At 67.3% G+C, this 115,343-nt stretch carries 96 protein-coding genes, 2 tRNA genes and 1 pseudogene (1 of these 99 running past the window's edge); 33 read left to right on the forward strand and 66 right to left on the reverse strand.

Annotation, left to right across the window (positions count from 1 at the left end):
- Positions 1 to 34: 34 nt before the first annotated feature.
- Both MRS60_RS11150 and cysS read right to left on the reverse strand, forming a co-directional pair.
- Positions 35 to 859, reverse strand: coding sequence for a DNA-3-methyladenine glycosylase family protein (locus MRS60_RS11150; protein ID WP_034183596.1), 825 nt, complete (start codon positions 857 to 859; stop codon positions 35 to 37).
- A gap of 43 nt (positions 860 to 902) precedes the next feature.
- Positions 903 to 2,300: a cysteine--tRNA ligase gene (cysS, locus tag MRS60_RS11155; protein ID WP_243564693.1), complete on the reverse strand. Its 1,398-nt coding sequence runs from the start codon at positions 2,298 to 2,300 to the stop codon at positions 903 to 905.
- A 234-nt stretch (positions 2,301 to 2,534) separates the two neighbouring features.
- Between cysS and MRS60_RS11160 the strand changes: the two genes are divergently transcribed.
- The 4 genes from MRS60_RS11160 to MRS60_RS11175 all read left to right on the forward strand — a co-directional run bounded on the left by MRS60_RS11160 (position 2,535) and on the right by MRS60_RS11175 (position 5,279).
- Complete coding sequence (locus MRS60_RS11160; RefSeq protein ID WP_034183594.1) at positions 2,535 to 3,260, forward strand: tetratricopeptide repeat protein; 726 nt, start codon at positions 2,535 to 2,537, stop codon at positions 3,258 to 3,260.
- A 39-nt stretch (positions 3,261 to 3,299) separates the two neighbouring features.
- A complete protein-coding gene (locus MRS60_RS11165) occupies positions 3,300 to 3,875 on the forward strand; it encodes a peptidylprolyl isomerase (protein ID WP_034183593.1) in 576 nt (191 codons plus the stop codon).
- Positions 3,876 to 3,963: 88 nt separating this feature from the next.
- Entirely contained in the window at positions 3,964 to 4,455 is a 492-nt protein-coding gene (locus MRS60_RS11170; protein WP_006478428.1) for a peptidylprolyl isomerase, read from the forward strand.
- A 23-nt stretch (positions 4,456 to 4,478) separates the two neighbouring features.
- The gene (locus MRS60_RS11175) at positions 4,479 to 5,279 is read left to right on the forward strand and encodes a UDP-2,3-diacylglucosamine diphosphatase (protein ID WP_034183591.1); all 801 of its coding nucleotides are present in this window, start codon (positions 4,479 to 4,481) and stop codon (positions 5,277 to 5,279) included.
- Between the two features lie 48 nt (positions 5,280 to 5,327).
- Here the strand turns inward: MRS60_RS11175 and cysE are convergent, their stop codons facing one another.
- Entirely contained in the window at positions 5,328 to 6,101 is a 774-nt protein-coding gene (gene cysE, locus MRS60_RS11180; RefSeq protein WP_034183604.1) for a serine O-acetyltransferase, read from the reverse strand.
- 297 nt (positions 6,102 to 6,398) lie between these two features.
- A complete protein-coding gene (locus MRS60_RS11185; protein WP_105392855.1) occupies positions 6,399 to 7,223 on the reverse strand; it encodes an RNA methyltransferase in 825 nt (274 codons plus the stop codon).
- A 280-nt stretch (positions 7,224 to 7,503) separates the two neighbouring features.
- On the opposite strand from MRS60_RS11185, the gene MRS60_RS11190 reads away from it, so the two are divergent.
- The 4 genes from MRS60_RS11190 (at position 7,504) to MRS60_RS11205 (ending at position 14,515) form a co-directional block, all read left to right on the forward strand.
- Complete coding sequence (locus tag MRS60_RS11190) at positions 7,504 to 8,307, forward strand: inositol monophosphatase family protein (protein WP_034183589.1); 804 nt, start codon at positions 7,504 to 7,506, stop codon at positions 8,305 to 8,307.
- A gap of 465 nt (positions 8,308 to 8,772) precedes the next feature.
- Complete coding sequence (locus tag MRS60_RS11195; RefSeq protein ID WP_131947119.1) at positions 8,773 to 10,395, forward strand: NAD(P)/FAD-dependent oxidoreductase; 1,623 nt, start codon at positions 8,773 to 8,775, stop codon at positions 10,393 to 10,395.
- A 210-nt stretch (positions 10,396 to 10,605) separates the two neighbouring features.
- Complete coding sequence (mutS, locus tag MRS60_RS11200) at positions 10,606 to 13,263, forward strand: DNA mismatch repair protein MutS (RefSeq protein WP_243564694.1); 2,658 nt, start codon at positions 10,606 to 10,608, stop codon at positions 13,261 to 13,263.
- Positions 13,244 to 14,515 carry a hypothetical protein gene (locus MRS60_RS11205; protein ID WP_243564695.1) on the forward strand — a complete coding sequence of 424 codons (1,272 nt, stop codon included), beginning with the start codon at positions 13,244 to 13,246 and terminating at the stop codon, positions 14,513 to 14,515. The genes mutS and MRS60_RS11205 overlap by 20 nt, the downstream gene beginning before the upstream one ends.
- On the opposite strand, the gene MRS60_RS11210 is transcribed toward MRS60_RS11205, so the two are convergent.
- A complete protein-coding gene (locus MRS60_RS11210; protein ID WP_034183585.1) occupies positions 14,495 to 15,037 on the reverse strand; it encodes an FKBP-type peptidyl-prolyl cis-trans isomerase in 543 nt (180 codons plus the stop codon). The two genes, MRS60_RS11205 and MRS60_RS11210, sit on opposite strands and share 21 nt — an antisense overlap.
- Positions 15,038 to 15,069: 32 nt before the next feature.
- Between MRS60_RS11210 and MRS60_RS11215 the strand changes: the two genes are divergently transcribed.
- Positions 15,070 to 16,290, forward strand: coding sequence for a cupin domain-containing protein (locus MRS60_RS11215; RefSeq protein ID WP_034183584.1), 1,221 nt, complete (start codon positions 15,070 to 15,072; stop codon positions 16,288 to 16,290).
- Between the two features lie 56 nt (positions 16,291 to 16,346).
- Positions 16,347 to 16,592, forward strand: coding sequence for a hypothetical protein (locus MRS60_RS35160; protein WP_011657350.1), 246 nt, complete (start codon positions 16,347 to 16,349; stop codon positions 16,590 to 16,592).
- Between the two features lie 293 nt (positions 16,593 to 16,885).
- On the opposite strand, the gene MRS60_RS11220 is transcribed toward MRS60_RS35160, so the two are convergent.
- From MRS60_RS11220 to MRS60_RS11265, 10 genes are all read right to left on the reverse strand, one after another.
- Entirely contained in the window at positions 16,886 to 17,662 is a 777-nt protein-coding gene (locus MRS60_RS11220; RefSeq protein ID WP_243564696.1) for an MBL fold metallo-hydrolase, read from the reverse strand.
- Positions 17,663 to 17,666: 4 nt separating this feature from the next.
- Entirely contained in the window at positions 17,667 to 18,809 is a 1,143-nt protein-coding gene (gene bamC, locus MRS60_RS11225) for an outer membrane protein assembly factor BamC (protein WP_034183582.1), read from the reverse strand.
- Between the two features lie 111 nt (positions 18,810 to 18,920).
- Positions 18,921 to 19,826 carry a 4-hydroxy-tetrahydrodipicolinate synthase gene (gene dapA, locus MRS60_RS11230; RefSeq protein ID WP_243564697.1) on the reverse strand — a complete coding sequence of 302 codons (906 nt, stop codon included), beginning with the start codon at positions 19,824 to 19,826 and terminating at the stop codon, positions 18,921 to 18,923.
- 46 nt (positions 19,827 to 19,872) lie between these two features.
- Entirely contained in the window at positions 19,873 to 20,475 is a 603-nt protein-coding gene (locus tag MRS60_RS11235) for a class I SAM-dependent methyltransferase (protein ID WP_243564698.1), read from the reverse strand.
- Positions 20,476 to 20,489: 14 nt separating this feature from the next.
- On the reverse strand, positions 20,490 to 21,692 hold the full coding sequence (locus MRS60_RS11240; protein ID WP_243564699.1) for a tryptophan--tRNA ligase: 1,203 nt from the start codon (positions 21,690 to 21,692) through the stop codon (positions 20,490 to 20,492).
- 8 nt (positions 21,693 to 21,700) lie between these two features.
- Positions 21,701 to 22,363, reverse strand: coding sequence for a site-2 protease family protein (locus tag MRS60_RS11245; RefSeq protein WP_034183579.1), 663 nt, complete (start codon positions 22,361 to 22,363; stop codon positions 21,701 to 21,703).
- Positions 22,364 to 22,414: 51 nt separating this feature from the next.
- Positions 22,415 to 23,047, reverse strand: coding sequence for an L-threonylcarbamoyladenylate synthase (locus tag MRS60_RS11250; protein WP_122165479.1), 633 nt, complete (start codon positions 23,045 to 23,047; stop codon positions 22,415 to 22,417).
- Positions 23,048 to 23,119: 72 nt separating this feature from the next.
- Complete coding sequence (locus MRS60_RS11255; RefSeq protein WP_034183603.1) at positions 23,120 to 23,950, reverse strand: 3',5'-nucleoside bisphosphate phosphatase; 831 nt, start codon at positions 23,948 to 23,950, stop codon at positions 23,120 to 23,122.
- A gap of 82 nt (positions 23,951 to 24,032) precedes the next feature.
- Positions 24,033 to 24,923 (reverse strand): alpha/beta fold hydrolase, encoded by an 891-nt coding sequence (locus MRS60_RS11260; protein ID WP_034183577.1) that lies wholly within the window; start codon positions 24,921 to 24,923, stop codon positions 24,033 to 24,035.
- Positions 24,924 to 25,139: 216 nt separating this feature from the next.
- Positions 25,140 to 25,997, reverse strand: coding sequence for a ferritin-like domain-containing protein (locus MRS60_RS11265; RefSeq protein ID WP_034183576.1), 858 nt, complete (start codon positions 25,995 to 25,997; stop codon positions 25,140 to 25,142).
- 143 nt (positions 25,998 to 26,140) lie between these two features.
- Here MRS60_RS11265 and MRS60_RS11270 point away from each other — a divergent pair, with 143 nt between their 5' ends.
- From MRS60_RS11270 to MRS60_RS11280, 3 genes are all read left to right on the forward strand, one after another.
- Positions 26,141 to 26,665: a gamma carbonic anhydrase family protein gene (locus MRS60_RS11270; protein ID WP_034183575.1), complete on the forward strand. Its 525-nt coding sequence runs from the start codon at positions 26,141 to 26,143 to the stop codon at positions 26,663 to 26,665.
- A 25-nt stretch (positions 26,666 to 26,690) separates the two neighbouring features.
- Positions 26,691 to 27,641, forward strand: a complete 951-nt coding sequence (gene hslO / locus MRS60_RS11275; RefSeq protein WP_034183574.1) for an Hsp33 family molecular chaperone HslO — start codon at positions 26,691 to 26,693, stop codon at positions 27,639 to 27,641.
- 129 nt (positions 27,642 to 27,770) lie between these two features.
- Positions 27,771 to 28,121, forward strand: coding sequence for a hypothetical protein (locus MRS60_RS11280; protein ID WP_243564700.1), 351 nt, complete (start codon positions 27,771 to 27,773; stop codon positions 28,119 to 28,121).
- 86 nt (positions 28,122 to 28,207) lie between these two features.
- On the opposite strand, the gene ftsB is transcribed toward MRS60_RS11280, so the two are convergent.
- The 9 genes from ftsB to MRS60_RS11325 all read right to left on the reverse strand — a co-directional run bounded on the left by ftsB (position 28,208) and on the right by MRS60_RS11325 (position 39,163).
- Entirely contained in the window at positions 28,208 to 28,633 is a 426-nt protein-coding gene (gene ftsB, locus MRS60_RS11285) for a cell division protein FtsB (RefSeq protein WP_034183572.1), read from the reverse strand.
- A gap of 81 nt (positions 28,634 to 28,714) precedes the next feature.
- Positions 28,715 to 29,998 (reverse strand): phosphopyruvate hydratase, encoded by a 1,284-nt coding sequence (eno, locus tag MRS60_RS11290; RefSeq protein WP_011352544.1) that lies wholly within the window; start codon positions 29,996 to 29,998, stop codon positions 28,715 to 28,717.
- Positions 29,999 to 30,104: 106 nt separating this feature from the next.
- Complete coding sequence (gene kdsA / locus MRS60_RS11295; RefSeq protein ID WP_034183571.1) at positions 30,105 to 30,959, reverse strand: 3-deoxy-8-phosphooctulonate synthase; 855 nt, start codon at positions 30,957 to 30,959, stop codon at positions 30,105 to 30,107.
- Positions 30,956 to 32,614: a CTP synthase gene (locus tag MRS60_RS11300; RefSeq protein ID WP_034183570.1), complete on the reverse strand. Its 1,659-nt coding sequence runs from the start codon at positions 32,612 to 32,614 to the stop codon at positions 30,956 to 30,958. Before MRS60_RS11300 ends, kdsA begins: the two co-directional genes overlap by 4 nt.
- Before the next feature lie 180 nt (positions 32,615 to 32,794).
- Positions 32,795 to 33,625, reverse strand: a complete 831-nt coding sequence (locus MRS60_RS11305) for an alpha/beta fold hydrolase (protein ID WP_243564701.1) — start codon at positions 33,623 to 33,625, stop codon at positions 32,795 to 32,797.
- 137 nt (positions 33,626 to 33,762) lie between these two features.
- The gene (locus MRS60_RS11310; protein WP_243564702.1) at positions 33,763 to 36,246 is read right to left on the reverse strand and encodes a DNA internalization-related competence protein ComEC/Rec2; all 2,484 of its coding nucleotides are present in this window, start codon (positions 36,244 to 36,246) and stop codon (positions 33,763 to 33,765) included.
- 57 nt (positions 36,247 to 36,303) lie between these two features.
- Entirely contained in the window at positions 36,304 to 37,092 is a 789-nt protein-coding gene (locus tag MRS60_RS11315) for a TatD family hydrolase (protein WP_243564703.1), read from the reverse strand.
- Between the two features lie 66 nt (positions 37,093 to 37,158).
- Positions 37,159 to 37,917 carry a lipoprotein-releasing ABC transporter ATP-binding protein LolD gene (gene lolD, locus MRS60_RS11320; protein ID WP_432207260.1) on the reverse strand — a complete coding sequence of 253 codons (759 nt, stop codon included), beginning with the start codon at positions 37,915 to 37,917 and terminating at the stop codon, positions 37,159 to 37,161.
- Positions 37,910 to 39,163: a lipoprotein-releasing ABC transporter permease subunit gene (locus MRS60_RS11325; RefSeq protein WP_034183566.1), complete on the reverse strand. Its 1,254-nt coding sequence runs from the start codon at positions 39,161 to 39,163 to the stop codon at positions 37,910 to 37,912. Before MRS60_RS11325 ends, lolD begins: the two co-directional genes overlap by 8 nt.
- 162 nt (positions 39,164 to 39,325) lie before the next feature.
- On the opposite strand from MRS60_RS11325, the gene MRS60_RS11330 reads away from it, so the two are divergent.
- The 5 genes from MRS60_RS11330 (at position 39,326) to MRS60_RS11350 (ending at position 46,045) form a co-directional block, all read left to right on the forward strand.
- Positions 39,326 to 40,390, forward strand: coding sequence for a regulator (locus MRS60_RS11330; RefSeq protein ID WP_243564704.1), 1,065 nt, complete (start codon positions 39,326 to 39,328; stop codon positions 40,388 to 40,390).
- Between the two features lie 14 nt (positions 40,391 to 40,404).
- Positions 40,405 to 42,102, forward strand: coding sequence for a single-stranded-DNA-specific exonuclease RecJ (recJ, locus tag MRS60_RS11335; protein WP_034183564.1), 1,698 nt, complete (start codon positions 40,405 to 40,407; stop codon positions 42,100 to 42,102).
- A 152-nt stretch (positions 42,103 to 42,254) separates the two neighbouring features.
- A protein-coding gene (gene prfB, locus MRS60_RS11340; RefSeq protein WP_105392842.1) for a peptide chain release factor 2 occupies positions 42,255 to 43,359 on the forward strand; the annotation gives its coding sequence in 2 pieces (ribosomal slippage) (positions 42,255 to 42,335 and positions 42,337 to 43,359; 1,104 coding nt in all).
- Between the two features lie 84 nt (positions 43,360 to 43,443).
- Positions 43,444 to 44,970, forward strand: a complete 1,527-nt coding sequence (lysS, locus tag MRS60_RS11345) for a lysine--tRNA ligase (RefSeq protein ID WP_131947127.1) — start codon at positions 43,444 to 43,446, stop codon at positions 44,968 to 44,970.
- Positions 44,971 to 45,316: 346 nt separating this feature from the next.
- A complete protein-coding gene (locus tag MRS60_RS11350; protein ID WP_105392840.1) occupies positions 45,317 to 46,045 on the forward strand; it encodes a glycine zipper 2TM domain-containing protein in 729 nt (242 codons plus the stop codon).
- Between the two features lie 122 nt (positions 46,046 to 46,167).
- Here MRS60_RS11350 and iscX read toward each other — a convergent pair whose 3' ends face one another.
- From iscX to MRS60_RS11410, 12 genes are all read right to left on the reverse strand, one after another.
- Positions 46,168 to 46,377, reverse strand: coding sequence for a Fe-S cluster assembly protein IscX (gene iscX, locus MRS60_RS11355; RefSeq protein WP_034183561.1), 210 nt, complete (start codon positions 46,375 to 46,377; stop codon positions 46,168 to 46,170).
- A 17-nt stretch (positions 46,378 to 46,394) separates the two neighbouring features.
- A complete protein-coding gene (gene fdx / locus MRS60_RS11360; protein WP_034183560.1) occupies positions 46,395 to 46,736 on the reverse strand; it encodes an ISC system 2Fe-2S type ferredoxin in 342 nt (113 codons plus the stop codon).
- Between the two features lie 88 nt (positions 46,737 to 46,824).
- Positions 46,825 to 48,693: a Fe-S protein assembly chaperone HscA gene (hscA, locus tag MRS60_RS11365; RefSeq protein WP_243564705.1), complete on the reverse strand. Its 1,869-nt coding sequence runs from the start codon at positions 48,691 to 48,693 to the stop codon at positions 46,825 to 46,827.
- Between the two features lie 54 nt (positions 48,694 to 48,747).
- Positions 48,748 to 49,275, reverse strand: a complete 528-nt coding sequence (gene hscB / locus MRS60_RS11370) for a Fe-S protein assembly co-chaperone HscB (RefSeq protein WP_034183602.1) — start codon at positions 49,273 to 49,275, stop codon at positions 48,748 to 48,750.
- A gap of 94 nt (positions 49,276 to 49,369) precedes the next feature.
- Positions 49,370 to 49,693 (reverse strand): iron-sulfur cluster assembly protein IscA, encoded by a 324-nt coding sequence (gene iscA, locus MRS60_RS11375; RefSeq protein ID WP_011885413.1) that lies wholly within the window; start codon positions 49,691 to 49,693, stop codon positions 49,370 to 49,372.
- Between the two features lie 68 nt (positions 49,694 to 49,761).
- Complete coding sequence (gene iscU, locus MRS60_RS11380) at positions 49,762 to 50,169, reverse strand: Fe-S cluster assembly scaffold IscU (protein WP_006481982.1); 408 nt, start codon at positions 50,167 to 50,169, stop codon at positions 49,762 to 49,764.
- Between the two features lie 68 nt (positions 50,170 to 50,237).
- Positions 50,238 to 51,461 carry an IscS subfamily cysteine desulfurase gene (locus MRS60_RS11385; protein ID WP_034183558.1) on the reverse strand — a complete coding sequence of 408 codons (1,224 nt, stop codon included), beginning with the start codon at positions 51,459 to 51,461 and terminating at the stop codon, positions 50,238 to 50,240.
- Between the two features lie 65 nt (positions 51,462 to 51,526).
- Positions 51,527 to 52,066, reverse strand: coding sequence for a Fe-S cluster assembly transcriptional regulator IscR (gene iscR / locus MRS60_RS11390; RefSeq protein ID WP_009691731.1), 540 nt, complete (start codon positions 52,064 to 52,066; stop codon positions 51,527 to 51,529).
- Between the two features lie 112 nt (positions 52,067 to 52,178).
- Positions 52,179 to 52,661 carry a low molecular weight protein-tyrosine-phosphatase gene (locus MRS60_RS11395; RefSeq protein WP_034183557.1) on the reverse strand — a complete coding sequence of 161 codons (483 nt, stop codon included), beginning with the start codon at positions 52,659 to 52,661 and terminating at the stop codon, positions 52,179 to 52,181.
- 101 nt (positions 52,662 to 52,762) lie between these two features.
- The gene (locus tag MRS60_RS11400; protein ID WP_034183556.1) at positions 52,763 to 52,990 is read right to left on the reverse strand and encodes a hypothetical protein; all 228 of its coding nucleotides are present in this window, start codon (positions 52,988 to 52,990) and stop codon (positions 52,763 to 52,765) included.
- Positions 52,991 to 53,119: 129 nt separating this feature from the next.
- Positions 53,120 to 54,532 carry a lactate utilization protein B gene (locus tag MRS60_RS11405; protein ID WP_105392838.1) on the reverse strand — a complete coding sequence of 471 codons (1,413 nt, stop codon included), beginning with the start codon at positions 54,530 to 54,532 and terminating at the stop codon, positions 53,120 to 53,122.
- Positions 54,533 to 54,567: 35 nt separating this feature from the next.
- Entirely contained in the window at positions 54,568 to 55,290 is a 723-nt protein-coding gene (locus tag MRS60_RS11410) for a (Fe-S)-binding protein (RefSeq protein WP_175749899.1), read from the reverse strand.
- Between the two features lie 182 nt (positions 55,291 to 55,472).
- Between MRS60_RS11410 and MRS60_RS11415 the strand changes: the two genes are divergently transcribed.
- Positions 55,473 to 56,282 carry an IclR family transcriptional regulator gene (locus tag MRS60_RS11415; protein ID WP_034183553.1) on the forward strand — a complete coding sequence of 270 codons (810 nt, stop codon included), beginning with the start codon at positions 55,473 to 55,475 and terminating at the stop codon, positions 56,280 to 56,282.
- Positions 56,283 to 56,392: 110 nt separating this feature from the next.
- On the opposite strand, the gene pbpG is transcribed toward MRS60_RS11415, so the two are convergent.
- Positions 56,393 to 57,559: a D-alanyl-D-alanine endopeptidase gene (pbpG, locus tag MRS60_RS11420; RefSeq protein ID WP_105392836.1), complete on the reverse strand. Its 1,167-nt coding sequence runs from the start codon at positions 57,557 to 57,559 to the stop codon at positions 56,393 to 56,395.
- A 654-nt stretch (positions 57,560 to 58,213) separates the two neighbouring features.
- Between pbpG and MRS60_RS11425 the strand changes: the two genes are divergently transcribed.
- A complete protein-coding gene (locus MRS60_RS11425; RefSeq protein ID WP_034183551.1) occupies positions 58,214 to 58,780 on the forward strand; it encodes a phasin family protein in 567 nt (188 codons plus the stop codon).
- 205 nt (positions 58,781 to 58,985) lie between these two features.
- Here MRS60_RS11425 and lpdA read toward each other — a convergent pair whose 3' ends face one another.
- The 3 genes from lpdA to aceE form a co-directional block, all read right to left on the reverse strand.
- Positions 58,986 to 60,752 carry a dihydrolipoyl dehydrogenase gene (lpdA, locus tag MRS60_RS11430; RefSeq protein WP_243564706.1) on the reverse strand — a complete coding sequence of 589 codons (1,767 nt, stop codon included), beginning with the start codon at positions 60,750 to 60,752 and terminating at the stop codon, positions 58,986 to 58,988.
- A gap of 274 nt (positions 60,753 to 61,026) precedes the next feature.
- On the reverse strand, positions 61,027 to 62,673 hold the full coding sequence (gene aceF / locus MRS60_RS11435) for a dihydrolipoyllysine-residue acetyltransferase (RefSeq protein WP_243564707.1): 1,647 nt from the start codon (positions 62,671 to 62,673) through the stop codon (positions 61,027 to 61,029).
- A 68-nt stretch (positions 62,674 to 62,741) separates the two neighbouring features.
- Complete coding sequence (gene aceE / locus MRS60_RS11440) at positions 62,742 to 65,438, reverse strand: pyruvate dehydrogenase (acetyl-transferring), homodimeric type (protein WP_034183548.1); 2,697 nt, start codon at positions 65,436 to 65,438, stop codon at positions 62,742 to 62,744.
- Positions 65,439 to 65,711: 273 nt separating this feature from the next.
- Between aceE and fixL the strand changes: the two genes are divergently transcribed.
- From fixL to MRS60_RS11460, 4 genes are all read left to right on the forward strand, one after another.
- Positions 65,712 to 68,228 carry an oxygen sensor histidine kinase FixL gene (fixL, locus tag MRS60_RS11445; RefSeq protein ID WP_034183547.1) on the forward strand — a complete coding sequence of 839 codons (2,517 nt, stop codon included), beginning with the start codon at positions 65,712 to 65,714 and terminating at the stop codon, positions 68,226 to 68,228.
- Complete coding sequence (fixJ, locus tag MRS60_RS11450; protein ID WP_006493245.1) at positions 68,225 to 68,863, forward strand: oxygen response regulator transcription factor FixJ; 639 nt, start codon at positions 68,225 to 68,227, stop codon at positions 68,861 to 68,863. Before fixL ends, fixJ begins: the two co-directional genes overlap by 4 nt.
- A gap of 229 nt (positions 68,864 to 69,092) precedes the next feature.
- Complete coding sequence (folD, locus tag MRS60_RS11455) at positions 69,093 to 69,953, forward strand: bifunctional methylenetetrahydrofolate dehydrogenase/methenyltetrahydrofolate cyclohydrolase FolD (protein ID WP_243564708.1); 861 nt, start codon at positions 69,093 to 69,095, stop codon at positions 69,951 to 69,953.
- Positions 69,954 to 70,198: 245 nt separating this feature from the next.
- Complete coding sequence (locus tag MRS60_RS11460) at positions 70,199 to 72,286, forward strand: M3 family metallopeptidase (RefSeq protein ID WP_034183545.1); 2,088 nt, start codon at positions 70,199 to 70,201, stop codon at positions 72,284 to 72,286.
- Between the two features lie 63 nt (positions 72,287 to 72,349).
- Here MRS60_RS11460 and dinB read toward each other — a convergent pair whose 3' ends face one another.
- Positions 72,350 to 73,513, reverse strand: a complete 1,164-nt coding sequence (dinB, locus tag MRS60_RS11465) for a DNA polymerase IV (protein WP_034183544.1) — start codon at positions 73,511 to 73,513, stop codon at positions 72,350 to 72,352.
- Between the two features lie 137 nt (positions 73,514 to 73,650).
- Here dinB and MRS60_RS11470 point away from each other — a divergent pair, with 137 nt between their 5' ends.
- Entirely contained in the window at positions 73,651 to 74,343 is a 693-nt protein-coding gene (locus tag MRS60_RS11470) for an aspartate/glutamate racemase family protein (RefSeq protein ID WP_243564709.1), read from the forward strand.
- 107 nt (positions 74,344 to 74,450) lie between these two features.
- On the opposite strand, the gene MRS60_RS11475 is transcribed toward MRS60_RS11470, so the two are convergent.
- A tRNA-Met gene (locus MRS60_RS11475) sits at positions 74,451 to 74,527 on the reverse strand.
- A gap of 183 nt (positions 74,528 to 74,710) precedes the next feature.
- Here MRS60_RS11475 and xth point away from each other — a divergent pair.
- A complete protein-coding gene (gene xth, locus MRS60_RS11480) occupies positions 74,711 to 75,487 on the forward strand; it encodes an exodeoxyribonuclease III (RefSeq protein ID WP_034183542.1) in 777 nt (258 codons plus the stop codon).
- Positions 75,488 to 75,509: 22 nt separating this feature from the next.
- Here xth and MRS60_RS11485 read toward each other — a convergent pair whose 3' ends face one another.
- From MRS60_RS11485 to glnA, 4 genes are all read right to left on the reverse strand, one after another.
- Complete coding sequence (locus MRS60_RS11485) at positions 75,510 to 77,627, reverse strand: prolyl oligopeptidase family serine peptidase (RefSeq protein WP_243564710.1); 2,118 nt, start codon at positions 77,625 to 77,627, stop codon at positions 75,510 to 75,512.
- A gap of 89 nt (positions 77,628 to 77,716) precedes the next feature.
- Positions 77,717 to 79,234 (reverse strand): nitrogen regulation protein NR(I), encoded by a 1,518-nt coding sequence (gene ntrC / locus MRS60_RS11490; RefSeq protein ID WP_243564711.1) that lies wholly within the window; start codon positions 79,232 to 79,234, stop codon positions 77,717 to 77,719.
- Between the two features lie 46 nt (positions 79,235 to 79,280).
- Positions 79,281 to 80,423 carry a nitrogen regulation protein NR(II) gene (gene glnL / locus MRS60_RS11495; RefSeq protein ID WP_034183539.1) on the reverse strand — a complete coding sequence of 381 codons (1,143 nt, stop codon included), beginning with the start codon at positions 80,421 to 80,423 and terminating at the stop codon, positions 79,281 to 79,283.
- A 160-nt stretch (positions 80,424 to 80,583) separates the two neighbouring features.
- Positions 80,584 to 81,999, reverse strand: coding sequence for a type I glutamate--ammonia ligase (glnA, locus tag MRS60_RS11500; RefSeq protein WP_034183538.1), 1,416 nt, complete (start codon positions 81,997 to 81,999; stop codon positions 80,584 to 80,586).
- A gap of 405 nt (positions 82,000 to 82,404) precedes the next feature.
- Here glnA and MRS60_RS11505 point away from each other — a divergent pair, with 405 nt between their 5' ends.
- On the forward strand, positions 82,405 to 82,869 hold the full coding sequence (locus MRS60_RS11505; protein WP_034183537.1) for a rhodanese-like domain-containing protein: 465 nt from the start codon (positions 82,405 to 82,407) through the stop codon (positions 82,867 to 82,869).
- 110 nt (positions 82,870 to 82,979) lie between these two features.
- Here the strand turns inward: MRS60_RS11505 and MRS60_RS11510 are convergent, their stop codons facing one another.
- From MRS60_RS11510 to hrpA, 5 genes are all read right to left on the reverse strand, one after another.
- Complete coding sequence (locus tag MRS60_RS11510) at positions 82,980 to 83,795, reverse strand: competence/damage-inducible protein A (protein WP_034183536.1); 816 nt, start codon at positions 83,793 to 83,795, stop codon at positions 82,980 to 82,982.
- The gene (locus MRS60_RS11515; RefSeq protein WP_034183535.1) at positions 83,792 to 84,619 is read right to left on the reverse strand and encodes an EI24 domain-containing protein; all 828 of its coding nucleotides are present in this window, start codon (positions 84,617 to 84,619) and stop codon (positions 83,792 to 83,794) included. The genes MRS60_RS11510 and MRS60_RS11515 overlap by 4 nt, the downstream gene beginning before the upstream one ends.
- Positions 84,620 to 84,730: 111 nt before the next feature.
- On the reverse strand, positions 84,731 to 85,705 hold the full coding sequence (locus MRS60_RS11520; protein WP_105391895.1) for a sterol desaturase family protein: 975 nt from the start codon (positions 85,703 to 85,705) through the stop codon (positions 84,731 to 84,733).
- 16 nt (positions 85,706 to 85,721) lie between these two features.
- Complete coding sequence (locus MRS60_RS11525; protein ID WP_034183533.1) at positions 85,722 to 86,711, reverse strand: beta-propeller fold lactonase family protein; 990 nt, start codon at positions 86,709 to 86,711, stop codon at positions 85,722 to 85,724.
- 180 nt (positions 86,712 to 86,891) lie between these two features.
- A complete protein-coding gene (gene hrpA / locus MRS60_RS11530; RefSeq protein WP_131946356.1) occupies positions 86,892 to 91,091 on the reverse strand; it encodes an ATP-dependent RNA helicase HrpA in 4,200 nt (1,399 codons plus the stop codon).
- A gap of 23 nt (positions 91,092 to 91,114) precedes the next feature.
- Between hrpA and argA the strand changes: the two genes are divergently transcribed.
- On the forward strand, positions 91,115 to 92,494 hold the full coding sequence (argA, locus tag MRS60_RS11535) for an amino-acid N-acetyltransferase (protein WP_034183531.1): 1,380 nt from the start codon (positions 91,115 to 91,117) through the stop codon (positions 92,492 to 92,494).
- Positions 92,495 to 92,545: 51 nt separating this feature from the next.
- The gene (locus MRS60_RS11540; protein WP_006478357.1) at positions 92,546 to 92,821 is read left to right on the forward strand and encodes an oxidative damage protection protein; all 276 of its coding nucleotides are present in this window, start codon (positions 92,546 to 92,548) and stop codon (positions 92,819 to 92,821) included.
- A 108-nt stretch (positions 92,822 to 92,929) separates the two neighbouring features.
- On the opposite strand, the pseudogene MRS60_RS11545 reads toward MRS60_RS11540, so the two are convergent.
- From MRS60_RS11545 to MRS60_RS11555, 3 genes and pseudogenes are all read right to left on the reverse strand, one after another.
- Positions 92,930 to 94,347, reverse strand: a pseudogene (locus tag MRS60_RS11545) (MFS transporter).
- Positions 94,348 to 94,449: 102 nt separating this feature from the next.
- Complete coding sequence (locus MRS60_RS11550) at positions 94,450 to 95,658, reverse strand: CaiB/BaiF CoA transferase family protein (RefSeq protein ID WP_131946353.1); 1,209 nt, start codon at positions 95,656 to 95,658, stop codon at positions 94,450 to 94,452.
- Positions 95,655 to 97,406 (reverse strand): acyl-CoA dehydrogenase family protein, encoded by a 1,752-nt coding sequence (locus MRS60_RS11555; protein ID WP_243564713.1) that lies wholly within the window; start codon positions 97,404 to 97,406, stop codon positions 95,655 to 95,657. The genes MRS60_RS11550 and MRS60_RS11555 overlap by 4 nt, the downstream gene beginning before the upstream one ends.
- A gap of 173 nt (positions 97,407 to 97,579) precedes the next feature.
- On the opposite strand from MRS60_RS11555, the gene MRS60_RS11560 reads away from it, so the two are divergent.
- Complete coding sequence (locus tag MRS60_RS11560; protein ID WP_243564714.1) at positions 97,580 to 98,482, forward strand: LysR family transcriptional regulator; 903 nt, start codon at positions 97,580 to 97,582, stop codon at positions 98,480 to 98,482.
- Positions 98,483 to 98,676: 194 nt separating this feature from the next.
- A tRNA-Val gene (locus MRS60_RS11565) sits at positions 98,677 to 98,751 on the forward strand.
- 119 nt (positions 98,752 to 98,870) lie between these two features.
- Here MRS60_RS11565 and MRS60_RS11570 read toward each other — a convergent pair.
- The 10 genes from MRS60_RS11570 to hutH all read right to left on the reverse strand — a co-directional run bounded on the left by MRS60_RS11570 (position 98,871) and on the right by hutH (position 111,401).
- Complete coding sequence (locus MRS60_RS11570; RefSeq protein WP_243564715.1) at positions 98,871 to 100,277, reverse strand: aspartate aminotransferase family protein; 1,407 nt, start codon at positions 100,275 to 100,277, stop codon at positions 98,871 to 98,873.
- A 28-nt stretch (positions 100,278 to 100,305) separates the two neighbouring features.
- Positions 100,306 to 101,643, reverse strand: a complete 1,338-nt coding sequence (locus MRS60_RS11575) for a glutamine synthetase family protein (RefSeq protein WP_105391888.1) — start codon at positions 101,641 to 101,643, stop codon at positions 100,306 to 100,308.
- A gap of 12 nt (positions 101,644 to 101,655) precedes the next feature.
- The gene (locus tag MRS60_RS11580; RefSeq protein ID WP_243564716.1) at positions 101,656 to 102,462 is read right to left on the reverse strand and encodes a gamma-glutamyl-gamma-aminobutyrate hydrolase family protein; all 807 of its coding nucleotides are present in this window, start codon (positions 102,460 to 102,462) and stop codon (positions 101,656 to 101,658) included.
- 747 nt (positions 102,463 to 103,209) lie between these two features.
- A complete protein-coding gene (hutG, locus tag MRS60_RS11585; RefSeq protein ID WP_243564717.1) occupies positions 103,210 to 104,007 on the reverse strand; it encodes an N-formylglutamate deformylase in 798 nt (265 codons plus the stop codon).
- A gap of 59 nt (positions 104,008 to 104,066) precedes the next feature.
- Positions 104,067 to 105,443 (reverse strand): formimidoylglutamate deiminase, encoded by a 1,377-nt coding sequence (locus MRS60_RS11590; protein ID WP_243564718.1) that lies wholly within the window; start codon positions 105,441 to 105,443, stop codon positions 104,067 to 104,069.
- A gap of 152 nt (positions 105,444 to 105,595) precedes the next feature.
- Entirely contained in the window at positions 105,596 to 106,819 is a 1,224-nt protein-coding gene (gene hutI / locus MRS60_RS11595) for an imidazolonepropionase (protein WP_243564719.1), read from the reverse strand.
- Between the two features lie 4 nt (positions 106,820 to 106,823).
- Positions 106,824 to 107,447: a HutD/Ves family protein gene (locus tag MRS60_RS11600; protein ID WP_243564720.1), complete on the reverse strand. Its 624-nt coding sequence runs from the start codon at positions 107,445 to 107,447 to the stop codon at positions 106,824 to 106,826.
- Between the two features lie 2 nt (positions 107,448 to 107,449).
- Complete coding sequence (gene hutU, locus MRS60_RS11605) at positions 107,450 to 109,138, reverse strand: urocanate hydratase (protein ID WP_034183520.1); 1,689 nt, start codon at positions 109,136 to 109,138, stop codon at positions 107,450 to 107,452.
- A 39-nt stretch (positions 109,139 to 109,177) separates the two neighbouring features.
- The gene (hutC, locus tag MRS60_RS11610; protein WP_105391883.1) at positions 109,178 to 109,873 is read right to left on the reverse strand and encodes a histidine utilization repressor; all 696 of its coding nucleotides are present in this window, start codon (positions 109,871 to 109,873) and stop codon (positions 109,178 to 109,180) included.
- A gap of 4 nt (positions 109,874 to 109,877) precedes the next feature.
- Positions 109,878 to 111,401 carry a histidine ammonia-lyase gene (gene hutH, locus MRS60_RS11615; protein WP_034183518.1) on the reverse strand — a complete coding sequence of 508 codons (1,524 nt, stop codon included), beginning with the start codon at positions 111,399 to 111,401 and terminating at the stop codon, positions 109,878 to 109,880.
- A gap of 215 nt (positions 111,402 to 111,616) precedes the next feature.
- On the opposite strand from hutH, the gene MRS60_RS11620 reads away from it, so the two are divergent.
- Positions 111,617 to 112,537, forward strand: coding sequence for a glutamate/aspartate ABC transporter substrate-binding protein (locus MRS60_RS11620; protein ID WP_034183517.1), 921 nt, complete (start codon positions 111,617 to 111,619; stop codon positions 112,535 to 112,537).
- A 21-nt stretch (positions 112,538 to 112,558) separates the two neighbouring features.
- Here the strand turns inward: MRS60_RS11620 and MRS60_RS11625 are convergent, their stop codons facing one another.
- Positions 112,559 to 113,314: a 4'-phosphopantetheinyl transferase family protein gene (locus MRS60_RS11625; protein ID WP_243564721.1), complete on the reverse strand. Its 756-nt coding sequence runs from the start codon at positions 113,312 to 113,314 to the stop codon at positions 112,559 to 112,561.
- A gap of 270 nt (positions 113,315 to 113,584) precedes the next feature.
- Positions 113,585 to 114,625 carry an alpha/beta hydrolase family protein gene (locus MRS60_RS11630; RefSeq protein ID WP_243564722.1) on the reverse strand — a complete coding sequence of 347 codons (1,041 nt, stop codon included), beginning with the start codon at positions 114,623 to 114,625 and terminating at the stop codon, positions 113,585 to 113,587.
- A gap of 267 nt (positions 114,626 to 114,892) precedes the next feature.
- Here MRS60_RS11630 and MRS60_RS11635 point away from each other — a divergent pair, with 267 nt between their 5' ends.
- Positions 114,893 to 115,343: the 5' end (the start) of a LysR substrate-binding domain-containing protein gene (locus MRS60_RS11635; RefSeq protein WP_243564723.1), read on the forward strand. It continues 491 nt past the right edge of the window; 451 of the gene's 942 nt are visible here — the first part of the coding sequence; it begins with the start codon at positions 114,893 to 114,895; the stop codon falls past the right edge of the window.

Below are 115,343 nucleotides of genomic sequence, written 5' to 3' on the forward strand. Positions count from 1 at the left end.
CAACTATTGATGTTTAAAACCCGATAGCCAACACTCAGGCGTCGGTGTCGGGTGCATCGAGGCTGCGCCACATGTACCAGGTCGCGACGGTGCGCCACGGCTCCCAGTTGGCCGCGACCTCGCGCGCCTCGCTGCGCGTGACGGGTTCCCCGCTGAAGTAATTGACGCTGATCGCGCGAATCAGGCCCGGGTCGTCGAGCGGCAGCACATCCGGCCGCGACAGGTTGAAGATCAGGAACATCTCGGCCGTCCAGCGGCTGATGCCGCGGATCTGCGTGAGTTCCGCGATCACGTCCTCGTCGTCCATCGACGTCCATTTGTCGACGTGCAGCGCGCCCGACACGAAATGCTGCGCGAGATCGAGGATGTATTCGGTCTTGCGCTTCGACAACCCGCAAGCGATCAGCTTGTCCGCGCCAAGCCGGATCACCGGCTGCGGTGCGAGTTTCGGACAGGCGTCCTCGATATGCGCCCACAGCGACTGCGCGGACGGCACCGAAATCTGCTGGCCGACGACCGAGCGCGCGAGCGTGACGAACGGGTCGCCGCGCTTCACGAGATGCGCGGGACCGAACTTCGGGATCAGTTTCTTCAGGATCCGGTCGCGCTTGACGAGGTCGGCGCATGCCTTGTCCCAGTATGCAGGACGCACGACAACCTCCTCGCCGTCCGCTTCGGACACACGCGTCTTGCGGGCCGCGTCGGCGGCCGGCTGCGCAGCCGCCGGCTGCGCATGACCGTTCAGCGCGCCGTTCGGCGCGGCGCGCGTGGCGTCCGCCTTCGACGGCACGCGCTTGGCTGCCGGACGCGCGGCGACCGGGGTCGCGCGCCTGACCGGCGCTTTTCTGGCCGTTGCCATCCTGCCTCCTACCTGACGGATCGGTCAGTGGAACGCACCGCGCTCATACGCGACGCCATTCGGTCGATCCGCCCGGTTTGTCTTCAAGTGCGATGCCGGCCTCGAGCAGTTCTGCCCGGATCCGGTCCGCTTCGGCATAGTCCTTCGCTTGCTTCGCCGCGACGCGCGCGGCGATCCTCGCTTCGATCTCGTCGGCGGCGAGCGCGCCCGCCTGCGCGGCGCCGGACGCCTGCTGCAGGAACGCGCGCGGTTCGCGCCCCAGCAGGCCGAGCAGGCCTGCCAGTTGTTTCAGTTGCCGCGCGAGCGCCGCGTCGCGCGTGCGATTCACCTCGCCCGCCAGCTCGAACAGCGTCGCCACCGCGACGGGCGTGTTGAAGTCGTCGTTCATCGCGGCCGCGAAACGCTGCGCATGCGGCTCGTTCCAGTCGAGCGCGAGCGTGTCGGCCTCGACATCCTTCAGCGCGGTATAAAGACGCGTGAGCGACGCGCGCGCATCGTCGAGATGCACGTCGCTGTAGTTGAGCGGCGACCGGTAGTGCGTGCGCACGATGAAGAAGCGCACGACTTCGGCGTCGTACCGCTCGAGCACTTCGCGGATCGTGAAGAAGTTGCCGAGCGATTTCGACATCTTCTCGTTGTCGACCTGCACGAAGCCGTTGTGCATCCAGTAGTTGACGAACGTCTGGCCGGTCGCGCCTTCGCTCTGCGCGATCTCGTTCTCGTGGTGCGGGAATTGCAGATCCTGCCCGCCGCCGTGGATGTCGAAATGATCGCCGAGCAGCGTGCAGCCCATCGCCGAGCACTCGATGTGCCAGCCCGGGCGGCCCATCCCGTACTTCGATGCCCACGACGCGCCTTCCGGATCTTCCGGCTTCGCGCGCTTCCACAGCACGAAATCGAGCGGATCTTCCTTCGCGTCGTTCGCGGCGACGCGCTCGCCCGCGCGGAGATCGTCGAGCGACTTGCCCGACAGCTTCCCGTAGTTCGCGAACTTGCGCACCGAGTAATTGACGTCGCCGTCGGCCGCCTGGTACGCGTAACCGTTCGTCTCGAGCGTCTCGATCATGCCGAGCATCTGCGGAATGAATTGCGTCGCACGCGGCTCGATGTCGGGCCGCTGGATGCCGAGCGCGCCTTCATCCTCGTGCATCGCGCCGATGAACCGGTCGGTCAGCGACTTGATCGTCTCGCCGTTCTCGACCGCGCGGCGGATGATCTTGTCGTCGATGTCCGTAATGTTGCGCACATACGTGACCCGGTAGCCGATCGCACGCAGCCAGCGCTGGACGAGGTCGAACACGACCAGCATGCGCGCGTGGCCCACGTGACAATAGTCGTAGACGGTGATCCCGCATACGTACATCCGCACTTCGCCGGACTGGCGCGGCACGAAAACTTGCTTGTCACGCGCGAGCGTGTTGTAGATGCGCAGTGATTCCATAGAGATGAACCGTGAGCCGAAGGAGACCGCCCTGGCGAAGCTCGCCCAGCATGCGAAGCGGACGGACCATCTGCTGCGGCGCCAGGCCGAGCGTCCTCGCTATCACACGGGGCGGTCAGGCTGCAAGCACAGCGGTGACGGCCACGAGAGGCTAAGAAAGACTGCCTGCGGCTCGCCGGAACGCGCAGACGTTTTGTTAGAATGGCTCGGAGTATAACATTCCGATTTACGCCTATGAAACCTCATCGCGGCCGCGCGCCGAGCGCTGCGACCCTCGTTGCGACCACCGTCATGGGCGTCGCGCTGACGCTGTTCGCGGCCCCCGCGGCGCATGCGCAGAAAGCCCCGGCCACCGCCGACGGCACCCCCGAAATCGACGCGTCGATCGCCGGCAAGCAGTGGAAGCAGGCGCTTGCGCAGCTCGACGCGCGCATCGCGTCGAACCCGCGCGACGTGCAGGCGCAGTTCAAGCGCGGCACCGTGCTGGCCCGCCTGAACCGCGACGACGATGCGATCCAGCAGTTCGTCGCGATCACGCAGGCGTACCCCGAACTGCCCGAGCCGTACAACAACCTCGCGGCGCTCTACGCGAAGCACGGCCGCTACGACGAAGCGCGCACCGCGCTCGTCACGGCGACGCAATCGAACCCGAGCTACTCGCTCGCGTACGAAAACCTCGGCGACCTGTACCTGCGCCTCGCGGCCGAATCGTACAAGCGTGCGCAATCGCTCGGCCGCACGAGCGGCGCGACCGCGCAGCGCCTCGCCGACCTGCAGAAGATCGTGTCGCCGCCGAAGGTCGCGCCGAATGCCCGCGCGGTCGCGCCGGCCACGCGCGACTACTCCGAACGCGCAGCCGCGAACGTGAGCACCACCACGCTGCCGATGTCGCCGACGTTCCAGTTCAGCGGTCCGTCGGGCGCACTGGCGGCACCGTATGTCGCGCCGCCGTCGCAATAAGCGGCGCGGCCCCCTTTCCCTCCCAACCTGAGGATCGCAATGAAACGTCTGTTGCTGGCGCTTGGCGGCGCCGCCCTTCTCGCGACCGCGCCCGCTTTCGCGCAAACGGCTACCGCGCACCCGGTCGTGCAGCTCAAGACCTCGCAGGGCGACATCCGTGTCGAGCTCTACCCGGAGAAGGCGCCGAAGTCGGTCGCCAACTTCCTCGATTACGTGAAGGCCGGCCAGTACAACGGCACGATCTTCCATCGCGTGATCAAGGGCTTCATGATCCAGGGCGGCGGCTACAAGACCAGCTTCGAGGAGAAGCCGACCCGCGCGCCGATTCCGCTCGAGAGCCGCAATGGTCTGAAGAACCTGACGGGCACGATCGCGATGGCACGCACGAGCGATCCGAACTCGGCCACCGCGCAGTTCTTCATCAACACGGTCGACAACAGCGGCCTCGACTACCCGAACCCGGACGGCAACGGCTATGCGGTGTTCGGCAAGGTCGTGTCGGGCCTCGACGTCGTGAAGAAGATCGAAGGCGTGGCGACGACCTCGCGCGGCCCGATGCAGGACGTGCCCGCGCAACCGGTCGTGATCGAATCGGCCAGCATCGTCTCGAAGTAAGAACCTGCCGGCACGTCCGGCGACTCACGCGGCCGCGTCGCACGACCGGCCGCGTGCCATTTAAACCGCCTCATCGAAGGAATTCATCATGGTTGAACTGCATACGAACCACGGCGTGATCAAGCTCGAGCTCGACGCCGCGAAGGCACCGAAGACGGTCGAGAACTTCCTGAACTATGTGAAGAAGGGCCACTACGACGGCACCGTGTTCCATCGCGTGATCAACGGCTTCATGATCCAGGGCGGCGGCTTCGAGCCGGGCCTGAAGCAGAAGCCGACCGACGCGCCGATCGACAACGAGGCGAACAACGGCCTGAAGAACGACAACTACACGGTCGCGATGGCGCGCACGAACGATCCGCACTCGGCCACCGCCCAGTTCTTCATCAACGTGAACGACAACGACTTCCTGAACCACTCGTCGCCGACGCCGCAGGGCTGGGGCTACGCGGTGTTCGGCAAGGTCGTCGAAGGCCAGGACGTGGTCGACAAGATCAAGGGCGTCAAGACGGGCAACGCCGGTTTCCACCAGGACGTGCCGACCGACGACGTCGTGATCGAGAAGGCCGTCGTGGTCTGACGCACGGTAACGGAGGCACTTCGATGTTGCAGGAGAGTCCGCCGCGAAGCGTCTCCGCGGGCGTGCCGGGCGAGCGCGAATACGCGCAAGCCGCACGCCCGTTCCTGTTGCTCTCCGATCTGCATCTGAGCGAGGCGATTCCGAAGACGGTCGCCGCGTTCGAGCATTTCGTGAAATACACCGCGGACAGCGCCGACTCGGTGTTCATCCTCGGCGATCTTTTCGAATACTGGATCGGCGACGACATCCTCGACGACGATCCGTTCGCGGCACGCATGGCCGCGCTGATGCATACGTTCTCGGAACGCGGGATCGCGCTCTACGTGATGCACGGCAACCGCGATTTCCTGCTCGGCCGGCGCTTCATGAAGGCAGCCGGCGCGATGTTGCTGCCCGACCCTTCGCTGATCATGGCGTTCGGCCAGCGCATCGTGCTCGCGCACGGCGACGCGCAATGCACGGCCGACCGCGGCTACCAGGTGTTCCGCCGCTTCGCACGCAACCGCGTTGCGCAATGGCTGTTTCTCGCATGGCCGTTGCGCTGGCGCCGCGCGCTCGCGCAACGCATGCGCTCGAACAGCGAAGCGGGCCGGATGCGCCCTGCTTCGGCAATCTACGATGTCACGCGTGAAGGCGTGGCCGCGCTGTTCCGGAAAAGCCGCGCAACCGTGATCATTCACGGCCACACGCACCGCCCCGCGAGCCACGCCGAACCGGGCGGCATCCGCTGGGTGCTGCCCGACTGGGATCTCGACCACGGCAAGCCGCGCGGCGGCTACCTGCGCGTCGACGCGGAAGGCATCCACGCGATGCCGCTCGACTGACGCCGCCGCTGCCATCTCACCGACCGGCAGCCGTCGGCGTGCATCGCTTTACGCCTGGCGCTCGACCGTCTTTCCTTCCAGCACCGCCGACAGCCTGCGCAGGTCGAGACGCGCCGCGTCGGCGCCCTGCAGCGTTTCCAGATGCGTGCCGAGCCGCTCGAGCGCCGCGACGATCTCGTCGACGCGGCGGCTTTCCTTCGCCGCGTGATCGATCAGCCCGTGAATCGCGAGCGACATCGGATCGTCGGCGTTCGGCGTGATCCCGTATGCGCAGAACGCCGCGCGTTCCGGCTGCGGCTTCGGCTGCGCCGGCATCACGATGCGCGCCGGATTGCCGACCGCCGTGCCGCCCGCCGGCACCGGCTTCACGACGACCGCGTTCGAACCGATCTTCGCACCCGCGCCGACCGTGAAACCGCCGAGCACCTTCGCGCCCGCGCCGACGATCACGCCGGCCTCGAGCGTCGGGTGGCGCTTCGCGCCGCGCGTGAGCGACGTGCCGCCCAGCGTCACGCCCTGATAGATCGTGCAGTCGTCGCCGATGATCGCCGTTTCGCCGATCACGACACCCATGCCGTGATCGATGAACACGCGCCGGCCGATCGTCGCGCCGGGGTGGATCTCGATACCCGTCAGGAACCGCCCGGCCTGCGACGCGAAACGTGCAAGCCAGTAGCGCTTTGCGCGCCAGCAGGCATGCGCGAACCGGTGCAGCACGAGCGCATGCAGCCCCGGATAACAGGTCAGCACTTCCCAGGCACTGCGAGCGGCGGGATCCCGCTCGCGAATCGTTGCAACGTCTTCGCGCAATCTCGTGAACATGATCTGATCGGGGAAAAGGCCGGCGCGCACCGCCGGCAATGACCGGCCGTTATCGCGCCGGGTAATTTGCTTATGACGTCCGGCGATTGTAGGGCCAGTCGCACACGGCCGCACGAGGTCGCGCGTTCACCCCGCCGCCGGCGCGGGTATTCGGGCGGGAGGCTCGCTGTCGCAGTGTTTGCGGGAGGTTCGGCCGGCCGGAAACGCTGCGGGCCCGGCGCTTCCGGAGGCCGCGCAACGCCGCCCGGCCGACCGTGACGCCGCGCCTGAACGCCAGGTTGCCGGCGCGCCGGCCGCTTATGCGTCGCCGTCGGGCTTGCCCGTTTTCAGCAGGATGTGCTTCGCGACGCCGCGCAGGATGTTGACCTCCTCGCGCTCGAGGCCCGTGCGTGCGAACAGGCGCCGCAGCCGCGGCATCAGTTTCTTCGGATTGCGCGGGTCGAGGAAATCGAGCGCGATCAGCGCGTTCTCGAGGTGCACGTACATCCGCTCGATCTCGTCGCTCTGCGCGAGCGTGCCGGCCTCGGCCGACGGTTGCGGCGAAGGCTCGCTCGCCTGCTCGAGAAACGCGACGCGCAGCTCGTACGCGAGCACCTGCACGGCCTGCGCGAGGTTCAGCGAGCTGTATGCAGGGTTCGCCGGGATGTGCGCAAGCGCGCTGCACTGCTCGACATGCTCGTTCGCGAGACCCGTGCGCTCGTTGCCGAACACGAGCGCGATGTCGCCCGCGCCGACCTGCGCGCACGCCTGCGCGGCGGCCGCGCGCGGTGCAAGGCGCGGCGGCCCGTATTCGCGCGTGCGCGCGGTCAGCGCAATCGACCAGTGGACGCCGGACAGCGCGTCGCCGAGCGTCGGCACGACATGCGCGGACGCGAGGACGTCGTCCGCGCCGCTGGCCATCGCGATCGCCTCGGGGTCGCTCTGCACGTGCGGCACGCGCGGCGCGACCAGCACGAGACGCGAGAAGCCCATCGTCTTCAGCGCGCGGGCGGCCGCCCCGACATTGCCGGGATGGCTCGGCTCGACGAGCACGAAACGGGTGGACGTGAAGCCGCCGGACGGCGGCCGGGACGTGTCCGCGCCCGACTCGGACGGCGCGGCGGTGTTCTGCGGGGTTTCCACTACGATACGACTCGGTTCATCAGAATGGCCGTATGGTAGCGCTATCGCTCCGGCAAACCCACTCGTCCGGACGGCCAGCGGGGGTTTCCCCGCATTCCGGTCGCCTGAAACCGCCAAAAATCGGGTAAAATCATGCCTTTACGCGTCGCGCTCCGTGCGACGCGGGTCGTACCCCGCTCTTTGTCAATTCGCGTCTCACCTCGCCCGGCACGCTTGCGCCGTCCCGGGCGGTTGTTCCACTTCGTGGCGGCCCGTGCCGCCGGCTACAGGATCCAGGCTCATGCATCCCATGCTCAACATTGCTGTCAAGGCTGCGCGCCGCGCCGGACAGATCATCAATCGCGCGTCCCTCGATCTCGACCTGATCGAGATCCGCAGGAAGCAGCAGAACGACTTCGTCACCGAAGTGGACAAGGCCGCCGAAGAGGCGATCATCGAGACGCTGAAGACTGCCTACCCCGACCACGCGATCCTCGCGGAGGAATCGGGCGAATCGGAGAACGAATCCGAATTCAAGTGGATCATCGATCCGCTCGACGGCACGACCAACTTCATCCACGGCTTCCCGTACTACTGCGTATCGATCGCGCTCGAGCACAAGGGCGTCGTCACGCAGGCCGTCGTCTACGATCCGAACAAGAACGACCTGTTCACGGCCACGCGTGGCCGCGGCGCGTACCTGAACGATCGCCGCATCCGCGTCGGCCGCCGCGACCGCCTGTCCGACGCACTGGTCGGCACCGGCTTCCCGTTCCGCGAGAAGGACGGCCTCGACGCATACGCGCGCCTCTTCACCGAAATGACGCAGGCGTGCACGGGCCTGCGTCGCCCGGGCGCGGCGGCACTCGATCTCGCGAACGTCGCGGCCGGCCGCCTCGACGCGTTCTTCGAGCAGGGCATCAACGTGTGGGACATGGCGGCGGGCAGCCTGCTGATCACCGAGGCCGGCGGCCTCGTCGGCAACTACACGGGCGATGCCGATTTCCTGCATCGCCATGAGATCGTCGCCGCGAACCCGAAGATCTACGCGCAGATGATCCCGATCCTGAATCGCTACACCCGCGTGCATCCGACGGCCGAATAAGTCCCGGCCGCGCCCGCCTGTGCGGTGCGCTTCGACGGCCCGGGCCCGCTTCACGCGGCACGGGCCGTCGGCAAAGCGATGCCGCGTGCGTCGCTACCGCCCTTTTCGCTCTGGCGGCCGCATTTTTGCGTGGCATTGATATCGATGTGCTATGTTGGCCGGCATGAACGACAAGGGCGCTACGCCCGCCTGGCGTGGCTTTCGACAAACCACTCGCCGGCACCGTGATGATGGAGCGACTTTCGCCTTCCGATGGCTCGGGGACGGAAAAATCTTCCCCGCGCTTCACGCTCCCGTCCTGAAGTTGCCCGAGTTGTCCGGCCTGGTCAGCATGCAGCCCGTCGTACCGCGTTTTCCAGCGATGAATGATTTGATGCCCGCGTGGCGAACAACGCCCCCACCCGCATGCCTGCCCCGCCTGTTTCAACACCGCCACGACGTCGTGGCGACAGCATCCGAGTACCCATGTTACGGCTAAGCGAAATTAAACTCCCCCTCGACCATCCCGAAAGCGCTCTCGAAGCCGCGATTCGCGCGCGCCTCGAGGAGCTTGGCGTGGCGGCAGACGGGCTCGTCCGTTACACCGTGTTCCGCCGTGCGCACGATGCACGCAAGCGCTCCGACATCAAGCTGACGTATATCGTCGATGTCGAAGTCAAGGACGAAGCGGCCGCGCTCGAGCAACTCGCCGGCAAGCCGCATTGCGGCGTGACGCCCGACATGGCGTACCACTTCGTCGCGAAGGCCCCGGAACACGCCGATTTCCTGCGCCCGGTCGTCATCGGCATGGGGCCGTGCGGCCTGTTTGCAGGGCTGATCCTCGCGCAGATGGGATTCCGCCCCATCATCCTCGAACGCGGCAAGGCCGTGCGCGAGCGCACCAAGGACACCTTCGGCCTGTGGCGCAAGAGCGTACTCAATCCCGAATCCAACGTGCAGTTCGGCGAAGGCGGCGCCGGCACGTTTTCCGACGGCAAGCTGTACAGCCAGATCAAGGATCCGAACCACTATGGCCGCAAGGTGCTCGACGAATTCGTCAAGGCGGGCGCGCCGGAAGACATCCTGTATCTGAGCCGGCCGCACATCGGCACGTTCCGCCTCGTCAGCATGGTGGAAAAAATGCGCGCCTCCATCCACGAACTGGGTGGTGAAGTGCGCTTCGAAACCCGGGTCGACGACATCGAAATCGATCAGGGCAAGGTGCGCTCGCTGAAGCTCTCGAACGGGGAAACGCTCCGGTGCGACCACGTGGTGCTGGCCGTGGGCCACAGCGCGCGCGACACCTTCCAGATGCTGCACGATCGCGGTGTGTATATCGAAGCCAAGCCGTTTTCGCTGGGTTTTCGCATCGAACATCCGCAGGGGCTGATCGATCGCAGCCGCTTCGGCAAGTTTGCGGGCCACAAGCAACTCGGTGCGGCCGACTACAAGGTGGTCCACCACTGCAGCAATGGACGGGCGGTCTACAGCTTCTGCATGTGCCCCGGCGGCACGGTGGTCGCGGCGACCTCGGAGCCGGGCCGCGTGGTCACCAATGGCATGAGCCAGTATTCCCGTGCCGAGCGCAACGCGAATGCGGGCATCGTCGTCGGCATCACGCCGGAAGACTATCCAGGCGGTCCGCTGGCGGGCATCGCGTTCCAGCGCAAATGGGAAGAGCGCGCATTCGAACTCGGCGGCGGCGATTACCGCGCGCCGGGCCAGCTGGTCGGGGATTTCATCGCGGGCCGGCCGTCGACGTCGCTGGGCTCGGTGGAGCCGTCGTACAAGCCGGGCGTGAATCCGACCGACCTCAGCACCGCGCTGCCGGACTACGTGATCGAAGCGATCCGTGAAGCATTGCCGCAGATCGACAAGAAGATTGCGGGCTTCGCGATGCACGATGCCGTGCTCACCGGCGTGGAGACGCGCACTTCGTCGCCGATCCGGATTCGACGCAAGGACGATTACCAAAGCATGAACGTCGAAGGCCTGTATCCGGCCGGCGAAGGCGCGGGGTATGCGGGCGGCATCTATTCGGCAGCCATCGACGGCATCGAAGTCGCGCAAGCGGTGGCACTCAGCCTGACGTCGACGCACGCGTCCTGAGGTGCCGGGCAGGATCGGCGCGCGAAGCGCCGTGAGCCGGGTGACGCCGACTTTCGCGGGCCCGCCCGAGTGCGGGGTCGACTCGTCGGACAGCGCCGGCAGCAGCCGGTCGTGGTCTCCGGCACCTGGCCGAACGGCGAACTTCGCACTTGCACGTCGGGGCCGCTGGTAAACTCGGGCGACCAAAGCAACAAACCTGATGCCTGACCTATGACCACGTTGTCGCCCGAAGCCTTTGCAGGCCACACCCCGATGATGCAGCAGTACCTGCGCATCAAGGCCGACCATCCCGACACCCTCGTGTTCTACCGGATGGGCGACTTCTACGAGTTGTTTTTCGAAGATGCCGAAAAGGCCTCGCGCCTGCTCGACCTGACCCTCACGCAGCGCGGCGCCACAGCCGGCACGCCGATCAAGATGGCCGGCGTGCCGCATCACGCGGTCGAGCAGTATCTTGCGAAGCTCGTGAAGATGGGCGAATCGGTCGCGATCTGCGAGCAGATCGGCGATCCGGCCACGTCGAAGGGCCCCGTCGAGCGCAAGGTCGTGCGCGTCGTCACGCCCGGCACGCTGACCGATGCCGCGCTGCTGTCCGACAAGAACGACGTCTACCTGCTCGCGATGTGCACGGGCCACAACAAGCGCGGCGTCGCGGTCAACATCGGCCTCGCGTGGCTGAACCTCGCAAGCGGTGCGCTGCGGCTCGCCGAAATCGAACCCGAGCAGCTCGGCGCCGCGCTCGAGCGCATCCGGCCGGCCGAAATCCTGACGGCGGACGGCGCAACCGACGCCGTGCCGACAGGCCCGGGCGCAACCAAGCGCGTGCCGGCGTGGCACTTCGACATCGCGTCGGGCACGCAGCGCCTGTGCGACCAGCTCGATGTCGCGAGCCTCGACGGTTTCGGTGCGCATTCGCTGACGAGCGCCTGCGGCGCGGCCGGCGCGCTGCTGCTCTACGCAGCAGCCACGCAAGGCCAGCAACTGCGGCACGTGCGCAGTCTGAAGGTCGAGAACGAAACCGAATACATCGGGCTCGATCCGGCCACGCGCCGCAACCTCGAACTGACCGAGACGCTGCGCGGCACCGAGTCGCCGACGCTGTATTCGCTGCTCGACACCTGCTGCACGACGATGGGCAGCCGCCTGCTGCGTCACTGGCTGCATCACCCGCCGCGCGCGTCGGTCGCCGCGCAGTCGCGCCAGCAGGCGATCGGCGCGCTGCTCGATGCGCCGGCGAATGCAAGCCTCGACGCACTGCGCAGCGCGCTGCGCCAGATCGCCGACGTCGAACGGATCACCGGGCGTCTCGCGCTGCTGTCCGCGCGCCCGCGGGACCTGTCGAGCCTGCGCGACACGTTCGCCGCGCTGCCGGCGCTGCGCGAGCGCATCGGCGCGATCGTCGCGAATGCGGACGCGCTCACCCGTGTCGACGCGGCGCTCGCGCCGCCCGCCGAATGCCTCGACCTGCTGACGAGTGCGATTGCGCCCGAGCCGGCTGCCATGGTGCGCGACGGCGGCGTGATCGCGCGCGGCTACGACGCCGAGCTCGACGAGCTGCGCGACATCTCGGAGAACTGCGGGCAGTTCCTGATCGATCTCGAAGCGCGCGAACGCACGCGCACCGGCATCGCGAACCTGCGCGTCGAATACAACAAGGTGCACGGCTTCTACATCGAGGTCACGCGCGGCCAGACCGACAAGGTGCCCGACGACTACCGCCGCCGCCAGACGCTGAAGAACGCCGAGCGCTACATCACGCCCGAACTGAAGACCTTCGAGGACAAGGCACTGTCCGCGCAGGAACGCGCGCTGGCGCGCGAGCGCGCGCTGTACGACGCGGTGCTGCAGGCGCTGCTGCCGTTCATCCCCGAGTGCCAGCGCGTCGCGTCGGCACTCGCCGAGCTCGACCTGCTCGCCGCATTCGCTGAACGCGCACGCGCGCTCGACTGGGTCGCGCCGACCTTCACCGACGAGATCAGCATCGAAATCGAACAGGGCCGCCACCCGGTCGTCGAAGCGCAGGTCGAGCAGTTCATCGCGAACGACTGCCGGTTCGGCACCGAACGCAAGCTGCTGCTGATCACCGGTCCGAACATGGGCGGTAAGTCGACGTTCATGCGGCAGACCGCACTGATCGCGCTGATGGCTTACGTCGGCAGCTACGTGCCGGCGAAGTCCGCATGCTTCGGTCCGATCGACCGGATCTTCACGCGCATCGGCGCGGCCGACGATCTCGCGGGCGGCCGCTCGACGTTCATGGTCGAGATGACCGAGGCCGCGGCGATCCTCAACGACGCGACCCCGCAAAGCCTCGTGCTGATGGACGAGATCGGCCGCGGCACGTCGACGTTCGACGGCCTGGCGCTCGCATGGGCCATCGCGCGCCACCTGCTTGCGCACAACGCCTGCTACACGCTGTTCGCTACGCACTACTTCGAGCTGACGCAACTGCCGGCCGAATTCCCGCAGGCAGCCAACGTCCACCTGTCGGCCGTCGAGCATGGCCACGGCATCGTGTTCCTGCACGCGGTCAACGAAGGCCCGGCGAACCAGAGTTACGGCCTGCAGGTCGCGCAGCTCGCTGGCGTCCCGGCGCCCGTGATCCGCGCCGCGCGCAAGCACCTCGCCTATCTCGAACAGCAGTCGGCGGTACAGCACACGCCGCAACTCGACCTGTTCAGCGCGCAGCCGGTGGTCGCCGACGATTTCGAATGCGCGGACGCGCCGGCGCTGCCTGACACACCGCATCCGGCGCTCGAGAAGCTGCGCGACATCGACCCCGACGATCTCAAGCCGCGCGAAGCGCTCGACCTGCTGTACGAGCTGCGCACGCTGGTCCGGTCGCACGATGCCGACGGGCACGCGTAAGCGCATCCCGCGGCGCCTGCCGGCCCGCGCCGCCGCCACGCTCGCCGCGGCGGTACTGGCGCTCGCGCAGGCCGGCGCGCTGGCAGCGCCGCCGAAGCGTGCCACCGCGCCCTACTCGTTCGCGGTCGTGTCGGGCGTCATCAACGTACCGGCGGACGAACCGGCGACCCAGCGGCTGCTCGATTCGATCGCGCGCGAGCGCAACCTCGCTTTCGTCGTCTATGCGGGCGATCTCAAGGGCTCGAAGGAAGCGTGCCGCGATGCGCTGTATTCGCAGCGCGGCGCGATCCTGGACGCCGCACGCGTGCCGCTCGTCTTCATCCCCGGCCACGACGACTGGGTAACGTGCAACACCGTGGCCGGCGGCAACTACGATCCGGTCGAACGGCTCGACTTCCTGCGGCAGACGCTGCTCGCCGATTCGGCGCTGCCCGACCCGGGCGCGCTGCAGATCACGCGGGAAAGCGAGATCGCCCGGTTCCGGCCGTATCGCGAAAACGCACGCTGGATGCGCGACGACATCGTCTATGTCGCACTCAACGCACCGGCGCCGAACAACCACTTCCTGACGGCCGGCGGCCGCAACGGCGAATTCGAGGACCGCGTCATCGCGAACGGGTTCTGGATCGATCACGCAGCCGAATACGCGAAGCGGCGCGAAGCGCGTGCGATGGTGGTGATTTTCGAAGGCGATCCGCAATTCGAACGCTATGAACGCTCGGAGCGGTTCGCGTGGCTGCGTTTCAACCGGCCGCGCGTGCGCGACGGCTTCCGCGAGTTGAAACGAACGCTGGTGAAGGCGGCGACGACGTTCCGCGGCCCGATACTGGTGCTGCACGCGAGCGGCGAACCGCTCGCGAACGGCTTTCTGATCGATCGACCGCTGCGGACCGACGACGGCGACCTGGTGGGAAACGTGACGCGTGTCGCGATCGGACCGCGCCATCCGGTGAATCAGTGGGTAAAGGTGAGCGTGTCGCCGGCACGGCAGACGATCTTCAACGTGAGCCTGCAGGAGGTACCGAAGAACCTGCCTGTGCCGCCCGCGCTGCCGCTCGTGCCGCACGACGATGTCCCGCTGCCGCAGATGCCGGAAATCCCCGCGTTGCCGGCGCTGCCCGACTCGTCGGCGGTCGCGCCGCCGCTGCAGGGTGACGGCGCCGCACCCGGCGGCGCGTCGTGGCCGGCACCGCCCCCCGCATCGGGGCCGGCGCCCGGCCTCCCTGCGAGCTCAGTGCAGGGTGCGCCCTGACGGCGATTCGCCGTCTTCGTCTTCATCCTCGTCGACGATCTCGAGCCCTTCCGCGCCATGCGCGTGCTCGTGCTCGATTTCGTCTTCGGTTGCTTCGCGGACGTCCTTCACCGTGAGTGCGAAACGCAGCGCCATGCCTGCCAGCGGGTGATTGCCGTCGAGCACGACCTTGTCTTCGGCGACGTCGGTGACCGTATAGATCAGCGAATCGACGTCCTCGTCGCCGTCTTCCGGGGTGCCTTCGAACTGCATGCCCACTTCGAGCGGCTCGGGGAAGCGATCGCGCGGCTCGATCTTCACGAGTTCGGGATCGTAGTCGCCGAACGCGTCCTGCGGCTCGAGCTGAATCTGCGCCTGGTAACCCGGCTCGTGCCCGTCGAGCTGTTCCTCGATCTTGGGGAACGTGCCATCATAGCCGCCGTGCAGATAGACCATCGGCTCGTCGCTTTCCTCGATCAGATTGCCCTGTGCATCCGACAGCTTGTAAGTGACCGATACGACGGTGTTTTTTGCGATTTTCATCCAATTCTCCCAAATACAAGTCTCATTATACGATGCGCAACCGGTCTCAAGCCGAACCGCGGGATGCCGCTGCCGCCCCGCTCGGCGCGCCGCCTTCCGATCTTCCCACACCATTGCTCGGCGGTCTCACGCCGGCGCAATTCATGCGCGGCTACTGGCAAAAGAAGCCGCTCCTGATCCGCCAGGCGATCCCCGGCGTTGCGTCGCCGGTCACGCGCGATGCGCTGTTCGAGCTCGCATCCGACTATGACGCGGAATCGCGACTGATCACCCATTTTCGTAACAAGTGGCAACTGGCGCACGGGCCGTTCGAGCCCGACTCGCTGCCGGCCGTCACGCGCAAGTCATGGACCCTGCTCGTGCAGGGGCTCGACCTGCATGTCGACGCGGCACGCGCGTTGCTCGACCGCTTCCGCTTCATCCCGGACGCGCGGCTGGACGACCTGATGATCTCGTATGCGACCGACGGCGGCGGCGTCGGCCCGCACTTCGATTCATACGACGTATTCCTGCTGCAGGTCGAAGGCCGGCGCCGCTGGCGCGTCGGTGCGCAGAAAGACCTGTCGCTGCAACCGGACGTGCCGCTGAAGATCCTCGAAAACTTCGAACCGAGCGACGAATGGGTGCTGGAGCCCGGCGACATGCTGTATCTGCCGCCGCACATCGCGCACGACGGCGTCGCAGAAGGCGAATGCATGACCTGCTCGATCGGCTTCCGGGCCCCGTCCGCGGGCGAGCTGGGCGCCCAGTTCCTGTACTACCTCGCGGAGCGCGGCGGCCTGCGCGACGGGAACGGCGACGACCTCTACCGCGATCCGAAGCAGCCGGCCGTCGACACGCCCGCGCAGCTGCCTCCGGCGATGGTCGAACGCGTCGCCGAGATCGTCGACGCAATCCGCTGGCGCAAGCGCGACGTCGCCGAATTCCTCGGCTGCTACCTGAGCGAGCCCAAGCCGAACGTCGTATTCGACCCGCCCGCACGTCCGCTGACCGAGGCCGCGTTCGTCGCGCAAGCGTCACGCCGCGGCGTATGTCTCGACAGAAGGGCCGCATTGATGTATAACGCGCGATCGTACTTCATTAATGGCGAGGAAGGACCGCTCGAGCAGGCCGGCGAATGGCTGCCCGAACTGGCCAATCAACGCCAGGTGGAGGCGAAACGGTTTGTAACACTATCTCAGGTTCCCTCGATGACAGCCTTGTTGCACGAGTGGTATCGTGCGGGCTGGATACGGGTCGGAAGCCGGAATTAGTGTGAGTCGCCCCGTATGCCCATACAGATCAAATTCTGTATGGGAAAGACAACGTATTGACCCCGCATTTGTCGACGGTCGATAGGAAAGTGCATATAATTTCCGCCCAAGCCGTAGGGAAGATTCACGCTCTAGAAGTGCGTCTCCACCAGCGGCCCAGGTCGGTGTTGGAGCACATTACCGGTATTGTTTCGCGCTGTTGCTTACCTTTAACCATAAAAGGACGTGATCATGAAGAAATCCCTCCTCGTAGCTTCCCTGTTGGCTGCTGTTGCACTGGCTGCTTGCAACAAGAGCGCTGATCAAGCTGCTTCGTCGGCTGCAAGCGACGCAGCTGCTGCTGCTTCGTCGGCTGCTTCGGCAGTTGCTGGTGCTGCGAGCGACGCTTCGGCTGCTGCTTCGTCGGCAACGGCTGCTGCGAGCGACGCTGCTGCTGCAGTGGCGTCGGCTGCTTCGGCAGCGACGGCTGCTCCGGCTTCGGGCGCAAGCCAGTAAGCCTCAGCGTCAGCTGAAAAAAAACCGGCCCGAGGGCCGGTTTTTTTACGTCTGCAGGTTCCGGATCGATCGCCCGTCCGCCGCAGCGGCCCTGCCCCGCTCATCCGAGCATCAGCCAGTCGAATCCCGCGTCCTGCGTGGCCACGACCACCTCCTCCCCGCTCGTCCCCAGCACGCCGGCAAACGCCTGGCGCGCCAGTTCCGGCAGGTTGTTCTGCTGGCTCAGGTGCGCCGCGACCAGGTGCTTGAGGCGGCTGCGTTCGAGCGACGCGAGGATGTCGGCCGCCGCGTCGTTGCTCAGGTGGCCGTGGTTGCCGCCGATCCGCGCCTTCAGCGACTGCGGATAGCGGCTCGCGGCCAGCATCGCGGGGTCATGGTTGGATTCGAGCACCAGCGCGTCACAGCCGCTCAGGACGGCCGTGATGTGCGGCGTGGCCATCCCCACGTCCGTCAGCACGCCGAGCCGGCTGCAGCCGTCCATGAAGACGAACTGGAGCGGTTCGCGCGCATCGTGAGGGACCGTATAGGGCATGACGGCCAGATCGCGTATCGCGGCCGTCTCGTCGCCCCACAGCACGTGGAGATCGACATCGGCCTCGTCCGCGCCGACCGCGCGCGCGGTGCCCCAGCTCATGTAGAGCGGCAGCGACGCACGCCGGGCGAGTGTCAGCGCGCTGCCGATGTGGTCGCTGTGTTCATGGGTGATGAGGATCGCATCGAGATCATCGATGCCGAGATTCAGTCGGCCGAGCCGACGCTCGACCTCCTTGGCAGAAAAGCCGCAGTCGAGCAGCACGCGGGTGGTCGTCGTGCCGCTCGAGGCCTCGACGACCAGCGCGTTGCCTTCGCTGCCGCTTCCGAGGCTGGCGAATCGCACGCGCTCAGTTCAGCTGCGCATGCAGCAGCGAAATGATCCGCTGCGCGTCCGACGAGTTGTCGACCTGCCCGTTTGCGCCGACCACCGCGACCTGTGTACCGCCGCCTTGCGCGCGCACGTTGACCAGGAATTCCCGGCCCGGCTTCGCCGCCGACGGACCGCCGTAGAACAGCTTGCCGAACAGGCCGTCGCGCTTGAGCTCTTCCATCGAATTCGCATAGCGCACGGTATATACGCCCTTCTCGCGGTCGCGATTGTCGACCGTGAAGTTCGTACGGTCGAGCGCGAGACCCACGCGCAGCCACGCACGGTCGAACGACTCGGCCAGCTGCAGCGTCGCTGCGCCGCTGCTCGTGTCGCCGACCTGCGCCGGCGCCGTCGCGGGACGTGCATCGGTCAGCAGTTGCTTCGCCTGCGCGTCGGTCAGGCCGAACTTCTGCATCAGCTTCGACAGGAACACGGCTTCGAGCACCGGGTTGCGCGGACGCTCTTCCCAGCGCGACGACGTGCCGCCCTGCGGGCCGACCATCATTTCTTCCATCGCGCTATGCGTGATCGAGATGTCGGTATTGCCGTCCGACGTGCGGTTCACGAGCGTACGGAAACGGTCGCGCGTGCCGGACGAGTACGCGAAATCGATGACCTTGCCGATCGTGCGGCGGAACCAGTCGTCGGGAATGTTCGCGCGGTTCTCGGCCCAGTCGGTGGCCATGATGCCCGTCGACGGCGCGTCGGTCTTCAGCGAGAAGCCGTTCTCCTGCCAGAACTCCTTCAGGATCGGCCACAGCTGCTCGGGCGTCCGGCCATCGACGACGAGCCAGCGGCGATCGCCGTCGCGCTCGATGTGCATGCCGAGCGGATCCTGCGCGCTCGGGATGCCGTCGGTCGCGTTGCCGGCCTGCGTCGTGGCCCGCGGCGGCAGCGTGCCGAGCCCCGCGTTGGTCGGCGGAGCGACGAACTGCTGGGTCGTCGGCACCGGCTTCAGGTCGCTCGGCACCGCGAGCGGCGGCGCCGAACCGGTGTTCTTGTAGTTGACCCGGTCGGGAGCCAGGTAGTCGTTCAGCGTATCGCAGCCAGCGAGCGCGCCCAGCGCCAGCGCCACCATCGACATCTGGATGGCGCGAGAGGAAAAGGCGAAACGTTTCATGAAATCCTTCGTCTTGCTTGAACGCTCGTCAGGAGCGGCGCCGGACGGAGCCGGCCGGTGCGGGTTGATCAGGGGTCGAGCCGGCGGCCGCAGGACGCGGCCGCCTCGGCATCAGGCGAGGATGCCGGCCTCGACGAGGGCCGAACGCACGGCATCGTGGTAGCGCTCGTCGAGCGCCGTGAGCGGCAGCCGGATGCCGCCCTGCATCTTGCCCATCGCCTGCAGTGCCCACTTCACCGGAATCGGGTTCGCCTCGATGAACAGGTTCTTGTGCAGCGACAGCAGCTTCATGTGCAGTTCGCGGGCCGTCTGCACGTCGCCGGCCAGCGCCGCGCGGCACAGCTCGCTCATCGCGCGCGGCGCGACGTTCGCCGTCACCGAGATGTTGCCGTGGCCGCCGAGCAGCATCAGCGCGATCGCGGTCGGATCGTCGCCGCTGTAGATCGCGAAATGCTTCGGCGCGGCCTTGATCAGGTGCGCGGCGCGATCGATGTTGCCGGTCGCTTCCTTCACGCCGATGATGCCCGGCACCTGCGCGAGACGCAGCATCGTCTCGTTCGCCATATCGGCGACCGTGCGGCCCGGCACGTTGTACAGGATCACCGGCAGGTCGACCGCTTCGGCGATCGTCTTGAAGTGACGGTACATGCCTTCCTGCGTCGGCTTGTTGTAGTACGGCACGACCTGCAGCGTCGCGTCCGCGCCGACCGATTTCGCGTGCTTCGTCAGCTCGATCGCCTCGGCGGTCGAGTTGCCGCCCGCGCCCGCGATGATCGGGATGCGTTTCGCCGCATGCTCGACCGCCGTGCGGATCATCAGGATGTGCTCTTCGACGTTGAGCGTTGCCGACTCGCCGCTCGTACCGACGACGACGAGCGCATCGGTGCCTTCCGCGATGTGCCAGTCGATCAGTTTGCGAAACGCCGGCAGGTCGAGACTGCCGTCTTCGAGCATCGGGGTGACGATCGCGGGGATGCTGCCGCGGATTTGAATGCCGTCTTGGGTGCCGTTAGCCATGAAACGCGATTGAATGTGTACCGGTAAACGTTGAGATTGTAGCGGATTAGCCGGGCAGTTCGTAACGTGGAATTCCCGCCCCCGCCTTCGGGGTCGCGCCCTCGCGCACCGCGCAGAGACGCTGGACGAACGCCTCGCGCGGCGCGGCGACGAAACCGTCCTCGTACGCGACCACCCGCAGGCGGCCGTGCACGGCGTCCAGCAGCTCGCCCGGGGCGAGCAGGAACGCGGGGTTGGACGGTTTGCCGACCGTTTCGTTTCCTTGCGCGAAAGTTTCGTAGATGAGCACACCGCCCGGCGCAACCGCATCGAGCAGATGGGGCCAGAGCGGACGATGCAGATAATGGGTGACGATCACGGCGGCAAACCGCTCGTCGGCCGGCAGCGGCCACGGCGCGCCTTCGAGATCGGCGTCGCGCGCATCGACGCCCGCGATCGTGCGCAACGCGGCCAGCGCGGCCGGGTCGCGGTCGAGCGCGACGACCGGATGCCCGTGCGACGCGAACCAGCGCGCATGGCGGCCGCCGCCCGCAGCGACGTCGAGCACCGCGCCGCCCGTCGGAACGAGCGTCGACCACCGGACGACCCAGCGCGACGGCTCGGCCTGTGCGACGTGGCCGCCCGCGGCGGCGATGACGGATTCGTTCATGCGCGCGGACCGGATCAGTTGTACGACAGGCCCATCGCGTCGCGCACGTCGCGCATCGTTTCCGTCGCGTACTTGCGCGCCTTGTCGCAACCGTCCGCGACGATCGCGCGCAGCAGCGACGGATCGTCCATGTACTTCTGCGCGCGCTCGAGCATCGGCTGCTGCTCGCGCAGGATGCCTTCGACGACCGGCTGCTTGCAGTCGAGGCAGCCGATGCCCGCCGAGCGGCAGCCCTTCTGCACCCACTCGCGCGTCGCTTCGTCCGTGTAGACCTGGTGCAGCTGCCACACCGGGCACTTGTCGGGATCACCCGGATCGGTGCGGCGCACGCGCGCCGGATCGGTCGGCATCGTGCGGACCTTCTTCGTGATCGTGTCGGCGTCTTCACGCAGGCCGATCGTGTTGCCGTACGACTTGGACATCTTCTGGCCGTCGAGGCCCGGCATCCGGGACGCTTCGGTCAGCAGCGCCTGCGGCTCGACGAGGATGATCTTGCGCGCGCCTTCGAGATAGCCGAACAGGCGCTCGCGGTCGCTCATCGACAGGCTCTGCGATTCCTGCAGCATCGCACGCGCCTGTTCGAGCGCCTCGTCGTCGCCTTCCTGCTGATACGCGTTGCGCAGCTCATGATAGAGCTTCGCGCGCTTGCCGCCGAGCTTCTTCGCGGCCTCGAGCGCCTTCTCCTCGAAACCCGGCTCACGACCGTACAGGTAGTTGAAGCGGCGCGCGATCTCGCGCGTCATCTCGACGTGCGGCACCTGATCCTCGCCGACCGGCACAAGCGAGCCGCGATACAGCAGGATGTCGGCCGCCATCAGCACCGGATAGCCGAGGAAGCCGTAGGTCGACAGGTCCTTGTCCTTCAGCTTCTCCATCTGCTCCTTGTAGGTCGGCACGCGTTCGAGCCAGCCGAGCGGCGTGCTCATGCCGAGCAGCAGTGCGAGCTCCGCATGCTCGGGCACCTTGCTCTGGATGAACAGCGTCGCCTGCGCCGGATCGATGCCGGACGCGAGCCAGTCGATCAGCACGTCCCAGACGTTCTTCTCGATGACCTCGGGAGTCTCGTAGTGCGTCGTCAGCGCATGCCAGTCGACGACGCAGAAGAAGCACGGGTACTCGGACTGCAGTTTCACCCAGTTTTTCAGCACGCCGTGGTAATGACCGAGGTGCAGCGACCCGGTGGGTCGCATGCCGGAGAAAATACGTTCTGGGAACATGATTGTCGTTAGAAAAGCGAGGCGAATGGGGACAGGATGGCGCTCAGCACGGCATAGCCGACGTTGACGAGCGGGCGCAGCCAGAAGTTCGTCAGCACGCCCGTCGCGACCAGCACGAGGACGATGATGAAACCGTACGGCTCGATGCGCGACAGCGCGATCGATTGCTTCGGCGGCAGCAGCGCCGCCAGGATGCGGCCGCCGTCGAGCGGCGGCAGCGGAAACAGGTTCAGCACGCCGAGCACGAGGTTCGCGCTGACGCCGGCAAACGCCATCCGCGTGAAGAACGGTTCGTCGACGCCGACCGCGGGCAGCACGAGGGTCAGCAGGCCCCAGATCAGCGCCTGCACGAAGTTGCAGGCCGGACCCGCGAGCGCTACCCACAGGCTGCCCCAGCGCGGATCGCGAAGGTTGCCGAACGAAACCGGCACCGGCTTCGCATAGCCGAACAGGAACGCGCCGCCCGTCAGGAAATACATCGCGAGCGGGATCGCGATCGTGCCGATCGGATCGATGTGGCGCATCGGATTGAACGACACGCGCCCCATTACGTAGGCGGTGTTGTCGCCGAGCAGGCGGGCGGCGTAGCCGTGCGCGGCCTCGTGCAACGTGATCGCGAAGATCACGGGCAGTGCGTAGACGGCGATGGTCTGTATCAGGGAAGCATCCATATCGCGTTATTGTAACAAGCGCCTTCGCGCAAAAAACGGAACGTCGCGCGCTTACGCGGCCGAGAGTCCGAACGGTTCGAGCGCGCCGCGCCCCGCGCGCACGAGTTCCGGCTCGTCGCCCGTCAGGTCGATCACCGTCGACGGCTCGCGCGGGCACGCGCCGCCGTCGATCACGAGATCGACCTGTTTCTCGAGCCGCGCACGGATGTCTTCGGGATCGTTGAGCGGCTCGTCGTCCGGCGGCAGGATCAGCGTCGTGCCGAGCAGCGGCTGGCCGAGCGATTCCAGCAGCGCGAGCGTGATCGCGTGATCGGGCACCCGCAACCCGATCGTCTTGCGTGACGGGTGCGACAGCCGGCGCGGCACTTCCTTCGTCGCCTGCAGGATGAATACGTACGGGCCCGGCGTCACCGACTTGATCTGCCGGTACTGGCGGTTGTCGACCATCGCGAAGTTGGCGAGCTCCGACAGGTCGCGCACGAGCAGCGACAGGTGCTGTTTCTCGTCGAGGCCGCGAATCCGGCGCACCCGCTCGACCGCATCCTTGTCGTCGAGATGGCACGCGAGCGCATAGCTCGAATCGGTCGGCATCGCGATCACGCCGCCCTTGCTGACGATCTCGACGGCCTGCTTGATCAGGCGCGGCTGCGGATTATCCGGATGAATCCTGAAGAACTGGGACATGGAAGCAGGTAAAGAGGGAGAAGTCGGATGCGCGCGTCGGCCACGACGCGGGCGACGGGCAACCGCCCGATGTCAGAGCCAGCGCTCCCAGACCGGTGTCAGGTCGGATGGCAGCGGCGGCAGGCTGCCGAGCTCGACGCGGCCCTCGCCCGGCGCGTGGAAATCCGAGCCGCGCGACACTTCGAAGCCGAAGCGGCGGGCAACGTCCGCATATTCGCGGTACTGGTCGGGCGTGTGGCTGCCCGTGATGACCTCGATCGCGCGGCCGCCCAACTCGATGAACTCGGCGAAGAACGCGTCGAATTCGACGGGCGTATAGCGGTAACGGCCCGGATGCGCGACCACGGCTTCGCCGCCCGCCGCGCGGATCCACCCGACCGCATCGGACAGCGCGGCCCAGCGATGCGGGACGAACCCTGGCTTGCCGTCGCCGAGCAGGCGGTCGAACACGTCGGACGTCGATTCGGCGTGGCCGTGCTCGACGAGAAACCGCGCGAAGTGCGTGCGCGAGATCAGGTCGGGATTCGATACGTACTTCAGCGCGCCTTCGTACGCGCCGGGGATGCCGAGCGTCTCGAGTTGCGCACCGATCGCCACCGCGCGCGCCGCGCGGCCGTGGCGCGTGCGGTACAGGCCGTCGACGAGCGTCGGGTTCGCGGGATCGATGTTCAGGCCGACGATATGCACGGTGCGCGATGCCCACGTGACCGAAATCTCGACGCCGCTCAGGTAGCGCATGCCGAGCGCTTCCGCCTCGCTGCGCGCCTCCGCCTGGCCGCCGATCTCGTCGTGGTCGGTCAGCGCCCACAGGGTCACGCCGCCGGCATGGGCGCGGCGCGCGACGTCGGCAGGCGACAGCAACCCGTCGGAAACATTCGAATGGCAGTGGAGATCGGCGTTCATTGTCGGCATGGCAGGTAAGGCTTCATTCTACTGCAATGCGGCAATTGCACCGCCAGCCTGCCCCGCCGCCGCCGTCGCGGACCTACGCGCAGAATGCCTCGATCAGCGCCGCGATCTGCTCGGGCTGGTCGTGATGCACCATGTGGCCGGCATCCTCGACGAGCTTCTCGCGCCAGTCGGGGAACGCGTTGAAACGCGCCTTGAATTCCGGCAGCGGGATGTCGCCGGCGAGGTGCGCGAGCGTCGGCGAATTGACGGCCTCGACGTGCAGTACCTTCGCGCGCACCTGCGCCCAGGTGGCCATCACCTCGTCGAGCCGGTACAGCAGCGGCCCCGGCATCTTGTGCGCGGGGTCGGCCAGCAGGTGGTAGAGGCCGTCGTCGCCGCGCTTCGACCAGTGCGCGGCGAGGAACGCGGCGCGGCGCGGGTCGAGCCGCGGATTGGTCCTGGTCAGGCGCGCCGCCACGTCGTCGAGGGACGCGTACGGGCGCAGCGCGGGCGGCTCGCGCAGTTCGTCCAGCCAGCCGCGCAGCCGGCGCGGCGCCTGCCCGGCCCGCGCGGGCGCGAGCCCGAAACCCTCGAGGTCGACCACGCGCCGCACGCGTTCCGGCCGCGCGCCCGCGTACAGGCACACGACGTTCGCGCCCATGCTGTGTCCGATCAGGTTGACTTCGCCGGTCGGCGCATAGTGATCGACGAGCGCATCGAGGTCGCCCAGGTATTCGTGGAACCAGTAGTGGCCGCCGCCCTGTCGCGCGACCGGCCAGTCGGACAGCCCGAAGCCACGCGCATCGGGTGCGATCACCTGCCAGTCGCCCGCGAGCGCATCGACGACGAACTGGAACGACGCCGCGACGTCCATCCAGCCGTGCAGCATGAACAGCGTCGGCGCATCGGGCCGGCCCCAGCGCCGCACATGCAGCTTCACGCCGCGCACCGTGACGAAATCGGAAACAGAACTCGACGCACTCATTGCAGCCGCCAGAAAAAAGAATGATCGTTCGATTATAGCGGTGGTGCCACAGTTCAGGCGGTCGGCATTCGAGGCACTTCTCTAGCGTAGCGGCGGTGCGAGGGCCGGCCGGACCGGCCGCGCGTCCCGCCGGGAAACGCGATCCGCCGGGCGAGCGGGCCGGCCGGCGGCGGCACGCGTGCGGCGACAAACGATACGCAGCCGGACGCGATCCGGCTAACGCGCCGCATTTCCGGCCGCTGCGTCCTGCGCGGCCAGTTCGTCGAGTTCGGCCTGCTCGAATCCGGCGTCACGACGCGCATCGAAGTTGAACGGGCCGCGCAGTCGTGGCGCGTGGTATTGCTCGGCAAGCTGGCGGTAGGCCGACACCGGATCGCGGCCGGTTTCGTCGCACAGATGCCGGAACCAGCGGTTGCCGATCGCGACATGACCGACCTCGTCGCGCAGGATCACATCGAGGATCGCAGCCGACGCATCGTCGCCCGCCTGTACGAGCCGCGCACGGATCGGCGGCGAAGCATCGAGCCCGCGGGCCTCGAGCGTGCGCGGCACGAGCGCCATGCGCGCCAGCACATCGCCCTTGGTCCGCTCGCACATCTCCCACAGCCCGTTGTGCGCGGGAAAATCGCCGTACGCATGCCCGAATGCTGCCAGCCGGTCGGACAGCAGCGTGAAGTGATAGGCCTCCTCGGCCGCGACCTTCAGCCAGTCCGCATAAAACGCGTCCGGCAGGCCCGCAAAGCGCCAGACCGCATCGAGCGCCAGATTGATCGCATTGAATTCGATATGGGCGAGCGCGTGCAGCAGCACCGCGCGCCCTTCGGGCGAACGCATGCTGCGCCGCTCGAGCTGGCGCGGCTCGACCAGCGTCGGACGTTCCGGGCGCCCGGGCAGGCCGGCCGGTTCACGCAGTTCGAGCGACGGTGCGATCGCGGCCTGCCCGGCCAGCAGCGCGTCGTACAGCGAACGCACCTGCGCGGCCTTGGCCGCGGGTTCGGATGCGCGCAGCGCGTCGAGCGCGGCGTGGCGCACGCAAACCGGCGCATGACCGAAAGAAGAAGACTCCATGCTCATAAACGGGGACACCCTGCATGCGCATCGCGGGAGCGCACGCACGCGACGGTTTACAATATGCGATCGTTCCGCGGCGCCATGCGCCGGGCAAACCAGACGCGCCATTCTACCGGCGCCCATCACCGAAGAGACAAGGAGACTCCGTGACGATCTACAAGCTGGGCGATACGGCCCCGACGATCCACGAAAGCGTATTCGTCGCCGATACGGCGGCCATCATCGGCAAGGTCGTGCTCGAGGAAAACGCGAGCGTCTGGTTCGGCGCGACGATACGCGGCGACAACGAGACGATTGCCGTCGGCGCCGGCAGCAACGTCCAGGAAGGCGCGGTACTGCACACGGACCCCGGCTTTCCGCTGACGATTGCCGAAAACGTGACGATCGGGCACCAGGCGATGCTGCACGGCTGCACGATCGGCGAAGGTTCGCTGATCGGTATTCAGGCGGTGGTCTTGAATGGAGCGGTCATCGGCCGCAACTGTCTGGTTGGTGCCGGTGCGGTCGTGACGGAAGGCAAGACGTTCCCGGACAATTCGCTGATTCTCGGCGCACCGGCGAAAGTCGTGCGCGAGCTGTCGGCGGAAGACATCGCGCGGCTGCGCGCGAACGCGAAGACGTACGTCGAGCGGCGTGCGCATTTCAAGGAGCAACTCGTGCGGATCGGGTGATTCGCGCGGATTTCAAGGAAGAAGAGTGAGCGACCAGTTACAGAAATTCATGTTCAATGCGGCGCCCGTGCGCGGCGAGATCGTTTCGCTGCGCAATACGTGGCAGGAAGTGCTCGCCCGCCGCGACTACCCTGCCCCCGTGCGCACGGTGCTCGGCGAGATGATGGCCGCGTGCGCGCTGCTGTCCGCGAACCTGAAATTTCACGGCACCCTGATCATGCAGATCTTCGGCGACGGGCCGGTCCAGATGCTGGTCGTCCAGTGCGGTTCGGATCTGTCGATGCGGGCCACCGCGAAGTTCTCCGGCGACGCGGCGCAAACGATCGGCGACGACACGAGTTTCGCGTCGCTCGTCAACGCGAGCGGCCACGGCCGCTGCGTGATCACGCTCGACCCGGCCGACAAGCTGCCGGGCCAGCAGCCGTACCAGGGCATCGTGCCGCTGAACGGTGTCGACGGCCCGCTCGAATCGGTATCGCAGGTGCTCGAGCATTACATGCACCACTCGGAGCAGCTCGACACGCGGCTGTGGCTCGCGGCCGATCGCGACCGTGCGGTCGGCATGCTGCTGCAGAAGCTGCCGGGTGACGGCGGCATCGTGCCGCGCAACGCAGAAACCGATATCGACACGTGGGAGCGCGTCTGCACGCTCGGCGGCACGCTGTCCGCGAAGGAGCTGCTCGAAGTCGAACCGGAAGTCGTGTTCCGCCGGCTGTTCTGGCAGGAGAACGTGCAGCACTTCGAGCCGGCCGGCACGCGCTTCCAGTGCTCCTGCTCGCGCGAGAAGGTCGGTGCGATGCTGCGCATGCTCGGCCGCGACGAAGTCGACAGCGTGATCGTCGAGCGCGGCCACGTCGAGATCCACTGCGAGTTCTGCAACCAGCGCTACGAATTCGATCCCGTCGACGTCGCGCAGTTGTTCGCGGCGCCCGGCGTCGAGACCGGCATCGCGCCGGCAACCGGCCAGCGTCACTGAGCGGCGCGCCCGATGCCCGCCGTCCGGGTGCGGGCGCATAATGACGCACGAGCGCCGCACGCACGACGCCGAAGGCTCGGCCTTCGGCGCAAGCCGCTTCCCGCCGTCGGCGCGCTGCAGGAGAAACACATGAATCGCCCGTTTCGCACCATCGTCCTGACGAGCGTTGCCGCCGGCACGCTCGCGCTTGCCGGCTGCGCGATGCCGCCGCCGCCCTCCACGATCCTGAGCCGCCTGCCCGAACCGGGCGCGTCGGGCGGCCAGCCGCCGGCGCTGTCGAGCGCCGAACGCAAGCGCTACGACGAGATCGACCGGCAGGTGCTGCGCGAACAGAACAGCGCGATGGCGGCCGAGGCAGCCGCGCGCGCGTGGGCCTATTATTCGCCGCCGCCCGTGACCGTCTATGGCGGGTATTACGGCGGATGGGGAAATCGCTGGGGAACGGGCATCGGCTACGGCTATCCGGGCTGGTGGTGGTAAGCGATCGCCCGGACGATTGAACACTGGCAGGAAATAAAAAAGCGCGGCATTTCCCGCGCTTTTTCAATGGGTTCGAGCTGCCGCGCTCAGTGATGCGCGGCCTTGCCCTTGTCGCCGCCATGATGCCGCGACGGCTTCGCGATCGACTGCGGATTCGGCACGACACGCACCGGCGCCGCCGACACGGCACCGCGCGTCGACGTGTTCGAAGGCGTGTTGTTCAGCGGCACCGCCGGTGCATTCGGCGACACGAACTGCACGAATACTTCGCCGTCCTTCACCATGCCCATCTCGTAGCGCGCGCGCTCCTCGATGGCCGCGGTACCGCCCTGCAGATCCTGCACTTCGCCTGCGGTCCGCTCGTTGCGCAGCTTCTCGTCCGCATTCTTCTGCAGCTGGTCGCCGAGCTGCTGACGCAATTCATGCACCCGCAGCCAGCCGCCGTGTCCCCACCATAGGGGGTACTGAATGAGCGCCAGCAAGGCAATCAGGACGACAGTGACAAGCCGCATGTAAGAGACGCAGATATAAGAAGCGCCGCTCCGCGCACATGCACAGAGCGGCGTCGATATGACGAACCCGATATTAGCGCGTTAGCGCAGGTTATAGAAAGCCGATTTACCCGGGTAGCTCGCGATGTCGCCGAGATCTTCCTCGATGCGCAGCAGCTGGTTGTACTTCGAGATGCGGTCGCTGCGCGACAGCGAACCCGTCTTGATCTGACCGGCGTTCAGGCCGACCGCGATGTCCGCGATCGTCGAATCTTCCGTTTCGCCCGAGCGGTGCGAGATCACGGCCGTGTAGCCCGCGCGCTTCGCCATTTCGATCGCCGCGAACGTTTCGGTCAGCGTACCAATCTGGTTGATCTTGATGAGGATCGAGTTCGCGATGCCCTTCTCGATGCCTTCCTTCAGGATGCGCGTGTTCGTGACGAACAGGTCGTCGCCGACGAGCTGCACCTTCTTGCCGAGGCGATCGGTCAGCAGCTTCCAGCCTTCCCAGTCGCTTTCGTGCATGCCGTCCTCGATCGACACGATCGGGAACTTGTCGGCGAGCGTCGCGAGGTAGTCGGTGAATTCGGCCGACGACAGTTGCAGGCCTTCGCCCGCGAGCTGGTACTTGCCGTCGTGGTAGAACTCGGATGCCGCGCAGTCGAGCGCGAGCAGCACGTCCTCGCCCGCACGGTAGCCGGCCTTTTCGATCGCCTGCAGGATCGTCGACAGGCACTCGTCGTTGCTGCCGAAGTTCGGCGCGAAGCCGCCTTCGTCGCCGACTGCCGTGCTCATGCCGCGGTCGCTCAGGATCTTCTTCAGTGCGTGGAACACTTCCGCGCCGCAACGCAGGGCTTCACGGAACGTCGGCTGGCTCACCGGGACGATCATGAATTCCTGGATGTCGAGGCTGTTGTTCGCGTGCGCGCCGCCGTTGACGATGTTCATCATCGGCACCGGCAGCTGCATCGCGCCCGAACCGCCGAAATAGCGGTACAGCGGCAGGCCTGCCTCTTCGGCGGCAGCCTTCGCGACGGCCATCGACACGGCCAGCATCGCGTTCGCGCCGAGGCGCGACTTGTTGTCGGTGCCGTCCAGCTCGAGCAGCGTCTTGTCGAGGAACGCCTGTTCCGACGCGTCGAGGCCCATGATGGCTTCGGAGATTTCGGTGTTGATGTGCTCGACTGCCTTCAGCACGCCCTTGCCGTTGTAGCGGCCGGCTTCGCCGTCGCGCAGTTCGATCGCTTCACGCGAGCCCGTGGACGCGCCCGACGGCACCGCCGCGCGGCCCATCGTGCCCGATTCGAGCAGCACGTCGCATTCGACGGTGGGGTTGCCGCGCGAATCCAGAATCTCGCGGCCGATGATATCTACGATTGCACTCATGGGTTTCCTCTGAGAATGACGATGGATTCTTCAAACTGCGACGGCGCGCGTGCCGGAACCGCTTTCGCTACTGACGCGCGAAGCCGCCGCAAGGTTCATTCGATCTTTAATTGAAATCGTTTTCCAGGAACGGGTTGCGCTTCACCGCCTGGTCGAGCGTGACGAGGGTCTCCAGCAGCGCGCCCATCCGGTTCAGCGGCACCGCGTTCGGGCCGTCCGACTTCGCCTCGGCCGGATTCGGGTGCGTTTCCATGAAGAGGCCCGCGACGCCCGTCGCGACCGCCGCACGCGCGAGCACCGGCACGAATTCGCGCTGGCCGCCCGAGCTCGTACCCTGCCCGCCCGGCAGTTGCACCGAGTGGGTCGCGTCGAATACGACGGGCGCGTTCGTTTCGCGCATGATCGCGAGCGAACGCATGTCCGACACGAGATTGTTGTAGCCGAACGAGACGCCGCGCTCGCACGCCATGAAGCGGTCTTCCGACAGCCCCGCTTCACGTGCCGCGTCGCGCGCCTTGTCGATCACGTTCTTCATGTCGTGCGGCGCGAGGAACTGGCCCTTCTTGATGTTGACGGGCTTGCCCGAGCGCGCGCATGCGTGGATGAAATCGGTCTGGCGGCACAGGAACGCGGGCGTCTGCAGCACGTCGACGACCGACGCGACCTGCTCGATCTCTTCGATCGAATGCACGTCGGTCAGCACCGGCAGCCCGAGCTGGCGCTTCACCTCGGACAGGATCCGCAGGCCCTCGTCCATTCCGAGGCCGCGAAACGACTTGCCCGAGCTGCGATTCGCCTTGTCGTAGGACGACTTGTAGATGAACGGAACGTTCAGCTTCGCGCAGATCTCCTTCAGGCGGCCCGCCGTGTCGATCGTCATTTGCTCCGATTCGACGACGCAGGTACCCGCGATCAGGAAGAAAGGCTTGTCGAGACCGACCTCGAAATCGCACAGCTTCATGCTTTCACTCCGCGCGCTTGCTTGTTGGCGAGCGCGGCTTCGACGAACGACTTGAACAGGGGATGACCGTCACGCGGCGTGGACGTGAATTCCGGGTGGAACTGCACGCCGACGAACCACGGGTGCATCGAGCGCGGCAGCTCCATCATTTCCGGCAGATCCTCGCTCGGGGTACGCGCGCTGATGATAAGGCCGCCGCTTTCGAGCTGCGGCACGAAGCGGTTATTGACTTCATAACGGTGGCGATGACGCTCGTTCACGTCCTTGCCGTAGATTTCTTCCGCCATCGTGCCGGGCTTGATCGGGCAGCGCTGCGAGCCGAGGCGCATCGTGCCGCCGAGATCGGATTCCTCGGTGCGCGTCTCGACCTTGCCGTCGCGGTCGTACCACTCGGTGATCAGCGCGACCACGCGTTCCGGCGTGTCCGGATCGAATTCCGTGCTGTTCGCCTGCTTCAGGCCGACGACGTCGCGCGCGAACTCGATCACCGCGAGCTGCATGCCGAGGCAGATGCCGAGATAAGGCACCTTCGCCTCGCGCGCATAGCGGATCGCCGCGATCTTGCCTTCGGTGCCGCGACGGCCGAAACCGCCCGGGACCAGCACCGCGTCGAGGTGCTTCAGGCTGTCGACGCCGTTCGTCTCGATCTCTTCCGAGTCGATGTACTCGATGTTGACCTTGGTCGACGTGTGCAGCGATGCGTGACGCAGCGCCTCGATCAGCGACTTGTACGATTCGGTCAGGTCGACGTACTTGCCGACCATGCCGATCGTCACTTCGTGCTTCGGGTTCTCCAGCTTCTCGACGAGTTCCGACCACATGCTCAGGTCGGCATCGTGCGGCGTCAGCTTCAGCTCGTCGCAGATGATCTTGTCGAGGCCCTGGTCGTGCAGCATCTGCGGAATCTTGTAGATGCTGTCGGCGTCCCACACCGAGATCACGGCGTCTTCCGGCACGTTCGAGAACATCGAGATCTTCTTCGATTCGTCGTCGGGGATGCGGCGATCCGCGCGGCACAGCAGCACGTGCGGCAGGATGCCGATCTCGCGCAGCTTCTGCACGCTGTGCTGGGTCGGCTTCGTCTTCAGCTCGCCGGCCGTCGCGACGTACGGCACCAGCGTCAGGTGCACGAAGCACGCGCTGTTGCGGCCGAGGCGCAGGCTCATCTGGCGCGCGGCTTCAAGGAACGGCAGCGACTCGATGTCGCCGACCGTGCCGCCGATCTCGACGATCGCGACATCCGGCTCGCCGCAGGTGGCCGATGCGGCCCCGCGCTCGATGAACGCCTGGATCTCGTTCGTGATGTGCGGAATGACCTGCACGGTCTTGCCGAGATAGTCGCCGCGGCGTTCCTTGCGGATCACCGATTCGTAGATCTGGCCGGTCGTGAAGTTGTTGGCCTTGCGCATCTTCGTGCTGATGAAGCGCTCATAGTGGCCGAGGTCGAGGTCCGTCTCCGCTCCATCTTCCGTCACAAACACTTCGCCGTGCTGGAACGGGCTCATCGTGCCGGGGTCGACGTTGATGTAGGGATCGAGTTTGAGGAGGGTGACTTTCAGACCGCGCGATTCGAGGATCGCGGCGAGGGAAGCGGCGGCAATGCCCTTGCCAAGGGAAGAAACTACGCCGCCGGTGACGAAAACATATTTGGTCATCGCTGGATGCTCGCGGGAAAAACGGATTATACCGTAAAGCCCGCCCTTTTCTCAGCAACTGACGTGATGATCGCGCCCTTTCGGGCGGACCCGCGCCAACCGCGCGCCGGGGGGAGAACCGGCCGGCCGGTCGGCGCGGCGGGCACCCGCCACGGCGCGTACCAGCCGCCGGACGAAGCGTCAGGCGCGCCTCGCGAGCGGCGCGCCGCCCTCTTCCGCCTTCAGCGAATTCAGCATCCGCTGCAATGCACGGGCGGTCTCGAGCGGCCTCTCCATCGGGAACAGGTGGCTGCCCTCGAGCCATTCGACGTGCCCGCGCGCCGCACGGCGTGTCGCGTCGAGCCCGACCTGCCGCACCTCGCGCGAACGCGTGCCGGCGAGAAAACCGATCGGCACCGGCGCGCCGTGCGCGAGCCGCGGGCCGAGCGTGTGCGGCAGCGTCCGGTAGATCAGGTATTCGACCTGCCGGTCGAACGCGAGCGCACGCTCGCCGTCGGCACCGGCCTGCGGAATGCCGTAGTCGATGTAGTCGGCCAGCATCCGTTCGTCCCAGCGCGCGAACGCGGGCTTCTCGCGGAAATGCCGCCAGACTTCGTCGCGGCTCACCCAGTGCGTGCGCCGGTTGCGGGTCGCGGCGGCCGGCGACAGCCGCTCGTCGAGCCCCGCCCACTGGCTCGCGCGCAACGCGCCCGCACGCCAGCCCGCGATGATCGGCGAATCGATCATCACAACGCCGCGCACCCATTGCGGCTTCTTCAGTGCGGCCATCAGCGACAGGTAGCCGCCGAGCGAATGGCCGACCAGCCAGACGGGACGCTCGTAGCGGCTGCCGATGTCGTCGAGCAGCTGTTCGACGAGATGCGGCCAGTCGCGCGTCACCGGGTAGCGGCGGTCGTGGCCGATCCGTTCGATGTAGCGCAGCTCGTAGTCGTCGGCCAGTTCGGCGAAGATCGTCCGGTACGTCGACGCCGGAAAGCCGTTCGCATGCGAGAAGTGGAGGATGTCCTTCAAATGCCGATGTCTCCTTTGTCGACGGGAGTGAGTGCTTTGGCATTTACTCCCGTCCCATGCTTCGCGTTCTGCCGGGCCCGTGCTTCGGCACTTTTCGCGGGGCCCCTGCATTCTCTATAAACCGGCCCTCGCCCCGCTCAACGGTCCATCCAGTACCGCCGCCGTACGTCGCGATAACGCTCGAATGCGAACCCGCCGTCGGCCGGTGCGACGTCGAACCGCACGGCGCCGTCGAGATCGGTGCGCGGCAGCGGAATCCCGCGTGCCTCGTAGCGCGCGAGGACGGTCCGGTGCGGATGTCCGAAACGATTGCGATAGCCTACAGGAAATACCGCGACGCGCGGCCCGACCGAATCGAGGAAAGGCTCGACCGACGACGTGCGGCTGCCGTGGTGCGGAACGACCAGGATCTGCGCGGCCAGCGCGTCGCGCGCGGCGTCCACGAGCTGGCGTTCGGTGCGTGCCTCGATGTCGCCCGTCAGCAGCGCGGACGTGCCGCCCGCGTCGATGCGCAGCACGCACGATTGCCCGTTCGACGCGCCCGTGCCCGGGCCGCCCGGTGGCCAGAGCATCGTGAAGACGACGCCGTCCCAGGTCCAGCGCTGCCCGGCCGCGCACGGCAGCCGGTCGACGACGCCGGCGGCCGTCGCGTCGCGCCACAGCCGGTTCTTCGGCGCAATGCCGGCCAGCAGCTGGCGCACGTCGGCTGCCGCATAGACGGCCGGCGCGCCGCCCGCGTGATCGGCGTCCGCGTGACTGAGCACGAGCGAATCGATCACCGCGATGCCGCGCGAGCGCAACGCCGGCGCGACGATCCGCGCGCCGGCATGCGTCGACTCCGCGCCCGGCCCCGCATCGAACAGCAAGGTTCGGCGTGCGGTCTCCACCAGCACCGACGCGCCCTGCCCGACGTCGAGCACGGTCAGCCGGAAGCCGCCCGGCGGCGGTGCATCGGATGCCGGCGCGACGAGCGGCAGCCACGTGAGCAGCGCCGCCCAGCGCAACGGCCAGCCGCGCGGCATCAGCGCCCATGCGACGCCCACGCACGCAAGCGCCAGCACCGGCCAGTCGGGCATGCGCAGCCAGAACACGCCGGCCGGCCAGTCGGCGAGATACCCGAGCAGCGTCATCATCGGTTCGAGCGCCGCATGCGCAAGCCGGAACGCGTACGCATCGAGCGGTGCGGGCAGTGCGATGCCGGCCAGCACGATCGGCGTCACGACCGTGCTCACCCAGGGAATCGCGAATGCATTGCCGAACGGGCCAGATAGCGAAATCTGCGCGAACCACGCCGCCGTCAGCGGTGCGAGACCGATCGTCACCGCATACTGCACGCGCGTGGCCTCGGCGATACGGCGCGCGGCGCGCGTACCCCACGCACGCAACCGGCTCGACAGGCCGGCCGTATCGTTGCCCTCCTCGCCTTGCGCGTCGACCTCGCGCGCCGCGCGCCAGCCGGCGACGGTCAGCAGAATGACGGCGACCGCCCCGAACGACAGCCAGAACCCGGCCGACAGCACGGCCCACGGATCGGCAAGCAGCACGCCGCCGAGCGCCGCGCACAGCACCGCCGACGTCGGCACGCTGCGCCCGGCCAGATACGCGATGCCGCCGGCCGCGATCATCCACCACGCACGCTGCGCCGGCACGTTGAAACCGGCGAGCGCCGCATAGCCGGCCGCGGCCGCCAGCGCGGCAAGCGATGCCGCATACGGCGCCGGCAACACGAGCGTCGCGGCCCGCGCACGCCAGCGCAGCCGGCGCCAGACCATCGACACCAGCCCGCCCGCGATCGCGCCGACGAGCCCGACGTGCAGGCCGGAGATCGCGACCAGATGGCTCGTACCCGTGTTGCGCAGCACGCGCCAGTCGTCGTCGCCGATGCCGGACTGGTCGCCGATCGCGAGCGCGGCGACGATGCCACGATGGCCGGCGTCGACACCGAGCGTCTCGCCGATGCGCGCCCGCAGCACGTCGCGCAGCCGATCGATCGATGCACGCCAACCCGATGCATGCGCATCGAGCAATACCGACCGCCGCGGCGCGCTGACGTAACCGATCGCGCGAATGCCGGCGGCGAGCCACGCCGCCTCGCTGTCGCGCACGCCGGCATTGGCCTCGGCGTGCGGGCGCTTCAGGCGCACGACGAAGCGCCAGCGCTGCGCGGCACGCAGCTCGGGAAGCGGATCGCGCGTCGCGGATGCGCCATACGCGCGCCACGACAGCCGGATCAATGGCGGGAAACGGGCCAACCCCGCATCGTTCGACTCGACCGCGAGCAGCAGCCGCGCGCCCGTGTCGTCGACGACGGGCAGCCCCCGGATCACGCCGGTGACGACGATGTCGCGCCCTTCCCAGTCGACGGGCAAGCTGTCGCGCAGCCGCCATTCGGCCCGCGCCGCCGCGTAACCGAACCCCGCCACGCAGGCCGCGAGCGCACACAGCATCCATCCGAGCGCGATGGTCGTGCGCGTGCGCCGGCGACGCATGCACCACGCTCCCAGCGCCGCGCAACCGGCAAGCACGACCGCACAGATCGTCCATGCGATCGCGCCCGGCAACGCCGCCTGCCGCTGCAGCACGACGACGCCGAGCGCGAACGCGATCCACCACATGCGCATCGCGCCTCCTCGTCGACCTGGCGCCGCCATTGCGAATGCGGCGCCTTCCGGCAACGATTATGCGGACGAAAGTGCGAGTCGCGGCAGCGCGGCGAGCGCGTTAGCCGAAGTGGATAGGCCGAGTGAACTGGCGTCGAGACCGCGCAGTTCGGCGAGCACGTCACCGATGCGCGGCACCTGGTCGGGCGTGTTGCGGGATTTGTACGCCCATTCGGGCGCGATGTCGGGCGCGTCCGTCTCGACGACGATCGCGTCGAGCGGCAATTCCGTGGCGAGCCGACGGATCTGCAACGCGCGCGTGAATGTCACGTTGCCGCCGAAGCCGAGATGCAGCCCCTGCGCGAGATACGCTTCGGCCTGCTGGAAACTGCCGTTGAATGCATGCGCGATGCCGCGCCGCACGCCGAAGCGGCGCAGCCCCGCGAGCACGCGGTCCTGCGACTTGCGCACGTGGCACAGCACGGGCAGGTCGAATTCGCGCGCCAGCTTCAGCTGCCCCTGGTAGAAGAACTGCTGCCGGTCTTCGTCGAGCCCCGGCACGAAATAGTCGAGGCCGATCTCGCCGATCGCGACGAAGCGCGGATCGTCGAGACTCGCTTCGATCTCCATGCGCAGCCGGTCGAGATCCTCGTCGCGCGCGTGCGGCGTATACATCGGATGGATGCCGAGCGCATAGACGGCACCCGGCGTGCGCTGCGCAAGTTCGCGCACCGTCGTGAAGTTGTCGCGCCCGATGCTCGGGATCACGATGCGCGACACGCCGGCCGCGCGTGCCACCTGCGCGACCGCGTCACGATCGGCGTCGAACTCGGCGGCATCGAGATGGCAGTGCGTATCGATCCACATGACGGCATTCCTGTACCCCTCGCGCCGCGCCGGGACGAACCCGGCGGCCCGGCCAGGGGCGTTGGCTTACACCGGCAGCGCCGGCTCCTCGTGCAGCACGCCGTCACGCAGCCGCATGATGCGGTCGCAGCGCGCGGCGAGATCGGGATCGTGCGTGACGATCACGAAGCTCGTTTCGAGCGTCTCGGACAGTTCGAGCATCAGGTTGAACACCGTGTCTGCCGTCGCGCCATCGAGGTTGCCGGTCGGCTCGTCGGCGAGCACGCACGCAGGCTTCGTGACCAGCGCACGCGCGATCGCGACGCGCTGCCGCTCGCCGCCCGACAGCTCGCCCGGCCGGTGCTTCGCGCGCGGGCCGAGACCGACGCGTTCGAGCATCGCCTGGGCCTGCGCGCGCGCGTCCTCGGTCGTCATCCGGCGGATGCGCAGCGGCATCGCGACGTTGTCGAGCGCGGTGAACTCGGGCAGCAGGTGATGGAACTGGTAGACGAAGCCGAGCGCGCGGTTGCGCAACTCGTTGCGCTCGCGCTCGGCGAGTTGCGTAAACGGCTTGCCGAGCAGCGACACTTCGCCCGCGCTCGGCTCGTCGAGCCCGCCCAGCACGTGCAGCAGCGTGCTCTTGCCGGAGCCCGACGCGCCGACGACCGCGAGCTTCTCGCCGCGCCGCACCGTCAGCTCGGTATTGTTGAGCACCTGCACGTTGAAGCCGCCCTGCACGAACGCCTTCGTGATCCCGCGCGCCTGAAGCACGTATTCCTGCATACCTGCCGAATCCTGTCTGTTGTGTTGTTCTGAATCCGCGAATGCGGTTGCGCGGTCATTCATAGCGGAGCGCCTCCGCCGGCTTCACCTTCGCGCCGCGCCAACTCGGATAGAGCGTCGCGACGGCCGACAGCGCGAATGCGATCAGCCCGATCCGGATCACGTCGCTCGCGACGAGTTCCGACGGCAGCTCGCTGATGAAGTACACGGACGGCGGCAGGAACTGCACGCCGAACAGGTGCTCGATCATCGGGATCAGCCAAGGGATGCTCCACGCGATCAGGCAGCCGAGCGCGACGCCCGACGCCGTGCCGACGAAGCCGATCGTCACGCCCTGCACGACGAAGATCTTCATGATCGACCCCGGCTGCGCGCCGAGCGTGCGCAGGATCGCGATGTCGGCCTGCTTGTTGGTCACGGTCATCACGAGCGACGACACGAGGTTGAACGCGGCCACCGCGATGATCAGCGTCAGGATGATGAACATCATCCGCTTCTCGATCTGCACGGCCGAGAACCACGTCTTGTTCTGCTGCGTCCAGTCGCGGATGTACAGGCTGCCCGACAGCGTATGCGACAGCTCGACCGCGACCTGCGGCGCCTTCTGCATGTCCGTCAGCCGCAGCCGCACGCCGGTCGGCGCAGCCATCCGGAACAATGCCTCGGCGTCGCGGATGTTGATCATCGCGAGCGTGCTGTCGTATTCGTAGTGGCCCGACTCGAACACGCCGACGACCGTGAACTGCTTCAGGCGCGGCATCATGCCGGCCGGCGTGATCGAGCCTTCGGGCGCAACCAGCGTGACCTTGTCGCCGACCGTCACGCCGAGGTTGCCGGCGAGCGCGTCGCCGAGCACGATGCCGAACTGGCCCGGCACGAGCGCGCCGAGCTGCCCGGCCTTCATGTCCTTGCCGATGTCGGACACCTGCGGCTCGAGCGTCGGCTCGACGCCGCGCAGCATCACGCCGCTCACCGCGTCCTGGCGCGTGAGCAGCGCCTGCGCGTCGACGTACGGCGCCGCGCCGACCACCGACGGATTGCGGCGCGCTTCCTGCGCGGTCAGTTGCCAGTCGGGCATCGAGCCCGTCGGCGAGAACACCTCGACGTGCGCGAGCACCGACAGCATGCGGTCGCGCACTTCCTTCTGGAAGCCGTTCATCACCGACAGCACGACGATCAGCGCCGCGACGCCGAGCGCGATGCCGAGCATCGATACGAGGGCGATGAAGGAAATGAAGCCGTTGCCGGTCGTGCGTTTGCCGGCGCGCGTATAGCGCCAGCCGATCTGCCATTCGTACGGAAGTTTCAAGCGAATCCTTTCTGCTGGTTACGGCGGGAAGGCGCCCCGCGGCCGGACCGCCGCCCGGCGGCGGCCACCGGCCCGGGCCCGGTCGAAAAACGGCCGCCGGACGCGAACGGGCCGTCTGCCGGCCCGATCACGCGCGCAGTTTGCCATACAATGCGCACCATCATGCACGACCGACGCCTCCATTTTCTCGTTCCGTTCGCGCTGCCGTCGGCGGCCGATGCGGCCTCGTCCCTGCACACGCTGGACAGCCCCGCGCTCGAAAAGTTGCTCGCCCGCGCACGCCTCGTCGAGCGCGTGGCCGGCGAGGACTTCCAGCGCACGCTGCCGCACGAGCGCTGGCTGGCCCGCCAGTTCGGCGCGACCCAGGGCAACGCCGCGGACGAGGCGCCGCTCGCGCCCTACATGTTGCTGGCGGACGGCGGCGACCCCGGCGCACAAGCATGGGCATGCGTCGAGCCCGTGCACGTCGAAATCGCGCACGATCACCTGGTGCTCGTCGATCCGGCAGCCCTCGCGCTCGACGACGGCGACGCGGCCGCGCTGCTCGCGGTCGCGCGGCCGCTGATCGAGGAGCTCGGCGTGCGGCTCGAAGCGCCGAACCCCGCGCGCTGGTACCTGTCGAGCGAACAGCTCGCACGGCTCGCCGGCGCCGCGCCGCTGCGCGCGAGCGGCCGCAACATCGAGATCTGGCTGCCGCACGAGGCACACACGGGCGAACGCTCGCGGATGTGGATGAAACTGCAGAACGAAGTGCAGATGGCGTGGTTCCAGCACCCGGTCAACGAAGCCCGAGAGGCGCGTGGCCTGCCGGCCGTCAATTCGATCTGGTTCCATGCGCAGGGCACGCTGAAGCCGGTCGGCAAGCCGTTCGCGCGCGTGCTGTCCGCGTCGCCCGCCGCGCTCGGCCTCGCGCGCGCCGCGCAGGCCGAAGCCGGCGCCCCACCCGCCGCGTTCGACGCGCTGCCCGCCGGCGACGGCGCGACGCTCGTCGAACTGCCGGCGTTGACCACCCCATTCATCGAACAGGACTGGGCGCGCTGGCACGACGGGCTCGCCGCGCTCGAGCGCGACTGGTTCGCGCCGGTGCTCGCCGCGCTGCAGAACGGCGCGCTCGCCAGCGTCGAATTCACGCTGTGCGGCGATACGAGCTCCGTGACGCTGCACGCGACGCGCAGCGACCTGCGCAAGTTCTGGCGCCGCCGTGCGCTCGCCTCCCTGTTCGAATAACAAGCAGACCCCGAATGACCCGGATCGTTACCCGCCCCGTCGCGCCCGCCGACGCCGAAGTGCTCGCGCGCCACGGCCTGCATCCCGTCCTCGCGCGCCTGTATGCGTCGCGCGGCGTGCAGTCCCCGACCGATATCGAGACCGCGCTTGCGCGCCTCGTCCCGCCCACCGAGCTGAAGGGCTGCGCCGACGCGGCGTCGCTGCTTGCCGACGCGATCGCCGACAAGCGACGCCTGCTCGTCGTCGCCGACTACGACTGCGACGGCGCGACCGCGTGCGCGGTGGCGGTACGCGGCCTGCGGATGTTCGGCGCGCAGATCGACTACCTGGTACCGAACCGCTTCGAATACGGCTACGGCCTCACGCCCGAGATCGTCGAGCTCGCGGCCGCGCGCAAACCCGACCTGCTGATCACCGTCGACAACGGGATCGCGAGCGTCGCGGGCGTCGAAGCCGCGAACGCGCGCGGCATCGACGTGCTCGTGACCGACCACCACCTGCCCGGCGACGCGCTGCCCGCTGCCCGTGCGATCGTCAACCCGAACCAGCCCGGCTGCGCGTTCCCGAGCAAGCACATCGCCGGCGTCGGCGTGATGTTCTACGTGCTGCTGGCGCTGCGCGCCGAACTGCGCCGGCGCGGCGCATTCGCGAGCAAGGAAGCGGAGCCGCGCCTCGACGGCCTGCTCGACCTCGTCGCGCTCGGCACCGTCGCCGACGTCGTGCGGCTCGACGGCAACAACCGCGTGCTCGTCGCGCAGGGGCTGCAGCGCATCCGCAACGGCCGCATGCAGCCGGGCATCGCCGCGCTGTTCCGCGCCGCCGCGCGCGAAGCGCGCACCGCGTCGGGCTTCGACCTCGGCTTCGGCCTCGGGCCGCGGCTCAACGCCGCGGGGCGGCTGTCCGACATGTCGCTCGGCATCGAATGCCTGATCACCGACGACATCGGCCGCGCATGGGATCTCGCACAGCAGCTCGACGTGATGAACCGCGAGCGCCGCGAGATCGAGGCCGGCATGCAGCAGCAGGCGCTCGCCGATCTCGCCGACGTCGACCCGGCCGACGCGTGCACGATCACGCTGTTCAACCCCGCATGGCACCAGGGCGTGATCGGCATCGTCGCCGGGCGGCTCAAGGAAAAATTCCACCGCCCGTCGTTCACGTTCGCGCACGCGGACGACGAAGGCAAGCGGGTCAAGGGGTCGGGCCGATCGATCGCCGGCTTCCACCTGCGCGACGCGCTCGACCTCGTGTCGAAACGCGAACCGGACCTGATCGTCGCGTTCGGCGGCCATGCGATGGCGGCCGGTCTCACGCTCGATACCGAGAACGTGCCGCGCTTCGCGGCCGCGTTCGAGGCCGTCGCACGCGAATGGCTGTCCGACGACGCGCTCGCCCGCGTGATCGAGACCGACGGCGAACTCGAGGACGCTTACTTCACGCCGCAGTTCGTCGGGCTGCTCGACGAAGCCGTCTGGGGGCAAGGCTTTCCGGCCCCGCTTTTCTCGGGCGAATTCGACGTCGTGTCGCAATCGCTCGTGAAGGAAAAGCACCTGAAGCTGCAGCTTGCGCGCGGCCGCCAGCGCTTCAACGCGATCTGGTTCAACCACACCGAGCCGCTGCCGGCGAGCGCGCTGATCGCGTACCGCCTCGTCGCCGACACGTGGAACGGCGTCACGCGCGTCCAGTTGATCGTCGAACACGCGGCCGGCTGAGCACGGGCCGCCCGGCCCGCAGTGCCCGCCGATGCATGCACGCCGCACCGGACGGGGCCGCGGCACGCGTGCGAGCACCGTTTGCGTCACCGGGCAACCCTGCCGATCGGCTATAATTCCGCTTTTTTACGAAGCAAGAAAAGCGAACGATCATGGAAGCGGAACGTCTCAACGCGATCGAAAGCTCCCTGCTCGACCTGCGCAACCGCGCGGGCGAGCTCCGGGGGTATCTTTGACTACGACGCCAAAGCTGCGCGTCTGACCGAAGTCAACAAGGAACTCGAAGACCCGAACGTCTGGAACGATTCGAAGAACGCCCAGGCACTCGGCCGCGAGAAGAAGCTGCTCGAAGGCGTCGTCACGACGCTGACGGCGCTCGATAGCGACCTGCGCGACGCGCTCGACCTGTTCGAGCTGGCCCGCGAGGAAGGCGACGAGGACACGCTCGTCGCGTCGGAAGAGGATGCCGCGAAGCTCGAGGCACGCGTTGGCGACATCGAATTCCGCCGGATGTTCTCGAACCCGGCCGACCCGAACAACTGCTTCATCGACATCCAGGCCGGCGCCGGCGGCACCGAGGCGTGCGACTGGGCGTCGATGCTGCTGCGCCAGTACCTGCGCTACTGCGAACGCAAGGGCTTCAAGGCCGAAGTACTCGAAGAGTCCGACGGCGACGTCGCCGGCATCAAGAACGCGACGGTCAAGGTCTCGGGCGAATACGCATACGGCTTCCTGCGCACCGAAACGGGCATCCACCGTCTCGTGCGCAAGTCGCCGTTCGATTCGTCGGGCGGCCGCCATACGTCGTTCTCGTCGGTGTTCGTGTATCCGGAAATCGACGACTCGATCGAAGTCGAGATCAACCCGGCCGACCTGCGCATCGACACGTACCGCGCCTCGGGCGCCGGCGGCCAGCACATCAACAAGACCGACTCGGCGGTGCGGATCACGCACATGCCGACCGGCATCGTCGTGCAGTGCCAGAACGACCGCTCGCAGCACCGCAACCGCGCGGAAGCGATGGCGATGCTGAAGTCGCGCCTGTACGAAGTCGAGATGCGCAAGCGCCAGGCCGAACAGGACAAGCTCGAATCGAGCAAGACCGACGTGGGCTGGGGCCACCAGATCCGCTCGTACGTGCTCGACCAGAGCCGCGTGAAGGACCTGCGCACGAACGTCGAAATGAGCAACACCCGCGCGGTGCTCGACGGCGATCTCGACGACTTCATCAGCGCGAGCCTCAAACAGGGCGTGTAAGCGCCGCGGCGCGCACCTGGCCAGGTCGCGCCGCCCTTGCCCTTCCCGTTTGCGTTGCCGCATCCAATCCGAATTCCGACCATCATGACCGAACCGACCCAAACGCAGCCCGCCGTCGCAGCGGACGAAAACCAGATCATCTCCGAGCGCCGCGAGAAGCTGCGCGCCTTGCGCGAGCAAGGCGTCGCCTACCCGAACGACTTCCGGCCGACGCACCACGCGGCCGATCTCCAGGCGAAATTCGCCGACTCGGACAAGGCCGCGCTCGAAGCGAACCCGGTCGAGGTGTCGGTTGCCGGCCGCATGATGCTCAAGCGCGTGATGGGCAAGGCAAGCTTCGCGACGGTGCAGGACGGTTCGGGCCAGATCCAGTTCTTCGTGACGCCGAACGACGTCGGCGCGGAAACCTACGACGCATTCAAGAAGTGGGACCTCGGCGACATCGTCGCCGCGCGCGGCGTGCTGTTCCGCACCAACAAGGGCGAGCTGTCGGTCCAGTGCAAGGAGCTGCGCCTGCTGTCGAAGGCGCTGCGTCCGCTGCCGGACAAGTTCCACGGCCTCGCCGACCAGGAAATGCGCTACCGCCAGCGCTACGTCGACCTGATCGTCACGCCGGAAACGCGCGACACGTTCCGCGCACGCACCAAGACGATCGCGTCGATCCGCAAGTTCATGGATTCGGCCGACTTCATGGAAGTCGAGACGCCGATGCTGCACCCGATCCCGGGCGGCGCGGCCGCGAAGCCGTTCGTCACGCATCACAACGCGCTCGACATGCAGATGTTCCTGCGCATCGCGCCGGAGCTGTACCTGAAGCGCCTGATCGTCGGCGGCTTCGAGCGCGTGTTCGAAATCAACCGCAATTTCCGGAACGAAGGCGTGTCGCCGCGTCACAACCCGGAATTCACGATGATGGAGTTCTACGCCGCGTACACCGACTATCGCTGGCTGATGGACTTCACCGAGCAACTGATCCGCCAGGCGGCGATCGATGCGCTCGGCACCGCGACGATCCAGTATCAAGGCCGCGAGCTCGACCTCGCGAAGCCGTTCCATCGCCTGACGATCACGCAGGCGATCCAGAAGTACGCGCCGCAGTACACCGACGGCCAGCTGTCGGACGACGCGTTCCTGCGCACCGAACTGAAGCGCTTCGGCGTCGACGTCGGGCAGCCGGCGTTCCTGAACGCGGGCATCGGCGCACTGCAGCTCGCGCTGTTCGAGGAAACGGCCGAAGCGCAGCTCTGGGAACCGACGTTCATCATCGACTACCCGGTCGAGGTGTCGCCGCTCGCACGCGCATCGGATACGGTGCCGGGCATCACCGAGCGTTTCGAGCTGTTCATGACCGGCCGCGAGATCGCGAACGGCTTCTCGGAGCTGAACGATCCGGAAGACCAGGCCGCACGCTTCAAGAAGCAGGTCGAGCAGAAGGATGCGGGCGACGAGGAAGCGATGTTCTTCGACGCCGACTACATCCGCGCGCTCGAATACGGGATGCCTCCGACCGGCGGCTGCGGGATCGGCATCGACCGCCTCGTGATGCTGCTGACCGACAGCCCGACGATCCGCGACGTGCTGCTGTTCCCCCATCTGCGCCGCGAAGACTGACGGCCGCGCCCGTGCGCGCCGCACCCCGTGGCGCGCACGCCTCAGCTTTGTAACGACGCGTAAATCCCGCCAGCCGGCGTCCGCCGGCCTTCGTTCCTCCCCCGTTTTATTCCCTTGTCGCGACGGCCTGCTCAGGGTTTTCCCGGCAACAATCGCCGGCGCCCTGCTGCAATTCGTTACACCTTGATACGGTGCGCCCCTCGCCGCTCGACGACACTCCTTTTGCGTCACCACGCATGACAACGGGACCAGAACGAGGCGCCGGAACGCCGAGTCTGCTCGATCCCGAAGCGTGGGATCCGGCCCGGCGCCGACGTGCCGATCCGGATCAACATCGGAGAAAAAAATGGACAACCAGAATCAGACCACGCCGCAAAAGCAACGCCTCCATCCGCTGATCGCCACTGCAGCGGGCGCCGTCATCGTCGCCAGCCTCGCCGCGACGGCAGCGATCACGGGCGTATTCCCGAAGGCCAGCAGCAGCAACGAACAGAACGGCCAGACCCAGGCCGCGCTGATCGCGTCGCAGCCGGCCGTCGATACGGCCGCGGCCGCCAGCGCCGCGCTGGCCGCGCAAGCCCGGCAGCAGGCGGCCGAACAAGCCGCCGCGCAGCAGAAGGCGATCGCGCAGGCCGAACCGAAGCCCGCGCCGCGTCCGGCGACGACGCACCGCCGTCACACGCCCGCACCGCAGCCGCCGCAATATGCGCAGCAGCCGTCCACGCCTGCCCAGGCGGCCTACTGCCAGAGCTGCGGCACGGTCGTCGCGATCACGCAGACGCGCACGCCGGGCCAGAGCTCGGGGATCGGCGCCGTTGGCGGTGCCGCTGCCGGCGGCCTGCTCGGCAACCAGTTCGGCAACGGTAACGGCCGCACCGCGATGACGATCATCGGCGCGCTGGGCGGCGGTCTCGCCGGCAACCAGGTCGAGAAGCAGGTACGCGCGGAAACCGACTATCAGGTGCAAGTGCAGATGGAAAGCGGCGCGACGCGTACGTTCACGTACCACAACCCTCCGCCGTTCGGCCAGGGTCAGCGCGTGCGGATCGAGAACGGCACGCTGGTCGGCGCGTAAGCGGCCGCTGCCCGCGCGTCGTGCCCGGGCAAGCGACCTGAAAACGAAAACGGCTCGCGAGCGATTGCTCACGAGCCGTTTTTCATTGCGGGCCGTGTGCGCCATTGCGGCGCACGCCGTGCTCAGTCTTCGTCGTCGAAGTCCGATTCGTCGATCCAGTGCGCCTGGATCGCTTCGAGGATCTTCTCGCCGGAATGCTTCGGATCATCGTCGAAGCCGTCGAGTTCAAGCACCCATTGGCGCAGGTCGACGAAGTTGATCCGCTGCGGGTCGATGTCCGGGTACTTGTCCGCCAGCGCAATGGCTAGTTCGCGCGAATCGGTCCATTTCATCGCCTGCCTCCGGTTTGTCAGTGATTTTCCTTCGCGTGGTTGATCGAGTACTTCGGAATCTCGACCACCAGGTCCGAATCTTCGTTCACGATCGCCTGGCACGACAGGCGCGACGTCGGCTCGAGGCCCCACGCCTTGTCCAGCAGGTCGTCCTCGTCCTCCTCGGACGGCGCCAGATCGTTGAAGCCCTCGCGGATCACCACGTGGCACGTCGTGCACGCGCACGACTTCTCGCATGCATGCTCGATCTCGATTCCGTGGTCGAGCAGGTTGTCGCAGATACTCTTGCCGGGCGTCGCGTCGATCACTGCGCCGTCCGGGCACAGTTCGACGTGAGGCAGCACCACCAGTTGAGGCATGTCCGTTCCGTCAGTCAGGGTGCGGCGACAGGCGCCGCACGGTTCATTATCGCGCGGGCCGTCGCCGGCCGATGCGCAGTTCGTCAGTTCAGATCTCGTCGAGCCGGCGGCCCGACAGTGCGCGCTTGATGCTCTTGTCCATCCGGCGCGCCGCGAATTCGTCGGTGCCGTCGGCCAGCGTCTTGGTCGCCGCTTCGATCGCATTCGTATCGTCGCCTTGCGCAACCGCGCGCAGCGCCGCGGCGAGCGCGTCGATCTGCGTGCGCTCGCCCGCATCGAGCAGTTCGCCGTCGGTCGCCAGCGCGGCCTGCGTCGCCTCGAGCATCCGCTCGGCCTCGACCTGCGCTTCGCGCAGCGCGCGTGTGCGCATGTCGATTTCGGCGGTCTTGAAGCTGTCCTCGAGCATCTTCGCGATGTCGTCGTCGGCGAGGCCGTACGACGGCTTCACGACGACCGACGCCTCGACGCCCGACAGCTGTTCGCGTGCGAACACCGACAGCAGGCCGTCCGCGTCGACCTGATAGGTCACGCGAATCCGCGCGGCGCCGGCCGTCATCGGCGGAATACCGCGCAGCTCGAAGCGCGCAAGCGACCGGCAGTCGGCGACGAGCTCGCGCTCGCCCTGCACGACGTGGATCGCCATCGCGGTCTGGCCGTCCTTGAAAGTCGTGAATTCCTGCGCGCGTGCGATCGGAATCGTCGAGTTGCGCGGAATGATCTTCTCGACGAGGCCGCCCATCGTCTCAACGCCGAGCGACAGCGGAATCACGTCGAGCAGCAGCCAGTCGTCGCCGGTGCCGCGATTGCCCGCGAGCAGGTCGGCCTGGATCGCAGCACCGAGCGCGACGACCTGGTCCGGATCGAGGTTCACGAGCGGCGGCTGGCCGAAATATTTCGCGACTGCGTCGCGAATCACCGGCATGCGCGTCGCGCCGCCGACGAGCACGACGCCCTTGATGTCGGCCGGCGTCACCTGCGCGTCGCGCAGCGCCTTGCGGGTCGGTGTGAGCGTGCGCTGCACGAGCGGCTCGACGAGCGATGCGAACGTGTCTTGCGAGACCGTCTGCACGACGTGCGCGCCGCCCGACAGCGTCACGTCGAGCGACGCCTGCGGCGCGGACGACAGCGCCTCCTTCAGCACACGCACACGGTCGAGCAGCAGGCGCACGTCCTCAGGCGCGAGCGTCCTTGCGTCGATACCGGCCTGCGCGAGCACGTGACCGAACAGCGCGTGATCGAAGTCGTCGCCGCCGAGTGCGGAATCGCCGCCCGCGGCCAGCACTTCGAACACGCCCTTCGTCAGCTTCAGGATCGACAGGTCGAACGTGCCGCCGCCGAGGTCGTACACCGCGTAGAGGCCTTCGGACGCGTTGTCGAGGCCATACGCAATCGCCGCGGCAGTCGGTTCGTTCAGCAGGCGCAGCACGTTGAGGCCCGCGAGACGCGCGGCATCCTTGGTCGCCTGGCGCTGCGCTTCGTCGAAATACGCGGGCACCGTGATCACCGCGCCGACCAGATCGTCGCCGAGCGAATCTTCGGCGCGATAGCGCAGCGTCGCGAGAATCTCGGCCGACACTTCGACCGGGCTCTTCACGCCGTCGACGGTACGGATCTGCACCATGCCCGGCGCGTCGACGAATTCGTACGGCGCATTCGCCGCGCCTTCGACCTCGGCCTTGCCGCGGCCCATGAAGCGCTTGACCGACACGATCGTGTTGCGCGGATCGGTCGCGGCCTGCTCTTTCGCTTCGTGGCCGATGCGGCGGCCGCCCTTCTCGAGGTAACGGACCACCGACGGCAGCAGCACGCGGCCCGCTTCGTCCGGCAGCACTTCGGCCACGCTGTTGCGCACGGCCGCGACGAGCGAGTTCGTCGTGCCGAGATCGATCCCGACGGCGAGTCGCCGCTGGTGCGGCGCCGGCGCCATGCCCGGTTCGGAAATTTGCAGTAAAGCCATCTTGGTTCGTTCGGGCGCTCGGCCCGTTTGCTGCGCGTGCCGCAAGGCACGCGGTTAAGTTTCGAGGCGCTCGATCTGCGTGCCCACTTCCGACGCGACACGTTCGATGAACATCAGCTGGCGCACGGCCTCGGCGGCCGCCTGATCGGCGCCGCTGTCGAGCAGCGTGCCGAGGCGCTCGACGCGTACGCGCTTCTCGTCGCGCAACTCGGCGAGCAGCGTGTCGAGTGCGTCGACGTTGCGGGCGGCCGCGGCATCCTCGATGCCCTCGCGCCACTCCATCTGCTGCATCAGGAACGCCGGTTCCATCGCGGTGTTGTTTTCAGCGCCGATGTCGACGCCGCGCAGCGACAGCAGATAGGACGCGCGCTTCAGCGGATCGCGCAGCGTGCGGTACGCCTCGTTCGCGCGGGTTGCCCATTGCATCGCGATGCGCTTTTGCGCGTCGCCGGCCGCCGCGAAGCGGTCCGGATGCACCTGCGTCTGCACTGTCCGATAGGCGGCGTCGAGCGTCGCCTCGTCGAGCGCGAATTGCGCCGGCAGGTGAAACAGGTCGAAATGGCTGTCTTTCAGCGAGACCATCGTCGCGTTCAATTCCGGTTCGTCGCGCGGCAAACGCCGCACATTAAAAAGGCGGCCCGTGCCGCCTCTTGCCCGCATTGCGCGGAGATCCGCGTCACACGCGGAACGATTCGCCGCAGCCGCACTCGTCCTTCACGTTCGGGTTGTTGAACTTGAACCCTTCGTTCAGGCCTTCGCGGGCAAAGTCGAGCTCGGTGCCGTCGATGTACGCGAGGCTCTTCGGATCGACGACGACCTTCACGCCATGGCTCTCGAACACCTGATCCTCGGGAGCCAGCTCGTCGACATACTCGAGCTTGTACGCGAGCCCCGAGCACCCGGTCGTGCGAACGCCAAGCCGCAGGCCAACACCCTTGCCGCGACGGACGAGGTATTTCTGGACGTGCTGTGCTGCTTTTTCGGTCAGTGTAATTGCCATGATGTCCTTGCGCGACGCGCCACCGGGACCCGCCGCGTTCCTTCTGAACCCAACCCGCTCGATGCCGCTCAGGCCGCTGCCTGATCGCCTTCCTTCGTGTCGTGGCGCTTCTTGTAGTCGGCCACGGCTGCCTTGATCGCGTCTTCCGCGAGGATCGAGCAGTGAATCTTCACCGGCGGCAGCGCGAGCTCTTCGGCGATCTGCGTATTCTTGATCGACAGCGCCTCGTCGAGCGTCTTGCCCTTCACCCATTCGGTCACGAGCGAGCTCGACGCGATCGCCGAACCGCACCCGTAGGTCTTGAACTTCGCGTCTTCGATCACGCCGTCCGCGCCGACGCGGATCTGCAGCTTCATCACGTCGCCGCAGGCCGGCGCGCCGACCATGCCCGTGCCGACCGTGTCGTCGTCCTTCGCGAACGAACCGACGTTGCGCGGGTTTTCGTAGTGATCCAGAACCTTGTTGCTGTAAGACATGACTCAGACTCCTTGACTCGTTACGTCTGCGTGCGCGAATCCGCCCGCGGATATGTTCAGTGTGGCGCTTAGTGAGCGGCCCATTCGATCGTCGACAGGTCGATGCCTTCCTGGTGCATTTCCCAGAGCGGCGACAGTTCGCGCAGCTTCGCGATCTTGCTGTTCAGCAGATTGATCACGAAGTCGACTTCCTGCTCCGTCGTGAAGCGGCCGACCGTGAAGCGGATCGAGCTGTGCGCGAGCTCGTCGTTGCGGCCGAGCGCACGCAGCACGTACGACGGCTCCAGCGACGCCGACGTACATGCGGAGCCCGACGAAACCGCGACGTCCTTGATCGCCATGATCAGCGACTCGCCTTCGACGAAGTTGAAACTGATGTTGAGGTTGTGCGGGACACGGTGTTCCATGTCGCCGTTCACGTACGTTTCCTCGATTTGCGACAGGCCGCGCAGCAGCTTGTCGCGCAGCATGCGGACGCGCTCGTTCTCGGTCGCCATTTCTTCGCGCGCGATGCGGAACGCTTCGCCCATGCCGACGATCTGGTGCGTCGCCAGCGTGCCCGAACGCATCCCGCGCTCGTGGCCGCCGCCGTGCATCTGTGCCTCGATGCGCACGCGCGGCTTGCGGCGCACGTACAGCGCGCCGATGCCCTTCGGGCCATAGGTCTTGTGCGCCGAGAACGACATCAGGTCGACCTTCAGTTTCGCGAGGTCGATCCCGACCTTGCCGGTCGACTGTGCAGCGTCGACGTGGAACACGATGCCCTTCTCGCGACAGATTTCACCGATCGTCTCGATGTCCTGGATCACGCCGATCTCGTTGTTCACGTGCATCACCGACACGAGGATCGTATCGGGGCGCAGCGCGGCCTTGAACACGTCGAGGTCGAGCAGGCCGTCATCCTTCACGTCGAGGTAGGTGACTTCGAAACCGTCGCGCTCGAGCTCGCGGCACGTATCGAGCACGGCCTTGTGCTCGGTCTTCACCGTGATGATGTGCTTGCCCTTGCCCTTGTAGAAGTTCGCGGCACCCTTGATCGCGAGGTTGTCCGATTCCGTTGCGCCGGACGTCCAGATGATCTCGCGCGGATCCGCGTTCACAAGTGCGGCCACCTGCTCGCGCGCTTCCTCGACCGCACGCTCCGCGTCCCAGCCGTAAGCGTGGCTGCGCGACGCCGGGTTGCCGAACTGCTCGCGCAGGTACGGCACCATCTTGTCGACCACGCGCGGATCGACGGGCGTCGTCGCGCTGTAATCCATATAGATGGGCAGGTGGAGAGTCTCTTGGGTCATCTGTCGCTCCGGGTATTCTGTGCAGGGACTATGTGCGTTATGGGGTATGGCGGGCGCCTTCGCGCTCACGAACTCGCGATGTTGAACACCGAATTGGGGCCGAGCGGCATCGTGCGCACGGGCTCGGCCGGTGCGGCGACGGGCTCCGGCGTACGCCGGTCGCGCAGCACCGCGGGTGCGCCCTCGCGTGCGCGCTGCTGATCGACGAGATCCTGCAGCGACACGGAATCGAGGTATTCGACCATCTTCTGGTTCAGGGTCGACCACAGCTCGTGCGTCATGCAATGGCCGTCGGGCTGCTTCGAGCCGTCGCACGTGCCTTTGCCGCCGCACTGCGTGGCGTCGAGCGGTTCATCGACCGCGATGATGATGTCGGCAACGGTCACGTCCTGCGCGCGACGCGCGAGGTTGTAGCCGCCGCCCGGGCCGCGCACGGATTCGACGATTTCATGCCTGCGCAGCTTGCCGAACAGCTGTTCGAGATACGAGAGCGAAATCCGCTGGCGCTGGCTGATGCCTGCAAGCGTCACCGGGCCCTGCTCCTGGCGCAGTGCCAAGTCAATCATCGCCGTGACGGCGAAACGGCCTTTGGTGGTGAGTCTCATGGTGTCTAGGGGACTGCAATCTTGACGATTTTGGTCAAGTATAAATATTTGACAGATTTAGTCAAGTATCCATGCCTTTGATAGGGTATTCGCAGATCGCTGAATACCGCGATCAGCGCTGCGTGCGGGCCCGAAGCGTCTGCAGCAGGCCCGCGCACGCGCGTTCGACCTGATCGAGCACCTGTTCGAAGCCCTGCGCGCCGCCGAAATACGGATCGGACACTTCGGTTTCAGACGAGTCCGGCGCGAATTCCATCAGCAGGCGCACCTTGTCGCGATGCTGCGGCGGGCAGCGGCGGTGCAGTTCCGCAAGATTCGCTTCGTCCATCGCGAGCAGCAGGTCGAAACGCTCGAAGTCCGCCGCACTCACCTGCCGCGCGCGCAGCGCCGACAGGTCGTAGCCGCGGCTGCGCGCGGCAGCCTGCGCACGCGTATCGGGCGGCTCGCCCACATGCCAGTCGCCGGTGCCGGCCGAATCGATCGCGATCCGGTCCGCCAGCGCGGCAGCGTCGACCTGGTGGCGCATCACGCCTTCCGCGGTGGGCGAGCGGCAGATGTTGCCGAGACAGACGAAACAGATCGCAACGCGGGTCATCGCACTATCGGAAAGCCGCGGCGGACCGCGTGGAACAAGAACGCGCCATTATACAAAGGCGCCCGAAATCGCGCCGCCGCGCAAAGCGACGGCGCCCAGCATTACAGCGCCTTCGGCGCGGCGAGCACGACGTCGCCGGATGCCGCCGGCAGCGGCTTCGCCGCGTCGTCGACCAGCCCGAACGACACCGCGCGCGCCAGTTCGGCAGACGCCTGGTGAACCGCGAGCGGGCCGCGCGCCGGCGCATCGGCCATCGCATGCAGATAGGCAGCCGCGGCCAGCGGGACGACGATTGCCAGCGGCCAGTACATCGATATTGTCTTTTTCATGATGCGGACCTCCTTGACCTCGTTCCCCGAAAACCGATTCCGGGGACTACAGACAAGATTCTATAGACCGCATCTATCGAGATAAATATGTAAATAGCGAACGCACTGTTGTCGCCGGATGAACAGTGCTCAGCCGAGGTGGCTTTTCGATGCCGCGTACAGTTCGCGGAACGTGCGCCCGGTCGGCGTCGGCATGTCGCGCGTATCCATCCAGCCGCCCATCATCGGCAGACGCCGCAGCATGCCGCCGTTGCCGCCCAGCCGCTCGAGGACGCGCACCGCGAGCTTGGTCGTCAGCGCGTACAGCGTCGGCCGCCGCGCGACGAAGCCCCATGCGGCGAGCGCGGTCCGCTCGCGCCACGGCCGCAGGTGCCGCTCGACCTGTTTTTCGCGCAGCGTGCGCAACAGGTGCGACAACGGAATCCCGACCGGGCACACGCTGTCGCATTCGCCGCACAGCGTCGCGGCCTGCGGCAGGTCGAGCGTGCTCTCGAGCCCGACGTAGCTCGGCGTCAGCACCGACCCCATCGGCCCCGGGTAGACCCAGCCGTACGCATGGCCGCCGACCTTCTGGTAAACCGGGCAGTGGTTCATGCACGCGCCGCAGCGGATGCAGCGCAGCATCTCCTGGAACTCGCCGCCGATCAGGCCCGTGCGGCCGCCGTCGACGAGCACCACGTAGTTGTGTTCGGGGCCGTCCTCGTCGCCCGCGCCGCGCGGGCCGGTCAGCAGCGAGAAATAGTTCGACGTCTTCTGCCCCGTCGCGGAGCGCGGCAACAGGCGCATCGCGGTCGCCAGATCCTCGAGCGTCGGCAGCACCTTCTCGATGCCCGTCACCGCGACATGCACGCGCGGCATCACCGTGCACATCCCCTCGTTCCCTTCGTTCGTCACGATCGCGACCGAACCCGTCTCGGCAATCACGAAGTTGCCGCCCGTCACGCCCATGTCGGCCGACATGAAATGCGGGCGCAGCACCTCGCGCGCCTCGCGCGTCATGTCCGGAATCTCGGTGAGCCGCGCGCGATGGTGCGTGCGCGCGAACAGGTCGGCGATCTCGTCCTTGTCCTTGTGCACGACGGGCGCAATGATGTGGCTCGGCGGTTCGTTGTCGTTGATCTGCAGGATGTATTCGCCGAGATCCGTCTCGATCGACTGCACGCCCATCTCCGCGAGCACCGCGTTCAGACGCATCTCCTCGGACACCATCGACTTGGTCTTGATGACCTTCTTCACGTCGTGCCGGCGCGCGATGTCGGCCACGAGCCGCGCGGCATCCGCGGTCGTTTCGGCGAACAGTACCGTCGTGCCGCGCCGCGTCGCCTCGCGCTCGAATGCGTCGAGCCACACGTCGAGGTTCTCCAGCGCGCGGTTGCGGCGCGCCTTGAGCGCGGCGCGCGTGGCCGGGAAGTCGATCGCGGTCATCGCGTCGGCGCGCGCGGACACGAACTTCGTCGACAGCTTCTTCAGGTTCTGCTGCAGGCGCTGGTCGGCCAGCTTCTGGCCGGCGCGCGCCTTGAAATGCATCGATTGGACTTGCATCGCGGTATCGGGGGAAAAGTGAGCGGAACCGGGCGTCAGACGTCGCCCGCCAGCACCTGCGCGACGTGCAGCACGCGCGTGTCGCGGTCGCCGGTGCGGCGCAACCGCCCTTCGATGTTCAGCATGCAGCCGAGATCGCCCAGCACGACGGCGCCCGCGCCCGACGCACGCACGTTCGCGCATTTCTCGTCCGCGATGGCCGCCGAAATATCGCCGTACTTGACCGCGAACGTGCCGCCGAAGCCGCAGCAGTGCTCGCAGTCCTTCATCTCGGTGACCGCGATGCCGCGCTGCGCGAGCAGCGCGCGCGGCTGCGCCTTTACGCCGAGTTCGCGCAGGCCCGAGCACGAGTCGTGATAGGTGACGGGCCCGGTGAAGTCGCCCGGCTCGAGCGAGACCTTGGCGACGTTCGCGAGGAAATCGGTCAGTTCGTAGACTTTCTGCTGAAAGCGCGCGTAGCGCCCCATCAGTTCGGGGTCGTCGCGGAACAGGTCGCCGTAGTGCGTGCGTATCATCCCGCCGCACGAACCCGACGGCGCGACCACGTAATCGAACTGCTCGAACTCGCGCAGCGTCTTTTCCGCGAGATCGCGCGCCAGCGCGCGCTCGCCGGAGTTGTAGGCCGGCTGGCCGCAGCAGGTTTGCGCGGGCGGCACGATCACCTCGTAGCCGGCGTCGCGAATCAGCTTGAGCGCCGAGAAACCGATTTCGGGGCGCATCAGATCGACCAGGCAGGTCACGAACAAACCGACTCGCATACGTGCTCCTTCGAGAAAACGGCTCTCATTATCCGCCGTTTGGCCGGCAAGACCAACGCGGGCTTGCGCGCAAGCCCGCGCGGCGCGAAGCGAGGACTTCCTCGAACGGCGTTCGCTTTTTTCACAATACGAGATACAATCAGCCCAACACCGCCTGACGCGTCAACCGATTCCTCCCCGACATGAGCCAACCCACCCCGGATTCAAAAACGTCGATCCAGGTGATCGAACGCATGATGCGGCTGCTGGACGCGCTCGCCGCGCACAGCGACCCCGTCAGCCTGAAGGAGCTTGCGCAGCGGACGGAGCTGCATCCGTCGACCGCGCACCGCATCCTCAACGACATGGTGACCTGCCGTCTCGTTGACCGCTCCGATCCCGGCACGTACCGCCTCGGCATGCGGCTGCTCGAGCTCGGCAACCTCGTGAAGGCGCGCCTGTCGGTGCGCGACGCGGCGCTGATGCCGATGCGCGAGCTGCACCGTCTCACCGGGCAGACCGTGAACCTGTCGGTGCGCCAGGGCGACGAGATCGTCTATATCGAGCGCGCCTATTCGGAGCGTTCGGGGATGCAGGTCGTCCGCGCGATCGGCGGCCGCGCGCCGCTGCACCTCACGTCGGTCGGCAAGCTGTTCCTCGCGGCCGACGAAACGTCGCGCGTGCGCGCCTATGCAACGCGCACGGGGCTGTCCGGCCATACGCAGAACAGCATCACCGACATCGCGAAGCTCGAGCGCGAGCTGACGATCGTCCGCCAGCAATCATGCGCACGCGACAACGAGGAACTGGAGCTCGGCGTGCGCTGTATCGCGGCCGGCATCTACGACGATTCTGGCAAGCTCGTCGCGGGCCTGTCGCTGTCGGCACCGGCCGATCGCCTGCAGGACGCGTGGCTCGGCCAGTTGAGCCGCACGGCGCTCACCATCTCGGAATCGCTCGGCTATCGGCCGGCGCCCGCGAAGGATGCGGACGGGCTGCAGCGGCAGGCATAAGCCGCCTTCACCACCCCGGTTCTCTCCAACGAAAAAACCCCGCGATTGCGGGGTTTTTTCTTGCAGCTTCTTGCAACCAATCGGCGCGGCGGCGGGACCGCCGCCGGCGATCAGGTGCCGCCGTTCGGCGTGTTGGCCGCCGTCAGGCGCTCGCCGCCGCCGGCATCGAGCCAGTTGCGCAGGCGCGCCGCGTCGGCGAAGCGCGAATACTTGCCGTACGAATCGAGCAGCACGATCACCATCGGCCGGCCATGGATCGTCGCCTGCATCACGAGGCACTCGCCCGCTTCGTTGATGAAGCCGGTCTTCTGCAGGCCGATGTCCCACGAGCCGTTGCCGCGGATCAGTGCGTTCGTGCTGTTGTAGGCGAGATTGCGCTTGCCCGTGTACACCTCGTAGCTGCGATCGGTCGAGAACTGGCGGATCATCGGGTACTGGTACGCCGCATTGACCATCTTCACCAGATCGCGCGCGCTCGACACGTTCGAGCTCGACAGGCCGGTCGAATTCTCGAAATGCGTATCGGCCATGCCGAGCGCCTTCGCCTTCGCGTTCATCGCGGCGATGAACGCCGGACGGCCGCCCGGGTAATAACGCGACAGCGCGGCGGCCGCGCGGTTTTCCGACGCCATCAGCGCGATATGCAGCATGTCCTCGCGCGACAGCACCGAGCCGACCGACAGGCGCGAGCCCGTGCCCTTCTCGTAGTCGCGATCTTCGTCGGTGACTTCGATCTGGTCGGTCATCGGCGTCTTCGAATCGAGCACGACCATCGCCGTCATCAGCTTCGAGATCGACGCGATCGGCACGACGGCGTGCGAATTCTTGTCGAACAGCGGCTCGCCGGAATTCTGGTCGACGACGTACGCGACGCTCGAGCGCAGCGCGAGCGCGTCCGGCGTGTCGTGCAGGCCGAACGCCTGGCCGACGGTCGGACGGCGCGGCTGGAACGCGATCTGGCGCACTGCGCCGCGGTGGCCGCCGTGCACGCCCGCTGCGAGCGTCATGCGCTTGCGCGACGCTTTCGCGCGCGGCGCATCGGCCGCGGCGACCTTGGCGGATTGGCTGGATGCGGCCTTGACCGACTTCTTCTTCGCGGACGAAGCAGGAGCGACGGCCTTTTTCTTGGCGGCTTGTTGGGTCTTCGCAGTGGCGGCAAAGGCGTCAGCAGGCGCGACGGACGCGGCGGTCGCCAGCAAGGCGACGGCGACCGACACAGCCGCGCCGAGCGTCATGCTCTGCAACAATCTGCGCGGTGAAAACGATTCGGCTTTCATTGGGGTCTGGACAAAGCGGGCGGGAGGTTTCCGCAAGTGTAGTTAAAGCTTAAAAAAAGAGCAATATTAGGCACTTACCGATCGTCGTTAAACCGGAATGTAAGGGTCGGCCAACCTCAGACCAATCGACCCTCCCGCTCCCATCGAAAAAAATCATGGAAAGCACTGCCCGACAGCGCCCGTCTCCCGATTACCACACGGTTAATTGAGATAACGTCACTTTCGGGGCAATTTAAAGCGGGGAAACTACGTATCCGGCGCTCGGGGCGTGCCTGCAGCGCCTCTTGACCATGACGACGGCACGTCGCCACGGCATGTGCATCGAAACGGCGCGTTTTCGACAGGAACGGAAGGATAACGTTCCACAAGCCTGTCAGGTTTACCTGTGCGTGCTCATGGTGCGCTGCGCCTGCCCCGCGCCCGTGCGCACCATTTGGGATCGAGCGTGAAACCGATTCCGAACGGCCATGATAACTCGTTGTTTTATCGATAATTTGTCACGATTGTGCAACGCACAAAAAATACTTGACATCCGTTTTCTCTGCCCTAAAATACGTTTCATTGCTGCGTTGCACAAAGGACGCGCATCCGAGGTTCCCCATCGTAGTGCCCCTTTACCCTGCGATCGACGCGATCGCTTTTCAGGAGCTTGACATGTCCTTGCTGACCCCCGAGCAAATCGCCGCCGCACAGAAAGCCAACCTCGAAAGCCTGTTCGGTCTGACGACCAAGGCGTTCGAAGGCGTCGAAAAGCTGATCGAACTGAACCTGCAGGTCGTGAAGTCGACGCTGGTCGAGAGCCAGGAAAACGCACAGCGTCTGCTGTCGGTGAAGGACGCTCAGGAACTGATCGCACTGCAAGCGAGCCTGTCGCAGCCGGTCGCGGAAAAGGTGCTGTCGTACGGCCGTCACCTGTACGAAATCGCATCGTCGACGCAAGCCGAGTTCACGAAGGTTGCCGAAGCGCAATTCGAAGAGCAGAACAAGAAGGTCCAGGCACTCGTCGACAACGTCGCGAAGAACGCCCCGGCCGGTTCGGAAACGGCTGTCGCCGCGCTGAAGTCGGCACTGAACGCTGCGAACACCACGTACGAAACGGTTCAAAAGGCAACGAAGCAAGCCGTCGAGATCGCTGAAACGAACTTCAACGCTGCTGCTGCCGTCGCAACGAAGGCTGCCACCGCCGCCGCTGCGCGTCGTTCGAGCAAGCCGGCCGCGTAAGCGTCCCCTGCTCCTGAAAGAGCCGCGCCCAGCGCGGCTTTTTCGTTTCCGGCGCCGGAAACGGCGCGAACCGGCCGCCGTTCGCTACGCTCGAACGGCCGTTCGATCGCCGCGCCGGCCGCGAGCAAAAGAAAACGCCGCCGCCCGGATTGCCCGGGCGGCGGCGTTCTTCATGGCCAGCGCATGACCGGCCGTGCCGGTCGCGTTACTTCTTGCGTTGCGGCGGCAGGTCCGTACAGACGCCTTCGTACAGCTCGGCGGCCATGCCAATCGATTCGCCGAGCGTCGGGTGCGGATGGATCGTCTTGCCGATGTCTTCCGCGTCCGCGCCCATCTCGACGGCGAGGCACACTTCGCTGATCAGGTCGCCCGCGTTCAGGCCGACGATCCCGCCGCCGATCACGCGATGGGTTTCCTCGTCGAAGATCAGTTTCGTGAAGCCTTCGTCGCGGCCGTTCGCGATCGCGCGGCCCGAAGCGGCCCACGGGAACACCGCCTTGCCGTACTTGATACCTTCGGCCTTGCACTGGTCTTCCGTCTTGCCGGCCCACGCCACTTCCGGATCGGTGTACGCCACCGACGGAATCTGCAGTGCGTCGAAGTACGCCTTCTCGCCGTGCGCGGCTTCCGCTGCGACGTGGCCTTCATGCACGGCCTTGTGCGCGAGCATCGGCTGGCCGACGACATCGCCGATCGCGAAGATGTGCGGGACGTTCGTGCGCATCTGCTTGTCGACGTCGATGAAGCCGCGATCCGCGACGGCGACGCCGGCCTTGTCGGCACCGATCTTCTTGCCGTTCGGACTGCGGCCCACCGCGACGAGCACGAGGTCGTAGCGCTGCGCTTCCGCCGGCGCCTTCTCGCCCTCGAACTTCACGTAGATGCCGTCTTCCTTCGCTTCCGCGCCGACCGTCTTGGTCTTCAGCATCACGTTGCCGAAGCGCTTCGCGTTGTACTTTTCCCAGACCTTCACGAGATCGCGGTCCGCGCCCATCATCAGGCCGTCCATCATTTCGACGACGTCGATCTCGGCGCCGAGCGTCGCGTACACCGTCGCCATTTCGAGGCCGATGATGCCGCCGCCGATCACGAGCATGCGCTTCGGCAACTGGCGCAGTTCGAGTGCGCCCGTCGAATCGACGACGCGCGGGTCTTCCGGCATGAACGGCAGCTTCACGGCCTGCGAGCCCGCGGCGATGATCGCCTGCTTGAACTTGACGACCTTCTTGCCGTTTTCGCCCTGCACTTCCATGTGATACGGATCGACGAATGCGCCAACGCCCGTGACGACTTCGACCTTGCGCGCCTTCGCCATGCCGGCGAGGCCCGTCGTCAGCTTCTTGACGACGCCGCCCTTGAAGTCGCGCAGCTTGTCGAGGTCGACTTCCGGCTTGCCGAACGTGATGCCGTGCGACGCGAGCGCCGCGGCTTCGTCGATGACGAGCGCCGTGTGCAGCAGTGCCTTCGACGGGATGCAGCCCACGTTCAGGCACACGCCGCCGAGCGTCGAGTAGCGTTCGACGAGCACCGTCTTCATGCCGAGATCGGCTGCGCGGAACGCGGCCGAGTAGCCGCCGGGGCCGGCGCCGAGCACGAGCATGTCGCATTCGACGTCGACTGCGCCGGCGTAGCTGCCGGCTTGCGGCGCGGGTGCCGGGGCGGCTGCGGCCGGTGCCGGAGCAGCCGCTGCGGGCTTGGCCGGTTCGGGTGCTTTCGCGGGTGCGGCGGCGCCTGCCGATGCTTCGACGATGGCGATGACCGTGCCTTGCGAGACTTTCTCGCCGGCCTTGACCTTGACTTCCTTGACGGTGCCGGCGACGTCGCTGGGCACTTCCATGGAGGCTTTGTCCGATTCGAGCGTGATGAGCGTCTGCTCTTTTTCGATCACGTCGCCCGGCTTCACATTGACTTCGATGACATCGACGCCGCTGAAATCGCCGATATCCGGAACCTTGACTTCGATGAGACTCATTACTGTCCCCTTCTTGATTAGCTGCAGACAGAGGGGGGAGAAACCCGCGGGAGAACTACGGCCTGGCAAAAGAACGGCGACCTGGGGCAGAACCACCTTTGCCGTCCGCCCAAGGACGCGCCTTTCTTTTGGTCACTTTTCTTTGGAAGACAAAGAAAAGTGACCGCCGCCCCGCGCAGGGGCGACGCTGGCAGACCGTCAGGAAAACAAGTTCAACGACGAAGCGTGGATAACCAACATAAACCCCACGCCCCCGCGAGCACCTCCCCGCTCATCAAAGAATGATGCGCCGGAAATCGCCGAGCAACGCGCCGAGATACGCATTGAACCGCGCGGCTTCCGCGCCATCGATCACGCGATGGTCATACGACAGCGACAGCGGCAGCATGAGACGCGGCACGAACTGCTTGCCGTCCCACACCGGCTTCATCTGCCCGCGCGACAACCCGAGGATCGCCACTTCCGGCGCGTTGATGATCGGCGTGAAGTTCGTGCCGCCGATCCCGCCGAGCGACGAGATCGAGAAGCAGCCGCCCTGCATCTGGTCCGGCTTCAGCTTGCCTTCGCGCGCGGCCTTCGACAGGTCGCTCATTTCCTTCGCGATGTCGACGAGACCCTTCTTGTCCGCATCGCGGATCACCGGCACGACGAGGCCGTTCGGCGTATCGGCGGCGAAACCGACGTGGAAGTACTGCTTGAACACGAGGTTGTCGCCGTCGAGGCTCGCGTTGAAGGTCGGGAATTTCTTCAGCGCGGCGACGACCGCCTTGATCACGAACGCGAGCATCGTGAACTTCACGCCCGCCTTCTCGTGCTCCTTGTTCAACTGGACGCGCAGCGCCTCGAGATCGGTGATGTCCGCTTCGTCGTTGTTCGTGACGTGCGGGATCATCACCCAGTTGCGATGCAGGTTCGCGCCCGAGATCTTCTTGATGCGCGACAGCGGCTTCGCCTCGAACGGGCCGAACTTCGAGAAGTCGACCTTCGGCCAGGGCAGCAGGTTCAGCTCGCCGCCGCCTGCCGGCGCGGCCGCTGCCGCGCCCGGTGCTGCGCGCTGGCCCGTCATCACGCCCTTCACGAAGCCCGTGACGTCGTCCTTCGTGATGCGGCCCTTCGGACCCGAGCCCTGCACGCGTGCGACTTCGACGCCGAGTTCGCGCGCGAACTTGCGCACCGACGGCGACGCGTGGCTGGCGCGGTATTCGCCCGGCGGCGCTGCGGCAGGTGCGGCGGCAGCCGGTGCCGGCGCAGCCTTCGCGGGTGCGGCGGCGGGTGCCGGAGCCGCTGCAGCAGCGGCCGGTGCCGGTGCGCTCGCCTGCGGTGCGGCAGCCGGTGCGCCTGCGGCTTCGAGCAGCACGATCAGCGCGCCTTCCGACACCGAATCGCCCACCTTCACCTTGATGTCCTTCACGACGCCGGCAGCCGGGCTCGGCACATCCATCGTCGCCTTGTCCGATTCGAGCGTGACGAGCGACTGCTCCTTCTCGACCGTATCGCCGACCTTCACGCCGATCTCGATCACCGGGACGTCCTTGTAGTCGCCGATGTCGGGCACCTTCACTTCGAGCGTGCCGCCGGCCGCTGCCGGTGCGGCAGCCGGTGCAGCCGCGGCCGGTGCCGGCGCTGCTGCCGGAGCCGGGGCTGCTGCCGGCGCAGCTGCGCCGTTCGGCTGTGCGGCCGCGCCGCCTTCGAGCAGGATGATCAGCGTGCCTTCCGACACCGAGTCACCCACCTTCACCTTCACTTCCTTGACCGTGCCCGCCGCGGGGCTCGGGACGTCCATCGTCGCCTTGTCGGACTCGAGCGTGACGAGCGACTGCTCGGGCTCGACCGTGTCGCCCGCCTTCACGAGCACTTCGATGACGGGCACGTCCTTGTAATCGCCGATATCCGGCACCTTCACTTCGATCGCTTGACTCATCTGTATCTGTCTCCATGGCCGCGCGCGCTCCTCGCGGAAGCGACGCGCGACATCACACGGCGTGTGCGTTAAACGGTCATCGGGTTGGGCTTGGACGGATCGAGGTTGTACTTGGCGATCGCGTCCGCGACCACCTTGCGCTCGATCGTGCCTTCGTCGGCCAGCGCGTTGAGCGCCGCGACGGTGACCCAGTGACGGTCGACCTCAAAGAAGTGACGCAGCTTCTCGCGGGTATCCGAGCGGCCGAAGCCGTCCGTGCCCAGCACGACGAAGCGGCGATCGATCTGGCCGCGAATCTGGTCGACCAGCGCGCGGACGTAGTCGGTCGATGCGATGACCGGGCCCTGCGTGTCCTTCAGGCACTTCTGCACGTGCGACAGGCGACGCTCCTCGGTCGGATGGAGCAGGTTCCAGCGCTCGACCTGGTGGCCTTCGCGCGCGAGCTCGGTGAAGCTCGGCACGCTCCACAGGTCGGCGGCGACGCCCCAGTCGTTCTTCAGCAGGTCGGCGGCAGCGATCACTTCGTTGAAGATCGTGCCCGCGCCGAGCAGCTGGACGCGCGGCGCCTTCTTGTCGGCATCGGCCTTCCTGAACGCGTACATGCCCTTGATGATGTCGGCCGCCACGTGCTCGCCCTGCGGAATCGCCGGGTGCTCGTAGTTCTCGTTCATCACCGTGATGTAGTAGTACACGTCTTCCTGGTCCTGCACCATGCGGCGCAGGCCGTCCTGGATGATCACGGCCAGTTCGTAGCCGAAGGTCGGGTCATAGCTCACGCAGTTCGGCACCGATGCCGCCCACAGGAGCGAGTGGCCGTCTTCGTGCTGCAGGCCTTCGCCGTTCAGCGTCGTGCGGCCCGCGGTACCGCCCAGCAGGAAGCCGCGCGAGCGCATGTCGCCCGCGGCCCATGCGAGGTCGCCGATCCGCTGGAAGCCGAACATCGAGTAGAAGATGTAGAACGGCACCATGATCTCGCCGTGCGTCGAGTACGACGTCGCCGCCGCGATCCAGTCGCACATGCCGCCCGCTTCGTTGATGCCTTCCTGCAGGATCTGGCCGGTTTCCGATTCCTTGTAGAACATCAGCTGGTCGGAATCTTCCGGCACGTACTTCTGGCCTTGCTGGTTCCAGATGCCGATCTGGCGGAACAGGCCTTCCATGCCGAACGTGCGCGATTCGTCCGGGACGATCGGCACGACGCGCTTGCCGAGCGCCTTGTCCTTCAGCAGGATGTTCAGGATCCGCACGAACGCCATCGTCGTCGAGATCTCGCGGCCTTCGCCCGTGCCCTTCAGCAGCGGCTCGAACGCGTCGAGCGCCGGTACCGGCAGCGACGTCGCCTTCTCGCGGCGGTGCGGCAGGTAGCCGCCGAGGTCCATGCGCTGCTTGCGCATGTATTCGAGTTCCTTCGAGCCTTCCTCGAATTTCAGGTACGGCACGTCGGCGATCTGCTCGTCGGTGATCGGCAGGCGGAACTGGTCGCGGAACTTCTTCAGTTGCTCGACCGGCAGCTTCTTCTGCTGGTGCGTGATGTTCATCGCCTGGCCCGACTCGCCCATCCCGTAGCCCTTGATGGTCTTCGCGAGGATGACGGTCGGCGCGCCCTTCGTGTTGCTGGCTTCGTGGAACGCCGCATAGATCTTGTGCGGATCGTGGCCGCCGCGGTTCAGCGCCCAGATGTCGTCGTCCGACCAGTCGGCGACCAGCGCCTTCAGCTCAGGCGAGTTGAAGAAGTGCTCGCGGACGAACGCGCCCGACTCCGACTTGTACGTCTGGTATTCGCCGTCGACGACTTCCATCATGCGGCGCATCAGCGCGCCCGTCTTGTCGCGCGCGAACAGCGCATCCCAGCGGCTGCCCCAGATGACCTTGATCACGTTCCAGCCGGCGCCGCGGAATTCCGATTCCAGTTCCTGGATGATCTTGCCGTTGCCGCGCACCGGGCCGTCGAGACGCTGCAGGTTGCAGTTGATCACGAACACGAGGTTGTCGAGCTTCTCGCGGCTCGCCATCCCGATCGCGCCGAGCGATTCCGGTTCGTCCGTCTCGCCGTCGCCGAGGAACGCCCACACCTTGCGGCCCTCCGTCGTCGCGATGCCGCGCGCCTGCAGGTACTTCATGAAGCGCGCCTGGTAGATCGCCATGATCGGGCCGAGACCCATCGACACGGTCGGGAACTGCCAGAAGTCCGGCATCAGCCACGGGTGCGGGTACGACGAAATGCCGTTGCCGTCGACTTCCTGGCGGAAGTTGTCGAGCTGCTCTTCCTTCAGGCGGCCGAGCAGGAACGCGCGCGAATACACGCCCGGCGACGAGTGGCCCTGCACGAACACGAGATCGCCGCCGTGCTGGTCGGACGCTGCGTGCCAGAAGTGGTTGTAGCCGACGTCATAGAGCGTCGCGGCCGACGCGAACGATGCGATGTGGCCGCCGACGTTCGTGTCCTTGCCTGCACGCAGCACCATCGCCAGCGCGTTCCAGCGCGTGTACGAACGGATGCGGTGCTCGATGTCCTGGTCGCCCGGAATCTTCGCCTGGGCTTCGACCGGAATCGTGTTGATGTACGGGGTATTCGCGGAAAACGGCAGGTGCTCGCCGTGCATGCGGGCGAACTCGATCTGCTTTTCGATCAGGTAGTGCGCGCGGCCGGTGCCCACGGAGGAGATCACGCCATCGAGCGACTCCAGCCACTCAACGGTTTCTTGCGGGTCGTCGTCACGTTCGGCGGCGACATATTTCATCACTTCGTTCGGTACAGCGGACATTCTCGTCTCCTGGGTCCTGGAATGTGAGGATCGCTCTCGTGCAGACGACGCGACGCGACCGGCTGCGGGCAAGCTCCAGCGGATTGTAATGAGCGTGCGCGGGCCCGCGCAACAAAATTTTCGAATCGTGAGATCTTTTCTCGTAATGCGGAATATTGCTGCGCCGCACCCATGCTTCGGGGCTCCGCGGCACGTCCCGGCGGCATAAATCCGTTTCCGTTCAACATATCCGGTATGGGTTTTCCATGTATTGCGCTGCGCTACAATCCTGCCATGTTGACCGATCGGCTTTTCGCACGCTCGGCGCGACCGTCGGGCCCGCCGGCGGAGTCGCAGCCGTCCCGTTGGCACCACGGACCGTGGTGGTCCAATTCCTATTTGCTGACGCCGCTGCTGTCGATCCTCGTGTTCCTCGTGGTGATGAGCCTCATCCTGTGGAGCCTCAATCGCCGCGAACAGCAGCAGCAGGAAGACACCCTCTTCCGTAACGTCGCGTGGGCGCAGCAGCAGATCCGCCTGTCGATGACGGGCGCGCAGGAGCAGCTCCAGGCGCTGTCGCGCGATCTCGCGTCGGGCCGCCTCGACCAGAACGCGTTCCAGATGGCCGTCGCGGACGTGATGCAGACGCATCCGGAAATCCTCTACCTGAACTGGTACACATCGCCCGGCGTGCAGCGCTGGCCGGCCGTGCATCCGCCGCTGCTCGGCCAGCGGCTCGCGAAGCCCGGCGACGCGCAGATGCAGGACGCCGTGCGCGGCGCCTATGACGAAGCGCGCAGCACGCGCCGCCAGGCCTATTCGCCGCTGATCTACGACGACTTCGGCAACGGCTTCATCACGCTGCAGACACCCGTGATGCGCGGCGACCGCGAATATCTCGGCTCGATCGCCGCGGTGTTCTCGGTCGAAGGCATCCTGAAGCACGACATCCCGCAGGAGCTATCGTCGAAGTACAAGATCTCGATCACCGACTCGAACAACCGCGAGCTGTCGTCCACGTCGACGCGCCCGCGCCTGCCGCGCGACTCGCACTACGACCTGCCGCTCGATCCGCCCGGCCAGGGGCTGACCGTGCGCGTGTACGCGTTCCCGCAGCTCACGAACCTGACCAACAACACGCTCGTGTGGCTCGTCGCGGGGCTGTCGTGCTTCGTGCTGTGGAGCCTCTGGAGCCTGTGGAAGCACACGCGCCAGCGCTTCGAGGCGCAGCAGGCGCTGTACGCGGAAGCGTTCTTCCGCCGTGCGATGGAAAACTCGGTGCTGATCGGCATGCGCGTGCTCGACATGCACGGCCGCATCACGCACGTGAACCCCGCGTTCTGCCGGATGACCGGCTGGGACGAAACCGACCTCGTCGGCAAGGTCGCGCCGTTCCCGTACTGGCCGCGCGACGCTTACCCGGAAATGCAGCGCCAGCTCGACATGACGCTGCGCGGCAAGGCGCCGAGCTCGGGGTTCGAGCTGCGCGTGCGGCGCAAGAACGGCACGCTGTTCCATGCGCGCCTGTACGTATCGCCGCTGATCGACAGTTCCGGCCGCCAGACGGGCTGGATGTCGTCGATGACCGACATCACCGAGCCGAAGCGCGCGCGCGAGGAACTCGCGGCCGCGCACGAGCGCTTCACGACGGTGCTCGAAAGCCTCGACGCCGCGGTGTCGGTGCTGGCCGCCGACGAGGCCGAGCTGCTGTTCGCGAACCGCTACTACCGCCACCTGTTCGGCATCCGCCCCGACGGCCATCTCGAGCTGTCGGGCGGCGGCTTCGACCGCGCGCAGGCATCGTCCGACTCGATCGACATGGTCGACGCATTCGCGGGCCTGCCGGCCGCCGCGCTGACGAGCAGCACCGCCGATGCGCAGGAGGTGTACGTCGAGAGCATCCAGAAGTGGTTCGAGGTGCGCCGCCAGTACATCCAGTGGGTGGACGGCCATCTCGCGCAGATGCAGATCGCGACCGACATCACGACCCGCAAGAAGGCGCAGGAACTCGCGCACCAGCAGGAAGAGAAGCTGCAATTCACGAGCCGATTGATGACGATGGGTGAAATGGCGTCGTCGATTGCTCACGAATTGAATCAGCCGCTCGCCGCGATCAACAACTACTGCTCGGGCACGTTGGCGCTCGTCAAGAGCGGCCGCGGCACGCCCGAGACGCTGCAGCCCGCGCTGGAAAAGACCGCGCAGCAGGCGCTGCGGGCGGGGATGATCGTCAAGCGGATCCGCGAATTCGTGAAGCGCAGCGAGCCGAAGCGCCAGCCGGCGCGCGTCGCGGACATCGTCGCCGACGCGGTCGGGCTCGCCGAAATCGAGGCCAGGAAGCGCAGGATCCGGATCGTCACGGAAATCCTCGCAAGAATGCCTATTATTTATGTCGACCCCGTGCTGATCGAGCAGGTGCTGATGAACCTGATGAAGAACGCGGCCGAGGCGATGGCCGACGTGAAGCCGGCGTCGGCGGACGGCGTGATCCGCGTCGTCGCCGACATCGATGCGGGATTCGTCGACATCCGCGTGATCGACCAGGGTCCGGGCGTCGACGAAGCGACCGCCGAACGCCTGTTCGAACCGTTTTACAGCACCAAGTCCGATGGCATGGGCATGGGGCTGAACATCTGCCGTTCGATCATCGAATCGCATCGGGGGCGTCTGTGGGTGGTCAACAACGTCGAGCCGGATGGCCGCATTTCCGGCGCGACGTTCCACTGCAGCCTGCCCATTGGGGAACCCGCTGATCTCGGCCAAGGGGGGCGCGAGGCATCGGCATCACATACCGTAACGGGAGAACTATGAATAGCCCTGTCACCACCACTCAGGAAACCGTCTTTGTCGTCGACGACGACGAGGCCGTACGGGACTCGCTGCGCTGGCTGCTGGAGGCGAACGGCTATCGCGTGCAATGCTTCTCGAGCGCCGAGCAATTCCTCGATGCATACCAGCCTGCGCAGCAGGCCGGCCAGATCGCATGCCTGATCCTCGACGTGCGGATGTCGGGCATGAGCGGCCTCGAACTGCAGGAACGCCTGATCGCCGACAACGCCGCGCTGCCGATCATCTTCGTCACCGGTCACGGCGACGTGCCGATGGCCGTGTCGACGATGAAAAAGGGTGCGATGGACTTTATCGAGAAACCGTTCGACGAAGCCGAGCTGCGCAAGCTCGTCGAGCGGATGCTCGACAAGGCCCGAAGCGAAAGCAAGAGCGTCCAGGAACAGCGTGCCGCGAGCGAACGCCTGTCGAAGCTGACCGCGCGCGAGCAGCAGGTGCTCGAACGGATCATTGCGGGCCGCCTGAACAAGCAGATCGCCGACGATCTCGGCATCAGCATCAAGACGGTCGAAGCGCACCGCGCGAACATCATGGAAAAGCTCAACGTCAACACGGTGGCCGACCTGCTGCGCCTCGCGCTGTCGAAGAAACAGGCCTGAGCGCTCGCCGGCCGCGGCGGCACTGCCCGCCCGGCCCGCTGCCGCCCCGCGCGATGCGGCCCACTCGCGCGGCGGCGGCCTTTCCTCCCGGCGCGCGAGCGCCGCGGCCATGACGCTTTCCGCTTATTCGCTGTCGGACGGCAGCAGGCGAACGGTATAATTGCGTGTTTTGCTGCGGCGCTTCGGTGCCGTACGCACGCATTCCAACTTCCCGGCAGGACCCACCACCATGACAGCCCTCCTCATCGACGGCAACGCCCTTTCGAAGACCTTGCGCGCGCAGGCCGCCGAACGCGCCGCCGCCCTAACCGCACGCGGCCACCAGCCCGGCCTCGCGGTGATCCTCGTCGGCGAGAACCCGGCGAGCGAAGTCTATGTGCGCAACAAGATCAAGGCATGCGAGGACAACGGTTTCTTCTCGCTGAAGGACGCGTACCCGGCAACGCTGTCGGAAGCCGACCTGCTCGCGCGCATCGACGAACTGAACCGCGACCCGAAGATCCACGGCATCCTCGTCCAGTTGCCGCTGCCCGCGCACATCGACAGCCACAAGGTGCTCGAGGCGATCGCGCCGGAGAAGGACGTCGACGGCTTTCACGTCGCGAACGCCGGCGCGCTGATGACCGGCAAGCCGCTGTTCCGCCCGTGCACGCCGTACGGCGTGATGAAGATGTTCGAGGCGCACGACATCGCGCTGCAGGGCGCGAACGCGGTCGTGATCGGCCGCTCGAACATCGTCGGCAAGCCGATGGCGATGCTGCTGCTCGAAGCCGGCGCGACCGTGACGATCTGCCACAGCAAGACGCGCGACCTCGCCGCGCACACGCGGCAGGCCGACGTCGTGGTTGCCGCGGTCGGCAAGCGCAACGTCCTGACGGCCGACATGGTGAAGCCCGGCGCGACGGTGATCGACGTCGGCATGAACCGCGACGACGCGGGCAAGCTGTGCGGCGACGTCGATTTCGCGGGCGTGAAGGAAGTCGCCGGCCACATCACGCCGGTGCCGGGCGGCGTCGGCCCGATGACCATCACGATGCTGCTGATCAACACGATCGAAGCCGCCGAGCGCGCCGCCGCCGCGGCCGCCTGACCCCTGCCCGTTCAGCCGGCGCGCGGTTCCGTGCGCCGGCGTCTCGCCAGCCGCACCGCGCCGGCTGCACCACGCCGGCTGCACGTTGCTCGACGGCCTTCCCCCGCATCCGCCCCTGCGTCAATCGCACCGTTAGAAACTAACGATTGGAAAGCGCACGATGCGCCCCAATAATGTCGGTATCGGGCGCCATCGCGCCGTTACCCTTTTCATCCCGGTTCATCCGGCAACAAACAGGGAGTCTTATGTCCGCCAGCGCCAATACAAATCCGCTCCTCGACTTCTCCGACCTGCCCCGCTTCGGCGAAATCCGTCCGGAACACGTGACGCCCGCGCTCGATACGCTGCTCGACGCAGCCAGCCGCGCGGTCGAGGCCGCGAGCGCGCCCGCGACGCCGTCGACCTGGGCCGCCGTCGTCGAGACGGTCGAGCAGGCGACGGAGCCGCTCGGCCGCGCATGGGGCATCGTCGGTCACCTGAACGCGGTCGCCGACACGCCCGAGCTGCGGGCCGCATACGGCGAGAACCTGCCGCGCGTGACCGAGTTCTGGTCGAGCGTCGGCCAGAATCTCGCGCTGTACGAGAAATACAAGGCGATCGCCGCGAGTGCCGAATACGCGACGCTGTCCGCCGAGCGCAAGAAGATCCTCGACAATGCACTGCGCGATTTCCGCCTGTCGGGCGCCGAACTGCCCGAAGACCGGAAGCCGCGCTTCGCGGAACTGCAGGAACAGCAGGCCGCGCTGTCGAAGGCGTTCTCCGACCACGTGCTCGACGCGACCAACGCGTACGCGTACTTCGCGCAGGACGACGCCGAACTGGCCGGCCTGCCCGGCGACGCGATCGAAGCCGCCCGCGAAGCCGCGCAGAAGGACGGCAAGGACGGCTGGAAATTCACGCTGCACTTCCCGTCTTACTTCCCGGTGCTGCAGTACGCGGACAACCGCGCGCTGCGCGAGACGCTCTACCGCGCCTATGCGACGCGCGCGTCGGAACTCGGGCCGCAGTACGGCGGCGGCAACGCCGAATGGGACAACACGGCAATCGTCGCCGACGAGCTGAAGCTGCGCCGCGAAGAGGCGCAGATGCTCGGCTACCGCAACTTCGCCGAAGTGTCGCTCGCGCCGAAGATGGCCGAATCGCCGCAGCAGGTGATCGCATTCCTCGAGGATCTCGCGACGCGTGCGCGCCCGCATGCGGACAAGGACTGGGACGAACTGCGCGCATTCGCCGCGAAGGAACTCGGCCTCGCCGAACTCGCGCCGTGGGACGTCGCGTACGCGGCCGAAAAACTGCGCCAGCAGCGCTATGCGTTCTCGGAAAACGAGGTCAAGCAGTACTTCCCGGAGCCGGCCGTGCTGAAGGGCCTGTTCACCGTCACCGAGACGCTGTTCGGCGTGCGGATCAAGCCGGACGACGCACCGGTGTGGCACAAGGACGTGCGCTTCTTCCGCGTCGAGAACCGCGACGGCTCGCTCGTCGCGCAGTTCTATCTCGACCTGTACGCGCGCGAAGGCAAGCGCGGCGGCGCATGGATGGACGACGCGCGTTCGCGTGCGAAGCGCGGCAGCACCGTGCAGACGCCGGTCGCGTACCTGACCTGCAACTTCTCGGCGCCGGTCGGCGGCAAGCCCGCGTGCTTCACGCACGACGAAGTCATCACGCTGTTCCATGAGTTCGGCCACGGGCTGCATCACATGCTCACGCGCGTCGACGAGCTCGGCGTGTCGGGCATCAACGGCGTCGAATGGGATGCGGTCGAGCTGCCGTCGCAGTTCATGGAGAACTTCTGCTGGGAGTGGGACGTGCTGTCGTCGATGTCGTCGCACGTCGACACGGGCGCCACGCTGCCGCGCGAACTGTTCGACAAGATGATCGCCGCGAAGAATTTCCAGAGCGGGCTCGGCACGCTGCGCCAGATCGTGTTCTCGATGTTCGACATGCTGCTGCACGTCGACTTCGACCCGGCGGGCTCGACCGGCGTGACCGCGTTCGCGCGCGAGATCAACGAGCGCTATCACGTGATCCCGCAGGCGGCGTTCTCGCGCTGGCCGAACACGTTCAGCCATATCTTCGCGGGCGGTTATGCAGCCGGCTACTACAGCTACAAGTGGGCCGAGGTGCTGTCGGCCGACGCGTACGCGGCGTTCGAGGAAGCGGCCGCCGCGAGCGGCAGCGTGCTCGACGCGGCGACCGGCACGCGCTATCGCCGCGAAATCCTCGAGGTCGGCGGCAGCCGTCCGGCGATGGATTCGTTCAAGGCGTTCCGCGGCCGCGAGCCGGAAATCGATGCGCTGCTGCGCCACAACGGGATGGCCGCGCCCGCGCACTGAGTACGCCGCGCCGCCCGGCCGTTCGGGCTGCATCGACAGGCACCGCTTCGGCGGTGCCTTTTTTCATGGTGCCGGCGATTCGTCGTCGAACAGCGAGAACTGCCCGTGACGCTCGGCCGTGTCCTCGTCGATGCGTACGCCGACGCCGAGCAGCCGCACGGCCTGCGCGCGCCGCTGCAGCCCCTTCGCGAGCAGCGTGACGGCCGTATCCGCATTCGTCGCGTCGGCCACGCACTCGACCGTCGTGCGCTGGAAATCGGCGAAGCGGATCTTCACGTACAGCTTGCGGATCGACCGCGCGGCACCCGCGCGCGCGATTCGTGCGTCGAGCTGCACGACCAGGCGGCGGATTTCCTCCGCGCATTGCTCGAGCGTCGTCAGGTCGGTCACGTAAGTCGTCTCGACGCTGACCGATTTGCGCTCCTGGTCGGCCTGCACGGGCCGCTCGTCGATCCCGCGCGACAGCTCGTACAGCCGCCGCCCGAACGCGCCGAATTCGCGGTGCAGGTCGATCAGCGGCCAGTCGCGCAATTGCGCGCAGGTCTGGATGCCGAGCCGGTCGAGCCGCGTGGCCGTCACCTTGCCGACGCCGTGCAGCTTGCGCACCGGCAGCGCCGCGACGAACGCGTCGATCTCGTGCGGCCGCACGACGAACAGGCCGTCGGGCTTGTTCCAGTCGGATGCGATCTTCGCGATGAACTTGTTCGGCGCGACGCCGGCCGACACGGTCACGCCGACGGTGTCGTGCACGCGCTGGCGGATCTCCCGCGCGATCAGCGTCGCGCTGCCCTGGCACCGCTCGGACCCGCTGACGTCGAGGTACGCCTCGTCGAGCGACAGCGGCTCGACGTCGGGCGTGTAGTCGCGATAGATCGCCATGATCTGCCGCGACGCCGCGCGGTACTTGTCCATCGCGGACGGCAGGATCAGCAGGTCCGGACACTTGCGCATCGCCAGCGCCGACGACATCGCCGAATGCACGCCGTAGCGCCGCGCCTCGTAGTTGCAGGTCGCGATCACGCCGCGCTGGTCGGGCCGGCCGCCGACCGCAAGCGGCCGATTGCGCAGCGACGGGTCGTCGCGCATCTCGACCGACGCGTAGAAGCAGTCGCAATCGCAGTGAATGATCTTGCGCATGCGCGGCAGCGCGTCGCCAGGCGGCGGTGCGTGCGGATCGGCAGGCGGAATGGTGGTCGGGTTCACGGTGCCGATACTGTACAAAAACACAGTGCCGGTTTCAACTGTCGCGTGCAGCCGCGCCCGGCTGCGCCGTACCGGCCCGCTTTGCGCGGATCGTACCGGCCGTGCGCGGAGAGCGGCGCCTATACTCGTCTGCCGCGACACACGAAACGCAAAGGTGACGAATGAAGACGATCGGACTGATCGGCGGAATGAGCTGGGAATCGTCGGCCGAGTACTACCGGATGATCAACCGGCACTCGAAGGCGCTGCATGGCGGACACCACAACGCGAAGAGCGTGCTGGTGACGGTCGATTTCGCGGAGATCGAAGCGCTGCAGCGCACGCACGACTGGGCCGCGCTCGGCGAACGGATGGCCGACGCCGCGCGGCAGCTCGAAGCGGCCGGCGCCGATCTCGTCGTGCTGACGACCAATACGATGCACCGCGTGCACGACGCGATCGAAGCCGCGGTGACGCTGCCGTTCCTGCACATCGCCGATCCGACGGGCACCGCGCTGCGCGACGCGGGCGTCGAGCGCGTTGCGCTGCTCGGCACGCGCTATACGATGGAGTTGCCGTTCTATGCGGACCGGCTGCGCGAAAAGTTCGGGATGGACGTGCTCGTACCGGACGAACGCGGGCGCGACGACGTGCACCGGATCATCTACGACGAGCTGTGTCACGGCGTCATCTCGCCCGAATCGCGCGCGACGTACGTGACGATCATCGAAGGACTGGCGAAGCGCGGTGCGCAGGCCGTGATCCTCGGCTGTACGGAAATCACGCTGCTGATCGGCGCGGACGACTCGCCGCTGCCGGTATTCGACACGACCGCGCTGCATGCGAAGGCGGCCGTTGAGTGGGCTGCGCAATAGCGACGCGCAACGACGCGCGCGCAGAAAACAAAAAACCCGGCACGAGGCCGGGTTCCTGTCGACGAAGCGCGCATCGGTCACTTGCGCTGCACATCGTCTGGTGTGCTTGGTTGCGGGGGTAGGATTTGAACCTACGACCTTCGGGTTATGAGCCCGACGAGCTGCCAGACTGCTCCACCCCGCGTCAGAGAAATAAATTATAGGGTGAGGGAGTACTTACGTCAACACTTTTGTCACAATTTCTTCTCCCCTCCCCGATCCAGCGATGCGTGACACCTTCGCCGCTTCGCGCATCGCGCGCGTTCGCGCCGCGTGCTCGCGGTAAGATGGCGGCCTTCGCATTCACCCCGCACGCACACTCCCGTTCATGAAAATCGCCACCTGGAACGTCAACTCGCTCAACGTCCGCAAGCAGCACGTGCTCGACTGGCTCGCGCAAAGCGGCACCGACGTGCTGTGCCTGCAGGAACTGAAGCTGCCGGACGAGAAATTCCCGCGCGCCGATCTCGAAGCGATCGGCTACCGCAGCTGGTTCACGGGCCAGAGGACCTACAACGGCGTCGCGATCCTCGCGCGCGACACGCTGTCCGTCGACGAATCGGACATCGTGCGCAACATTCCCGGCTTCGACGATCCGCAGCAGCGCGTGGTCGCCGCGACGATCGACGGCGTGCGCATCGTGTCCGCCTATTTTCCGAACGGCCAGGCGCTCGACTCCGACAAGTTCGTCTACAAGATGCAGTGGCTCGACGCGCTGCACGCATGGCTGAGCACCGAGCTGCAGCGCCACCCGAAGCTCGCGCTGCTCGGCGACTACAACATCGCGCCGGAAGACCGCGACGTGCACGATCCCGCGAAATGGGAAGGCCAGAACCTCGTGTCGCCGCAGGAACGCGCGCACTTCACGAAGCTGATCGAGCTCGGCTTCGTCGATGCGTTCCGCCGCTTCGAACAGCCCGAGAAGACCTTCACGTGGTGGGACTACCGGATGATGGCGTTCCGCCGCAACGCGGGGCTGCGCATCGACCACATCCTGCTGTCGCCGGCGCTCGCCGCAACCTGCACGTCGTGCGAGGTCGACCGCACGCCGCGGACGTGGGAACAGCCGTCCGACCACACGCCCGTCGTCGCGGTCGTCGGCTGATCGCGCAGTAGCCCGCGCGCGTTCAGCGCCGCGCGGGCGCCGGCCCGAGATGGGCCCACAGGAACCCGAATTCGGCCGCGTCGGATTCGGCGCGTTCCAGATCGTCGGCGCTGCCGTGGCCGCCGTCGGTGTTCTCCCAGTACCACACCCGTTCGTGACCGAGCGCATGCATGCGCGCGGCCATCTTGCGCGCATGCGCGGGATGCACGCGATCGTCGCGCGTCGACGTCGTCAGCAGCAGCGGCGGATACGCGACGCCTTCGCGCACGCGGTGATACGGCGAATACGCGGCCAGCGCCGCGCCCTCGCGCGGATCGTCCGGGTCGCCGTATTCGTCGAGCCACGCGGCGCCCGCGTGCAGCTTCGGATAACGCCGCATGTCCAGCAGCGGCACGCGGCACAGCACCGCGCCGAACAACTCCGGCCGCTGCGCCATGCACGCGGCGACCAGCAGCCCGCCGTTGCTGCCGCCCTCGATCCCGAGCTGCGCGGCGGTTGTCACGCCGGTGGCAGCCAGATCCTCGGCCACCGCGATGAAGTCGTCGAACGAACGCTGCCGGTGTTCGCGCTGCGCGTCGACGTGCCAGCGCGGCCCGAACTCGCCGCCGCCGCGGATGTGCGCGAACGCCAAGACGCCGCCGCGCTCGAGCCACCCGATGCCGAACGCATCGCTGTAGCCCGGCAGGTTCGGGATCGCAAAGCCGCCATAACCCGACAGCAGGCACGGCCGCGCGACGCGCGCGGCGCCGCCGGGCGCATCGAGGGCGTCCAGCGCATCGCGCGGCCCGATCAGCGTGTACGGCACCACCGTGCCGTCGCGCGAGCGCGCGCTTGCACGACGCACGACGAGCCCGGCCGCATCGAACTGCACCGGCGGCCGGTCGAGCAGCACGCGGCGCGACGGCGCATCGGCCGCGCGATCGGCAAGATCGGCCAGCCAGCATTCGGGCGGATCGAGATAGGTGTCGACGTCCACGTAGACTTCGTCGTTCAGCGTCGACTCGACGGGCTCGACGTCGATCTGCGCGTCGCCCGGCCAGTCGAACGGCCGCGCGTCCCACGTCCACGTGCCGTCGTCGGCCTGCCGCGGCTGCCACAGCATCGTGCGGTTGTGCACGTCGTCGAGCCAGCTCGCGATCAGCATCGTGCGCGTGTGCGTCCACGTGCAGGCGGAAGTCGACGGTTGCGGCGCGAACAGCGTCGTGAGCTCGCGCGACCCGGCCAGGAACGCCTGCTCGCGGATCGCGAGCAGCGACCCGCCCGCATGGCGCACGCCGCCGCAGTCCCAGTCGAGGCGCGGCTCCAGCACGAGCCAGCCCTCCCAGAACCCGACCTCGACATGCGTCGGCACGTCGTAGCGCGCCCACTCGCCCGCGTCCGTCAGCCGGTACGCATGCGAGTCGAAGAAATCGACGCTGCGCCATGCAACATGGCGGTTGTCGATCGGATCGAACCCAGCGCCCGCGCTGATATCGTCGGGTTCGCCGCGGAATACGACGGGCGCGTCGGCAAGCGGCGTGCCGCGCGCCCAGCGCCGCGCTTCATACGGATAACCGGCCGCGGTCGTATGCGCGTCGCCGCGATCCCAGCTCACGTAGACGGTATCGCGGTCGATCCAGCCGATCGTGTGATGCCCCGGCTCGTCGATCGTGAAACCGCCGTCGACGAAACGGCGCTCGACGAGATCGAACTCGCGCACGACGACCGCGTCGGCACCGCCCGGCGACAGCGACAGCAGCGCGCGATCGCCGTCCGGATACAGGATCGCGTCCTGCTCGAACACCCACGACTCGCCCTCCTCGGTACCGAGCGCGTCGACGTCGAGCAGCGTTTCCCACGCCGGACGGCCGGCGCGCCAGTCGTCCCAGCGCGTGCGGCGCCACAGCCCCTTCGGATGGAGATCGTCCTGCCACAGGTCGTAGGCCCAGTCGCGCCAGCGGGTCGGAATCACCGGGCGTTCGCGCGGCAGATACGCTTTCGCGAGACGCGCCGTGAGCGCGCGAAATGCGTCGTCGTCGCGCAGCGCGGCGCGCGTGCGCGCATTCTGCTCGTCGACCCACGTGCGGGCGCGCTTGCTGTCGAGCGCTTCGAGGAAACGGAACGGGTCGGCCCCGGCGGGCCAGCGGAAGGAATCGGACATTGCGGATCGGCGGATTGGGAAACTGCGTGCAAACCGCGATTATGTCCGATCGCGGCATGCGCGACGCCCGCGCATGCCGCGAATCGTGCTCAGGGCTCCAGGTGCAGTTCCTGGATCTTGCGCGTGATCGTGTTGCGGCCGATGCCGAGCCGCTCCGCGGCCTCGACCTTGCGGCCGCGCGTGAAGTCGAGCGCCTCGCGGATCACGGCCGCCTCGAAGCGGCGCGCGAGCTCGTCCATCACGTCGGCCGAGTTCTCGCGCAACAGCCGCGCGACTTCGGTGCGCAGGCCATGCTCCCACACCGGATAGCCGGCCGGCGCGCCGCCGCTCGGCGCGGCCGCGACAGGCGCGGATGCCACCGGCGCCGCACCGATCATCGGTTGCGCGAGCGCGGCATCGCCGCTGCTGCCGCGCGCATCCGCGCCGTCGCCCGTCGCGACGACCGGAGCACCGGTCGGCACGAGGTCGGGCGGCAGGTCCTTGATCTCGACCGTCTGCGCGGGCGCCATCACGGTCAGCCAGTTCGCGAGGTTCTCGAGCTGCCGCACGTTGCCGGGAAACGCCAGCGACGTCAGGTACGCGAGCGCATCGTCGGACACGCGCTTCGGCTCGACGCCGAGATCGCGCGCGCTCTTCTGCAGGAAGTGGCGCGTGAGCAGCGCGATGTCCTCGCTGCGTTCGCGCAGCGGCGGCAGGCGCAGCCGGATCACGTTGAGCCGGTGGTAAAGGTCTTCGCGGAACAGCCCCTGCCGCACGCGCGATTCGAGATTCTGGTGCGTCGCGGCAATCACGCGCACGTTCGCGCGCAGCGGGTTGTGCCCGCCGACCCGATAGAACTGCCCGTCCGACAGCACGCGCAGCAGGCGTGTCTGCAGGTCGAACGGCATGTCGCCGATTTCGTCGAGGAACAGCGTGCCGTTCTCGGCCTGCTCGAAGCGGCCCTGCCGCGTCGTCTGCGCGCCCGTGAACGCGCCGCGCTCATGGCCGAACAGCTCGGATTCGAGCAGGTCCTTCGGAATCGCCGCGGTGTTCAGCGCGATGAACGGCCCGTTCGCGCGCGGGCTGTGACGGTGCAGCGCACGCGCGACGAGTTCCTTGCCGGTGCCCGATTCGCCGGTGATCAGCACCGTCGCGGCCGAATGCGACAGGCGGCCGATCGCGCGGAACATGTCCTGCATCGCGGGCGCCTGGCCGAGCATCTCGGGCGCCTCGGCGACGCGCTCGTCCTGCGGCGCACCGCCGCGCAGGCTTTCCTCGACCGCGCGGCGAATCAGCTCGACCGCCTTGTCGACGTCGAACGGCTTCGCGAGATATTCGAACGCGCCGCCCTGGAACGCCGCGACGGCACTGTCGAGATCGGAGAACGCCGTCATGATGATGACGGGCAGGCCCGGCAGCCGCTCGTGCATCGCCTGCAGCAGCTCGAGGCCCGAGCCGCCCGGCATGCGGATGTCGGACACGAGCACTTGCGGCGTCTCGTGGTCGAGCGCGGCCAGCGCGTCGCGCACGTTCGCGAAGCTCTTCGTCGCGAAGCTGTCCCGGGCGAGTGCCTTTTCAAGCACCCAGCGGATCGATTGGTCGTCGTCTACTATCCAGATCGGCTTCATAGGTCGGTCAGGTATGGGTGAATCCGGTGAATCGTGCTGTCGCCGCTCAATGGTCGAGCGGCAGCAGAATCTGAAATTCGGTACGTCCGGGCCGGCTCTCGACCTCGATCATCCCGTCGTGCTGCTGCACGAACGTCTGCGCGAGCGTGAGGCCGAGGCCGCTGCCGTCGTCGCGCCCGGACACGAGCGGGTAGAAGATCCGGTCGCGGATCTCTTCCGGAATGCCGGGCCCGTTGTCGATCACGTGCAAGTCCAGTGCCAGCTTGTACAGGCGCTTCGCGATCGTGATCTTGCGCGCGATGCGGGTGCGCAGCTCGATCTTCGCGTCGCCCTGCGCGATCCGTTCGCGCAGCGCCTGCGCGGCGTTGCGCACGATGTTGAGCAGCGCCTGGATCAGTTGCTCCTTGTCGCCGCGCAGATCCGGCACGCTCACGTCGTAGTCGCGCTCGATCGTGAGCCCGCGCGGGAATTCCGCGAGCATCACCGCGCGCACGCGTTCGCACACTTCATGAATGTTCACGTCGCCGACGATGTGCGGATGCCGATGCGGCTCCAGCAACCGGTCGACGAGCGTCTGCAGGCGGTCGGACTCCTTGATAATCACCTGCGTGTATTCGCGCAGCTCGCCGCGCTCGCGCTCGCCGAGTTCGAATTCGAGCAGCTGGGCTGCGCCGCGAATTCCGCCGAGCGGGTTCTTGATCTCGTGCGCGAGGTTGCGGATCAACTGCTTGTTGACCGCGGTCAGGTCGTGAATGCGCTCCTCGCGATCGGTGCGCGACTGACGCTCGTTCTCGAACAGCTCGACGAGTACGAAATCGGGCGCGGTCTCGAGGAAGCCGACGATCGCGTGCACGTGCAGCGGTTCGCGGCCGGGCCGGTCGAGCACGGTATCGAGGTGCGTCGCGTGAAAGCGCTCCTCGCCGATCGCGGTGATCGTCGATGCGAGCTCGTTCGCGTTCGGAAAAATCTCGCCCCACGGCCGCTGCGCGAGCTGCCTGCGCGAGATGTCGAGCATTGCCTCCGCCGACGGGTTCGCGAACGCGATCCGCAGCGTCTTGCGGTCGAGCACGATCACGACCGTCGGCAGCGCTTCCAGCCCCGCAAGCAGGCCCGAACGCGCAAGCCGCTCGTCGTCCGTCAGCCGCTCGGGCTGCCCCGTCTTCGCCTTGATCAGATTCTTCAGAACCATCTGCGTGCTTGTCGCGCCTCAACGGGCCAGAAAATGAAAATCGTCGGAACAAAAAAGGGACGGCTGGACGCCGCCCCTTTCAGACTCCGCCGTTCCCGCCGCAGGCTGCGCGACGGGAACGAACCGGCAAAAAGGCGCTGAATCGAAGCGCCATCGCCGATTACAGCGAGTAGTACATCTCGAACTCGATCGGGTGCGTCGTCATGCGGAACTTCGCCAGTTCCTGCTCCTTCAGCGCGAGGTACGCATCGATCATGCCGTCCGTGAACACGCCGCCGCGCGTCAGGAACTCGCGATCCTTGTCGAGTGCTTCGAGTGCCTGGTCGAGGCCCGCGCAGACGGTCGGGATCTTTGCATCCTCTTCCGGCGGCAGGTCGTACAGGTTCTTGTCCGCTGCTTCGCCCGGATGGATCTTGTTCTGGATCCCGTCGAGGCCGGCCATCATCAGCGCCGTGAAGCACAGGTACGGGTTCGCCATCGGATCCGGGAAGCGCGTTTCGATGCGGCGGCCCTTCGGGTTCGACACGTGCGGAATGCGGATCGATGCCGAACGGTTGCGTGCCGAGTAGGCCAGCTTGACCGGTGCCTCGAAGTGCGGGACCAGACGCTTGTACGAGTTCGTCGTCGGGTTCGTGATCGCGTTCAGCGCACGGGCGTGCTTGATGATGCCGCCGATGTAGAACAGCGCCAGTTCCGACAGGCCGGCGTAGCCGTTGCCCGCGAACAGGTTCTGGCCGTCCTTCCAGATCGACTGGTGAACGTGCATGCCCGAACCGTTGTCGCCGACGACCGGCTTCGGCATGAACGTCGCCGTCTTGCCGTACGAGTGCGCGACGTTATGGATGATGTACTTCGACCATTGCGTCCAGTCCGCACGCTGCACGAGCGTCGAGAACTTCGTGCCGATTTCGTTCTGGCCCTGGCCCGCCACTTCGTGGTGGTGCACTTCGACCGGGATGCCGAGCTGTTCGAGCAGCAGGCACATTTCCGAACGCATGTCCTGGAACGTGTCGACCGGCGCGACCGGGAAGTAGCCGCCCTTCGTGCCCGGACGGTGGCCCGTGTTGCCGCCTTCGAATTCCTTGCCCGACGACCACGGCGCTTCTTCCGAGTTGATCTTCACGAAGCAGCCCGACATGTCCGTGTTCCACTGGACCGAGTCGAAAATGAAGAATTCCGGTTCCGGACCGAAGTAGGCCGTGTCGCCGATGCCCGTGCTCTTCAGATACGCTTCGCCGCGCTTCGCGAGCGAACGCGGATCGCGCTCGTAGCCCTTGCCGTCGGCCGGCTCGACCACGTCGCAGGTCAGCACGAGGGTCGACTCTTCATAGAACGGGTCGACGAATGCGGCGCTCGGGTCCGGCATGAGCAGCATGTCCGACGCCTCGATGCCCTTCCAGCCCGCGATCGACGAACCGTCGAATGCATGACCGCTTTCGAACTTGTCTTCGTCAAACGCCGAAACCGGCACCGACACGTGCTGTTCCTTGCCGCGCGTATCCGTGAAGCGGAAATCGACAAACTTGACGTCCTCGTCCTTCACGAGCTGCATGACGTCGGCGACGGTTTTACTCATAACCTCTTCTCCTGATTGAACAATTCCGGCGGACTGGGAACCGCCTCGTTTATCGAGCTGATCGGGGTCTTGCTTTGGCGCAGCGCGCCCCGATTCGACCGAATTCTATAAAGCAGCTTCCGTGCCACCCATGCGCAAGACTGGCACGAATCGCGCCGGCGCTCGCCGCGACGGGGCTGCGCTGCGCGATTCCGGGGCCTGGCGCCGCACCGGCCATCAACCGGAAGCACCGTAATGGTGCAATCTTCGCGATGCGCCGCGCCCGTCGAATCATTCTGGTGCATGCGCGCAATTCTGCACTCTTTTGGTGAGCGCGTGTGCGGTGCGTCCACCGTACCGCATGCGGACATCCGGGCCGCGGCGCCGCGCTAGAATGTTCGTTTGACCGATCAGGAGACTCCCACCATGAGTACGCTCGACCAGCTTTACGCGAAGGCCGACGAACGCCGCGCACAAGGCGCGCTCAACTACGCCGGCGCGCTGCTGCCGGTCGAGGCATTCGAACTGCTGCAGCTCGACCCGTCGGCGCGCCTCGTCGACGTGCGCACCCGTGCCGAACTCGACTGGATCGGCCGCCCGCTCGTCGGCGACGGCCAGTACCTGCACCTCGAATGGACGCGCTACCCGGGCGGCGTGCCGAACGCCGAATTCGTCAACGAACTGAAGGCGGCCATCGCGCCCGATACGCCCGTGCTGTTCCTGTGCCGCAGCGCCGCGCGCTCGAAGCTCGCCGCGGTCGCGTCGTCGCAGGCCGGCTTCACGAAGGCGTTCGACCTGCTCGAAGGCTTCGAGGGTGCAAAGGACGCCGAAGGCCACCGCAAGACGGTCGACGGCTGGTGCTTCCGCAAACTGCCGTGGATCGGCGCCTGACGGCGCACGCGCCCGACCGGTTGCGACAGCCTCATCGTCGAGCCGGGCGATGACATGCCGATGACGGGCCGCATTGCGCGGCCCGTCGCTTTTTGTACGCCCGCTCCCGGTCAGGCGCGCGACGTGTCGGGCTCGACGACGTCGCCGCCGAGCAGGTGCACGCCTTCGCGCAGCTTCACGAACGCGGCCGCGACCGCTTCCGGCTCCCCTTTCACGCCGAGGTCGATGTGACGGCGCGCGTAGATGCCGCCGCGCTCCGTATCGCCGACGCTCGGCAGGCTGAACACACGCACGCCCGGGAAGTCGCGCTCGATGCGCTCCATCAGCGGCGTGAGCGTCGATTCCGGCAGCTCGAACACGTACAGCGAGCGCTCCGCGTGCGGCGTCGCGTGATGCAGGTGCGCGTATTTCGTATCGAGCACCCATTCGATCATCGGCCAGGCCATCACCGGGAAGCCCGGCACGAAATGCAGATCGCCGACCGAGAAGCCGGGAATCCGGTTATAGCCGTTCGGGATGATCGTCGCGCCCACCGGAAACACGCCCATGTTGAAGCGGTGCTGGTTCTCCGGCGAGTCGAAGTCGACCGGCGTGGCCGGATCGGCATGCGTTTCCCGGATCCGCTCCGAGATCAGCACCTTCGCTTCCGGATGCAGTTCGAGCGGCACGCCGAGCGCGGCGGCCGCGCACTGGCGCGTGTGGTCGTCCGGCGTCGCGCCGATGCCGCCCGTCGAGAACACGATGTCGCCCGACGCGATCGCGCGTGCGAGCGTCGCCGTGATGCGTGCCGGATCGTCGCCGACATATTCGGCCCAGTCGAGCGCGAGGCCGCGCGCGCCGAGCAGCTCGATGACCTTCGCCAGATGCTTGTCCTGCCGGCGGCCCGAAAGGATTTCGTCGCCGATGATGATGATGCCGATGCTCATGCCTGCCCCATGTCGATTGCGGTGGCGCGCGCGCTCGCGCGCAGGTCCTCCAGCGCGCGCAGGCAATAGTGCCCGAACCACAGCGCCGAGAAGACGAGGATGAAAGCGTAAACCCAGATCATGGCCGCCGCGACGAACGGGAACAGCACCATCATCCAGACCGACGATACCCATACGAAGGTCGGCACGGTGCCGAGCAGCCCGGTCGCGACGCCGATGCCGATCAGCGGCCAGCGATGCTGCCGCACGAGCGCGCGGCGCTCGTCGCGGCTCGCGTGCAGCGCGAGCGCGTCGTAGGTCATCACGCGGTAGGTGAGCCAGCCCCAGATCACCGGCGGCAGCAGCGCGAAGAACGGCGGGATCAGCCACAGCGGGATCGTGACGACGAGCACGACGACGCCGGCCAGCGCCGCCCACAGCGAATTGAACACGCTGCCGAAGAAAGTGCCGCCCCGCTTCGCCTCGAGCGCCGCGAACTGCCGGTTCGACAGGTGCTTGATCACGACCGGCATCGAAATCGTCGCGATCAGCAGCAGCACGGTCAGCACGATCAGCGGAATCGCGAGCGACACGACCACGAACGGCGCGACGACCGCATGCAGCTGCGACATGCCGATCATGTCGAACGCGCGATACAGCGCGGCCGTCAGCACGAAGCCGTCGAGCGCGCCGCGCGCGAGGTCCAGCAGCGTCTGCCACGAGAACCACAGCAGGACGCCCCACAGGACGGCGGAGACGAGAAACGGCATCAGGGTGAGCCAGAGCATGCGCGGGTGCAATGCGCTCGCCAATGCCCGGACGAAGGAACGCAGCAAATCGTTCATGCGAGCCTGTATCGACGGAGAAAAACGGGGAAAGGATAAACCACGCGGCCCGCATGCGCCAAAGCGCATGCGGGCCGCGTGGGAGAGCCGCTCAACGGGAGTGTGGCCGGATCAGGCCGACGCCGCGCCGCGCTTCGCGGGGGACAGGCGCCGGAAGATTCGCACGAACGCGAGGCCGTGCTGCGCCCAGAAGCCTTCGCCGTAGGACACGCCGTCGACCTGTTCGCGGATGCCGGTCGGTTCGACCGTGCGGTTCCACGACGCGGTGCCGAACATCATGTCCCACCACGGGAACAGCACGCCGAAGTTGCAGCCGTACTTGGTGCCTTCGTGGCCGTAGCCGACCGCGTGGTGGCGCCGATGGAAGATCGGGCTCACGAGCAGGCGCTCGCCGAGCCAGCCGAACGACAGCCGCGCATTCGTATGCTGGATGCTCTGCATGAAGTTCGTGAACGCGGTCAGCACGACGAACTGCGACGGCGTCACGCCGATCACGAGCGCGATCGCCGCGAAGAAGCACGACTGGATCACGTCGTCGAGCAGGTGGTTGCGGTCGTCGCACCACAGCGACATCTGCCGCTGGCTGTGGTGCACGGCGTGCAGCTCCCACCAGATGCCGAACTTGTGCTGCCAGCGGTGATACCAGTAGCCGGCGAAGTCGAGCACGACGAGATAGATCGCGAACGCGACGATCGGCTGCGAGGTCACGCCCGGCCACAGATAGTCGAGGTTGACGTTCGCGACGCCGTGCAGGCGCAGCCATGCCTGGAAGTTGTCGAATACCGGCTGCAGCGCGAAGAAGAAGAACAGCGTGTAGATGCCGAGCTTCGAGATCGCCGTATAGATCACGTCGACCCGCACCGCGCGGCGGTTCTTCCAGCGCTCGACCGGCAGCAGCGCCTCGAGCGGGCGCAGCAGCGCGAACATCAGCACCATCTGCAGCGCGCCGATGATCACCCAGTACAGCGCGTCGTAGGTGTCCTCGTCATAGTCCATCAGGTTGAACTTGAAGAGGAGCGGCTGCACGACGTCGACGTACAGCCAGGTCTGGATGTCCGACACGAACGCATCGATCAGGTGCAGCATCGTTCGCCCCCGCCCGTTACGCGCCGTTCGCCGCCTTCCACGGCGCGCGGTCGTAGAAGTAGATGCCGTGCGGCGAGCGGCCGACGGAGATCGTCTGCACCAGCTTGCGCGACGCCAGGTCGATGATCCCGACCTTCTTCGCGAAGCGGAACGTCACCCACAGCGTCTTCTTGTCGGCGGACAGCTCCATGTCGTCGGGGCCCGGCAGCAGGCCGGTGATGTCGCCGACGTTGGTGAGCGTGTTCTCGTCGATGATGCTGATCGTGTTCGCGACCCGGTTCGTCACCGCGACGTGCGTGCCGTCGGCGAGCGAGCGGAAGTTGTGCGCGCCCTTGCCGGTCTGGATCGTCTTCACAACCTTCTGGTTGCGCCAGTCGACGACCGCCACGTAATCGGCGCCCGTCATCCCGACGAGCAGGTACTTGTCGTCCGGCGTGAGCCACAGGCCCGCCGGCACCTTGCCGACCGGCATCTTCCACTTGACCGTCTGGGTAGCGAGGTCGACCGCCGCGATCTCGCCGGACACCTGCAGCGACACGAGCACCGTCTTGCTGTCCTTCGTAAACGCGAGGTGGCTCGGCATCACCGCGAGCGGCAGGCGCTTCGCGATCTTCAAGTCACGGCCGTCGTAGCTGTAGATGTCGAGGCGATCGAGGCGCAGCCCGGTCGACACGAACCACTTGTGATCGGGCGAGAAGCCGAGCTGGTATGGATCCTCAATGCCTTCGACCGTGCGTTGCAGCTTGCCCGTCTTCGGATCGACGAACATCAGGCTGTTCGAGACCGAATTCGCGACGATCAGCGACGAATTGTCGGGTGCCGCCATCAGGTGGTGCGGTTCCTTGCCGGTCGGCATCGTGCCGACGACCTCGCGGGTCTGCTGATCGATCAGGGAAAGCGTCGCTTCGGCCGAATTGAGGACGATCACGTTATTCGCGTGTGCGGCGGGCGCCAGTACGGCGGCGGCCAGCGCGAGCGTGCGGCCGAGGGAAAGGAAAGTGCGCATGAAGACTCACGTCGTGGAACAACCGTCATTGTAAAACGCTCAACCGGCCTCGCCGGTTGACCGAAATCGGCGTTGCGCCACTTCGACGCATGCCGCGGCGACCGGACAGGCCGGCGCGGCATGCGCAGTACGGGCGGCCGGGGCCGGCCGCCGGTGCGGGCCTGGAAAACCGATGTTGCGCTAACGCTGCATCGACTCCCAGACCTTGTGCAGACGCTTGACAGAGACCGGCATCGGCGTGCGCAGTTCCTGCGCGAACAGCGAAATTCGCAGTTCCTCGAGCAGCCAGCGGAATTCCGCGAGCCGCGGGTCGGCGACGCCGCCGCGCTGCGACACCGCGCGCTGGTACTGCTGGGCAAGCGGCAGCAGGTCGGCTGACTGCTTCGCGTCGCGCGCCGGATCGGCCTTCAGCTTGTCGATCCGCAGCGCGATGCCCTTCAGGTAGCGCGGGAAGTGCGCAAGCTGCACGTAAGGCGTATCGATCACGAAGCGCTTGCCGACCAGTGCGGCGAGCTGCTGCTGCAGATCGGCGTGGGCCTGCGCGAACGGCTTCGCCTGCGCGAGTTTTTTCACGAGCCCCGCATATTCGGCGAGGATCTGCCCGACCAGCCGCGCGATTTCCTGCGCGAGCAGGTTCAGGCGGCTGCGGCCCTCGTCGCGCCGCGCGTGGAAGCTCGCGTCGTCGTCGGGCAGCGGGTCCTGCAGGCACGCGCGGTCGAGCGCCGTGTCGATCAGCTGGTCGCGCAGCTCGTCCTGCGTGCCGAGCGACATGTACTGCATCGCCATCTCGCGCAGGCCCGGCAGGTTCTTCTCCAGGAACTTGATCGGCTCCTTCAGCTGCAGCGCGAACAGCCGCCGCAAGCCGGCCCGGTGGATGCGCGCGGCCTCCTCCGGCGAATCGAACACCTCGACGTCGCAATGCGTGCCGCGGTCGACGAGCGCCGGGTAGCCGTACAGCGTCTGGCCGCGCCGGCGGATCTCCAGCAGCTCGGGGAGCTTGCCGAAATTCCACGTCGTCAGGTTCTCGTACAGCGCCGTCGCGCCGGCTTCCGCCGGTGCCGCCGTCTGCGGCGCCGCGCCCTTGCCGGCCTTCGCGCCGCGGCCGGCGGCACCGGCCGCGGCGGCGGGCGCCGTGGCCTGGCCGGCTGCCGGACCGGCATCGGCCTCGCCGCCGGTCGAGATCGTCGACGCCGCGGCGATCTTCTGGAACTGCTGCTGCGCCTGCGCGCCGAGTTCCTGGCGAAGCTGCGCGAGATTGCGCCCCATCGCGAGCTGGCGGCCGTGCTCGTCGATCACCTTGAAGTTCATGAACAGGTGCGCGGGCAGCGTCTCGAGCTTGAAATCGGCCGTCTTCATCGCGACCTGCGTCTCGCCGCGCACGTCGGCGATCAGCGCCTCGACGAGCCCGCCCGCGCCGAAGCGCTCGCGCCCCATCCGCTCGACGAAGCCGGCCGCATACTCGGGCAGCGGCACGCAGTGGCGGCGCAGCTTCTGCGGCAGCGACTTCAGCAGCAGCTGCACCTTTTCCTTCAGCATCCCCGGCACGAGCCACTCGCAGCGGCGCGCGTCGACCTGGTTCAGCGCGTACAGCGGCACCGCGAGCGTCACGCCGTCGCGCGGCGTGCCGGGCTCGAAGTGGTACGTGAGCGCCATCTCGACACCGGCCATCGTCGCGCGCTTCGGGAACAGCTCGGTCGTCACGCCGGCCGCCTCGTGGCGCATCAGGTCGTCGCGCGACAGGTACAGCAGCCGCAGCTTGTCCTCGGGCTGGCCGCCCTGCTTCACCTCGTCGCGGTACCAGCGCTCGAACGCGACGCCCGTGTGGATCCCTTCCGGAATCGCCTGGTCGTAGAACGCGTAGATCAGCTCGTCGTCGACCAGCACGTCCTGCCGGCGCGACTTGTGCTCGAGCTGCTCGATGTCGGCGAGCAGCTTGCGGTTGTGCGCGAAGAACGCGAGCTTCGTGTCGAACTCGCCTTCGACCAGCGCGCCGCGGATGAACAGTTCGCGCGCACGCACCGGATCCTGCTTGCCGAACGCGACGCGCCGGCGGTGGTAGATCGGCAGCCCGTACAGCGTCGCGCGCTCGTACGCGCTGACCTGCGCCGGGCGCTTTTCCCAGTGCGGCTCCGACAGCGATTTCTTCAGCAGGTGCGCGCCGATCTTCTCGACCCATTCGGGCTCGATCTTCGCGAGGCAGCGCGCGTACAGCCGGCTCGTCTCGACGAGCTCGGCCGCCATCACCCAGCGGCCGGCCTTCTTCGCGAGCACGGAGCCCGGCCACAGGTAGAACTTGATCCCGCGCGCGCCGAGATAGTGCGGATCGTCGTCGGCCTTCAGGCCAAGGTTGCCGAGCAGGCCCGTCAACAGGGCCAGATGAACCTGTTCGTAGGTCGCCTCGACTTCGTTGAGCCGCCAGCCGTGCTCGCGCACGACGGTCAGCAACTGCGAATGGACGTCGCGCCACTCGCGCAGCCGCAGGTGCGACAGGAAGTTCTGCCGGCACGCGTCGACCAGCTGGCGGTTCGACTTCTTGTGCGCGACGGCTTCCTCGAACCACGCCCAGATCTTCAGCCACTGCAGGAATTCGGAACGCTCGTCGGCGAACCGGCGGTGCGCCTGATCGGCCTGCTCCTGCGCTTCGATCGGCCGATCGCGCGGGTCCTGCACGGACAGCGCGCTCGCGATGATCAGCACCTCGCGCAGCGACTGCTGGTCGCGCGCGGCAAGAATCATCCGGCCCACGCGCGGGTCGAGCGGCAGCCGCGCGAGTTCGCGGCCGAGCGGCGTCAGCGCGTTGTCGTCGTCGACCGCGCCGAGCTCGTTGAGCAACTGGTAGCCGTCCGCGATCGCGCGGCCCGGCGGCGGCTCGAGGAACGGGAACGATTCGATCGCCGTCAGGTGCAGCGACTTCATCCGCAGGATCACCGACGCGAGCGACGAGCGCAGGATTTCCGGATCGGTGAAGCGCGCACGCGCCTGGTAGTCGCTTTCCTCGTACAAGCGGATGCAGACGCCGTCGGCCACGCGGCCGCAGCGGCCCGCGCGCTGGTTCGCGGCGGCCTGCGAGATCGACTCGACCTGCAGCTGCTCGACCTTGTTCCGGTACGAATAGCGCTTTACGCGTGCGAGACCGGTGTCGACGACGTAGCGGATGCCCGGCACCGTCAGCGACGTTTCGGCGACGTTGGTCGCGAGCACGATGCGGCGCGCGTTCGACGCCTTGAACACCTTGTCCTGGTCGGCCGCCGAGAGCCGCGCAAACAGCGGCAGGATCTCGGTGTGCGGCGGATGGTGCTTGCGCAGCGCCTCGGCCGCCTCGCGGATCTCGCGCTCGCCGGGCAGGAACACCAGCACGTCGCCCGGGCCTTCGCGACACAGCTCGTCGACCGCGTCGACGATCGCGTCCATCAGGTCGCGCTCGGCCTCGCGCGCGGTCTTCACGCGGTCGCGGCCGGCCGTGCCTTCGGCATTTTTCACGGCCGGGCGATCCTCGGCCACAGGGCGGTAGCGCATCTCGACCGGATACAGCCGCCCGCTCACCTCGATCACGGGCGCCGGGCGCTCGTCGGTGCCGAAATGGCGCGCGAAGCGATCGGCGTCGATCGTCGCGGACGTGACGATCAGCTTCAGGTCCGGCCGCCTCGGCAGGATTTCCTTCAGGTAGCCGAGCAGGAAGTCGATGTTCAGGCTGCGCTCGTGCGCCTCGTCGATGATCAGCGTGTCGTACGCTTTCAGCAGCGGGTCGGTCTGCGTCTCCGCGAGCAGGATGCCGTCCGTCATCAGCTTCACGGACGCGCCCGGCGCAAGGTTGTCGGTAAAGCGCACCTTGTAGCCGACCACCTCGCCGAACGGCGTGCCGAGCTCCTCGGCGATCCGGCGGCCGGTCGACGACGCGGCGAGCCGGCGCGGCTGCGTATGGCCGATCAGGCCCGTGCCGCCGGCGCCGAGGCCGCGGCCGAGATCGAGACAGATCTTCGGCAACTGCGTGGTCTTGCCCGAGCCGGTTTCGCCGCAGACGATGACGACCTGATGACCGGCGATCGCGCGTGCGATTTCGTCGCGCTTGCCCGACACGGGCAGGCTCTCGGGGTACTTGATCGGCGGAACGGGATTCGGTGCGACGGCGGCGCGCGGCGGACGCTCGCGGCGCGGGGTGCGTGCATCGGGTGCGTTCGTCGTGGCCGGCTGGCGCGCATCGCCGCGGCGTTCGTCGCCGCGCGGCCCGCGTGGCCCGCGTGGCGATTGGCCCGCCTGCTTTTCCTGCTGCTGGCGCGGCGCCTGGCCCTGCTGCTGGCGCGCATCGGCCGCACCATCCGGGTGCCGGGCCGACGGCGCTTTGGCCCGCGTCGGCGCGGGACTTTTAGGTACATTCGACATGGGGGCGCATTATAATCCCGCCCATGAATTCCCAAACCGACCTCCCTCCCGCCCAGACCGGCGCCGCGACGCCGCCGGCCGCAGACGATTCGGCCGTCAGCCACGCGCAGTTCGTCGACTGGATGCGCTCCGTCGCGCCCTATATCCACAAGTTCCGCAACAGCACGTTCGTCGTGGGGTTCGGCGGAGAAGTGGTGCAGCAGGGGCTGCTGAACGCGCTCGTGTCCGACATCGCGCTGCTGCAGGCGATGGGCATCCAGATCGTGCTCGTGCACGGCTCGCGCCCGCAGGTCGAGGAGCAGCTGAGCCTGCATGGTGTCGAATCCGAGTTTTCGCACGGCCTGCGCATCACCGATGCGCGCGCGCTCGAATCCGCGAAGGAAGCGGCCGGCGAAGTGCGTCTCGACATCGAGGCCGCGATCAGCCAGGGTCTGCCGAACTCGCCGATGGCGCACGCGCACATCAGCGTCGTGTCGGGCAACTTCGTGACCGCGCGGCCGGTGGGGATTCTCGACGGGGTCGATTTCGCGCATACGGGCATCGTGCGCAAGATCGACGCCGAATCGATCCGCCATTCGCTCGCGAGCCGCAAGCTCGTGCTGCTGTCGCCGCTCGGTTTCTCGCCGACCGGCGAGGCGTTCAACCTGTCGATGGAAGACGTCGCGTCGGCCGCCGCGATCGCGCTGCGCGCCGACAAGATCGTGTTCCTGACCGACGGCCCCGGCATCGTCGACGACGAAGGCGGGCTGATCCGCGAAATGTCGCTCGACGCGGCGGCCGAGCTGCTCGACTCCGGCAACATCCAGGGCGACGACGCGTTCTTCCTGAAGCACTCGATCCGCGCGTGCCGCGGCGGCGTGACGCGTGCGCACCTGATTCCGCAATCGCTCGACGGCAGCATGCTGCTCGAACTGTTCCTGCACGACGGCGTCGGCACGATGATCTCGTACGAGAACCTCGAAAGCCTGCGCGAAGCGACGCCGGACGACGTCGGCGGCATCCTGTCGCTGATCGAGCCGCTCGAGTCGGACGGCACGCTGGTGCGCCGCGGCCGCCACCAGATCGAACGCGACATCGACCACTTCTCGGTGATCGAGCACGATGGCGTGCTGTTCGGCTGCGCGGCGCTGTATCCGTATCAGCAGGAGAAGATCGGCGAGATGGCGTGCCTGACGGTCGCGCCGGAAGCGCAGGGCTCGGGCGACGGCGAGCGCCTGCTCAAGCGCATCGAGCAGCGCGCCCGCGCGCGCGGCCTCACGCACATCTTCGTGCTCACGACGCGCACCGAGCACTGGTTCCTCAAGCGCGGTTTCGTCAAGGTCAGCGTCGACGACCTGCCGGAAGACCGCCGCAAGCTCTATAACTGGCAGCGCAAGTCGCTCGTGCTGATGAAACAGCTCTGAGCGGCGCAAGACGCCCGCCCTCCCCCAGTCCGATTACAGGAGAAGTACACGATGGCCCGTATGATTCAATGCGCGAAGCTCGGCAAGGAAGCCGAAGGTCTCGATTTCCCGCCGCTGCCGGGCGAACTCGGCAAGCGCATCTATGAAAGCGTCTCGAAGGAAGCCTGGCAGGGCTGGCTCAAGCAGCAGACGATGCTGATCAACGAAAACCGCCTGAACATGGCCGACCCGCGGGCACGCCAGTACCTGATGAAGCAGACCGAGAAGTACTTCTTCGGCGACGGCGCGGACCAGGCGTCCGGCTACGTGCCGCCGACGGAAGGCTGATGACGTGATGCGTGGAATCGGCAGCCTGCCGGCCGCCTGATCCAGAGAAAACGGCACCGTGTATCGCACGGTGCCGTTTTTCATTTTGGGTCGCGCGATCGACGCGACTCAACCGGCCGGTTTCAGCGCGCCGCCGTCGCCCGGCTGCTGCGGCCGCCGCTCGCGCTTTCTGCGCTTCCGCCTTCGGCACCCCATTCGGCCGCGTCGCTGCGCTCGGCGGTCGACAGCTCGTCCGCGCGATACCCGGTGCGGTTCAGCAGCGCCAGCATGCAGGCGAGCGACACGAGCGCGTAAAGTCCCGACGCGACCGCGACGCCGACGATGCTGCCCGTCGAATTGAGGATCGCCTGCGCGAGCACGGGCGTACCGCCGCCGACGACGAGCGCGCTCAATTGATACGCGAGCGACAGGCCCGTGTAGCGGATGTTCGCCGGAAACACGCGCGCGAGCACGCCGCCGACCGCGCCGTAGAACATCGCGGACGGAATCGTCGAGATGCACATGCCCGCGACGGCCACCCAGTACGAGCGCGTCGCGAGCGCATGGAACATCACGGGCATCAGCACGATTTCCGGAATCAGGATCCAGCACATCGCGCGGCGCATGTCGATCTTCGACACGAACCACGCGCCGACCGGCTGCATCAGGAACTGCACGACGAGCGAGATCGACAGGATGCCGAGGAACGTGCCCTGCGCGTAGCCGAGCTCCTTGGTCGCCCACGACAGCGCGAACGTGCTGCGGAAATACGTGACGTTGATCACCGGCAGCGTGCCGGCCGCGAGCAGCACGACCACCCAGTGATCGCGCACGACCTCGCGCAGCGGCAGCTTCACCGTGCGCTTGCGCGCAAGCACGCGCTGCATGTCGGCCGATTCCTCGAGCTTCAGCCGGATCACCATGCCGATGATCACGAGCACCGCCGACAACAGGAACGGAATGCGCCAGCCCCACATCAGGAAGGACGGCGTCGGCAGCGCGCTCAGCGCGAAGAACGCGGCCGTCGCGAGCAGGTTGCCGGTAGGCGAGCCCTGCTGCGCGAACGCCGCGTACAGGATGCTGCGGTGCTTGGGCGCGTTCTCGCTCGCGATTAGCACCGCGCCGCCCCACTCGCCGCCGACCGCGATGCCCTGCAGCACGCGCAGCACGACGAGTCCGGCCGGCGCCCATACGCCGATCTGCGCATAACCCGGCAGCAGGCCGATGCCGGTCGTCGCGAGGCCCATCATCACCAGCGTGATCACCAGCGCGGTCTTGCGGCCGACGCGATCGCCGAGATGCCCGAACACGATCCCGCCGAGCGGCCGCGCGGCGAAGCCGGCCCAGAACGTGACGAACGCGAGCAGCGTCGCGACGCCGGGGTCCATCGTGCTCGAAAAGAACACCTTGCCGAACACGAGCGCCGCGGCCGTGCCGTAGATGTAGAAGTCGTACCACTCGATCGTGGTGCCGACGAACGCCGCGAAGGCGGCGCGCCCGGGCCGCGGCTGCGGCTGGACGGCGGGCGGGGATTGCGGACGGCTCATCGATGTCTCCAGGTTGGTGTTCGGGGGCGCGACTGCCGCGCGCCTTTCCCGGTTGGCCGGCATTGCGCCGCCGGCCGGCGGCGTTGTGTCGGTCGGGTGCACCTAGTCGGGCGCCTGGCCGGGTGCCGTTTTCAGCACGCCGGCATCGAGCAGTTGCTGTTGAAGCGCGCGATCGACGCCGAGCCGATCGAGCACCGCGCGCGTGTCGCGGCCGAGCGCGGGCGGCGGCGTTCGATAGGTGGCCGGTGTGCGCGACAGCTTCACCGGCGACGCGGTGCCGCGATACGCACCGATCTCGACGAACAGGTTCCGGTGCAGCGCATGCGGATCGTGCGCGACGTCGGCCACCGTTCGCACCGGCCCGCACGGCACGCCGGCCGCCATCAGGTCGCGCGCGAGCGGCTCGCACGCGTGCGCGGCGAGCCGCGCCTCCAGTTCGGCCTTCAGCTCGGGCCGGTGCGCGCAGCGGCTGCGGTTGTCGACGAAACGCGGATCGGCCGCGAGCGCCGGCGCGCCGAGATGCGCGACGAGCCGCGCGAACTGCCGGTCGTTGCCGACCGCGAGGAAGATCGGCACGGTCGCCGTGCGGTAGCTGTCGTACGGCGCGATGTTCGGATGCGCGTTGCCGCTGCGCGCCGGTACGCGCCCCGAACCGAAGAAGTTCGGCAGGTGCGGATGCAGCAGCGACACGCCGCAGTCGTACAGCGCGATGTCGATCGACTGCCCGCGCCCGCTCTTCTCGCGCTCCGCCAGCGCCAGCAGGATGCCCGCGAGCGCGTTGAGCCCGGTCACCATGTCGACGATCGGCAAACCGATGCGCGTCGCGTCGCCGTCGCGCTCGCCGTTGACGCTCATCAGCCCCGCCATCGCCTGGATCACCGCGTCGTAGCCGGGCAGCCCGCCGAGCGGACCGTCCGCGCCGAAGCCCGTCACCGCGCAGTGGATCAGGCGCGGGAAGCGCGGCTGCAGGTCGCGCGCATAGTCCATCCCCCAGCGCGCGAGCGTGCCGGGCTTGAAGTTCTCGACGAGCACGTCGGCGTCTTCGAGCAGGCGCCACAGGATCGCGCGCCCTTCGTCGCGCGACAGGTCGAGCGCGAGCCCTTCCTTGTTGCGGTTGACGCCCATGAAGTACCACGCGGTATCGCCGAGGAACGGCGGCCCCCAGCCGCGTGTTTCGTCGCCGTCCGGCGGCTCGATCTTGACCACCGTCGCGCCGTGGTCGGCGAGCGCCTGCGTGCAGTACGGGCCGCCGAGCACGCGGCTCAGGTCGACGACCTTCAGGCCGTCCAGCGCGCCTCGCGTCGCGTTCATCGTTCGACCTCCGGCAGCAGGTCGAGCGCCGTGTCGAGCGTGATCGGCGTGCCGCGCAGCAGCGCGTCGAATGCGGCCGATTCGTCGTCGCGCGACGCCGGCGCGAACGGATCGACCGGCAGCAGCTTGTGGCGCACGATCAGGTGCGCGAGCGCGAGGCGCCGGAAATCCGGCGCGAGCCGCACGCCCTCGCAGGCCATCAGCACGGCCGCGCTCGTGTAGTACAGCGCGGATGCGGCCTGCCGCACGCGCGAATCGTCGCCTTCCGCCGCGACCCGCGCGAGCGCATCGCATGCGCGCGCGAGAACGCGCCGCAGCGCCTCGCGGCTCGCGTCGGGCAGCGGCGCCGCGCCGAGCCGGTCGCCGAGAAACGCGCGCAGCGCGTCGAGCGCGTGCTCGCGCTGCGCGGCCCGCGCGACGTCGAGCGCGACGATGTTGCTCGTGCCCTCCCAGATCGAGCCGAGATGCGCATCGCGCACGACCCGCGCATCGCTCCACTCTTCGATGTAGCCGGTGCCGCCGCGCACTTCCATCGCGTCGCCCGTCACGCGGCGCGCATCGCGGCACGCACGGAACTTGATCAGCGGCGTCAGGATCCGCACGCAGCGCGCGGCCTGCTCGTCGCCCGCATCGGCCTGCGGCAGCAGCAGCGCGATCTGCATGAACATCGCGCGCGCGGCCTCGGCCGGCAGCAGCATCTTCATCAACTGGCGCTGCATCAGCGGCATCTCGATCAGCTTGCGGCCGAACGCTTCGCGGTGCGCGGCGACGTGCAGCGCCTCGTTCAGCGCGCGCCGCATCAGCCCCGCCGCGCGCACGCCGTTCGACAACCGCGACATGTTGATCATGTCGGCCATCTGGTGGAAACCGCGGCCGATCTCGCCGATCAGGTAGGCCTGCGCGCCTTCGAGCGCGATCTCGCCGCTCGCCATCGACCGGCTGCCGAGCTTGTCCTTCAAGCGCACGATCCGGTAACGGTTGCGCGTGCCGTCCGGCAGCGTCTTCGGCAGCAGGAACAGCGCGAGGCCCTTGATACCGTCCGGCGCGCCGTCGGGCCGCGCGAGCACCATCGCGAGATCGGCATCCGCGTTCGAGCAAAACCACTTGTCGCCCGTCAGGCGCCAGACGGTCTCGCCGTGCGCGTCGGTCTCGCGCGCCGCACGCGTCGCGATGCGGCCGACGTCGGAGCCGGCCGCCTGCTCGGTCATGAACATCGCGCCCTGGTACAGCGTGTCGAAATCGCGCGACGCGAGCATCGGCAGGTAACGCGCGACGAGCGCCGGATCGCCGAAGCGGCGCAGCGTGCGCGTCAGCGAATCGGTCATGCTGACCGGGCAGCACAGCCCGAATTCCGCCTGCACGAACAGGAACGTCAGCGCGTACTTGACGAGCGGCGGCACGGATTCGGGCTGGTGGCTCAGCGACGCGAGCCCGAGCTCCGAATACGCGACGCGTTCGAGCGCGACATACGCGGGATCCTTGTCGATCCGCTGCACGGCCTCGCCGCGCCGGTTGCGGTGCTCGAGCACGGGCGGGTGCTTGTCCGCGCGCGACGCCCATTCGTCGAGCTCGCCCGACACGCGCGCGCCGAGCGCACGGAGCTGCGGCTCGAGTTCGGCATAAAGCGCGTCGCCGAGATGCAGCTTCAGCAACGCGCCGAGATCGGGATCGGCGGTGAAGAAATCGATGCCCCGGCTGTCGGGGATGTTGGATGCGCCGGTATCCGGCGTGCGGGCGGTGTCGTTCATGCGTATGTCTCCTGGGTTGCCTGCACGTCGGCCGGACCTGACGCCGCGGCGCGCGGCCAGCCTTGTGCAAAGCCTTCCGCAGAGCGTAGGCGCGCGATCGATAAGCGTCCAATACAGGATTTATCCGGTACGATAGATATCGCTTATCGATGCCGACGCCGGGAGAAGACACCATGGAACTGAGGCAGTTGCGCTACTTCGTGGCGGTTGCCGAGGAGCTGCATTTCGGGCGCGCGGCGAAGCGCCTGTTCATCTCGCAGCCGGCGCTGAGTTTCGACATCCGCAAGTTCGAGGAAGCGCTCGGCGTGCAGCTCTTTTCGCGCACCAACAAGACCGTCGCGCTGACCAACGCGGGCGAGGTGCTGCTCGGCGAAGCGCGCCGGCTGCTGCTGCAGGCGGCCGAGGCCGAGCGCCTGACGGTGCGCTCCGCGTCGGGCCTCGCGGGCCGACTGCGGATCGGCTTCGTCCATTCGATGCTGTATCGCGGGCTGCCCGACGCGGTGCGGCGCTTCGAGGCCGACTACCCGGGCGTCGAGGTCGTGCTGAGCGAGATGAACACGCACGCGCAAGTGCAGGCGATCCAGCGCGGCCAGATCGATCTCGGTTATGCGCACTGGGGCCACTTCCCGCCCGAGGTCGAATCGGCGCCCGTCTATGCGGAACCGTTCGTCTGCTGCCTGCCGGCCGCGCATCCGCTCGCGCGCCGCAGGCAGGTCGCGGTCGCCGCGCTCGCGGCGGAACCGTTCATCCTGTTTCCGCGCGACGCCGCGCCGCACTATCACGACCTGATCATCGCGCAGTGCGTAAACGCCGGATTCAGCCCGCTGATCCGCCACGAGGCGCGGCTGTGGCAGACGATCCTGTCGATGATCGAGTTCGGGATGGGCATCGCGCTGGTGCCGCGCGTGCTGCAGCAGGTGAAAAGCGACCGGCTCGCGTTCCGGCCGCTGAAGGACGCGTCGCTCGAATCGCGCACGCTCGCGCTGAAGCGCAGCGGCACCGCCGAACCGGTGGCGCTGCGCTTCGCCGACTACGTGCGCGCATCGATCGATGCACTGCCCGCGCTCGCAGGCTGAGCAGGAGGCCGGATTGCGCATGCTGCATGCCACATGCGGAACGCCGGTCAATCGAACGGCACCGCGCGACGGTTCGATCCTCGATCTCGTCGAGCCGTCGACGGCCGGCTGACCGATCGTTGCGCGGGCCTGAAAAAAATTTGCAGAAAGGGCTTTACGAACCCCAAAAGCTCTGACATAATTTCAGCTTCTTTGGGCGGTTAGCTCAGCGGTAGAGCACTGCCTTCACACGGCAGGGGTCACTGGTTCGATCCCAGTACCGCCCACCAAAGAATTCAAGGGCCTGCGTCTCACGACGCAGGCCCTTTTCGTTTTGGCGTCGCGCTCGTCGAATCGCGCGCATCCGGACAGCGGTGCCGACGCGGCACCGCATCCATATGGCGCCAACTTACCGCGCGCACCCCACCCGCTCCGCCGTCGCATCAAACGCGCGCGTCGCCTTGTCGACGATCTCGTCGACCTCCGCCTCGCGAATCACGAGCGGCGGCGACAGCAGCATCCGGTCGCCGGTCGCACGCATGATCAGGTTGCCGTTGAAGCAGAAGTCGCGGCAGATCGTGCCGATATCGACATCCGCACCGAACCGCTCGCGCCTGCCGCGGTCGCGCGCAAGCTGAACGCCCGCGACCAGCCCCGTTCCCGCAATCTCCCCGACGATCGGATGGTCGCCCAGCGCGTCGCGCAGCCGGCGCTGGAAATACGGACCGATGTCGCTCTTCACGCGCTCGACGATCCCTTCGTCGCGCAGCAGCTTCAGGTTCGCGACCGCGACGGCCGCGGCGACCGGATGGCCCGAGTACGTGAGACCGTGGTTGAATTCGCCGTTGTCGATGATCGGCTGCGCCACCCGCTCGTGGATCCCGACCGCACCCATCGGCACATAACCCGACGTGAGGCCCTTCGCCATTGTGATCAGGTCCGGCTCGAAGCCGAAGTGCTGGTGTGCGAACCATTCGCCGGTGCGGCCGAAACCGCCGATCACTTCGTCGGCCACCAGCAGGATGTCGTACTTGCGGCAGATCCGCTGGATTTCCGGCCAGTACGTCGACGGCGGGAAGATCACGCCGCCCGCGCCCTGGAACGGCTCGCCGATGAACGCCGCGACGTTCTCCGCGCCGAGTTCGAGAATCTTCGCTTCGAGCTGCTGCGCGCGCGCGAGGCCGAACGCCTCGGGCGTTTCGCCCGGCTGCGCTTCGCCGAAGAAATACGGCTGGTCGATGTGCACGATGTGCTCGACCTTCGACGGCATCTGCTCGTGCATGTAGCCCATGCCGCCGAGCGTGGCGCCCGCGATCGTCGAGCCGTGGTAGCCGTTCTTGCGCGAGATCACGTATTTCTTCTGCGGCTTGCCCTGCACGCGCCAGTACTGATGCACGAGGCGCAGCACGGTGTCGTTGCCTTCCGAGCCGCTGTTGCAGTAGAAGAAGTGGTTGAAGCCGGCGGGCGTCACTTCCGCGAGCATCGCGGAAAGCTCGATCACCGGCGGGTGCGTCGTCTTGAAGAAGGTGTTGTAGAACGGCAGTTCCTGCAGCTGGCGATACGCGGCGTCGGCGAGTTCCTTGCGGCCGTAGCCGACGTTCACGCACCAGAGGCCGGCCATCCCGTCGATGACCTTGTTGCCATCCGAGTCCCACAGGTAGACGCCGTCGGCCTTCACGATCACGCGGCTGCCCGCGCGGTTCAGCGCGCCCATGTCCGAGAACGGGTGGATGTGGTGCGCGGCGTCGAGCGCGCGATATTCGGCGGTCGTGTGCGCGGCCGGTCGCGGTGAAACGGCTTCGTTTCGGTCGGTCATGTTTCCTCCGTAAAGCAGTGCCGCACGCTCATACGTGCAGCAGCAGATGGCGGCGCTCCCACGAGCTGATCACGCGGAAGAACGCTTCGTATTCGGTTTCCTTCAACGCCAGGTAGGCCTTCACGAACTTGTCGCCGAGGATGCCGGCGAGCGGCTCGCACGCGGCCATCAACGAGATGCCCTCCTCGAGATTGCGCGGCAGCTGGTACGGCAGGTCGTAACCGTCCGATGCGATCGGCTCGGTCGGCGCGAGCTGCTGCGTCATGCCGAGATAACCGGCGGCGAGCGTCGCCGCGAACGCGAGGTACGGGTTGCAGTCGACGCCCGGAATCCGGTTCTCGATGCGTCGCGCCACCGGGCTCGACTGCGGGATGCGGAAGCCGACCGTGCGGTTGTCGTAGCCCCACTGCACGTTGATCGGCGCGGCCATGAAGCGCGACAGCCGGCGATACGAGTTGATGTACGGCGCGAAGATCGGCATCAGCGCCGGCGTGTATTTCTGCAGCCCCGCGAGATAGCTGTGGAACAGCGGCGACACGGCGCCGTCTTCGTCGGCGAACAGGTTGCGCCCCGTGCGCGCATCGGCAAGGCTCTGGTGGATATGCATCGCGGACCCCGGCTCGTTTTCCATCGGCTTGGCCATGAACGTCGCGTACATGTTGTGCCGCAGCGCAGCCTCGCGCACCGTGCGCTTGAACAGGAACACCTGGTCGGCCAGCGGCAGCGCGTCGCCGTGCACGAAATTGATCTCCATCTGCGCGGCGCCGACTTCGTGGATCAGCGTCTCGATATCGAGGCCCTGCATCTCGCAGTACTCGTAGATGTCCTCGAACAGCGGATCGAACTCGTTGACGGCCTCGATCGAATACGACTGGCGGCCGGTCTCCGCGCGCCCCGTACGGCCGACCGGCGGACGCAGCGGCAGGTCGGGATCGGCGTTCATGTCGACCAGATAGAACTCAAGTTCCGGTGCGACCACGGGCTTCCAGCCCTTCGCGTCGTACAGCTCGAGCACGCGGCGCAGCACGTAGCGCGGCGAGATCTCGACGGGCGAGCCGTCGAAATGCACGCAGTCGTGGATCACCTGCGCGGTCGGATCGACAGCCCACGGAATCAGGCAGATCGTCGACGGATCGGGCACGCACACCATGTCGGGATCGGTCACGCCGGTCAGCGAGCCGTCCTCCGGATAGTCGCCGGTGACGGTCTGCACCATCACGGCCTGCGGCAGCCGCATCGATTCGCCGGATTCGAATTTGTTGCGCGGGATGATCTTGCCGCGCGCGATGCCGGCCATGTCGGGAATGATCGCCTCGACCTCGGTGATGCGGTGTTGTCGCAGGAATTCGCTCAGTTCGGGTTGCATGATCGGCCTCTTTCAGTCGACGTCGGATGCGGCCGGCGACGGCGTCGCGCCGCCGGCCGCATGAATGCGATGCGTCATGCGCGCGCGGCACGCCGCGCCGAATGCCGCGAAGATGTCGCGCGACAGCGGCTGTTCCGCGAAACGCCATTCGGGATGCCACTGCACGCCGAGCGCGAATGCGCGCGCGCCGCGCACGCTGACGGCCTCGACCAGTCCGTCGGGCGCGCTCGCTTCGACGACGAGCCCCGCGCCGAGACGCTCGATGCCCTGGTCGTGCAGCGAATTGACCGTCGCCTCGTGCGCGCCGCGCGCGACCCGCTGCAGCAGGCCGCCCGGCGCGAGCTGCACGACGTGCGCGGGGCCGTACTGCCGTTCGAGCGGATCGGCCGCCCGCTCGCGATGGTCGTCGAAGCCGGTCGTCGCGTGCAGCCGCTGATGCAGCGTGCCGCCGTACGCGACGTTCAGCTCCTGCATGCCGCGGCAGATCGCGAGCACCGGCACGCCCGCGTCGATCGCCGCGCGGATCAGCGGCAGCGCGGTCGCATCGCGCGCGGGATCGTGCAGCGTGTCGGGCGTACTCGCAGTGCCGCCGTAATGATGCGGCTCGACGTTCGAGTAGCTGCCGGTAAACAGCAGCCCGTCGACCGCCGCGACAATCGCATCGGCCGGCTGGCGCGCGCCGAGCGCGGGCAGCACGAACACAAGCGCGCCTGCGCCGTCGACGAGCGCGGCAAGGTACTTCTCGCCCGCCGTGTGATTCGGATGCGCACCGCGCAGGATGCGGTCGGCGGTGACGGCTACGATCGGGCGCACACGCATGGGCGTTTCTCCGGTGATCGTGCGCAACTCGTTCGCGCGCGGGACGACAAGGGTCCGCGGTTGCACCGCACGCGCGCACCACGACGCGACGCATGGGCATGCGCGATCCCGCCGCGCGGACGATGCGGCAACAGGCGATGCGGCCCGGGACGAAAGCGGAAAAGGACGCTAGGGCAACAACGATGCGCTGCCGTCGCACTGCACCGCGCTGAACACTTGCGCGGTCACGAGGTTGTAGCGGCGCAGGCCGCGATGGGAAACAGCGAAGAAACGAGGCTCGCGTAAAGGGGCGGCACGCGTGCCGCGATCAGCATGCCGGATCGACCCGGCCTGAGGCGGCGCGCCCGCCGACGGACTTCGGGTCCGGCGTATCGAAGGGCTGGCGGCTTTCACGATCGTACTCGACTGACTGACGGATGCAGAACACGTGTCGCGATGAAGCGCATGCGGCAATGCCGCGCGGCGACACGTCGGCAAGGTGTCTCGCAACGGATTCCGGCACGGTGCAACCATGATCGATGGCTCCGCCGCCGGTGCGCGTGCGAGACGACTTCCTGACATTCAGCTTATATCACCTAAAAATTGCGTCAAATTTTCAGGTCCCGATGACGATATCGATCAGACAAAAAAAACGGCATCGATCGCCGGGATCGATGCCGTGTTGTGCATTGCGTCGGCGCGGATACTGCGCGCCGGCGGGCTGTCGCCCGCTGCTCCGCCGCGCCGCCGCAAGCGGGCGGGCCGTGCTCAGCGATACGCGAGCGCGGTTTCGACGAGCGTCTGCAGCAGCGGCACGATCCGCGCTGCACGCGCTTCGTCGTACGCGTACGGACGCATCTCTTCCATGTAGGTGATCTGCGACAGCTCGAGCTGCACGGCTTCTACACCGGTGTCAGGCACGCCGTAGTGACGCGTGATGTAGCCGCCCTTGAAGCGCCCGTTCGCGACGGCCGTATAACCGCCATGTGCGAGCACGCGCTCGGCCAGTGCCTCCGCGAGACCCGGCGCCGCGCTCGCGCCGCCCGACGTGCCGAAGTTGAAGTCCGGCAGGCGGCCTTCGAAGAAGCGCGGCACGTGCGAGCGGATCGAATGCGCCTCCCACACGAGCACGCGGCCGTGCTCGCGCTTCAGGCGCGCGACTTCGCCCTGCAGCGCGTCGTGATACGGACGCCAGTAAAGGTCGCGGCGACGCATGATCTCGTCGTTGCCGGGCAGCGCGTTCGCCGGATACAGCGGCGCCTTGTCGAACGTATCGACCGGCACGAGCCCCGTCGTGTCCTGCCCCGGATACAGGTTCTCGTTGTCGGGCGGACGGTTCAGGTCGACGACGTAACGCGCATGCGACGGCACGAGGATCGATGCGCCGAGGCCCGCCGCGAACCCGTACAGCCGCTCGAGATGCCAGTCGCAATCGTCGACGAAGCGCGCGTCGGGCGTCATCGTCGCGGCGATGTCGTCGGGGATGTACGTGCCTGCGTGCGGAATCGAGATCAGCAGCGGCAGCGTGCCCTGCTTCAGCGTAATTACAGCCGGTTGTTCAGTCATGTCGCATCACCGTTAGAGTCTGCCGGCGCACGCGGGCGGCGTGCGCCGGTTGCCGCGCGTCAGCGCAGCAGTTGCGCCAGCGCGGCGCGGTAGTCTGCATACGCGACGGTTTCGTCGCGATGGCGGCGGCCGCTCACGACGCGCTCGCCGCCCGTGTAGACGTCGAGCACGGGCGTCTCGCCGTGCTCGGCGAACACGATGCCCGACAGCCAGGACGCGCTGCCGTGCTCGGCGATCGCCGGATGATCGGGATCGAGCACGAGCCAGTCGGCGCGGCAGCCTTCGCGCAGCGCACCGACGCGCCGCCCGCTGGCCTGCGCGCCGCCCGCGAGCGATGCATCGAACAGGCGATCGGCGACATGCGCCTGCGTGTCGCTCGCCAGCACGTTGCGCGCGCGGTGCACGAGCCGCTGCCCGTATTCGAGCAGGCGCAGTTCCGCGCGCCAGTCGACCGATGCGTGGCTGTCCGAGCCGACGCCGATCACCCCGCCCTGCGCGAGATAGTCGACGGCCGGGAACACACCGTCGCCGAGGTTTGCTTCGGTCGTCAGGCACAGGCCGGCGACCGCGCGACGCTTCGCGAGCGCTGCGGTTTCGGCCGCGTCGATGTGCGTCGCATGCACAAGGCACCAGCGCGCATCGACGTCGAAGCGATCGAGCAGCCATTGCACGGGGCGCGCCCCGTATGTACGGACGCAATCGTCGACTTCGGCCGTCTGCTCGGCGATATGGATATGCACGGGCGCGTCGTCGGGCAGCCCGTCGAGCAGCGCGCGCAGCCCGTTCTCGGACACCGCGCGCAGCGAGTGCGGCGCGACGCCGTAGCGCAGCCCGCCGTGCTCGGGCGCGGCGCGACGCATGGCGTCGAGCAGTTCGCGCAGGCCTTCGGGCGTGTTGATGAAGCGGCGCTGGTCGTCGCGCGGCGGCTTGTTGCCGAAGCCCGCGAACTGGTACGACACGGGCAGCATCGTGATGCCGATGCCGGCCGAGCGCGCGGCGTCGACCACGCGCGTGCCGAGTTCCGCGATCTGCGGATAGCGCGAACCGTCCTGCGCGTGATGCACGTAGTGGAATTCGCACACCGACGTGTAGCCGCACTTGAGCATCTCGACATACAGCCAGCGCGCGACCGCCGCGAGCGCGTCGGGCGTGATCTTCAGTGCGAAACGGTACATCAGGTCGCGCCAGCTCCAGAAGCTGTCGGCGGGATTCGCGCGGTATTCGGTGAGCCCTGCCATCGCGCGCTGGAATGCGTGCGAATGCAGGTTCGGCATGCCGGGCAGCACCGGCCCGGCCGCACGCGCGACGCCTGCCGGTGCGTCGGTGTCGGGCGTCACTTCGGTCAGCGTGCCGGCTGCGTCCCAGCGCAGCAGCACGTTGCGGCGCCAGCCATCGGGCAGGTAGGCATGGTCCGCGAACAACATGGTGTCGGTCATTGCGAGTCCTCATTGACCGGAATCGACGCTCCAGCGTTCGATCCGATCCCATTCCACGGTTGGCAGGTGCCGGCGCATCGGCGCTGGCTCGTGCCCCGTTGCAGTCGACCGGACCGCACGTGCTTCAGCGCCTGGTCCGGTCCCATGCAAATCTATCCGTTCATCCGGCGAAACACGGTCGCGCCGCCGCGCACGACCCGCTCGCACAGCGGCCGGCCGATCCAGTAGGCGAGCTCCGACAGCGAACCGACCGACCACGCGGCAAAGTCGGCCTGACGCCCCACCTCGAGCGCACCGTGCCGATCCGCGCGGCCGAGCGCCGCGGCCGCATGGCGCGTGACGCCCTGCAGCACCTCGGGCACCGTCATGCGGAACAGCGTGCAGCCCATGTTCAACGTCAGCAGCAGCGATTCGAGCGGCGACGTGCCGGGGTTGTGATCGGTCGCGAGCGCGATCGGCACGCCGTGCTTGCGCAGCAGCTCGATCGGCGGCATTTGCGTTTCGCGGATGAAGTAGTACGCACCGGGCAGCAGCACGGCGACCGTACCGGCCGCCTTCATCGCCTCGATGCCGGCTTCGTCGAGAAATTCGAGGTGGTCGGCGGACAGCGCGCGGTAGCGCGCGGCGAGTGCCGTGCCGCCCGCGTTCGACAGTTGCTCCGCATGCAGCTTCACGGGCAAACCGCGCCGCGTCGCGGCCTCGAACACGCGCTCGGTCTGCGCGAGCGAAAAGCCGATGCGTTCGCAGAACACGTCGACCGCGTCGACGAGCCCCTCGTCGGCCAGCGTCGGCAGCATCCGTTCGCACACTTCGTCGATGTATGCATCCGCGCGGCCCGCATATTCGGGCGGCAGCGCATGCGCGCCGAGGAAGGTCGTGTAGACGCTGACCGGGAAGCGTTCGCCGAGCTGGCGCGCGACGCGCAGCATCTTGCGCTCGCTCGCGAGGTCGAGCCCGTAGCCCGACTTGATCTCGATCGCGGTCACGCCTTCGGCGAGCAGCGGCTGCAGGCGCGCGGCGGCCTGCACGAACAGCGTCGTCTCGTCGGCCGCGCGCGTCGCGCGCACCGTCGACACGATCCCGCCGCCCTGCCGTGCGATTTCCTCGTAGCTTACGCCCGCGAGGCGCTGCGCGAATTCGTCAGCGCGCGTGCCGCCGTATACGAGGTGCGTATGGCAGTCGACGAGGCCCGGCGTCACCCACGCGCCGTGCAGATCCTCGCGCTGCCAGTGCGCATGATCGTGCGGCAGCGCGGACAACGCGCCGAGCCAGGCGATCGTGCCGGTTTCGTCGACGGCGATCGCCGCATCGTCGATCGTCTCGTCGGGATGGCCGTGCGGACACAGCCTCAGGTGATGCCAGACAGTCGGTTTCATGCGTTCAGCCTCGTTCGCCGACGGCGAGCGAGACGGCAAGCAGCGCGCCGCCCCCGCTCACGACGACGTCAAACGCACGCCGCGGCCCATCGAGCCGCAGCGTGTCCATTTCTTCCAGTGCGTAGTGCGTGCCGTCGATTTCGACGCCGACGGCACCGGTCGCGCAAAACAGCAGCACGGTATCGGCACGCTCGATGCGATGCGCGCCTGCGCGCCATACGTCGAGCGCGCCGCGCGCGGCCGAACGGCGCGTCATCAGGTTGAAGTCGCGCGTCGCGCCGTCGTGCAGCGTCGCGTCGATCGCCGTCTCGCCCGCGAAATCCGCGCGCGCCAGCGGCGTATCGAGCACGTGACGTGCACCGCCCGCTTCGACAAGCGTCATGCCCGCGCCGGACAGCAGCACGAGCGTGCGGTCGATCCCGTCGAAACGCGAGAACGGCCCGGCCGCGCCGACGTCCGCGACGCTCACGCGCCACGCGAATGCGTCGAGCGCGGCGCCCGGTGGAAAGGCGCCGATCTCGCGCGTCACGCCGCCGCCGTTCTTCCACGGCGACGCGACGAGATCCGCTGCGCGGATCATCGCGGCGGCCAGCGTCACGTCTACCGGCGCCTGAGCGAGCGCCGTCATGCTCAGCGGCCGAGCATCGGCAGCTTCAGGCCGGCTTCACGGGCCGTCTGCTGCGCGAGTTCGTAGCCGGCATCCGCATGGCGCATCACGCCCGTCGCCGGGTCGTTCAGCAGCACGCGGCCGAGACGCTCGTGCGCTTCAGCCGTACCGTCGGCGACGATCACGACGCCCGAGTGCTGCGAGAAGCCCATGCCGACGCCGCCGCCATGGTGCAGCGACACCCACGATGCGCCGCCTGCCGTGTTCAGCAGTGCGTTCAGCAGCGGCCAGTCGCTGACCGCGTCCGAACCGTCCTTCATCGATTCCGTCTCGCGGTTCGGGCTTGCGACCGAACCCGTGTCGAGGTGGTCGCGGCCGATCACGATCGGTGCCTTCAGTTCGCCGTTCTTCACCATCTCGTTGAACGCCTGGCCGAGACGGTAGCGATCCTTCACGCCGACCCAGCAGATCCGTGCCGGCAGGCCCTGGAACGCGATGCGCTCGCGTGCCATGTCGAGCCAGTTGTGCAGGTGCGGATCGTCGGGGATCAGTTCCTTCACCTTCTGGTCGGTCTTGTAGATGTCCTCCGGATCGCCGGACAGCGCGACCCAGCGGAACGGGCCCTTGCCTTCGCAGAACAGCGGGCGGATGTACGCCGGCACGAAGCCCGGGAAGTCGAACGCGTTCTCGACGCCCATTTCCAGCGCCATCTGGCGGATGTTGTTGCCGTAGTCGAGCGTCGCCGCGCCACGGTCCTGCAATGCCAGCATCGCGCGCACCTGGACGGCCATCGACTGCTTCGCGACCTTCACGATGCTCTGCGGATCGACCTTCTGCGCTTCGCGCCATTGCGCGACGGTCCAGCCCTGCGGCAGGTAGCCGTTGATCGGGTCGTGCGCGCTCGTCTGGTCGGTCACGCAATCCGGCGTGATGCCGCGCTCGACGAGTTCCGCGAACACGTCGGCTGCGTTGCCGAGCAGGCCGATCGACACCGGCTTGCCCGTGCGCTTCGCTTCGTCGATCATGCCGAGCGCCTCGTCGAGCGTCGTCGCCTTCTTGTCGACGTAGCGCGTCTTCAGGCGGAAGTCGATACGCGTCTCGTCGCATTCGACCGCGATCATCGAGAAGCCGGCCATCGTCGCGGCCAGCGGCTGCGCGCCGCCCATCCCGCCCAGGCCGCCCGTCAGGATCCAGCGGCCCGACGGATCGCCGTTGAAGTGCTGGTTCGCAACCGAGAAGAACGTTTCATAGGTGCCCTGCACGATGCCCTGGCTGCCGATGTAGATCCAGCTGCCGGCCGTCATCTGGCCGTACATCATCAGGCCCTTGCGGTCGAGTTCGTGGAAGTGATCCCACGTCGCCCAGTGCGGCACGAGGTTCGAGTTCGCGAGCAGCACGCGCGGCGCATCCTTGTGCGTGCGGAACACACCGACCGGCTTGCCCGATTGAATCAGCAGCGTCTCGTTCTCTTCGAGATCCTTCAACGACGCGAGAATCTGGTCGTAGCATTCCCAGTTGCGCGCCGCGCGGCCGATGCCGCCGTACACGACGAGCGCGTGCGGATGCTCGGCGACTTCCGGATCCAGGTTGTTCTGGATCATCCGGTAGGCCGCTTCGGCCAGCCAGGTCTTGCAGGTCTTCTCGCTGCCGCGCGGCGCGCGGATCGTGCGCGTCGGATCGAGACGGGGATCGATGTGTTTCGGATGGTTCATGACGACTGCTCCCGAAGGAAAATGAATATCAAATAGGAATCAGAAATGCCCGGTGAAGCGATAACGGCTGCCGGGATGCCACAGATTCGCCACCGAGGCGACGACGCCCTGCGACCAGGTGCGCCGATGTAAAACCAGACACGGCTCGACGTCGTCCATCCGCAGCTGCTCGCGCCGCTCCGGCGCCGGGGCCGCCGCTTCGATCCGGTACTCGACGCGCTGCAGCGGAGCCGCGCGCATCAGGTACAGGTTCGGCGTCGTGTTCGTGAAATCCTGCTCGGCGTAATCCGGCGCGACCGCCGGATTCACCCATCGTTCTTCGAGCTGCACCGGCTCGTCGTTCTCGAAGTGCAGCACCTGCGAATGAAACAGCTTCGTGCGCACGGCCACCTGCATCTCGTCGGCGAGCGCCTCGTCGGCGCGGATCGTCTCGAGGCCGAGCACGCTGGCGTGATACGCATGCCCGCGCGCGCCGACCTCCTCCGAGATGCTGCGGATCGCCACCAGCGTCGACTCGTACTTCGGCCGCGCGACGTAGGTGCCCGCGCCCTTCATGCGCGTGAGCACCTGCTCGGCCGTCAACTCGCGCAGCGCGCGGTTGACGGTCATGCGCGCAACCTTGAACTCGCGCGCCAGCTCGTTCTCGGACGGCACCTGGTCGCCCTCCTCCCACTCGCCGGCGTGGATGCGGCCCAGGATGAAATCCTTGATCTCCTGGTAGACCGGCGCGCTCATCGGCTTACTGTTCCGATGCGAACGAGAACGGGCTGATCTTCGCGAACGCGCGTTCGCCGACCAGCTGCGCGATCGCCGCGATGTCCGGCGCGAAGTAGTGGTCGAGCTCGTAGTGCGCGACCTTGCTGCGGATCGTTTCCATCGCGGGCGCCAGCTTCGGGCTCGTGTGATACGGCGCGCGCAGGTCGACGCCCTGCGCGGCGGCCAGCAGTTCGATCGCGAGGATGTGCTTCGTGTTGTCCGCGATGTCGGCGAGCTTGCGCGCGGCGAACGTCGCCATCGACACGTGGTCTTCCTGGTTCGCGGAAGTCGGCAGCGAGTCGACCGACGCCGGATGGGCGAGCGTCTTGTTTTCCGACGCCAGCGCGGCGGCCGTCACGTGCGCGATCATGAAGCCCGAGTTCACGCCGCCGTCCCGCACGAGGAACGGGGGCAGGCCCGACAGCGTCGCGTCGATCAGCAGCGCGATGCGGCGCTCGGCCAGCGCGCCGATTTCCGCTGCGGCCAGCGCGAGGTTGTCGGCTGCGAACGCGACCGGCTCGGCGTGGAAGTTGCCGCCCGACAGCACTTCGCCGGTGTCCGGGAAGATCAGCGGGTTGTCCGACACGGCGTTCGCTTCGATCAGCAGCACGTCGGCCGCATGGCGCATCTGGTCCAGGCACGCGCCCATCACCTGCGGCTGGCAACGCAGGCTGTACGGATCCTGCACCTTGTCGCAGTCGCGGTGCGACTGGTTGATCGGCGAGCCTTCGAGCAGGTCGCGGTACGACGCGGCCGCGTCGATCTGGCCTTGATGGCCGCGCAGTTCGTGGATGCGCGCGTCGAACGGCTTCACCGAGCCGGCGGCCGCGTCGACCGACAGCGCACCCGCGACGAGCGCGGTGCGGTACAGGTCTTCGATCGAGAACATGTTGTCGAGCGCCAGCGCGGTCGATGCCTGCGTGCCGTTCAGCAGCGCGAGACCTTCCTTCGCCTGCAGCGTCAGCGGCGCGAGGCCCGCGACGCGCAGACCGTCGAGCGCGCTGGCACGCTCGCCGCGGATGAACACTTCGCCGACGCCGAGCAGCACGGCCGACATGTGCGCGAGCGGCGCGAGGTCGCCCGATGCGCCAACCGAACCCTTCACCGGAATCAGCGGCAGCACGTCCGCGTTGAACAGCTTGATCAGCGCGTCCATTACTTCGCGGCGGATGCCCGAGTGGCCGCGGCCGAGGCTCGACAGCTTCAGCGCCATCAGCAGGCGCACCGACGAACGCGCCATCGGCTCGCCGACGCCGACCGCGTGCGACAGCACGAGGTTCTTCTGCAGCAGTTCGAGCTGGTCGTGCGGGATGTGCGTGCTGGCCAGGCGGCCGAAGCCCGTGTTGATGCCGTAGGCCGGCTCGCCCTTCGCGGCGATGTCGGCGACGGCCTTCGCGCCGGCGTCGATCTTCGCGAAGCTGGCCGGGTCGAGCGTCAGTTGCACGGATTCGCGTGCGATCCGGCGCAGTTGCGGGAGGGTCAGATGGCCGGGAGTCAACGTAATCATGTGAGCAATCCTGTCTAGACAAGTTCGGAATGGATTGAAGTGTAGCCAGCCAAACTTGTCTAGACAACCCGTTTTTCGCCGATTTCGACTTGGGAGTTTCCCTGATGTCCGGCGTGGCCTTGACGGGCCGGCCCGAAGAACCCGGGCATTAACATATGTTGCAATTATTTTGTCTTTGGCAACATACGGATCACCATTCGCCAAGGAGCCCCGCCATGACCTTCCCGCCGCGGTTCGCCGCCCTGTTCCGCCGCAGCCTGCTCGTCGCCGCGTGCACGCTCGCGTGCGGCGCATCGCTCGCCGCCGAGCCGCTGTCGGGCACGCTCGAGAAGATCCGGCAGAGCAACCTGATCTCGATCGGCCATCGCGAAACGTCGGTGCCGTTCTCCTATGTCGACGCGGGCGGCAAGGTGATCGGCTTCTCGCAGGACCTGTGCGACCGCGTGATCGCCGCGGTGAAGGCGCGCACCGGCAAGCCCGACCTGCAGGTGCGCTTCATCCCGGTCACGTCGCAGAACCGCATCCCGCTCGTGCAGAACGGCACCGTCGACCTCGAATGCGGCGTGACCACGAACCTGGCCGCGCGCCATGCGCAGGTCGCGTTCTCGACCACCTTCTTCGTCGCGACGACGCGCCTGCTCACGCGCACGACGTCGGGCATCCGCGACTTCTCCGACCTCGCCGGCAAGACGGTCGTGACGAACCAGGGCACGACGTCCGAACGCCTGCTGCGCAAGATGAACGAGGAAAAGAAGCTGAACATGCAGGTCATCAGCGCGAAGGACTACGGCGAAGGACGCCTCACGCTCGAATCGGGCCGCGCGGCCGCGTACATGATGGACGACGTGCTGCTCGCGGGCGTGCGCCAGCTCGCCGCGAAGCCGGCCGACTGGCAGATCGTCGGCACGCCGCAGTCGTCGGAAGCCTACGGGTTCATGCTGCGCAAGGACGATCCGCAGTTCAAGGCGCTCGTCGACGGCGTGCTCGTGCAACTGATGAAGCGCGGCGAGATCGACGCGCTGTACGACAAGTGGTTCATGAAGCCGGTGCCGCCGAAGGGGCTGTCGTTCGACTTCCCGATGAGCGACGTGATCAGGGCGCGCTACGCGGCGCCGAACGACACGCCGCTCGAATGAACGCCGCTCGTTGACGCCGGTTCACGCGCGCGTCCACGCGACGCATGCCGCGTAGCCGGGCGCCGCGTCGACCCACGCCGCGTCGAACGCCGCGACGCCGGCGGCGGGCGCGGCCGGCTCGACGATCGTCGTCGCCGGTGTCGCCGCATCGCGCGGCGGCACGACCGCGAACGCGCGCAGCCCGCCGCCGATGCCGGTGCCGAGCGCCTTGAGCAGCGCCTCCTTCGCGGACCAGACTCGCATGAATTCGCCGGCGCGCGCGTCGGGCGGCAGGCCGTCGAGATACGCGGCCTCGGCCGGCGCGCAGACTTCGCTCGTCAGCGCACGCCAGTCGGTCGTGCGGCTGCAGGATTCGATGTCGACGCCGACACGGCCCGCGGGCACCCACGCGAGCAGTGCATGATCGCCCGCGTGCGACACGTTGAAATCGAGCGTCGTGCCATGCGCGGGGTCCGGCGACGGCCGCCCCGCTTCGTCGACGACGATCGCGACCGCGTGCGGCGCGACACCGAGGGCCGCGCCGAGCACGTCGCGCAGCGCGGCGCGCGTCGCGGCGCTGCGCACCGCATCCTCGTGCCGCATGAAGCGTGCGGCCCGTGCACGCTCGGCATCGCTGAGCGCCGCATACGCGGGCGACGCCAGCGGCACGCGCCAGTCGAAATCGATGCGCGCGATCCGCACGCCGGCGCGGGACGCGGCGGCCGGCACGTCGAGCGCATGCATGCGCCACGCACGGGGGGTGTCGACCGGGAAAGCGGAATCGGACGGAAGGGACATCGGCACGCGGCAGCCTGGGCTGTGGAATGAAACGTCCGATGTTAATCGATCGCGCCGGCGCACGAACCGGCGTGTACGCGGATTGCCGCGCCCGCATCGAACTGCTCGAGGAAGGTGCCGTGAGCCGCACGGCGCTGCCCGCGCGCTTCGCGGGGCTGTCTGCGCCGATGCTCGCGATCGGTACCGAACGACGGATGCTTCACGAACGACACTCGAAGGCCGCGCGCAACAACGTGCCGCGTAGGCACCCCATTGCGCGGCCGCCCCGCTTCATCCGTTCGCGGCAACGCCCGGCACGCCGCCACCCGTCAACCGCGCACGCAACGCCGGATGCAGCGCGTGCACGCTGCCCGGCGCATCGGCCGGCAGCACGCCGTGTTGCAGCCAGTACAGCGCGACGGGCCACAGCGTGTCGGTGAAGCGGCTGTGGAAAAACGCGAAATGGCCGATCGCGTCGACGCCGATGTCGGCCGGCGCAATCCGCAGGTGCGTGACGTCGCTGCCCGTGTAGTAACCGACCAGCCGCTCGATTGCGTCGATCGTGCCGAACGCGTCGTCATCGGTACCGATCGCGAGCATCGGTGCCGACAGCCCCGCGAAGCGCGCGGGCAGCGCCGCACGGCTCACTGCTCCTTCCTCGAACAGGCCGCCGACGTAGCCGTCCTCGAAACGCGGCCGCGAACGCGCCCACGACAGCGCGATGCCGCGCGGCGTGTCCTCCATCCAGCCGAGCCGCTTCGCGGGCACGTAGCCGAACACGGCCGCGAGCGCCGGCATCGCGACATGCCACTTCCACCACATGCGCCGCCGCTCGGCCGGCAGGTAATCGCGCCAGTACGCATACTGCGCGCCGACGGTCACCGCATGCCGCACGTGCACGTTCGATGCCGCGAGCCCGAGCACGCAGCCGCCGATGCTGTGCGCGACGACGTCGATCGGCTGGCCCGGAAACGCGTCGCGTGCGTATTGCAGCGCGGCCTCGCAATCGAGCTGCCCCCAGTCGAGCCAGTTCGCGCGCAGCTTCGCGAGCCGCGCCGGGCGCGACCCGCCGATGCCGCGATAGTCGTAGACGAGCACGTCGCGCCCCTGCGCGAACAGCCAGGCCGCGAAACGGAAGTAATAGTCGCAGCGCACCGACGTCGCGCAATTGACGACCGTCACGGGCCGCGCCGCACCGCCGCCGCGATGGCGCCACACATGGCCGCGCAATGCATAACCGTCGGCCGCGCGCAGCGTCACGGGCTCGGGCGGCAACGCGCCCGCCGCGCGACTGCCCGGTGCCGCTCCGTCTCCTTCGTTCGAAATCGTCATCCTGTCTCCTGTCGATCGCAGTTAGCGCTTTAGCGCTTACTGCGATCCCATGCTTCGCGGTCGACCAGAGTTAGCGCTTTAGCGCTTACTCTGGTCCCATGCTTTGCGGTCGGCCAGAGTCAGCGCTTCAGCGCCCGCTCCGGCCCCGTGCTTCACGCTCCGAGCCGGCGCGAGCCACCGCCCGCGCCCATCGGCCAGCCTCCATTGAACTTGACGCGTGCCGCGTTCTCAACCAATCTTCCTGCTCCGTTCGCATGAGTCACGCGCATGTCAACGCCTCTCGTCCGCCTCCCGTCGCTCGACCTGGTCCGCGGTTTCGTCGCCGTCGGCCGCCGCATGAGCATCACGCTCGCCGCGCAGGACCTGTGCGTCACGCAGTCGGCGGTCAGCCGCCAGGTGCATGCGCTCGAAGCGCATCTCGGCGTCGTGCTGCTGCAGCGCGGCTACCGGAAGATCGCGTTCACGCCGGAAGGCGAACGGCTGTTCCGCGTCGCGGATGCGGCGCTGCACAGCCTGCAGGACACCGTCGCGTCGCTCGCCGCCTCGCGCGAACGCCAGCCCGTCACGATCACCGCGAGCATCGGCGTCACCGCGCTGTGGCTGCTTCCGCGACTCGGGCGGCTGCAGGCGCGCCTGCCGGAGATCGACCTGCGCGTCGCCGCGAACGACAAGGTACTCGATTTGCGCGCCGAGGGCATCGACCTCGGCATCCGCTATT

The sequence above is a fragment of the Burkholderia pyrrocinia genome, assembly GCF_022809715.1.
GTDB classification, from domain to species: domain Bacteria; phylum Pseudomonadota; class Gammaproteobacteria; order Burkholderiales; family Burkholderiaceae; genus Burkholderia; species Burkholderia pyrrocinia_C.

Excerpts from the sequence above, each read along its gene's own strand:
- MRS60_RS11150 (WP_034183596.1), bottom strand. The coding sequence starts at position 859 with ATGGCAACGGCCAGAAAAGCGCCGGTCAGGCGCGCGACCCCGGTCGCC.
- cysS (WP_243564693.1), bottom strand. The coding sequence starts at position 2,300 with ATGGAATCACTGCGCATCTACAACACGCTCGCGCGTGACAAGCAAGTT.
- MRS60_RS11160 (WP_034183594.1), top strand. The coding sequence starts at position 2,535 with ATGAAACCTCATCGCGGCCGCGCGCCGAGCGCTGCGACCCTCGTTGCG.
- MRS60_RS11165 (WP_034183593.1), top strand. The coding sequence starts at position 3,300 with ATGAAACGTCTGTTGCTGGCGCTTGGCGGCGCCGCCCTTCTCGCGACC.
- MRS60_RS11170 (WP_006478428.1), top strand. The coding sequence starts at position 3,964 with ATGGTTGAACTGCATACGAACCACGGCGTGATCAAGCTCGAGCTCGAC.
- MRS60_RS11175 (WP_034183591.1), top strand. The coding sequence starts at position 4,479 with ATGTTGCAGGAGAGTCCGCCGCGAAGCGTCTCCGCGGGCGTGCCGGGC.
- cysE (WP_034183604.1), bottom strand. The coding sequence starts at position 6,101 with ATGTTCACGAGATTGCGCGAAGACGTTGCAACGATTCGCGAGCGGGAT.
- MRS60_RS11190 (WP_034183589.1), top strand. The coding sequence starts at position 7,504 with ATGCATCCCATGCTCAACATTGCTGTCAAGGCTGCGCGCCGCGCCGGA.
- MRS60_RS11195 (WP_131947119.1), top strand. The coding sequence starts at position 8,773 with ATGTTACGGCTAAGCGAAATTAAACTCCCCCTCGACCATCCCGAAAGC.
- mutS (WP_243564694.1), top strand. The coding sequence starts at position 10,606 with ATGACCACGTTGTCGCCCGAAGCCTTTGCAGGCCACACCCCGATGATG.
- MRS60_RS11205 (WP_243564695.1), top strand. The coding sequence starts at position 13,244 with ATGCCGACGGGCACGCGTAAGCGCATCCCGCGGCGCCTGCCGGCCCGC.
- MRS60_RS11210 (WP_034183585.1), bottom strand. The coding sequence starts at position 15,037 with ATGAAAATCGCAAAAAACACCGTCGTATCGGTCACTTACAAGCTGTCG.
- MRS60_RS11215 (WP_034183584.1), top strand. The coding sequence starts at position 15,070 with ATGCGCAACCGGTCTCAAGCCGAACCGCGGGATGCCGCTGCCGCCCCG.
- bamC (WP_034183582.1), bottom strand. The coding sequence starts at position 18,809 with ATGAAACGTTTCGCCTTTTCCTCTCGCGCCATCCAGATGTCGATGGTG.
- dapA (WP_243564697.1), bottom strand. The coding sequence starts at position 19,826 with ATGGCTAACGGCACCCAAGACGGCATTCAAATCCGCGGCAGCATCCCC.
- MRS60_RS11235 (WP_243564698.1), bottom strand. The coding sequence starts at position 20,475 with ATGAACGAATCCGTCATCGCCGCCGCGGGCGGCCACGTCGCACAGGCC.
- MRS60_RS11240 (WP_243564699.1), bottom strand. The coding sequence starts at position 21,692 with ATGTTCCCAGAACGTATTTTCTCCGGCATGCGACCCACCGGGTCGCTG.
- MRS60_RS11245 (WP_034183579.1), bottom strand. The coding sequence starts at position 22,363 with ATGGATGCTTCCCTGATACAGACCATCGCCGTCTACGCACTGCCCGTG.
- MRS60_RS11250 (WP_122165479.1), bottom strand. The coding sequence starts at position 23,047 with ATGTCCCAGTTCTTCAGGATTCATCCGGATAATCCGCAGCCGCGCCTG.
- MRS60_RS11255 (WP_034183603.1), bottom strand. The coding sequence starts at position 23,950 with ATGAACGCCGATCTCCACTGCCATTCGAATGTTTCCGACGGGTTGCTG.
- MRS60_RS11260 (WP_034183577.1), bottom strand. The coding sequence starts at position 24,923 with ATGAGTGCGTCGAGTTCTGTTTCCGATTTCGTCACGGTGCGCGGCGTG.
- MRS60_RS11265 (WP_034183576.1), bottom strand. The coding sequence starts at position 25,997 with ATGAGCATGGAGTCTTCTTCTTTCGGTCATGCGCCGGTTTGCGTGCGC.
- MRS60_RS11280 (WP_243564700.1), top strand. The coding sequence starts at position 27,771 with ATGAATCGCCCGTTTCGCACCATCGTCCTGACGAGCGTTGCCGCCGGC.
- ftsB (WP_034183572.1), bottom strand. The coding sequence starts at position 28,633 with ATGCGGCTTGTCACTGTCGTCCTGATTGCCTTGCTGGCGCTCATTCAG.
- eno (WP_011352544.1), bottom strand. The coding sequence starts at position 29,998 with ATGAGTGCAATCGTAGATATCATCGGCCGCGAGATTCTGGATTCGCGC.
- kdsA (WP_034183571.1), bottom strand. The coding sequence starts at position 30,959 with ATGAAGCTGTGCGATTTCGAGGTCGGTCTCGACAAGCCTTTCTTCCTG.
- MRS60_RS11300 (WP_034183570.1), bottom strand. The coding sequence starts at position 32,614 with ATGACCAAATATGTTTTCGTCACCGGCGGCGTAGTTTCTTCCCTTGGC.
- MRS60_RS11310 (WP_243564702.1), bottom strand. The coding sequence starts at position 36,246 with ATGCGCATGTGGTGGATCGCGTTCGCGCTCGGCGTCGTCGTGCTGCAG.
- MRS60_RS11315 (WP_243564703.1), bottom strand. The coding sequence starts at position 37,092 with ATGTGGATCGATACGCACTGCCATCTCGATGCCGCCGAGTTCGACGCC.
- lolD (WP_432207260.1), bottom strand. The coding sequence starts at position 37,917 with ATGAATGACCGCGCAACCGCATTCGCGGATTCAGAACAACACAACAGA.
- MRS60_RS11330 (WP_243564704.1), top strand. The coding sequence starts at position 39,326 with ATGCACGACCGACGCCTCCATTTTCTCGTTCCGTTCGCGCTGCCGTCG.
- recJ (WP_034183564.1), top strand. The coding sequence starts at position 40,405 with ATGACCCGGATCGTTACCCGCCCCGTCGCGCCCGCCGACGCCGAAGTG.
- lysS (WP_131947127.1), top strand. The coding sequence starts at position 43,444 with ATGACCGAACCGACCCAAACGCAGCCCGCCGTCGCAGCGGACGAAAAC.
- MRS60_RS11350 (WP_105392840.1), top strand. The coding sequence starts at position 45,317 with ATGGACAACCAGAATCAGACCACGCCGCAAAAGCAACGCCTCCATCCG.
- iscX (WP_034183561.1), bottom strand. The coding sequence starts at position 46,377 with ATGAAATGGACCGATTCGCGCGAACTAGCCATTGCGCTGGCGGACAAG.
- fdx (WP_034183560.1), bottom strand. The coding sequence starts at position 46,736 with ATGCCTCAACTGGTGGTGCTGCCTCACGTCGAACTGTGCCCGGACGGC.
- hscA (WP_243564705.1), bottom strand. The coding sequence starts at position 48,693 with ATGGCTTTACTGCAAATTTCCGAACCGGGCATGGCGCCGGCGCCGCAC.
- hscB (WP_034183602.1), bottom strand. The coding sequence starts at position 49,275 with ATGGTCTCGCTGAAAGACAGCCATTTCGACCTGTTTCACCTGCCGGCG.
- iscA (WP_011885413.1), bottom strand. The coding sequence starts at position 49,693 with ATGGCAATTACACTGACCGAAAAAGCAGCACAGCACGTCCAGAAATAC.
- iscU (WP_006481982.1), bottom strand. The coding sequence starts at position 50,169 with ATGTCTTACAGCAACAAGGTTCTGGATCACTACGAAAACCCGCGCAAC.
- MRS60_RS11385 (WP_034183558.1), bottom strand. The coding sequence starts at position 51,461 with ATGACCCAAGAGACTCTCCACCTGCCCATCTATATGGATTACAGCGCG.
- iscR (WP_009691731.1), bottom strand. The coding sequence starts at position 52,066 with ATGAGACTCACCACCAAAGGCCGTTTCGCCGTCACGGCGATGATTGAC.
- MRS60_RS11395 (WP_034183557.1), bottom strand. The coding sequence starts at position 52,661 with ATGACCCGCGTTGCGATCTGTTTCGTCTGTCTCGGCAACATCTGCCGC.
- MRS60_RS11400 (WP_034183556.1), bottom strand. The coding sequence starts at position 52,990 with ATGAAAAAGACAATATCGATGTACTGGCCGCTGGCAATCGTCGTCCCG.
- MRS60_RS11405 (WP_105392838.1), bottom strand. The coding sequence starts at position 54,532 with ATGCAAGTCCAATCGATGCATTTCAAGGCGCGCGCCGGCCAGAAGCTG.
- MRS60_RS11410 (WP_175749899.1), bottom strand. The coding sequence starts at position 55,290 with ATGCGAGTCGGTTTGTTCGTGACCTGCCTGGTCGATCTGATGCGCCCC.
- MRS60_RS11415 (WP_034183553.1), top strand. The coding sequence starts at position 55,473 with ATGAGCCAACCCACCCCGGATTCAAAAACGTCGATCCAGGTGATCGAA.
- pbpG (WP_105392836.1), bottom strand. The coding sequence starts at position 57,559 with ATGAAAGCCGAATCGTTTTCACCGCGCAGATTGTTGCAGAGCATGACG.
- MRS60_RS11425 (WP_034183551.1), top strand. The coding sequence starts at position 58,214 with ATGTCCTTGCTGACCCCCGAGCAAATCGCCGCCGCACAGAAAGCCAAC.
- lpdA (WP_243564706.1), bottom strand. The coding sequence starts at position 60,752 with ATGAGTCTCATCGAAGTCAAGGTTCCGGATATCGGCGATTTCAGCGGC.
- aceF (WP_243564707.1), bottom strand. The coding sequence starts at position 62,673 with ATGAGTCAAGCGATCGAAGTGAAGGTGCCGGATATCGGCGATTACAAG.
- aceE (WP_034183548.1), bottom strand. The coding sequence starts at position 65,438 with ATGTCCGCTGTACCGAACGAAGTGATGAAATATGTCGCCGCCGAACGT.
- fixL (WP_034183547.1), top strand. The coding sequence starts at position 65,712 with ATGTTGACCGATCGGCTTTTCGCACGCTCGGCGCGACCGTCGGGCCCG.
- fixJ (WP_006493245.1), top strand. The coding sequence starts at position 68,225 with ATGAATAGCCCTGTCACCACCACTCAGGAAACCGTCTTTGTCGTCGAC.
- folD (WP_243564708.1), top strand. The coding sequence starts at position 69,093 with ATGACAGCCCTCCTCATCGACGGCAACGCCCTTTCGAAGACCTTGCGC.
- MRS60_RS11460 (WP_034183545.1), top strand. The coding sequence starts at position 70,199 with ATGTCCGCCAGCGCCAATACAAATCCGCTCCTCGACTTCTCCGACCTG.
- MRS60_RS11470 (WP_243564709.1), top strand. The coding sequence starts at position 73,651 with ATGAAGACGATCGGACTGATCGGCGGAATGAGCTGGGAATCGTCGGCC.
- xth (WP_034183542.1), top strand. The coding sequence starts at position 74,711 with ATGAAAATCGCCACCTGGAACGTCAACTCGCTCAACGTCCGCAAGCAG.
- MRS60_RS11485 (WP_243564710.1), bottom strand. The coding sequence starts at position 77,627 with ATGTCCGATTCCTTCCGCTGGCCCGCCGGGGCCGACCCGTTCCGTTTC.
- ntrC (WP_243564711.1), bottom strand. The coding sequence starts at position 79,234 with ATGAAGCCGATCTGGATAGTAGACGACGACCAATCGATCCGCTGGGTG.
- glnL (WP_034183539.1), bottom strand. The coding sequence starts at position 80,423 with ATGGTTCTGAAGAATCTGATCAAGGCGAAGACGGGGCAGCCCGAGCGG.
- glnA (WP_034183538.1), bottom strand. The coding sequence starts at position 81,999 with ATGAGTAAAACCGTCGCCGACGTCATGCAGCTCGTGAAGGACGAGGAC.
- MRS60_RS11505 (WP_034183537.1), top strand. The coding sequence starts at position 82,405 with ATGAGTACGCTCGACCAGCTTTACGCGAAGGCCGACGAACGCCGCGCA.
- MRS60_RS11510 (WP_034183536.1), bottom strand. The coding sequence starts at position 83,795 with ATGAGCATCGGCATCATCATCATCGGCGACGAAATCCTTTCGGGCCGC.
- MRS60_RS11515 (WP_034183535.1), bottom strand. The coding sequence starts at position 84,619 with ATGAACGATTTGCTGCGTTCCTTCGTCCGGGCATTGGCGAGCGCATTG.
- MRS60_RS11520 (WP_105391895.1), bottom strand. The coding sequence starts at position 85,705 with ATGCTGCACCTGATCGATGCGTTCGTGTCGGACATCCAGACCTGGCTG.
- MRS60_RS11525 (WP_034183533.1), bottom strand. The coding sequence starts at position 86,711 with ATGCGCACTTTCCTTTCCCTCGGCCGCACGCTCGCGCTGGCCGCCGCC.
- hrpA (WP_131946356.1), bottom strand. The coding sequence starts at position 91,091 with ATGTCGAATGTACCTAAAAGTCCCGCGCCGACGCGGGCCAAAGCGCCG.
- argA (WP_034183531.1), top strand. The coding sequence starts at position 91,115 with ATGAATTCCCAAACCGACCTCCCTCCCGCCCAGACCGGCGCCGCGACG.
- MRS60_RS11540 (WP_006478357.1), top strand. The coding sequence starts at position 92,546 with ATGGCCCGTATGATTCAATGCGCGAAGCTCGGCAAGGAAGCCGAAGGT.
- MRS60_RS11550 (WP_131946353.1), bottom strand. The coding sequence starts at position 95,658 with ATGAACGCGACGCGAGGCGCGCTGGACGGCCTGAAGGTCGTCGACCTG.
- MRS60_RS11555 (WP_243564713.1), bottom strand. The coding sequence starts at position 97,406 with ATGAACGACACCGCCCGCACGCCGGATACCGGCGCATCCAACATCCCC.
- MRS60_RS11560 (WP_243564714.1), top strand. The coding sequence starts at position 97,580 with ATGGAACTGAGGCAGTTGCGCTACTTCGTGGCGGTTGCCGAGGAGCTG.
- MRS60_RS11570 (WP_243564715.1), bottom strand. The coding sequence starts at position 100,277 with ATGACCGACCGAAACGAAGCCGTTTCACCGCGACCGGCCGCGCACACG.
- MRS60_RS11575 (WP_105391888.1), bottom strand. The coding sequence starts at position 101,643 with ATGCAACCCGAACTGAGCGAATTCCTGCGACAACACCGCATCACCGAG.
- MRS60_RS11580 (WP_243564716.1), bottom strand. The coding sequence starts at position 102,462 with ATGCGTGTGCGCCCGATCGTAGCCGTCACCGCCGACCGCATCCTGCGC.
- hutG (WP_243564717.1), bottom strand. The coding sequence starts at position 104,007 with ATGACTGAACAACCGGCTGTAATTACGCTGAAGCAGGGCACGCTGCCG.
- MRS60_RS11590 (WP_243564718.1), bottom strand. The coding sequence starts at position 105,443 with ATGACCGACACCATGTTGTTCGCGGACCATGCCTACCTGCCCGATGGC.
- hutI (WP_243564719.1), bottom strand. The coding sequence starts at position 106,819 with ATGAAACCGACTGTCTGGCATCACCTGAGGCTGTGTCCGCACGGCCAT.
- MRS60_RS11600 (WP_243564720.1), bottom strand. The coding sequence starts at position 107,447 with ATGACGGCGCTCGCTCAGGCGCCGGTAGACGTGACGCTGGCCGCCGCG.
- hutU (WP_034183520.1), bottom strand. The coding sequence starts at position 109,138 with ATGAACCATCCGAAACACATCGATCCCCGTCTCGATCCGACGCGCACG.
- hutC (WP_105391883.1), bottom strand. The coding sequence starts at position 109,873 with ATGAGCGCGCCGGTCTACCAGGAGATCAAGGATTTCATCCTGGGCCGC.
- hutH (WP_034183518.1), bottom strand. The coding sequence starts at position 111,401 with ATGATTACGTTGACTCCCGGCCATCTGACCCTCCCGCAACTGCGCCGG.
- MRS60_RS11620 (WP_034183517.1), top strand. The coding sequence starts at position 111,617 with ATGACCTTCCCGCCGCGGTTCGCCGCCCTGTTCCGCCGCAGCCTGCTC.
- MRS60_RS11625 (WP_243564721.1), bottom strand. The coding sequence starts at position 113,314 with ATGTCCCTTCCGTCCGATTCCGCTTTCCCGGTCGACACCCCCCGTGCG.
- MRS60_RS11630 (WP_243564722.1), bottom strand. The coding sequence starts at position 114,625 with ATGACGATTTCGAACGAAGGAGACGGAGCGGCACCGGGCAGTCGCGCG.